We start from the raw sequence: 93,796 nt of genomic DNA on the forward strand, positions 1-93,796 counted from the left end.
TCCCCATTATCTAAATGATTTTTTATTAATTATACAAAAAAGTACCCTATAGGTAGACCTTTTTTCAAAGTGTCTACTCTATAGGGTACATTTTAGTCTGCCTTTACTTTTTCAAGGATAAATTATGATGCTTTCGATTCCTTTTTCGCTGATTCCCTTGAAAAGAACCATCCCCCAGCAGCAATCGCAACTAAGACAAGATAGAAGCTTATTTTCCACTCACTAGAATGGGCAAATTCTTCATTTAAAATAGCGAGTGAGGGATGTGAAAGTGTATAGACTACAAGCTTTACCCCTACCCAGCCAACAATCATAAAGGCTGCCATTTCAAGACCGGGACGTTTCTCCAATAACTGAACAAATTTATTTGCCGCAAAACGCATGATGATCAATCCAAGAAAGCCCCCGGCAAAAATCACTAAGAATTTACCTCCATCTAGACCGCCGATATTCGGAAGCTTTGTTTCTGGAAGCACCACAGCCATTGCCACCGCGGCAAGGATTGAATCGACAGCAAAGGCAAGATCAGCGAGTTCTACCTTTAACACAGTAGTCCAAAAACCGCTCGTTTTTGGCTCTTTCGGTTTCTCTTCTGTTTTACTCTTCACTAGCTTGCGAAAAATATGATTCCCCGCCATGAACAACAAATAGATGGCCCCGATTGCCTGCACCTGCCATACATCCACCAAGTATGAAATAACAAACAAAGAGGCAAAGCGGAACATAAACGCGCCCGCTAACCCGTAAAACAAAGCTTTCTTTCGTTTTTCCTCAGGTAGATGTCTCACCATAATTGCAAGCACCAGTGCATTATCTGCTGCTAAAAGTCCTTCCAATGCCACAAGAATCAATAAAACCCAGCCATACTCCAATAAAATTGAAATATCCATCAAACCATCCTCCTCAAAAATTTTTAAAAGTCTCCTTTTGCCATTTTGAATATTGCGAAAGCCCAGCCTCTACAATGATGTGAGCTATAGCAATAAAAATAGGTCTTTACATGTGGGTAAAAGCCTAAATTTTACCCACATGTAAAGACCTAAAAATCCAAAAAGACCTTTACCTGGGGGTAAATGTTTGAACATTTACCCTAAGTAAAGGTCTTGCTAACAACGTCAAGGTTGCCAATAAAGCCGGAGAAATCAGGTTTCTCGAAATGACGACTTTATTGTACAGCTACTCCCCTTTAAAAAGGAAATATTTAATTAATATTATTATATATTTATATTTTCATATTTGTCAATAATTACAAACCATATACCTCTGAATATTTTTTCTCCAAGTATTGGACTAAGTAATCTGCATTCAATTCTTCACCTGTCACCTTTTGAATTAATTCATTCGGGGTGTAGAGTTTACCATATTGATGAATGTTTTCTTTTAACCAATTTTGAATAAGGTCAAATCTACCATGTTCAATATGATGATAGAAATCAGGCAGGTCTTGTTCAATCTTTCTTAGTATTTGTGCGGCATACAAATTCCCTAATGAATAAGAAGGGAAATAGCCGATTCCGCCAAACGACCAGTGAACATCCTGGAGGACACCCTCTGTATCGGTGCCAGGGGTGACTCCAAGATAATCCTGCATTTTCTCATTCCAGATAGCTGGCAAGTCTTTCGCTTCAATTTCCCCCGCCATTAAGGCTTTTTCAATTTCGTAGCGGATCATAATATGCAAATTATAGGTTAACTCATCTGCCTCCACTCGAATAAATGATGGCTGTACTGTATTTACCGCTCGGTAGAATTCCTCTACTGTTACATTTTCCAGCGTTTCAGGAAATTGAGCCTGAAGCTGCGGATAAAAATAATTCCAGAATTCTTTGCTGCGACCGACCATATTTTCCAAAAATCTTGATTGGGACTCATGTATTCCGAAAGAAGCACCGCTTTGAAGAACAGAACCTTCAAATTCCGGATTGATATTTTGCTCATAAATTCCATGACCGGCTTCATGAATCGTGCCAAACAAGGCTGATCGAACATTATGCTCTAAATAACGGGTTGTTAAGCGGACGTCTCCTGTATTGACTGTCTGGGCGAAAGGATGGACGGTTTCATCCAATCTTCCCGCTTCAAGATCAAATCCAATCAACGGTAAAATAAAGCGGTTAAATGCTTTTTGTTTTTTCACATCATAGGATTGGTCAAAGATTTCCGAAGGTGTCGGTCTTCCTGATTGTTGAATTCTTTCTAGTAAATTGACAGTTGATTCTCTTAATTTTGCAAACAATGGATCTAGTTTTTTAACGGTTAAGCCCGGCTCAAACTCATCTAACATCGCATCATATGGATGTTCTTCATAACCGTAAATTTCAGCAAACCTTCTTTTAAAATTTACAATTTTCTCAAGATACGGAAGAAACAGGTCAAAGTCATTCGTCGCCCTTGCCTCTTCCCATGCATCATTGGCTTGAGCAGTCAAAATCGAATATTCCTGGAAAAGGTCTGCCGGAATGGTTTTTGCTTTCTTATAATAATCTCTATACTCCCTTACCTTCGCCATCGTAACATCATCCACGGATAAAGCGCTTTCATTCGTACTAAGCACGTCTATTAAGCTGCCCATCTCCTCTGAAACCGACAGTTTAAATACTTCCGTCCTTAGAGTACCGATTGCCTTCGCAAAGGTATGCCTTCCTTTTTTCGGTGCCATCACCTTTTGATCCCAATCTGTTAAACCAATGATGCTTGAAAAATGCGAGATTTTTTCATCCAAAGCTTTAAATTGTTCTAAAGCCTTCTGAACAGTTGGATCAATCACTTTATGCTCCACTATGTATGACCCCCTATTGGTATTAAACAGGCCAGGTAAACTAACCTGCCTATTCCCTTTTAATTATAAAATAATCTATCTAATATGGGAAAAATTTAGAAAGTCTTTTTATTGACAAATTTCTCAACCGCAATCGAAATTTGCTGTCATTAAACTTATTAAGGTTCTGTATAAATTTTACAAACTGTAGGTAAAAATAGAATTTAGGTTTTAAAAACTTAAATTATCGTTCCGAAATTATTGGAATTTATATTATTACAGGAGGCAGCACTAATGGATCAAAACTCACGGACAACTGTTGGACAACCCAAACAAAGAATTGATGCGGTTGAAAAAGCTGCTGGGACCATACGCTTTATTGATGACTTTACAATCCCTGGGTTAGCCCATGCAAAGCTTGTGACAAGTAAGCATGCGCATGCACAAATTCATTCAATCGACCTTTCGGAGGCATGGAAGGTTACCGGTGTTCGCGCAATTGTTACAGGTAAGATGTTTCCGTATCATATTGGTCCCATTCTTGCTGACCGTCCCCCTTTAGCTTTTGAAAAAGTTAGATATTACGGTGAACCTATAGCAATTGTGGTAGCTGACCATGAACATCAAGCCAAACAAGCCGCACAGCTGGTAAAGGTTGATTATGAACCATTGCCTGTTGTAAATTCCGTAAGGGAAGCTTTTCAAAAGGAATCCGCTTTAATTCATGAGAACTCAGGGCAATATACAAAAATTATTAGTAATGTTTACCCTGTACAAGGAACGAATATTGGCAGCCATATTAAAATCCGCAAAGGAAATTTCATTCAGGCTTGGGAAGAATGTGCAACAAAGATAAAGGAAACCTATTCCTTTAACCTTTCCGACCACGCGGCATTGGAGACCAGAAGTACAAGGGTGGAGATAAAATCTTCCGGAAAGGTGATTATTCATTCCACGACACAATCTCCCTTTACGATTAAAAAAGTAATGAATCAATTTTTTAATATCGAACTCGGAAATATCATTGTTCATACGACGATTGTTGGCGGAGCGTTCGGCGGGAAAGGAACAGTACAGTTGGAACCGCTTGCTTATTTAGCATCAAAGGCTGTTGGCGGAAAAATGGTGAAATTAGATTATGAACGGGAGGAGGACTTGATTACTGCTCCGTGTCATATTGGTGTTGAAGCTACGATTTCCCTTGGGACTGATAAAGATGGGAAACTAATGGCGGGTCAATATACATTTTTAATCGATTCTGGTGCCTACACGGACCAAGCAGCCGGAATAACCAGGGCAATGGCGCTTGATTGTACAGGCCCCTATAATATTCCAAATGTATGGTGCGATTCATATTGTATGTATACCAATCACCCATATGCTACTTCTTTCAGGGGTTACGCACATCCTGAATTAACTTTTGCAGTCGAGCGAACAATGGATCAGATTGCCAAAAAATTAAAAATCGACCCAATTGAACTGAGAAAGATCAATGCGATTAAACCAGGAGATACCGCCCCAACACAGACCGGCATTAATGCTAATAATATTGGTGATACATTGCAATGTCTAGAACGGGCAAAAGAATTGATTCAATGGGACGAGGGACAGAGAATTGAAATAAATAATAAAATACGGGCTAAAGGAATCAGCACCTTTTGGAAAACATCAACAACTTCTACGAATGCTCAATCAGGTGCCATTTTAAAGTTTGAAGCGGATGGCAGCGTGAACTTGAACTGTGCGGCAATTGAATTGGGGCAAGGAACCAAAACCGTTCTAGCGCAAATTGTAGCGGAAAGATTAAAAATGGATATTAATAAGGTCCATATTACGATGGAAGTTAATTCCCAATATGACCCACACCAATGGCGGACTGTCGCAAGCAGTACCACTTTTCTAGCTGGGAGAGCAGTCATGGCCGCGGCAGATGACGCAATTTCTCAATTAAAAAACACCGCTTCGATTGCCCTGCAATGTTCTTCTGAAGACTTAGAGGTAGACGGCGGACGTGTATATTTAAAACCGAATCCTGAATATGGTGTTCAAATAAAGGATATCTGCTTAGGTTATAAATATCCAAATGGACATGCAATAGGTGGGCAAGTTGTAGGTCAAGGAAAGTATATTCAAAGGCATTTGACGCCAATGGATCAAGAAACCGGTTTTGGTAAACCAGGACCTTGGTGGTCTGTGGGGGTTCAAGCAGTAGAAGTTGAATGGGATACAAAAGATTTTACATACAAAATTTTAAAGGCTGTTACAGTTCTTGATGGTGGTACCATCATTAATCCTGCAACGGCGAGCCAGCAGATGAGGGGCGGGATGTATTTAGGTCTTAGTTTTGCCAGTCGAGAAGCATTCATTTTTGATGAAAAGGGTATTGTTCAAAACCCCCAATTACGAACCTATCAGATTATGAGGTATGGCGAACAGCCAACCGAATACCTTGTCGATTTTGTTGAATCACCTGCTGCTGACGGACCATACGGGGCACGCGGCATAGGTGAGTACGGAGTGATCGGAATGGCTGGGGCGCTAGCAAACAGCTTGTCTACTGCAGCAGAAGTTGAGTTAAACCATTTACCCCTTATCCCAGAATTAATTTGGAAGACAAAAAAGGAGCACATAAAATGATTCCTTTTGACTTTGAATACTATAAACCAACTACTGTTACAGAAGCACTAAATATATTCGAGGACATCCAAAAACGAGGGAAAAAGGTAATCTTTTATAGCGGAGGGACTGAATTTATTACTTTTGCCCGAATGAATAAAATGGCAGCAGAAGCTGTTATCGATATTAAGGGAATCCCTGATTGTCAGGTACTCGAAGTCCAAGGGGAAACACTCGTCATCGGTTCAGCCGTTTCCTTGAATAAAATCGTCGATTCCAAGTTATTTCCTCTTTTAGGGCAAACAGTAAAAGGTGTGGCGGATCATACTTCAAGAAACAAGATTACGCTTGGCGGAAATATTAATAGCGGTTTAATGTATCGGGAAGGCGTCTTACCGCTTCTATTATCCGATGCAATGGTAAAAATAGCAGGAAATGAGGAAAAAAACATACTCCCTCTAAAGGATGTATTTAATAAGAAGTTGCAATTAAATTCAGGACAGCTTCTCGTTCAAATAATAATCGATGTGTCCTATGCAAGCCAAAAATTTATCTGTCTAAAAAAGACCAAAATTTCTAAAGTCGGATATCCTGTAGTGACGATAGCAGCGCTTATAAAAGACAGCAAGATTCGGGCCGCATTTAGTGGTGTGTGTGATTACCCCTTTAGGTCATCAGAAATTGAAGCCATTTTAAATGATACCTCTCTTACAAACGATGAGCAGATTGAAAAGGCAGTCAAAGGACTCCCCTCACCAATTGTTAACGATATTCAAGCGTCAGCAGGATACCGTGAATTTGTCCTAAAAAATACTTTGCAAGAAACGATTGAAGCTTTGAAGGAGAAAACCTCATGATTTCTAATAGTACATCGAAAACAGTTATTAAACTAAACATTAATGGGGAAACCCATGAAGTAATGGTTCGGTCAGCCGATACCCTTTTATGGATTCTCCGAGAACAACTAGGATTAACAGCCGCAAAGCGTGCATGTGAAAATGGTGATTGTGGTGCCTGTACGGTATTAGTGAATAGGGAACCAACTCATTCATGCCTATCACTAGCAATCGAAACAATTAATCAGCCGATCACTACTGCTGAGAGCCTAATAGGTTCTCCTATTCAAAACCAATTTGTTGACAAGTGGGCAATCCAATGCGGGTACTGTACCCCCGGATTTATTTTAAACTGTCATGCCCTAGCGACTAAGCACCCTGAAGCTGATGATGAAGTAATTGAAGAGTGGATGAGATCAAATCTGTGCAGGTGTACAGGCTATCAGGAAATTAAAGAAGCTGTAAAGGCTGTGTTACAAGAAAGTGAGATTTATAAGGATAAAGGAAAACCAGCTTCCTGATGGAAACTGGTTTTCTTTATCCTTTTTTAAAGCTGTAATTTCCTTGATTAAGCCCCTCAATGAGGGTAAGCTGTTGAGCAGCCTGTTCAATTTGCTGTTGAACCTGCTCCAATTGTTGCTGCTGAGCTGTTTGTGCTTGCGTTACGGCCATTCCCTGCATTTGGTTCAGCTGTTGTGTTGCCTGCTGCAGCTGCTGTTGTGCCTGTTGTAGGGACTGAAGATTACTCATTGTAGCACTTTGTTGAATGGTTGTTGATGCTTGCTGCATCGATTGAAGTGCCTGTTTCTTCTGTGTTTGAAATTGTTGCTCCATCATGGACTGATTTTCCTGGAGTTGCTGTTGTTGCTGCATCATTTGCTGCTGCTGAAAGTTTTGTGATTGCTGCTGGCTTTGCTGACCAGAGCTTTGTGGCTGCTGGTTTTGCTGACTCTTTTTTTTCACAGGAGTCCCCCCTATATTTTCTCTTCTTTTAGCTTTCATTAAATAAATTCATTTTAACCAAATTATTTAGATTGATTTACAAAAAATCGTTAGAAAGGAAATACTTTACACCTGCGGCACTCCATCTGTAAAATAAATAGTAATAATACCAACTTATGGATAGGGCATAATAAAATGGACTTAGCACGGTTGGCATAAAAGGATGTGTAACAAACATTGGAGAAAAAGCAAAAGTCCCATTTTCCTTTTCGAATTAATTTATTGTTTTTTAGCGTCTTTCTTTTATTTTCTGCACTTATTTTACGTCTTGGGTTTGTACAAATTGTTTACGGTGAAAATTTCAAGCGGGATCTTGAAAGGAACGAGGATATTACGATAAAAAATCCGGTTCCAAGGGGGAAAATGCTCGATCGAAATTATAAAGTGATTGTCGATAATACCCCAAAAAGAGCCATTACCTATACAAACATGGGATCCGATCAGGAAGAAATGCTTGATACAGCAAGGAAATTAGCGAAGCTTATCGATAAAAAAACGGATAAACTGACGGAGTGGGATAAAAAAGATTTCTGGATTTTAAAATACCCCGAGTTAGCGGACGCCAAAATCACCAAAAGTGAAAATGAACTTTACAAAGCAAAAAAATTAAAAGATAAAAACCTTTATGAATTAAAAATTCAGCGGATTACAAAGCGGGATCTAAAACAACTGACACCTGAAGATCTTGAAGTAGCTGCGATTTTTCGTGAATTTCGAAATGGTTATAAATTCACCCCGCAAATCGTCAAGAATGAAGATGTAACGGATAAAGAATTTGCGGTGGTCAGCGAAAATCTTCAGTCCCTTCCAGGTGTGGATACGACAACCGATTGGGAAAGGTCCTATAATTTTGATAAAACCTTAAAATCTGTTTTAGGCAAAGTAACCAAATCAGATGAAGGTCTGCCTGCCGATCAGCTCCATTATTTTTTATCGAAAGGTTATAACCGAAATGACCGTGTCGGCAAAAGTTATTTAGAAGCCCAATATGAAGACATCCTGCATGGATATAAGTCACGGGTGAAAAACGTCACCGATAAACAAGGGAATGTTGTGGATACCGAGGTCGTCTTTGACGGACAGCGCGGGAAAGACCTGGTATTAAGCATTGATATGGAATTGCAAAAAAAGGTGGAAAGAATTATTGAGGAGGAGCTTTGGTCGTTAAAAAGACTGCCTGGGACTTATTTTTTAGACCGCGCATATGTGGTGTTAATGGATCCGAAAACAGGAGAAATTCTGACGATGGCGGGAAAAAGGATCGTACGAGACGATAAAACCGGCAGAACGGAAATGATAGACGATGCTCTTGGGACATTTACTACCACTTACAATGTTGGCTCTGCTGTCAAAGGGGCTACCGTTTTAACCGGTTATAAAACGGGGGCCCTATCTCCCGGAACCTATTTAAGTGACGAACCGATTAGAATCAGAAGTACACCTGTTAAAAAATCATGGATGTATTTGGGGACCTTAAACGATCTTAATGCCCTGAAATTGTCCTCCAATGTCTACATGTTTCGGACTGCCATCAAAATTGGCGGCGGAAATTATATTCCGGATCAGCCTTTATCGCTTAAACCCAATAGCTTTGATATTATCCGAAACTCCTTTGCCAGCTTCGGTCTAGGAACAAGAACCGGCATCGACCTCCCGAACGAACAGGCAGGGTTTAAAGGTTCAAGCAGGCTTCCGGGATTTTTACTTGATCTCGTTATCGGGCAATATGATACCTATTCTCCGATACAGATGGCCCAATATGTCTCGACCATTGCTAACGGCGGCTATCGAATGCAGCCCCATCTGGTAAAAGAAATCCGTGAACCATTAAATGGCTCGGAGAATGTTGGACCCGTTTTTAAACAAATCCATCCAAAAGTTTTAAATATGATTGATATAAAATCAGAATGGATTAGCCGGGTACAGCTTGGATTTAAGATGGTGTTTCAAGTGCCTGGGGGTACCGCCTATCCTTACTTTAAAGGTGCTCCCTATTCCCCCGCAGGAAAAACAGGAACGGCGGAGGGATTTTATGACGGACCTGACCGCTGGAGATATGGCAAAGAACCGCCGGGGGTGATTAACCTAAGTCTTGTCAGCTATGCACCAAGCTATGATCCTCAAGTTGCAATGGCTGTGCTTGTACCATGGGCCTACACCGGCCAGTCTGAAAATAAAGCAAATTTCCGCATTGGCCGAAGGGTGATGGATACGTATTTTCATTTAAAACAAAAATAATCATTTTCTTAAAACTGGTTTGGAGTCCTCTCCAAACCAGTTTGCTTTTCAACATTCTTTTTTTGCAAAAAGTACGGAATTCATATTTATTCCAAAAAAGGGAAACATAATTGAAAAAGGCGATGGGGAGCTGGAACCAAATGGCCTGGTTTACCAAAAAACAAGAACAAAAACAGGAAAAAGAATCTCTTGAACAGTATCTTCAGCAATCAAAGGATTTTAAGCAGGTTTCATATGTCAATCAAAAGACTAACAACCATTTTAATTTTTCATTTATTTCCAGTCTCATTGATGAATCGATTTTACAGAATAACGCACTTCCTTATTTACTTGAAAAAAACTTTGAAACAATTGAGGATATTAAAAAAATCATTCCCCTTGCAGATGTACAAATCAGCGAGGATCAAAGCGTTATTGAACAGAAATTATTTAATGGTTACGTTCTTCTGACACTTGAATCAGAGAAGAAGAAATTTGCGTTTATAGCAGCACAAAAGGAAATTGTCCGCAGTGTATCCACCCCTGAGGTCGAGTTTAGTGTAATTGGACCAAAGGAAGCTTTTGTTGAATCCATCGAACACAATATAAACCTAATTCGAAAAAGGCTTCCTATCAAAGAACTAATTTTTGAAGAATTTGAAGTAGGCTCCCTTTCCAAGACGAAAGTGGTTGTTATGCATATTGATGGCATTACAGATCCGGTTAATGTCCAAACCGTAAAAGAACGGATCAAAGGGATTGAATTTGATGGGGTTACCGACAGTTCCTATATTGTTCAATTAATATCGGATAATAAAAATTCTCCTTTTCCCCAGCTTCTTGATACGGAGCGTCCGGATAGGGTTACAGCGATTCTGGCAGAAGGGAAAGTTGCTATTTTTGTGGATGGGTCGCCACATGTTCTAATCACCCCAACAACATTGGTTGAATTCTTTAGTTCTTTCGAGGATTATTTCTTAAATTGGATTTTGGCTTCTTTTTTCCGGCTGATTCGGCTTTTTTCTGTTGCATTTTCCATTTTAATAACACCTATCTATGTTGCTACCCTATCGTATCATTACGAAATGATTCCAGAGGATTTAATGAACACATTAGTTACCTCACGTCGAGCAATACCTCTCCCTCCAATCCTAGAGGCGTTATTTTTAGAACTGACCATTGAATTGCTGAGGGAGGCAGGCGCCAGACTTCCAACTAAGGTCGGCCAGACAATTGGTATCGTAGGCGGTATCGTGATTGGAACAGCATCCGTTGAAGCGGGATTAACCAGTAATGTCCTGCTGATTATCGTGGCACTTGCTGCACTCGCATCTTTTACGACGCCTGTATATAAAATGGGCAATGCCATTCGGTTACTGCGCTTTCCATTTTTATTTTTCGCCGATTTGTGGGGACTGCTCGGGATCATCTTTTGTTTTTGTTTTTTATTGACACACTTAATACGGCTTACTTCCCTTAATCGGCCATTCTTGGAGCCGCTCTATCCGCCAAGAGTAACCGATCTGAAAGATTCACTGATCAGACTTCCATTTGAGAGACAATCAAAGCGGCCATTAGCATTAAGAACGAAAAACCCGACACGTTTTACCGCTCCTAGGAAAAAAAGCTCAAAAGGGGATATTGATGAAGAAGTACCGGAGGATGAAAAATGGAACAAATAGTGCCTGAAAAAGTAAAAATATCACCTTTTTTAGTTTTTTTTATCGTCCATACGATGCAATTTGGGGTAGGTGTCCTTGGCTTTCAGCGCATAATTGCTGTAACGGCGGGGTATGATGCATGGATAGCGGTTGTTTTGGCCGGTTTAAGCACCCATATTATAGTGTGGATCATATACAAAATCACCGATACAGCAAATGGGGATATCTTGACTGCCCATACTTTCGTGTTTGGCAAGAATCTAGGCAAGCTTATGTCCCTGCCATTTATGATCTATTATATAATGATTGCTGTCATTACACTCCGCTCTTATATAGAAGTGATCCAAGTTTGGATGTTTCCGGATTTAAGCACCTTTTGGTTTTCGGTAGCCTTTTGCGGGTTAGCGATCTATATCATTTTCGGAGGGTTTCGCACGCTAACGGGTATAGCATTCTTTGGTGTGATCCTTCCCAGTTATTTAATTTTCAGCTTTTTATTTACGCTTCCTTATGCCGATATTAGAAATTTACTGCCCATTTTTGATCATTCGATAAAGGATATAATGACCGCATCTTATCAAATGTCTTTTACCTACCTTGGCTATGAGGTCTTACTATTTATTTACCCTTTTATTAAAGAACCGCAAAAATCAAAAAAATGGGCTCATCTAGGAACCCTTACTACTACGGTCCTCTATGCGTTTATTACGATTATTACCTTTGCCTATTTTTCAGAAGGGCAGCTGCAAAAAAATGCATGGGCAACCTTAACCCTTTGGAAAATAGTGGAATTGCCTTTTGTCGAGAGATTTGAATTCATTGGGATCGCCAATTGGTGTCTCATTATTCTCCCTAATATTAGTATTGCATTATGGTGCAGCAGCAGAATTGTCAAAAAAGTGACCAACATGAAACAAAAATATGGAGTTTTTCTACTCGCATTGATTGTAATCATTATCACTAGCCTTTTTAAAACTAGGCAGCAGATTAACCTCTTGGCCACCTATGTCGGAGGAATATTTTTTTTCTTATTTTATGCATACATTCCCTTACTCCTTTTGCTAATGTTAATAATCAAGAAGGTGAAGAAAAAATGAGATATCTAATAATTCCTTCCATCATCGTATTCGTTCTGCTGGGTGCCTGCGTCCAAAAGGAAATCTTAGATGATGTCAGTCTCGAAACAGGAAGCGGCTATGATTATGTAAATGGAAAGATACGCGGAACAACACTCATTCCGGTCTATTTGCCTGATAAAAGCGTAAGAAATAAAACCTTTACGGCCTTTTCCCAACAAAGCAGGGAGTTTTTACTCAATATCCAGCGTCAATCTTCAGATCCAATTGTAACAGGAAGCCTTAAGGTGGTCCTTTTCGGTGAAAAGCTTTCAAAAAAAGAGGGAATTTTAGCGCTGATGGATTCATTTCAACGAGACCCCAGTATTGGCGCAGGCCTTTACCTCGCTGTAACAGAGGGGGAATCAAAGAAGTTTTTAGCAGGTGATTATGGAAACAGAGGGAATGCGGTTTATATAACCAATCTTATCCGCCATAATATGAAAAACAAAGATGTCCCAAAAACAGACATGCAGCGGTTTTTATTTGATTTCAACCAAATTGGAAAAACCCCTTATCTTCCAAGGTTAAAAAAAATCGGCAAAGAACAAATGGAAATAAGCGGTATCAGCTTTTTTCGCTATGGTAAAATTGTCGATTCCATCCCTGCTAAGAAAATGTTTTATTTTAAGCTGCTTGTGGACAAATATAGTCAAGGAACTTTAAATATCAGCATCGACAAGGAACAGGCAGTTGTTGAAAGTATTCGTTCCAAATACAAAATGCAGCTTGCGTCCAGAAATCCATACACCGTAGATGTGAAGCTTAAGGTGAATGCGGTGTTGAATGAATATTCCGGTAAAAAAGTAACACCCAAAGACATAAAAAAAATCGAAAAAAAATTACAAAAAAATATTGAATTCGAATGCCGGGACTTAGTAACTGAATTTAAAGAAAAAAATATTGACCCTGTAGGCTTTGGTCATTTTATAAAAAGCAAAACCAGAAATTTTAGTTTTGAAAATTGGAAAACGGACTACCAATATCTAAAAGTAAACGTCCATGCGGATGTAACGATTATGGAATCAGGAGTCATTGAATAATCAATAAGGACACACCACTATTTGCAAGCAGTGTGTCCTTTCTTGTTTCATTTTCTTTCCAAAACGGATTTAACCGCTTTTTCAATTTCGGCGTATCCTGTACAGCGGCAAATATTGGACCTTAACCACTCTTTTATCTTTTGTTCATTTGCATCCGGATGTTGCTCGATAAGCGAATGGCAATTCATGATGAACCCTGGCGTACAGTAGCCGCACTGAAAGGCGAAGTTTTCAACAAACGCCTTCTGGATCGGTGCATCCTGTAATCCTTCAATGGTAGTAAGCTTTTTTCCATCTGCCTCCACAGCCAACATTAAACATGATTTCATCGGCCAGCCCTCTACATTTACCGTACATGCACCGCAATCCCCATTTAAACAGCCTGGTTTTGCACCTGTTAGCCCTAGCTTGTTCCTGATTGCAAATAATAATGTGTCAGCAGATCGAACTGTAACGGTATGATTTTCCCCATTAACATTTAGGTTAAGAATATGAGATTTCACCTACTTTCCCCCTCTCCAGAACCCCAATCAAACGACTGCCCCATCCAACTCTATTAAAATATCCTCTAATAAATGCCGTAAAACAAATAGGCGATATTCACTTGAGCCTTCGACATCATTTAGAATAGGATCAGGTAAGTCCGTTAAGGCACGGTTGATTCTCTCTCTTCCAGGCAGTGAACGATTATTTAACGATTCTTCTATTTTTTCCGACCGAAATGGAAATGGGCAAAGTCCGCTCACCGCCACACGGATTTGATTCTCTATTTTTAAAGCGTTAACGGTAATTAAAGGATAACCGGTATCCCATTGCTGTCTACGCTTGATGCTGATAAAAGGGGCATCAATATATTTTTTCTCCGTTGCGACTTGAACAAGAAATTCCCCATTGTTTAATTGCAGTTGTTTTTGAAAAATATCATTGATAGCAGCTACTTTCACCCCTTCAGGGCCCACCATGACCGCCTGACTTTCCGCTAGTAAAAACGGCAGAACGGTCTCTCGGTAAAAAATTCGCGCGCAAATATTCCCGCCGAGCGTAATTTTCCCCCGTGCCGTATGGTCCGCCACTTCGCTGGCCGTTTTCGTTAATAAAGGGAACGGATTTGCTTCCTCAATTTGGGTCAAGGTCAAGGTGCTACCGAGGACCAGAAAATCCCCGTCCATTTCCATGACTTGAGATTCTGCCAAACCTTTCAAATCAATCACAGCTTCACTATAGACGAGATCAATTCTTCCAAGGGTGATTAATTCGGTACCTCCGGAAATAAACATCGGCTGTTTTCCCTGCTGGTCTAAATTTTGATATAAATCAACTGCTTCCCTTAAAGATGTTGGTTTATAATAATCAAAATCAAATGGAATCATGGCCGCGCCTTCTCCTTTGTCTTCCAGATAAGCTCTGGAATCAGAGGTAAATGATGAAGCGATACTCCGGCAGCAATGGAAAGGGCATTCCCAAGCGCACCGGGCATTCCCATTAAACCATGTTCACCAACACCGCGTGCCCCGTATGGACCATCAAGCTGTGGGGTTTCAACAAATCCGACTAAGTATTCAGGGTTTTCTCCATAGTGCAGCGGTCGGTATGTTCTAAGCTGCGGGTTTAACACTCTGCCAAGTTCATCGAAATAAAACGTTTCTCTGCCGGCAAAAGCGAGCCCCATGCTCATCGCCCCCATCACCTGCCCTTGTGCCGCTTTTTCGTTCATGACCTTGCCAAGATCGACGACGGTTGCTGCTTTTACCAAGCGGTAGGTAAAATCTCTACGATCGAATTCAACCTCTACTCCATATGCTGCTACTGTCCATTCCGGTCCAGGCCTTCCTGCCCCAGTTTCCGGGTCGATGGTTGTAAGATGACGTAAAATATAGTTCCCTTTGCCGATGATTTGCCCGCCAATGGCGTTTCCATTCGGATATTTATATCCATAGCCAACTTCTTTAAATTCAAGCCCAATGGCAGGATCATCCCGCAGAAAAACTCGACTGTTTCCCACTTCAAGATCTTCAATTGGTGCTCTCAAAACACAGGCCGCAACTTCTTTAAGTTGACGTATAACATCATCCGCTGCTTCTAAGACGGCTCTTCCTCCCATAAACGTTCCCCTGCTTGCAACAGTTTTCCAATGCTCTGGTGTTGTTTGCGTATCGACTTCCATCCGGACATGCACTTTATCCACATCCATTTTCAGTCTCTCTGCAAGGATTTGCGCCAAGACCGTCTTGGTCCCTGTTCCAATTTCAACAACACCGGACATTAAATTAACGCTGCCGTCCTTATTAAAGGTGATAATTGCACCAGAAGGAGCATCCGAGTCGACCGTGGACGTCTTCCAGCTGCAGCTTACCCCTTTAACCCGAACATAGCGCTCATTGATCTCTTTAATCGGTTCCTCATCCCAGTTAAAAATTCCTCTTAATCTCTCAATACATTTCTGTAAGTTTCCAACATTACTTTTATTTAAAAGAACCCTGGACGGAGTTGTGTTTCCAGGCTGAATTGCATTTTTATAGCGGAGCTCAAGCGGGTCCATTCCTAATTTTTGGGCGAGTAAATCCATCGTTCTTTCAATTGCAAATGAAAGTTCAGAATGGCTGAAGCCTCTGAAAGGGGATGCATAGGGATGATTTGTATACATACAATAGGAGTCACACCACAGATTTTCAACATTGTATGGCCCCGTACAATCAACCGCACCAGACCTTGAAACATCGATGGCTTTATCCGAATAGGCACCGCCATCCCACCAATAACCAATTTCCATCACTTTTATGTTCCCGCTGCGGTCTGCACCAATTTTAACTTTTGCATCTAAGCCAATATGGCATGGAGAAGTGATGATATCCTCTTCCCTGTCATTCAAAACCTTGACCGGTCTTCCCCCAACCGCCTTTGATGCTAAATAGGCAAACACTTCAAGCTGGACCGGTGCTTTCCCACCATAAGCTCCACCCACAAAGGGAGTATGAACAACAATTTTCCCCATATCTTCACCGAAGTAGTCCGAAATTAGCCTTTTGACCATAAATGGGGCTTGTGAAGAAGTTGTTATATTGATAATGCCATCCGGTAAAATCTCGCAAATCGCACATCTTGTTTCAATTGCCACATGGTCTGATGGCGAAAATGAAAAACTTGCCTCGACCGTTGTTTCACTTTCTGCCCAACCCTTATCCATACTGCCTTTACGGATTTTATAATGGGTTGCAATATTGGTCCCGGGAACCGGGAAGGAAACCTCATCTTTTTTATACGATCCTAATTGTGGGTGGAGAAGAGGAGCGTTTTTTTGAAACGCTTGTGTGGGTGAATTAACAACCGGTAGTAATTCATATTGCACCTTAACCCGAGCAGCTGCTTTTTTTGCCTGGGGAGCAGTATCCGCAACTACAAGTACCACTGGCTCCCCATGGTAGCGAACTCTTTCAAAAGCAATTGGAGGCCGATCACGTAAACTCTCTCCGATTAGGGGCAGATGCTCTTCCCCTTTCACAATGGACCTAACACCTGGCATTTTCTCTGCCTCTGTAGTATCTATATTAACGATTCGTGCATGCCCGTAAGGACTAATCACCATTTTACAGGAAAGCATCTTGACTGATTGGTGGTCATGCGTGTATCGAGCCCTTCCTGTTACTTTATCCTGTGCTTCCTTACGTATGACACTTTTCCCAATTACCTCCAACACTTATTCCCTCCCTATCAGCACAAAAATTCCTACTCTATTTATATTCATGTTTCATACCGTCCTAGAATGTTAATTTTTTACTTTATGCTGTCATAATCTTTTATAAACATCCTTTGTTAGGAGATGTTGATGTGAAATTAACAAAGTTTACAGACCCTTTACCAATACCACTTGTACTAAAGCCAAAGTGGAAATCATCAGGTTACACGTATTACGAAGTGAAAATGAAGGAAGGAAAACAAAGCCTGCATAGCCAAATGCCTCATACAACAATATGGGGTTATGAAGGAAGGTACCCAGGTCCAACCATTGAAGTGGAAATGGGTGAGACTGTCTACGTGAAATGGATGAACGCTTTACCTGAAAAGCATCTTTTTGCAATTGACCATACGGTTCACGGCGCGGAAAAAGATAAACCTGATGTTCGCACCGTTGTTCATCTTCATGGGGGCAGAACAGAACCGGAGAGTGATGGATATCCCGATGCATGGTTTACAAAGGGATACGGAAAAACGGGGCCATTTTTCGCAAAAGAAATATATGAATATGGGAACCGGCAAAGGGCAAGGACACTTTGGTATCATGATCATGCCATTGGGATTACCAGATTAAATATTTATGCCGGGTTGGCAGGGTTTTACATCATTCGCGACTCTCATGAACGATCACTTAATCTGCCCGGAGGCAAATTTGAAATTCCCTTACTGATTCAAGACCGTTCCTTCAATGAGGATGGCTCCTTTTTTTATCCCGAAAAGTCAAAAAAAGATACCAGCGGAATTACCCCTTCGATTATTTCTTCTTTTTTTGGGGATACGATTGTAGTTAATGGGAAAGTCTGGCCCTTCCTTGAGGTGGAGCCAAGAAAATATCGGTTTCGCTTGTTAAATGGAGCAAACGCGAGGTTTTTCCATTTGTTTTTCGACTCAGGGCAGCCGTTTTTTCAAATTGGTACAGATAGCGGATTTTTGGAACAGCCCTTCTCAGTCCATTCACTGCTACTTGCTCCAGCTGAACGGGCTGACGTGATTGTTGATTTTTCCAATATGAGCGGGAAGTCCATCCTCATGAAAAACGATGCACGAACACACTTTCCGATTGGAGATCCCGTTGACCCTGAGACAACTGGGATGGTGATGCAGTTCCGGGTAACAAAACCACTATCAAGCATTGATACAAGTGTGATTCCAGCCTTCATGGGAACGATTCATCGACTTCCGGAGTCTACCGCCCGGAAACAAAGGTATTTACAATTAAGTGAAGAAAAAGATAGGTTTGGCAGACCGCTATTTTTATTAGATCAAAAAAAATGGGATGACCCGATTAGGGAAATGCCTCAGATCGGGACAAATGAAATCTGGTGCTTTGTGAATACAAATGGGGATGATCATCCTATCCATGTCCATCTTGTTCAATTTCAAATTTTGGACCGTCAGCCATTTGATGTGGTACATTTTAAAAAAACAGGTAGGATAAGGTACACTGGTTTGCGACTGCTCCCGGATTCCGGGGAACATGGCTGGAAGGATACCGTGAAATGCCCCCCCGGTCATATAACAAGAATTATCATTCCATTTTTCCCCTTTGCCGGCCCATATGTATGGCATTGCCATATGCTTGAGCATGAAGATTATGAAATGATGCGACCGTATTGGATTCTTCCGCCCAACTAGTTTTCTTTTAATAAAGCCGCTGTCTTGTTGTATAATGAGACAAAATATTACTGTTTCGTTTGTAAAGGAAATGAACACATGAAAAAAAATCGTGCTTTATTTTTAACGGCGGTTGCTTCAGGTACCATGCTGAACCCGTTAAATTCATCAATGATTTCACTTGCCTTAATTAGTATCCAAAAGGATTTCCATCTTTCATTTACAACTGTCTCATGGCTGATTTCATCCTTTTATCTTGCCAGTGCTGTTGCCCAGCCAGTTACAGGAAAAATTGGGGATTTAATCGGCCGAAAGAAAACATTTATCGCAGGGTTGGTTCTCGTTGCATTGTCTGCTTTTACAGCACCGTTTTCCACCTCCTTTCTGATGTTATTATTTATGCGTCTCATTCAATCCATCGGCAGCAGTGCCATTTATCCTTCCGGGGTATCGTTGATTCGGGACAATATTAAAGAAAGACAGGCCTCCGCTTTATCCGTTCTTTCTATTTTCGCCTCTGCAATGACGGCTCTTGGCCCGACACTTGGGGGATTTTTGATTGTTTGGGGAGATTGGCCGGCGATTTTTTGGGTAAATGTCCCCTTTATTCTCTTAAGTTTGCTGCTTGGCTGGTATATGTTCCCAAAGGATCCGCCAAAAGAGAAAGAAAGTATAAGAGAATTTCTTTCTCATCTTGATTTGTTAGGGATCGGTTTTTTTGCAGGCGGGATGGTGTTTCTATTATGGTTTTTGTTATCGTTTGAATCGAAAATTCATTATTTATCCGGAATTGCTGGGGTATTATTTTTCTTATTATTTGTTTGGCGGGAGTTACATGTGAAGGTGCCGTTTATTGATGTGCGAATCTTTAAAACACATCGGCGGCTTTCATGGGTTTATCTGCAGTTTATCGTGTTAAATATCTTTTTTTATTGTTTATTTTTCGGTCTCCCCCTTTATTTCCAGGATGCTATGCATTTAAGTGTGGAAAAAAGTGGTTTGTACATGCTGTTTATGTCTGCGATGAGCATTATTATTTCGCCTATTACTGGAAAATGGATTGATAAAACGGGGGTGAAGAAGCCGATTGTGGTGGGAGCACTTTTATCGATTGTTGGGGCTGTTTTCTTATCGGTCTTCTTTATTAAGTCCACCTATTGGTGGCAAATTGGTTTGATTTTAGCTTTATTAGGTCTAAGTTATGGGATTGGAAATGTCGTTTTGCAGGTGGCGATGTTAAAAGAAAGTCCGAAAGAGATACTTGGGACGACGTCGGGGTTGTTTCAAACCTGCCGCTATTTGGGGTCGATACTATCTTCGATTGTCCTTGGGTTGGTTTTTGGAACGGAGGTTTCACCACAGAAAATGGAAATCCTTGGGGGCGTATTAATCTGCATCGGTGTTGTAAGCTTTATCATGAGTTTGTGGTTTGCAAGGATAAAAATGAAGAGAGTGCATGTTGGGTAAGGGTAGGATGATTGAGGGCCTGAAAGTGCCTGTAGTTGGTGTTTATTTATTGGTTGGGGCACTATCAATTATTAAATCACCTCACTGTCCACCTCATATGGACAAAAAACCCACTTTGTCCATGTGAGGTGCCTGTCACTTTAAATGTTTTTTTATGTGCTCTTTTGGGTGCCAGCAGTTGAATTTGTAATGGGTTTTGGTTTCGTAGCCGAGACGGCTGCAGTAATAGTGCATGCCTTTTTCTTTTTTCTCTGCCTTAAAGTGCCGGCATGTGGCACAGCAGTGGTATTCTTTCATCGCATTCTCGCCGCCTTTAATAGGAATCTTACATTTCCAAAACTATTAAACTTTCCTTCATAGTTTGTTCACATATTTTCGTTAAGATAGAATCAGGTTCAGGACGAACCTACACCGCTCCCCTTTTAATATAGATTTGAATTGTAAAGCCCGGCAGGCATTTGCCGGGTCATTTTTTTACCCAACTAAACTATAACTTTCGTTCCATATAAAGATCCCGATTTTCAATTGTCTTAAATCCATATTGATTATAAAGTCCGTGGGCATCATTGGTAGCCAACATCAATTTAACAGCATCCTTTAAATTAGACTGTTCCGTTATGATTTCCATCAGCCATTTGGATAACCCTCTTCCGCGAAATTCATCAAGGATGAATACATCCATGATCCAGCCAAATCGGCAAAAATCGCTGACAGCGCGGGCGAAGCCAATCTGTTTACCATTACCTTCGACCGGACTTCCCTCATATACCCCAAAACAAATCGAAGAATTCTCAATTGATTTTTTTACCACTTCGAATTTAATCCCTGGAACCCAGTACGATTTCTCACTCAAAAATTGATGAATCAGTGGCAAATCAAGGTATTGTTTTTCTGTACAAATATAAAATCCATCTTTTTCCCAAATTGACAAAGTCATCACCTTTCAGCAAAACCATTTCATTTTTAAGTATACGAACCCCGTTACCTGTCAATAACAATAGCAATTAAGTAATAAAATGGGGTGTTCATAAATGAAAGGAATTTATTTAATTAATGATCAAATCAAATTAAATAATCTAACGAAGGAAGAAAGCTTTACCCTTCAAGAACAAGTTATTTTAGATCATATTCAAGAGCATGGCATTAAAGTTGTAAAATTAAACTCTAACCAAATCTATCAACATTACACAATTCCTCATGCCATGCTATATGATTTGAAAAAGAACCAAATCCAGTTGGATTGTTTGGTCCTTTATTCTCCAGAAGTGATGGAGGATTTTATTTACACTTACCCGGCGAGGTGGCTCATTTTAAAAAGTTACTTTAAAAAAATTGTCACTTTAGAAGGAAAAAATGACCAGCTATCGATTAAAAGCGTTATTTAAATGTCTTTGCTTTCTTGCGGTAGATGATGACAAAGTTAATGAGGAAAATAACCAAAATATAAAAGCCATACAAGCCAAAGGATAAAAGCTTATTGCTGCTTAGTGTTGCACCAACAAACGACAACAGCAAAATATTCGGGATTTTCCCGATGGTGGACGCAGTAAAAAATATGGGCCAACTCACCTTACTTAGACCGCAAATAATATTCACAACCGGTGCTGGAATAATCGGAACTAATCGGCAGGCTAAAATGGCAAGGAAGGAATTGCGATTCAAGAAAGCTTCGTATTCCTGAACCTTAGGATATTTCAAGAGCTTTTCCTGTGCATAATCTCTGAATCCATACCTGGTGATAAAAAAGAAAACCATTGTTCCAGCCATGGCCCCCACTAGAGATATAACCATTCCCTGGCCCGTCCCAAAAATGGCTCCAATCATTCCTGCTAACACAGGAAAGGGAATAAGCGGGAAAAAGACACAAATTGCTACTAATAGCATGCTGATAAAAATCGAAAGTGTCCCGCCTTGTTTAATTAAGTGGACAAGTTCATCCTTTTGCAAGAAGCCGATTACAATGATCAAAATTAAAATAATAATACTGATTAGTCTTTTTATCATCTATTACTCCCCGGACTGAATCATTTTTAACATTCCTACTTATTCTTTTTTTTAATAGTATAATCCTTCTTCTACCATAGAAAACATTGGTCTAAAAACATTTTATATAAAAGACGTTTTAAAGTCACGAATAGACAAATATCTGTTAAAAGGATGTAGAAATTTTGTAACAAACCAGCCATTCATGGAAGGATGACCATTTTATAATGAACCTAGGTAGATTATTTTTTACAAAATACATAGAATTTTGGTGATGAAGATGCATGGTTTTGATAAAGGACATCCATCAAGTAACAACCATCCACATGGTTTAGGTAAATGGATTGATTACGATCAAAATCCATTTATTGTGATTTGGGAGGTAACACGGGCATGCCAGCTTAAATGTGTCCACTGCCGGGCAGATGCACAGCTGGCACCGGACCCGCGAGAGCTGACACATGAGGAAGGACTCAATCTGATTGATCAAATCTATGAAATGGATAATCCGATGCTTGTATTTACCGGTGGGGACTGCATGATGCGCGAGGATCTTTTCGAGCTTGCAGATTATGCGGTTAAAAAAGGGATGCGTGTCTCGATGACTCCAAGTGCCACCGCAAACGTTACTAAGGAGCGTATGGAAAAGGCAAAAGCGGTTGGTCTTTCCCGCTGGGGCTTCAGTCTAGATGGCCCGACACCTAAAATACATGACCATTTCCGCGGAACACCAGGATCGTTTCATTTAACGCTTGAAAAAATAGACTACTTAAATGAACTTAACATGCCGCTCCAAATTAATACAGTGATATCCCGCTACAATTATGACTCATTAGAAGAAATGGCCAAGCTTGTGGGCGAATTAAAAGCAGTGATGTGGTATATTTTCTTACTGGTTCCAACTGGCAGAGGTCAGTTAGATGCCTGCATTACTCCCGCTGAGCATGAAAAAGTATTTCGATGGTTGTATGAGTTAAGTAAAACGGCTCCGTATGATATCAAAACAACGGCTGCCCAGCACTACCGCCGTGTCGTTCTCCAGCAAAAGGCGCGGGAGCATCTCATCGCAAACGGCGAAATTCGCTACGAAGATTCTATTACTACCGACTTTGCTTCGCTGCAAGATGGCCTGAAACGGGCACCTAAAGGTGTAAATGATGGGAACGGCTTTTTATTCGTCTCCCATATTGGAGATTGTCTCCCGAGCGGACTGCTACCAATTGTTGGCGGGAATATTCGAGAGACGCCGCTTGCAGATATTTACCGTAATTCAAAAGTATTTAAAGACTTAAGGCAGCCAGACAATTATAAGGGGAAATGTGGTGTATGCGAATATAACAAGGTTTGCGGCGGTTCCCGCTCCAGAACCTACGCCGTAACAGGGGACTATATGGAGAGCGAACCATTCTGCGTCTATACCCCACTTGCACTTAGAAACCAAGCACCTGCACCGGTTTAAATGACGAATGGAGGCATCCCCTTCACGAGGATGCCTCTTTTAATGAAGCAATTGATCATTTCGTTTATCAATATACAGGGAACCGTCTTTTTGTAATTCCGCATAAAAAACTTCAGAGAGATTTGTGCCTGCTTGTGTTAATTGTTCATTTACCCATTCCCTATTTACATTTAATTGTTTTAGATTCTCATCTATGATCTTGCCATCTGCGATAATGTGGATGGGAATCGGTGTTTGTTGCGGCTGTTTAAGCTGAAATGGCCATTGTTCCTGATTCAAAGGCTGTTTCCCTTCCTTAAGGAGGACAGAGACTTCACCATTTGTTTCGAAAATAGCATATTCAACATCTTGAATTGAAAATACATCTTTTTTTCGAAGAAGCAACTGCAAATGGTCAATATCCAAGCCCGATTTTTTTAACGCCTTATCCATTACCTTTCCTTGTTTTATGATAATCACGGGTTCACCTTCAATCAACTTTCGAAACGTTCTAGATTTTAAATCAATAAAACCTACCAACACTGTTAACCCGGCCCAAGTCAAAAGGCTAACAATCCCGGTAGACACTTTTATACTCGAATCTATGGTCAAGGCTCCGGCGACAGTTCCAATCGAGATTCCAGTAATGTAATTTAAAAAAGTCAGCTGTGAAATCTGTTTTCGTCCCATCAACCTTGTCAGCAGAAAAAGAACGATAAATGCTCCAACCGCCCTTACAAAGACCTCAATCAAATTCATATTACAGCCCCTCCTTTTATTCGATTAATCCGGTATCAGTAATTTGAACCTTAGAATTGACCTTAAAGGTGATATTCGGATATATTTGCTTCCACTCTTCCCAGTCATTTTTATTAAAATGGCGGGAACGATAGTGCAGTCCAAACCCAATCGGATCCACATTCGCTTTTTGCATCTTTAGTAAAACCTGTTTAACGATTTTTTCACTAGACTTCTCCACCGCTTTTTCATAGCCAGACAACTCTTGATTCGTTATTTTTTTACTTGTTTCTTCGATTGCCCCTCTTAACGAAAATTTCACCAGAATATATGGCCGCTTTCCTTCAGCAGTATAGATTTTATAATTTGTCTTCACTTTTTCGGTATTAATGATAAATTTCACTTTTCCTTTTTGTGCATTAATTGCACTTTTTTCCTCTTGGTCCAACATGAAATTCATTACTTTTGTTTCATCAGGAGTAAGTGTCAGCTTTAAATGTGATTTATCTAAAAGCCCAACCCTATTGATTTCAATCGTTTCTTTTTTCGCTTCAATGATTGGGAGCCATGGGATCTAATCCTCTCTCAATTAATCTTCTTTTCAAATCAAAAAGAAATTGTGAAATCACATAAGGGATCTCGGACCCGTCTTTTCCAAGGGAATGAGATAACGCGTTAGAAGGAATCGTTTCAGACTTAGGCCTTACTTTTAAAACAGACTGCGCAAATGGCTTTACCTTTGGCTGTGATTGAAGATAAGCTAAAAAATGATCAGGTGATGGTGCTTTAAAAAAAGGTTTAATCATATAATCCTGCAGAATGGTTTCATCACTAATTGATTTAATATAGAAAGCTTCAATGTATTTATCCTTTGTATGTAACTCTTTAAAGACCACATCTTCTGCCTGTTTAATTTTGCTTCTTAATGAATCTTTAATCGCTTCAATTCGATTAAACATCATAGTACTCCTCCGCGTTCCACATCTTTCCTTTTAACCTTCCTTTTAAAATGGGATTTTATTCCGAAATCCTCATTTATCCACGCTTTCAAAAAACGGGATAGGTTTTCATGATTTTGCCAATATATTAAAATAGACTCAGAAAGGCTCGCTATCTTAATAGGAAACAAGAGCCTGTTTTTTTCTACAAATTCGTTTATAGTTAATTTTAGGAATTTAAGTGTAGATAAGGAGTTATTATGATTAGAACGATTGCCATTAATCAAAATTATGAATTAGTCAAGGACGTTGAGGTTGCAAAGCTGGTGAAGGGAGAGTTTCGCTGGTATTGGATCGATTTTCAAGAGCCAAGCGAGGAGGAAATGGAATTGCTGAGGGTACCGCTCGATTTTCACCCTCTGGCAATTGAGGATTGTATCCATACACTTCAGCGCCCAAAGCTCGACTATTATGATGATTATGCCTTTTTTGTCACACAGGCATTGAATTCCCAGACGATGACGAGAGAGGAAGTAGATTTTTTTCTCAGCAAGCATTATATTGTTACTTTTCATCATAAACCCACTTCCGAAATTGATGAAGTTTGGAGTCGGTTTAGTCTCGGTAAGGCTATAAAAAAATGGGATCCTTCACATGTGTTATATAATGTTCTCGATAAAATGGTTGATAATTATTTTCCGCTTGTCTACCAAATTGAAGATACCTTAAATGAAATTGATGAGAATTCAAAGGGGCGCTCGATGGAGGATTTGCTTGAGGATTTATTCGATGCAAGGCATGACCTTCTCTTCCTAAGGCATACAATCACGCCGATGCGGGATTTATTGTATCGAATCATTAATTCACAGCGATTGACAAGTATCCAAGGCCGGATTGCATATTTTTCCGACATTTATGACCATTTGCTAAAATTATCGGAGATGATTGAAGCAAATCGAGAACTGACTACCGATATTCGGGATAGTTATATTTCCATTAATTCACACCAAACGAACCATGTTATGAAGGTTTTGACTGTTATCACGACGATTTTCATGCCGATTACCTTCATTGCCGGACTCTATGGAATGAATTTTCATTATATGCCGGAATTAACCTGGAAATACGGGTACTTTGGTGCACTTTTTCTCATGGCTTTAATTACTTTAGGTATGTATCTGTGGTTTAAAAAGAAGGGCTGGTTTAAGTAGGTCAAACCAATGGGAAATAGATAATGATGGCGGAAGGAGAAACGCTAAAATAATACATGAATAAAAAACACCAACTTCTCAAAAAAAGTTGGCGTTTTTTATACTTGTTATTTGGATTTATTCGCTAATTCCTTTAAGGCATCTGTTAGTTGATCGTTTAAAGTCCCCAACGCCTCTTTATCTAGAGTTTTTGCTTCTGAACCTGCAATGGTTGGGTCAAGATATTTTTCTACTTTTTCGTAAAGGTCCTTGTTATCCTTTTTAACATCGTCTTCAAATGAAGACCACTGATCTTCTAATTTTGGTCCAACTTCTTTCACTTTTGCTTGGTCTCCACTATCGATTGCTTTTGACAACTGTTCTGTTGTATCCAACATTTTATTTACACCATCAGAAACTTTATTATCAGTTGAGCTACAACCTGCTAATACTAATGCACTTCCAAGACCGATTGCTAAAACCATTGAAGTTAATTTTTTCATGATAGTTTCCTACTTTCATTATTAATATTGTTAACCGCATTAATTTTTTTATTTTTAAAATTCTTTAATAAAAGGACAATAACAGCACCAAGAACAAGAATTACTTGTGGAATTGTGCTTTCCCATGATGGGTATAGTGCAAAAAATTCTATACTTGGAATGCTTTGAGAATTCGTCGTTGGAATTAAGCCAGATAATTGTAGGCTGTGTATCCCCATTCCCGTAAACTTAATACAAAGGTAAAATACAATGACACTAGACACCATAAAGAATGGGCGAAGGGGTAATTTTAAGCCTACAAATATCATCAAATAAGCTAAAATACCAAGAATGACAGCTCCGATAAGAAAGCCAAATAGTAATGACTGAAGTTTTATTTGGCTTGCCATTCCGATATAAAACAACACCGTTTCCGTTCCTTCTCGAAATACCGCAAGAAAGGCAAGAACTCCTAATGAAACCAGTTTACCCGTTGTTAATGCTGCTTGGCTTTTTTCACGAATATACCGATTCCAATCAGCGATATTGGATTGACTGTGAAGCCAATAACTCATATACAATAACATGACTGCCGCAAAAACTCCTGTCCATCCAGCGATCAGAGCATTATTATTACCAAACGCTCCAGATGAAATCACAAATTTTACAATTACTGCAAGAATCACACTAACGCCAAGACCCGATAATACCCCAGTCCAAATCCAGCCTTTTCCTTTTCCCTCTCCTGATTTTTTTACAAAGGACATTAGGGCAATTACTACAAGTAATGCTTCTAATCCTTCACGAATTAAAATCATAGCTGCATCCCAATAAGTGTACTCCGATTTATCGGCTAAAGGGGTTAGATATGTTATCATGTTATCAATTGTTTTATTTGCTTCTTTATAATTTGGAGGATTAGCAGTAAGCATGGCTTGGATGGTAACCAAATCTCTTTCAGAATCACTATAAACAGTGGCAGATTGTGCAACCACTACTCCTTCTACGCTCAACCAGCTACTACTTGCCTTTTTAATACCATCTAGTGCTTCTGTTTGATTTTGCTCTTTAACTTCCTTTTTTGTTTCTTGGAGAAGCACGATAAAATCATCTAAAGATATATCCTCTTTCTTAAAGCCTGATTCCTTTGGGTATCCACCACTTGCAAATTTTTCATTAACTGCCTTTAAACCTTGTAAAGCTTGTAAAACTTGATCCTGTTTTTTAAGGGTAAGGGCATAGACGACCTGACCCATATTCGATTCAATGTCTCGATAGGCAGTAGCTGAATCAGCTTTAATCCCTTCTTCAATTTCTCGCCAGGTCTTATTAAATTGATCATAAGCCTTTTGTGCTTCTGATAGATTCCCTTTAGAAGCAAAATCGATGGCTTGATCAACTGATACCTCAGCTTTCTTTATATCCTCTCTGGAATTTCCAGATGCTAACACAGGATTATGTATCCCAAATCCTAATATTAATAGAAGGATAGATAATTTAAGTAATAGATTTTTGTTCATATGGCACCCCTTGTGAAATAAATCAATTGATAACGAATTTCAATTTCATCTATAACTATTGTATTTTTATTGATAATGATTGTCAATTAGATTTTTTTACTACTCTTTACAATTTTGTGAACAAAAAAAACCTGCCGTTACATGGCAAGGTTTTGGTTTTTATATTTATGGTTCCACGTAGAACCTATTTATAATAAATTTTAATTATCTTCCCCGGGTTTGTAATAATAAGGATCCTTTCGATGATTTATTATTTCATTATTATCGATAAATAGCTTTCCGTTGTCTAAAAAGGTTGCAAGTATAATATTCTCCACTTTTTCACCCATTTTTTTAACCTCGTTCATTAGCCAACCCTGTTCTAATTTTAGATATTTTAAATTATGATAAATTATTTGACCATCCATGATCAGGGGAATGGGAATGTACTCTTTCTTTACCGATATATTTAAATCATTAGGCTGAACAGGTCGGTATTTTGACTTGGGAATCACACTAATACTGCCTGTCCCTTCCATTACAGCAAGAGCAATATTTCTTGTGTCCGTGTACCCTTTCACTCTTAAGTGTGACAATAATTCATTCACCGGCATACGCGCCTTTTTCAGCCCTTTTCGATCAATATCTCCATTACGAATCAACACTGTAGGACTTTCATATAAAATCCATCTTAATTTATTATGTAATGATAAACGGATAAAAATTTTATATAAAATGACGGTAATGGCACCATAAAGGATGGCTTTTCCAACATTACTTACCTCAACAGGTGTACTAATAATATTCGTAAGAACGAAGATATACAATAAATCGAAGGTATGCATTTGGGAGACGGCTTTTTTTCCTGTCACCCTTAAAAACAAATAACCTGCGATAAAAACGATGAAGGTACGGTAAATCGTTTCCAAATTCATCTCCCCTAAATCTTGCAAATATCTATTTGAATTGTTCCCTAATCTAGGAAAAATAAAATGCACACGGGATTTAAACAAGCTTAAATCCCATGTGCATGAATTTCTCTGCCTTTCATTCCCCGATTTACTTCCAATTCTTATATACAACCTTCCCGCCTGTTAAATCAATGGTATTCCGCTCACCCTTATAGTATTTTTTGCCGTTTTTTTCTACAATTAAATTTTCATAGGTGTACACCTTTTGACCGTTTGGAAGATGGATCACAACCTTTTTTCCGTAATCCTCCGACGGTGATTCAATGTGAATCGTGCTAAAATAAAAATAACGAAAGACAAAGAAACCTACGGTTAAAATGATACAAGCAAGAATGAAAAAGATTGGACCTTTTCGAGTGGATTGCTTCGGCTTATCATGGTATAGTTCAAATCTGGTCATTTTTCTCCCTCCGCCAGTTTGTAAATCGCTAATTTTTGATTTCCCCTTATCTTTAAAATTGTTCCAGTTATGCCCAATTTACTTCTGTTTTATCCATATAAAAAGATTAATTACTGCTAACCTATGCAGGAATATGAAAAAAATTGCCGAAAATACATTTTTTGTTATCTAGAATTCAAATAGCTGTATAATAAACAAGAATGAATGATTGAAAGGAGAATCGCCTTGCCATACGCAGATACAAACGAAACGATGAAATTAATTGCGGACCTTGTTTCAATCCCAAGTCCGTCCGGAAATACGAATGATGTTATTACATTTGTCGAAAATTTCCTCTCAGAGTTACAGGTAGAAACAAAAAGAAACCGTAAAGGTGGGTTAATTGCGACCATCCCCGGAAAAGATACAAATCACCATCGGATGTTAACCGCTCATGTCGATACGCTTGGAGCAATGGTAAAGGAAATTAAAGGTAACGGCCGGCTGCGAATCGACCTTATTGGCGGCTTCAAATACAATTCCATCGAGGGTGAATACTGCCAGATTGAAACAAGTGGAGGGAAAAAAATTACTGGTACGATTTTGATGCATCAAACCTCTGTCCATGTTTATAAGGATGCAGGTAAGCTTGAGCGCAACCAGGAAAACATGGAAATCCGGATTGATGAAAAAGTACATAATGCAGAAGAGATCCGCGCCCTAGGGATTGAAGTCGGGGATTTCGTTTCATTTGATCCACGGGTCGAAATCACTCCCAGCGGCTTTATTAAATCGCGGCATTTAGATGACAAAGCAAGCGTTGGAATTCTGTTACAATTAATTAAGCAACTCAAAAGCGAAAACATTAGCCTGCCCTACACAACCCATTTCTTAATTTCGAACAATGAAGAAATCGGCTATGGCGGCAATTCCAATATCACGCCGGAAACGGTTGAATATTTAGCGGTTGATATGGGAGCAATGGGTGACGGGCAATCAACCGATGAATACACGGTGTCCATTTGCGTGAAGGATGCCAGCGGTCCATATCATTATGACTTGAGGAAAAAATTAGTGCGACTTGCAGAAGAGAATAAGATTCCTTATAAGCTTGATATTTACCCATTCTATGGATCGGATGCTTCTGCTGCGATCCGTGCCGGACATGATATTGTCCACGGTTTAGTGGGTCCCGGCATTGATTCGTCCCATGCTTTTGAGCGGACTCATCAATCCTCGATTGAAGCAACAGCAAAGCTTTTATACCACTATGTCCAATCACAATTAGTCCAATAAGAAATCAAGTTTGGACCAATCAACCTCTAAACTAAAGGCTCGATAAGTGGTTGCAAAAAGTATACTAAAGAATTACAATTAATAGCCGGTGCGGTAATTTTGCACCGGCTTTTTCAATGTTTTTTATATATGTAATCATAAAAAATTAATAGTGTTCTCATTCAATTTTAATGCACGGAAACACAAAGCGGATTATGATTATAACGTCACAGGAATAAGGCACCAACCACCTTGATCAGGGCAATATTCCCTATCAAACACTTGATGAAAAACTATAATTTATTAACTAAAAATTCATTCCTGACAAAAAACGTTCACAATAATGACAAAAAATAAACGCGGGGTAATTAGTATGATTCATAAATTAAAGGATTTTTTCTACCGTGAAAAAGTACGATGGGTCAGCAGATTTATCTATTACCTGCTCATCCTGCTTTTATTGTTTTTCATGTATGGATTCAATGACGCAAGTGCCGGGTCCTATATTTATAATGACTTTTAATGTGGAGGTAACCACTTATGAAACTGATATCTAATATCAAAAGATTAGCAGAAACACAGCCAAATGCACTTGCCTTCGTCTCTCAGGACCAAAAAATCAGATATGGAGAACTTTGGAAAAAGGCGGAGCAAACTGCCTCATCTATTTTAAACCTAGATCCTAAGCCATTATCACCGATTTTAATCTATGGTCACATGGAACCTGATATGATCGTAGCTTTTTTAGGCAGTGTGACAGCAGGTCATCCATATATTCCTGTTGATACTTCCATCCCGATGGAGAGAATAACAAAAATTATTGAAAGTTCGAAAACCAAATTAGTGATAAATGTGTCTGAAGAACCTCTATTCATTGAGGATTCATCCGTACAGGTTGTAAACTCAGCACAATTGTTAAACCATTCTTTCCTACCAGTCACTATGGATTCTTGGGTAAAGGAAGATGAAACTTTTTATATTATTTATACGTCAGGAAGTACGGGGAATCCAAAAGGTGTGCAAATTTCCGCAGATAACCTGCAAAGCTTTGTTGATTGGATGGTAGAAGACTTTCCTATCAATGGCGGACTTCGCTTTTTAAATCAAGCACCTTTTTCATTTGATCTTTCCGTCATGGACCTTTACCCTGCACTAGCAAGCGGTGGGACGATTTTTGCAATAACAAAAGAAATGATTGCAAAACCGAAAATTTTATTTGAGGAATTTAAAAAATCCAATACACAGGTATGGACGTCAACACCTTCATTTGCCCAAATGTGTTTAATGGATCCAACCTTTAATCAAGAACTGCTTCCGGAATTATCGGTATTTCTTTTCTGTGGAGAGATTCTACCTGTTTCCATCTGTGAGCAGTTGAAGCATCGGTTTCCGAAGGCAAAAATTTTCAACACGTATGGCCCAACAGAGGCAACAGTTGCGGTAACTTCTGTTGAGGTGAAAGATGAAATTTTACAGGAATATCAAACCCTTCCTGTCGGAAAGGCAAAGGGTGACACGCAAATTGTTTTACTGGATGAAAACCAACAGCCGGTTTCAGAAGGTGAAAAAGGTGAAATCATTATTGTAGGACCAAGTGTCAGCAAGGGGTATTTAGGGCAAAAGGAACAAACAGAAAAAGCCTTCTATATATATAACGGTGTGCAAGCTTACCGGACAGGCGATGCCGGATATATAGAACATGGGCTCCTGTTTTATAAAGGGCGGATGGACTTTCAAATTAAGCTGCATGGCTATCGAATGGAACTTGAGGAAATCGAGTACCATATTGCAAAATCGAAATATGTGAAATCAGCAGTGGTTGTTCCGATTTATCAAAAGGAGAAAATTGATTATTTATCGGTTTTGATTATCCCAACTGAGCACAACTTTGAAAAAGAATATCAATTGACCGGTGCGATTAAAAAAGAACTAGGTGAAGTACTTCCAGCATATATGATTCCAAGAAAGTTTTCCTATCATGAAGAACTGCCAATCACTCCGAATGGGAAAATCGACCGAAAGCAAATACGCGAAAAGGTTTTACTATGACTCCATACGGTTCGTTTACATTTTTTTTCATCCTAGTGATACTATTAGCACCAACGGTCATTCTTGGACTGCAAGGAAAGAGATTTCATACCTACAATATGATCATCTCTGTTGTAGTCTTAGCGATTATTTTTTCATCCAAGCTTACTGGTTTCATCGCTTTAATTATTTTCACCGTGTGGCAGGTTCTGTTAATTCAGGGGTATATCTGTTATCGGAAAAAAGCGAACAGCGGGGTGGTTTTCTCGCTTGCTGTAATGGCCTCGATTTTGCCGTTAGTCATTTCCAAGTTCCTGCCCTATTTTTCACAGGTCAATTGGGTTTCCTTTTTGGGGATTTCCTATCTAACCTTTAAGGGTACACAAATGATCATGGAAACAAGGGACGGGTTAATTAAACAAAATATACCGCTCCCACGCCTGCTTTATTTCATTCTGTTTTTCCCGACGATTTCTTCTGGTCCGATTGATCGTTATCGCAGGTTTGATAAGGACCTGAAGCAGGAACAAACGGGAGAAGAATATAAGCAGCTTTTATATGATGGGATTAATAAAATTTTTCAAGGGTTTTTATACAAATATATTATCGGATATTCGTTAAATCATTTTTTAATTGCCAATTTGAGATTCATCGCAACTAACCATTTTCAAAGTCATCTTTTCTATATGTACAGTTATAGCCTGTACTTATTTTTCGATTTTGCCGGTTATAGCTGCTTCGCGGTTGGTGTTAGCTATATCATGGGTGTCAAATCGCCGGAAAACTTCAATTTGCCGTTTATCAGCCGCAATATGAAGGATTTCTGGAATCGCTGGCATATGAGTCTTTCCTTCTGGTTTAGGGATTATGTCTATATGCGCTTCGTTTTTTGGATGACGAAAAAGAAATGGATTAAAAATCGAAATGTTACATCCAATCTTGGCTATATTTTACTGTTCCTGCTTATGGGTTTTTGGCATGGGCTTGCGATTCAGTATATTGTTTATGGAATGTATCATGCCCTATTAATGGTCGGCTATAATACATTTGAGCAATGGAACAAAAAGCATAAATGGTGGCCGCAAAATAAGTTTACTAAAGTGTTTAGTATCCTATTAACCTTCCATGTGGTTTGCTTTGGATTTTATATTTTTTCAGGACATTTAATTCATTAGAGGAGTTTGATTACAATGGAATTTAGAGAACAAGTAATTGAGTTAGTAGCGGAAGTTTGTCAGGATGATGTAATAAAAGAGAATCCAAATATTGATTTATTTGATTCGGCTTTGCTTGATTCATTTGGCACGGTAGAATTACTCGTCCAAGTTGAGGAGCGCTTCGGGATTACCGTTCCGATTACTGAATTTGATCGCGATACTTGGAATACCCCAAATAATATCGCGTTACAGTTGGCTGATATGAGATGAAAAAGCCTGTATTTATCCCGCTTTTTCTAGCCTTTCTTGTCCTATTGATCCTGGTTGTGGTTCCGGATCGATGGATTGAAAGCATAATTCCAAAGAACCGGGTAAGCCAGGCAGCAACCGAATTAAATCCATTCATGTTTCAAGGAAAATATATTCAGAAAAAAATGCTAGAGGACCCTAAATATCTGCCAATTTACGGTTCTTCTGAACTTGCAAGGCTGGACCGCTTTCACCCTTCCAATTATTTCAAGGAAGTACATGAAGAATTTACTCCTTTTCTTATCGGGCGCGGCGGCAGTGAATCGCTGATTCATTTTTTAAATTTTTCCGAGCAGATCGGCAATCTTAAGGGCAAGAAAATTGTGTTTGTCTTGTCTCCGCAATGGTTTAATCCTAAAGGAGCGGATGAATCGCATTTTGTTCCCAATTATTCTTCTTTACAAGGATATGATTTTGCCTTTAATCACACGATCAATCCTCAAGTGAAGAAAATAGCAATCAAGCGTTTATTGACTTATTCATCGGTGAAGGATGACCCAATGCTCTCTACGCTTTACAAGGCAGAGATTACAAATAATCCATGGACAAAACGGGAGGCGTATTTCGTTCGCCCTTTTGCCCTTGCTTACCGCCATCTACTTGAAAAGAAAGATTTATATTATTCTCTGGCAGGCGGGCTTCACCGTAAACGGGATATCAATCCAAAAGTAAAACATCGAACTTGGAGCCAATTGAAACAGGAAGCGGATCAATACGGAGCAAAGCGGGCGACAAACAATCATTTTTACGTCGTGAACTCTCAATATAATAAAATCAAAGGATTTCTTCCTTCATTAAAGAATAAAAACATTCATGCTTCTTATGGGAAGTCGAAGGAATACGGTGATTTTCAGCTTGTGCTAGATGTGTTAAAGCAAGCGGGTGCCAAACCGTTATTTATCTCGGTTCCCGTTAATGGGCATTATTATGACTATACCGGTTTTCCCAAACAGGGGCGTATCGCCTATTATAATAGAATTAAAAATCAGATTAGGGCTGCGGGCTTCCAGGTTGCCGATTTTTCAGGACATGAATACGATCCCTATTTCATGAAGGACACCATTCACATCGGCTGGAAAGGCTGGGTTTACACCGATCATGCTATTAAACAATTTTACGATGGCAATGATAAAAAGGTCGTTTCATTAAACTAAATAGGAAAACGCTTGGGCATGATTGCAGTCCAAGCGTTTTTTATTCATTAAGTCTTTCAAAATTGGGTCTCTTACTCAACCAATTGGCTGTCAAATAGATGACAAAATAAACCGGAACTGAATAAATATATCTCCATGATAACGGTTCGTAAATACCAAGCCATTTAAATAAGGGTTCACCAAAAAAGGAAGTCAGTACGGCAAACAAAATGGCTTTATAGAATGGCTTCATCTTCGGTTTAACTTGGATTAAAAACATGACAGACACAGGCATCAACGCTAAGTCAAAAGGTAAATAGGCTGGAAAAAATGGGATGAGCGGATAGATGTAATTCCATGCTTTCAGCTGCAATCCGATTGCATCCAAGGCAATCGAAATGACCATGACAAATAATCCCGGATAGAAAAGCCGATCGGAGCTATTCTTTTTTCGAAAAATCATCCAGCTCCCCCAACAAAAGATAACAAGACCGAATCCAATCCACCAACGCCATGAAAAAAGTATTTCCTCCTGCCAAATATCGTTTCTGATTTTAAAACCTTGATGGATTAACTCCAACCCCTTATTCATTCCATCATAAACTTTATTATTCATGAAACCACCTTATGTAAAATAAAGCTTATTTTATACACTTTGACAATAAATTATACAAACTCAAAATTAATTTGTTTTTGGGTTGTACCCCTCATCCTTCTCGTTTTTGCTTAGTTTGTTAAAATGAAGAAATCTTTATCCATCAAAAAAGCAGCAACCCTAGGGCTGCTGCTTTACAATAAATAGCCATAATTTAATTGATCGACGTCGTAAAGAATTTTTTAAATCTCAAACTAGCAATCACTAAACCTATTAATCCAAATCCTAATAGGATAAGAACGGTTGCCCAGATATCTCCTAAATGGGCCCCGCGAATCATGACATTCTGCATTCCCTGCTGTGCCCAATATTGAGGGGTGAATTTCCCGATAATCTGAGCAAATCTAGGCAGGAAATCATAGGGGAACCACAAGCCGCCGACAACAGCGCCGCCCATTGTAATGATCTGTACAAAAGCTACCCCTTGGTTTTCACTGCGGACAAATACCGATAACAGCAGACCTAACCCGGTCGCACAAATAGCCAAACTAATCACAATTAAAATAATTGATAGCGGGTCTCCAATTTTTAAATCATATACCAACTTCCCAAATACTAATAAAACGGTCGATTGGGTTAAAACAACCAAAATATTGGGCACCCACATCCCGATTAAATAGTGATAAGACTTCATGGGTGTACTCCGCAGACGCGATAACATCCCGGACTCTTTATCTTTAATGAAATTTCGAACCATCGTAATCATGATAAAGAAAACAAACATCACCGTATATCCTGGAACAACCTGTGTAATCATATTCAACTTGGTGGCATTTTCTTTGATTTCTTTCAATTTAACTGGAGGGGTTAAAGTCGCTTTTGTCTGGTTTGCATTTTGCCCTAATGTTTCGAGAGTTTGTGAGAGTTTCGCTTCTCTAAACGAAGATGTCATATTCTCAAGCACGGCCTTAATTGGCGCAACAGCGGAATCAGCTGTGGCATCGCGGTATAACCGAATATCTGCGGGTTGATTCGCCTTCAAATTTTCACCATAACCTTTTGGAATGACCAAAAGGGATGTGGACCGCCCCTCTTTTATTTCTTTAATTTGCTCTTTTAGTGAGAGAGATGCATTCTTTTTTAATTCAAAACCGGGGATTTGCTTTAATTGCTTTAAAAACATTTGAGACATTTCGGAGTGGTCTTGGTCATAATAAGAAAGCGTGATTTTATCTGTGGTGTTACCAAAAATCGAGGCAAAAATGACAATAAAAAAGATTGGCAGTAAAAACAGCCAAAAAAAGGTCCCTTTTTCCTTTAGGATTACCTGAATTTCTTTTCGAATAATGCTTTTTATCATCGGTCAATTCTCCTTCTTCCATTAATCCCGGAGGGTCGTTCCCGTTAAGGCTAAGAAAACACTTTCGAGTGAAGGTTTCATCATTTCAAGTGCTTTTACTTTTATCCCTGTCTCCGTTACTGCTTGAATGGTATTTTCCATAGAAGGTAAAACCTCATCTGTTTCCAGCAACCAGCCCTTCTTATGTTCACTGACCTTTGTAATACCAGGGATTGAAGGCGGTTCTGGCTGCCCTTCCAGCTCAAGATAAATCGCTTTTGTTGCATATAAGCGAAGAAGGTCATCGAGATTCCCTTGAACAATCACCTTTCCGTGATCAATAATGGCAATATCATCACAAAGTGCCTCCACCTCTTCCATATAGTGCGTGGAATAAATGATGGTAACCCCTTCGGAACGAAGCTTCTTGATAATTTCAAAAATATGATTGCGCGATTGCGGATCAATCCCAACGGTTGGTTCATCAAGAATAATCAATTTCGGTTTATGGAGCATCGCGGCGGCAATATTAATCCTGCGCTTCATCCCGCCTGAATACGTATGAATCGGGTCATTTGCCCGTTCACTAAGCCCAACCTGCGCCAACACTTCAGTAATTCTTTCTTTCAGGAGCTTCCCCTTCACCCCGTACATCTCTCCGAAAAAAACAAGATTATTGTAAGCCGAAATTTTATCGTATAGAGTAATTTCCTGAGGAACATAGCCGATAAGCCGGCGAATTTGATCAGCAGTTTTACGGACATCCTGCCCAAACACATCTACTTCCCCTGCATCTGCTTCAATAATGCCGGTAATAATTTTCATCGTAGTTGATTTACCTGCCCCGTTCGGACCAAGCAGACCAAAACAGCTTCCTTCTTTTACAGTAAAAGTTACATCATCAAGGGCAGTTTTTGTGCCATATTTTTTTACCAAATTGCTTACATTCAGCGATCCTTCCATTTCTCCCCCTCCAATAAAATCCATTTTTTACAACCTTCATAATATACTTTTCCTAGAAAATTGGAATACCTATTAGGCAAAAAAGAAAAAATTTAATCATTCTCTAATAATTAAGGGTATTTTAAGAAATAATTAATATTTATCCTTTATGATTGGTTGGTACAATTTTTTTTAGAGGTGGTGTTTACCATTCTGCAATCCAAAAATACCGGGCTTTTATCCCGCTATATTCCGAATCCAAAAGAGCGAAAAATTGTTTTATTTTCCATGGTAATAGCAGTGATTTTGATCCTAATTGGGATTTTGTACGTTGCCCTTTCTTACCAGACCTTAATGATGGAAGAAACACGCCATTATAAGGAAAGTTTTAAACAATTAGGCTCGATATCACGAATTGGCTTTTTCGCAGTAATCGCTATTTATCCAGTCTTTTTATTATTAAAGTGGAAAAAAATAAAGGAGATCCACTTTGGAGAGATTAAATTAAAATCACTCCTGCAGTTTCTTGCTAAATGGGTCCGTAAGTGGCATGTGCCCGTGGCATTCATTTCTACGGCTATTGCCCTCCTTCACGGGTACTTGGCCATCCTTAGAGGGTTTAAACTGGATTTCACCTATATTACTGGAATTGTTACAACCGTCATTTTGTTTTACCTGATGGTTATGGGATTAAAACGATATAAACGCATGGATAAGCAGTGGCATTTGAAGCTGGGAATAGGATTTCTTATTTTATTCATGATTCATGCGACCTTTGCTTAATATACTGTACAATCTAAAATAAAAAGTTATAATGAAGATAGAATGAAATTACCATCTTCGCTAGGAGTGTTACCATGTTTTCAAATATTGGAGTACCAGGATTAATCTTAATTTTAGTAGTGGCATTAATTATTTTTGGACCTAATAAGCTCCCGGAAATTGGACGTGCTTTTGGGAAGTCGATCCGTGAATTCAAAAAAGCAACAGAAGGAATTGCCGAAGATATTAAGGAAGAAATTAAAGAGGATATGAAAGAAGTAAAACAGATTGATTTGAAAAAATAAAAGGGTAAATGCAAGATGATGATTCATCTTGCATTTTTTCTTTAAAATTCGTCCAGGTTTCCAAACGAGCCGAAGAACTCATAATGAATCTGTTCTTCAGGGACTTCCCATTGTTTTAACGATTGATTTACCACTTTCATAAATGGCGAAGGTCCACAAAAATAAAAATCCGCTTCATTGGAAGGTAACACACTTTGCAGCCATTCCAGTGTAAAAAAACCTTCCTTATCGTAGTTCTTCATTTCCATATCAGTTTCCGTTGGTTTTTCATAAATAACAAAGGATTTCATATTTTTATGCTCTGCGGCAAGTTCGTTGACGTGATTTTTAAAGGCATGCATATTGCTGTTAATCGCTGCATGAATATAATAAACCATTCGATTTGGATTTTCGTTAACCGTCGTATTCAACATACTCATCATCGGCGTTAAACCAACCCCGCCACTGAATAAGACTAATGGCAAATTGGAATCCATATTTAAGTAAAAATCCCCGGCAGGTGCCGTGATCGGGATGGTATCCCCTTCATTCACTTGGCTGTGCAAGTAAGTCGAAACAACCCCATTCGGAATTCCTTCGCTTGGTGAGTCCTCCCTTTTTACACTGATGCGATAATACTCCAAACCTGGTCTGTCAGATAAACTATACTGCCTTAGATGCGTATATTTTTCACCGCTCATTTCCATTTTCACAGTAATGTATTGACCAGGGATAAATTGGGCGATTTGCTGTCCATCTTTCGGTTTTAGATAGAAGGATGTTATGACATCGCTCTCCTTCACTTTGCGGTCAATGACAAAGTCACGGAAGCCTGCCCAGCCGCCTGGCTGAGATTCAGTTGTTCGATACATCTTATCTTCCATTCGAATGAACACATCCGCAATAACCCCATATGCATCCGCCCATGCATTCATGATGTCATCCGTAGCTGCAGCGCCAAGGACTTCTTTGATGGCCCCTAATAGGTTTTCACCAACAATCGGATAGTGCTCGGGCTTAATTTGTAAGCTGCGATGCTTCTCACCAATCCGTTCCAGCACAGGCATGATTTTACTAAAATCCTCGATGTTTGCCGCTGCACCGTAAACAGCATCTGACAATGCCTTTGGCTGGTGGCCGGTGATTTGGTGTGTCTGGTTAAATATATTTAACAATTCTGGATGCTGTTTAAACATCCGCTTGTAAAATTGCTTGGTAATCGCCTCACCATGTTCTTTTACAACTGGCAAGGTCGCTTTAATGATTTCTAATTTTTTAGGATCCAACGCTTTTATTGTATTTAAAACTTCTTTCCATGATTGTTTTGCTTCCAATGTAGTGTTTAAACTCATGAAAAATTCCCCCTTCTAAGAAAGTATGTCCGGTTAAGGAGGAATACATAAAGGTAGGTTTTGCATGTTATTATATCGAAAAAAACATCCCCCTATTTTGTATAGGAGATGTCCTGGTAGAAATTATCTTCTCGATTTATCTGCTAAAGATTGGAATTGACCCATTAGCTTTTGCCGTGATTTTTTATTTCTAAGTAAATATGCAGCACCAAGGGCCACAGTGGACATCATTAAATTTTTTCGTTTCATACCCATTCCTCCTCGTAACAAGCCTTCAATAATATATCTTCCCTTTTATTTCTGATTTTAAAAGTGGTAATGATAATTTAACTTTTTCGTCAAACTAAATATTTACGATTTCGAAAAATTATTGTATTCTAAAAATACAAATAATTAAATTTTCAGTTTTTTATTAGAAGGTGAATAGAATGTATTTTCACATTGTGGTCGCTGTCTTATGCTGGGTGCTCGCTATTTTGATTCCTTCTTTGTCAGACAGCTATATGGTCACATTGATGGTCTTGGGTTTTATTGCGCTACTTTTCTTTTTGCGGGAACTTCTAAGGCATGTGAATAAAAATTTTCTTGATCAGGTAGAGGAAGCAGAAAATTCCGACATTCATACTGTTTCTTCTTTTCAAGGGACCTTTGTAACAATCAGCGATGAGGAATCACCGTTTTCGGATGAATTTACCTATATTATTTTTCGAAATGGGTCCGTTGAAGTCCCTTTGTTTTGCAGGAATCTTAGGATCATTCAAAAGGCCGCTCGAGCAACCAGTGAATTAATCATCTACTATAAAGATCATATCCTGGTGAATGTGGAAGAATTGGATGATTGAGCAACCAATCCTAGTGTGGGGTTGGTTTTTTCTTTTTCAAAAATTTAACAAAACTTTCACAGGCATAGTCTCATTTTTTATATAAAATGGACATGGAGTTAGAAAAAGGAAAGGACGTGGAGTATGCCATTTAAAGCTAGAATCAAACCAGTGGATTTAATAAAATTTGAAATTTTAGACTTCCGAATGGATCTGACAATAGATCAAAAACGGTATTTTGGGGGTCTTGAGAAAGGTTTCGAAGGTGAAATTCAGTTTGATTTAATGACAGAACAACTTCAAAGTGGTCCACTTATCTTAAATGATTTACTGCTTGAATCGAATAATACCAAATTTCAAATTGATTCAAATATTATTTTTCAAGACACTTATAATTTTTTTGAGGTAAAAAATTATGAAGGAGATTATATTTACGATTTAGAAAATTTTCGAACAGCCTCCGGATTGACTATTCAGAATCCATTGAATCAGCTAAAACGCAGTAGAACATTACTTCGGCAACTATTTCAAAGTCTTGGTTATCAATTCCCAATTGAAGCTTATGTTGTTTTTATTAACCCCGAATTTACTTTATTTAATGCCCCTTCAGACTTGCCCTTTATTTATCCAACACAGCTAAATCGATTTTTAAAAAAATTAGATTCGAAGCCAAATAAACTAACTTCAAAGCATTCAAATTTAGCGAACAAATTAGTGTCGTTGCATCAATCTGATACATCATTAATAAAATTGCCTAAATTTGAGTTAGGACAGTTAAAAAAAGGATTAACATGTGGGACATGCCATTCATTTTTTATATCCTTTAGGGGAAATTTTATTATTTGTAATGTATGTGGGTGCGTGGAAAAAGTTGAAGCTGCAGTTATGCGTAATGTTCGTGAATATCTGCTTCTTTCCCCTGACGGAAGAATAACGACAAACGGGATTTCTGATTGGTGCAATATGAATGACTCTAGAAAGAGGATAAACAGGATTCTTGACAGGAATTTTAATAAGGTTGGGGTTCGAAAAGGGGTATATTTCGAGTGATTGCTTTTTATAGACAATTTCCATAACGGCGGTGAAATTTTTGTCTATAAAATCCTTTTTTATAGACACTTCTCCTTGCAAGCACTAGACTTTTGTCTATATAATCACTCTTTATAGACACTTCTACTTGCCGCCACTGGACTTTTGTCTATATATTCACTCTTTATAGACACTTCTCCTCGTAGGCACTAGGCTTTTGTCTATATATTCACTTTTTATAGACACTTCTACTTGCCGCACTGGACTTTTGTCTATATATTCACTTTTTATAGACACTTCTTCTCGCTGGAACTAGACTTTTGTCTATATATTCACTTTTTATAGACACTTCTTCTCGCCGGAACTAGGCTTTTGTCTATATAATCACTTTTTATAGACACTTCTCCTCGTAGGCACTAGGCTTTTGTCTATATAATCACTTTTTATAGACACTTCTACTTGCCTCCACTGGACTTTTGTCTATATATTCACTTTTTATAGACACTTCTTCTCGCCGGCACTAGGCTTTTGTCTATATAATCACTTTTTATAGACACTTCTCCTCGCCGGAACTAGACTTTTGTCTATATATTCACTTTTTATAGACACTTCTACTTGCCTCCACTAGGCTTTTGTCTATATAATCACTCTTTATAGACACTTCTACTTGCCGCCACTGGACTTTTGTCTATAAAATCCTTTTTCCTCGTAACGAAACAACGCTCATTCCACAAGAAATGAGCGTCCTAATCTAAAAACTATTTTGCCATTAAATCCTTCAACATTTGGTTGTGTGCTTTGTATTGCTCGAGTAGTTGATTTAAGTATTTTTTTGCATCTTTTTTGTTTTTTTCTGAGACGGCTTTCTCTAATTCATGGTAGGTCTGCCAATGGCCCATGTCCTTGCCGCCGTGCACTTTTTTAAGAAACTCCTCTTTGGTAATCTTCCCAGCATCATACTGCTTACGGTATTTCTCCATCTTCTCCATGCGCTCTTTTTTCCACTGCTCGCGCTTCGCGACATTTTGAGGGCTTAACCATTTCATCATCAGGACCTTTTTCTCTGAGAACATTTGTGTCCATTCTGCTTTTTTCTCAGGTGTGTATTGGTCTACCCACGCTAAAATCTTGCCCTCTCTCGCTGCCATTTTAGCCTTCCAGTCTCCATGCATAAAATGGTGACGATGGTTACTTTTATCACAGCAATCTTCTTTTGGATTGCCATGGCCTTCATGATTAACGGGAATTTGGTTGTGTGCTGACGCTAGACTCGGTAAGGTCAAAAATAACCCAAGAATCAAAACGAAAAGTTTGTTCTTCATAATAATCTCCTTCCATTAGTAATATCATCCATTTCTAAATTGCACGAATTTATCATGCCCTCTCACAATAAAAATATTCCATAAAAAAAATCCCTCCATCTAGGAGAGATAATTAAAAAGAATGCATAATTCTCCAATTTCTGTTTACATCCATTCCATAAATTCCAGGCGGTTGCCGAAAGGATCGTGAACATGAATCCTGTTTGCACCTGGCAGATTGTCATCTTCCGTAAACTGAACGTGATTATTTTTTAGCTGAGTTTTTAATTCTTCGATATTTTCAACCACAAATGCAGGATGGGCTTTTTTTGCCGGCGTAAACGGTTCCTCCACTCCAATATGGAGTTGAAAAGTGCCAAATTCGAACCATACTCCGCCGCGTTTCTTTAATTCTTCCGGCTTTTCTACTTCAGTTAAACCAAGAATGCCGCTAAAAAATTCTCGGGCCAGATGCTCGCACCCTTTTGGTGCTGCAAGTTGGACATGATCAATCTTTTTAAATGAAAAAGCCATTTTCATCCCTCCGAAAAATTATGGGTGCTCACCCTTATTTTACAAAATTTCTAAAATTCCATCAAATTTAATTCATAATAAAAGAGCCATTCCCTTTAAAGGAAATAGCTCTCCATTCATTATTTACCAATAAACTCCTGCGTCCAATAATTACCTTTTGAGTTAAAACCAACCCCGATATTCGTAAAGCTTGGGCTTAAAATATTTTTCCGGTGACCTTCACTATTCATCCAGGAATTCACAACTTCTTGTGCAGTTGGTTGCCCCATGGCAATATTTTCACCTGCTGATTTATAGGTTACACCAAAGTCCCGCATCATATCAAACGGTGAACCATAAGTTGGGCTTGTATGGGAAAAATAGTGTTTTGCTTCCATATCGTCAGATTTAGTCTGAGCAACTTTGCTTAATAAAGCATCTGCTGATAGCGCAGGCAGCCCATTTTTCTTTCTTTCCCCATTGGTCAAATCAATGACCTGTTGCGCCATTTTGCTAATCCCAGCCGGTGCCTGTGTAGTTGGCTGCTGGGCAGGCGGTGTGGTTGTTTTAGGTGTGGTTCGGTTTACAGTCCCCTGGTTTCCAGTGTTAGGATTGGTAACCACACCATTGTTACCAGCTTTCGGCATATTTACATTCGATTTCCCCGCATTTGGGTCAGAACTATAGTACCAAAAATTCCCCTGCTGAACCCGTTTACTGTGCGGAAACTTATGACTTGGTGTTTCCGTACTAAATGCGTTCGGATCCATGGTAATAAACCCATTTTTGTTCCCGTGAATCTCAGTGGTTGACATCATGATACCATTCTCAGTAATCCCATTGTTCCAACCATTACCCATGTCATTCCAATCATAGTCCCGGGTTGATACATTTGGATTGGTTAAATCCCCTGTTGAAACATTTCGAGGGTTTAATACACCCGGATGATTCATTTCATCGTTCCGGTCATTCCAGGTACGATTATCATTTAATGGGTTATTTACTCTCGTTAAGTCTCTATTTAATGCACTGCGATCATTCACATCATTTGTTGAAACATTACGATGGTTAACAGCTGTATTATCTACATTTGCTTTATTATTCGAACACGCTGCTAATGAAGCCAGCACTAGTGAAGCAACCGCTAATTTTGTCTTTTTGAAGCCCATCATCACATACCCCCTTAGATTTTAGAAGTACGTTTATTATTTTTTCCACTAAGGGCAAAAGTATCGATGGAAAATAACGTGTCAATATACATCTTTTTTCATAAAAACAAAAAAAGATACAAAAATGGCTGCAATCCACCAAATTAGAAGGACTAGTAATGAAAAGGAAAGGGTCATCCCTTCGATTGGCGGGGCCATGCCCCTTAAATAGTCGGTTAGCCGTAAATTAACCATAAAAAAATACTTTGCTGAATGCCAAGAGGAGACCATATTGTTAAGAATCGCCCCAGATATAAGCGCCGCAAGCATAATTCCCATCCCCGCCGCCGTACTGCGAATTAAAACGGACAACATAAAGGATAGTGTTCCAACGACAATCGCTACAAACCAAACCAGACCAAAATCCATCAATAAAAACTGCCAAAGCTTAAGCATTTTAACAGAGGAAGTGTTAAGCCCAGACTCATTTACATTAAATCCTGTTAAGATCGGGGTTCCCCACCCTTTATAACCAAAAACAATGCCGGATATCAAATAGGAAAGAATCCCTGCGATGGCGATGATTAATGAGACAGCAAGACATAGGGTAAAATATTTACTTAAAAGGATTTTCCATCGTTTTACTGGTCTAGTTAAAAGCAGTTTGATGGACCCGAGACTATGTTCAGATGAAACCAAGTCACTGGCAATCACCATCACCATGAGCGGAATAAATAAATCGATTGAGTTTTCCAAAAACATTCGTATGAATGTTGGTGCTCCCGGTGCAGATGGATTAATATCATGATCAAGATAATATTGTTCCTGCTGAAGGGTGATTTGCAGCTGTTTTTTCCATTCTTCTGAAATTCGGCTGCTGCTTAACCGGTTCGTCGTATCAACAATTTGCTGCTGCAAAATCGTTCTCCAGTCGCTTGTCCCTAATTTCTCTCTTTGTGTTTGAACCTGTTTATATTGCGCATATGTAAATAAAATAACAAGAACACCGATAATCAAGGCAATGACAACAATCCGCTTTTTAGCGATTAATTTCATCATTTCGTTTTGAATTAATTTATTCAATCGAATCACCCCCGGTCAATTCGAGGAATAAGTCTTCGAGTACAGGCATTCTTCTGCTCATTTCTGTTACCAAAACCCCTGCTTCTACCAATTTTCGATTCCACTCCGGTGTCATCTTCTCATTAAATTCAGTTAAGACGGAGCCATCTTCATTTTCTTCGATTTCCGTTAACCCACCTAATATCTCTTTTCCTTTATCATTAGGATGAAAATGCCAAACAACCCTTTCGCGATTGGCTAATAAATCATGCACCGTATCAATCTTAATGATAGAGCCTTTTGAAATAATCGCTACACGGTCACATAATTGCTGAATTTCACTTAATAAATGACTTGATACAAGTACTGTAAGGCCTTCATCTACCGCTAAAAACCGAATAAATTCGCGCATTTCCCGGATTCCCGCAGGATCTAGACCGTTTGTTGGTTCATCTAGAATTAGCACTTTCGGTCTTCCCAAAAGGGCTTGGGCTATCCCGAGACGCTGCCTCATGCCCAGTGAATAGGTTTTGACCTTATCGTGAATTCGTTCTGTTAAGCCGACGAGCTTGGTCACCTCATTAATTCGTTCTTCCCCGATTCCGTCAAGCATTCGCGAAAAATGAAGCAGATTATCATATCCAGATAAATAGGGATATAATTCAGGATTTTCAACGATACAGCCAAGGTTCCCCATCGCCTCTTGAAAAGATTCTTCTATATTAAAGCCACATATTTGGATTGAACCTGAAGTGGGGTTAATTAACCCGACCAGCATGCGAATAGTGGTAGTTTTTCCCGCCCCATTAGGGCCTAAGAATCCAAAAACCTCCCCTTCTTTTAATTCAAAGCTTAGACCCTTGATTATTTCCTTTTTGCCAATTACTTTCTTCAAATTCTTTACGGCTAATGTAATATTCCCCATCATCGACACTCCTTACCAGGTGAGCAAGGCCGCAACGCGCTCAGCAATTAAACGGTACCCCTTCGTATTTGGGTGAAATTTATCTGAGTACAAATAGTCATTCACCTTTAATTCAAATAAATCAAATGTCGGTACAAAAATGATTTTTGGATAAGCCGCACTAACTTCTGCACTATCATAATTCCAGTGGCGTATTACTTTTGACATTTCCTTCCCTTGATCAATTTCAATGAATGGATTATATAAGCCAATAAAAAATACATTGGCAGTGCTGTTCACTTTTCGGATCTGCCCGAAAATGAATTTTAAATTATGTAAGTACGTTTTTTCGATGGCAGCAATACTGCCGGCTTGAAAGTCCATTAAACCTTGTCCGCCGCGGAATAAATCATTGCCCCCAATGGTTAAGAGCACGATGTCTGCTTTTTGAATTTGCCTCTGTACCTCTGTCTGCTGTATCTGTCTTCTAAGACCATCTGACCGCTGGCCATTGATTCCAAGGTTGGTAAGCTGTACAGGACGCTTGGTTTTTTCTTTAATTTCATCTAGCAAATCTCCAACATACCCTTTTCCCGTTTCATCCCCGGTCCCTCTCGTGAGCGAATCACCAAGCGCAACAATGGTTAAACCTTTTGTATTGTTGGCTTCTTTCGTAACTATTGCTTTAGGGACTTCTTCCGGTTTACCAGCATAATATTCTCCTACAGCCCAGCCAAGACCAACCAGCCAGAGAAGGCAAAACAAAAACGATATAATGGTAATTGAACGGATTATATTTTTATTCAAACCTATCATCCTTTCTGGCATTTTCTACCTACATTTAACCATAAAAAGCTGCGGAATCAAACTTTTTGAATTCTGATAAAAAGCCTAAAACTACATGGTTGTGAAGCAGTCTTTCAATCTTTTTTTAAACACGGACTCGTGACCTCTTTTTTGTTGAATCAATCGCGGTTAATAACCGGAAAATTTCCAACAGAAGGGTTGTCAGGCCAAGCCATACTCCGCCAAATACATAACCTGCTGCAATCTGGCTGGGGTCTTGAACATGGAAATAGATCCGGCTAATGCCCATGAACAAAAGCATCACAATCCAAAGAAAAACAAGTAAGGTATGGACCCGAATGTATTTACTATGCCGCAGCATGACAAGAAAGAACAAGCCATAAATCACAAAGGCCATTAAAGATTGTTCACTCGGGAAACTGTACGGAAATCGTTCGAGTAAGGACGGTTCATCCGGTGACAGCCGATGAAAAACATTGCGAAGAATTTCTTCATAGACTTCTCCGCCTGCAATGGCGATAAAAAGGAAATAAAGTTCAATCAGCTTATCTTTGCCTTTCCAAATAATCCAAAGAAGTGTATAAAAAATGATACTAATTAACATTGTTGCCGTTCCAAGTTTTAAGAAGAAATTCATTAATACATCATAATGATTCTTAAAAATGATGGAAATTAACATATTGATGACGGTGTCTAAATCATTAATATCGTTTTCAAGGTAATTCTGGATCAAGTTAATCATTAATATGATGAACCCTAATGTTACCAGGGAAATTCCAGCGAGAAATAATTCAGTCCTCCTCCGTGTATGAAAGATTTCAAGCGCTCTCTTTCCGATGAAGGCAAGGGTAAGAATAATTTCCTTCTGAAATTTTTTAATAAGATAAAAGAGGACTAACAGACTCGCAATGATAATACTTCCTATAATTAAATATTTTTTGATTATCTCGTGAAAAATTTGCCATTTGGGTCCAAGCATTTTCCCTAACAGAATAAAGGTGGAAACCCATATGACGGAACCAATCGCTGAGAACGTTGCAAAAATGACAATGGGAAGCCGGGTAATACCTGAAAAATATCCGGTAAAATGTCTGACCCCCGGGATAAATAGGGCTACAATCAACAGCTTGTTTCCGTATTTTTTAAACCAGATAGAAGTTGAATGAAGCCGTTCCGGACCTAAATGAATTTTTGAGCCGTATTTTTCAAAAAACGGCATTCCAAGCTTAGAGCCAATCCAATAAGCAATCATCATCCCTACTAAACATCCAAGAGAGGCAGAGAGCACACTTGCTAACCAGTTCAGCTGACCTTGAAAGGCCAAATATCCAGCGTATCCCATAAGAGCTTCAATTGGAATAGGTAATGCCATGATTCCCAATATTAATGATAGAAATAGAACTAAATATCCATAGTCGTTCATGAAACTGGTTAAATAATTCAATCGTTGCTCCTCCTCTCTAATGGTATTTTATCCATACCTCTTCAATATAGTAATCCATTTCCACTTTCCATAGAAAAAAACCGACTTCCGGTTAAGGAAATCGGTTTTTTTCTATATTATACTAAGCTTCCTTTTGGACCAAAGAATTCAAAATGAATCTTTTCTTCGTTCACCCCAAGATCTTTTAATGAAAGGTAAACAGATTTCATAAATGGTACCGGTCCGCAGAAATAGAATTCGGCATCCTTGTAGGAGACGTTTTCTTCAATCCAATCACGAGTCACGTAGCCTTCTACATCAAAGCTATTATTTTGACGATCCACTTCTGTTGGTGAATCGTAAAAGAAGAAGGAATTCACTTGGTCAAGAGCTGTAAGTGCTTCAACCTCATTTCTTAAAGCATGGACATTTCCGTTGGCAGCTGCATGAATGAAGGTAATCTTCCGCTCAGGCTGCATTTCAACAACGGTTTTTAACATACTCAACATTGGAGTGATTCCAACACCGCCGCTTAATAAGGCGATTGGCGTGGTTTTAGTTGTGTCTAATACAAAGTCGCCGGCAGGAGCACTCACTTTAAGTACATCTCCTTCTTTGACCTCGTCATGAAGAAAATTGGACACCCTTCCGTCCGGATTAGCGGTTCCAGCTTCACGTTTGACACTGATACGGTAATATTCTTTTCCAGGTGCATCTGAAAGGCTGTATTGGCGAATATGGGTGAATTTTTCCCCTTCCATTTCAAGCTTGATGCTAATATATTGGCCAGGGATAAAATGGGCAATTTCCTTTTGGTCTTCCGGTACTAAATAAAAGGAAGTAATAACTTCACTTTCTTCCACTTTGCGGTCAACAATGAAATTGCGGAATCCATCCCAGCCGCCTTTTTGGTTAGCTGCTTCATCATACATTTCCGCTTCCACGCTGATAAAAGCATCCGCGATGATATCATATGCTTTTGCCCATGCATCAATAATTTCGTCAGTCGCTGCTTCGCCTAAAACATCTTTAATGGCTAATAAAAGATGTTTTCCGACAATCGGATAATGCTCTGCTTTGATGCCAAGACTGCGATGCTTATGAGCAATTTGCTGTACAACCGGTAAAATCGCTTCAAGATTATCTATGTACATCGCTCCAGCATAAACAGCACTGGCGAGCGCTCTCTGCTGTCTGCCTTGCTTCTGGTTGGCGTGATTAAAGATATTTAAAAGTTCAGGATGATTTCCAAACATCAACTGGTAAAAACGGGTAGTAATTTGCTCTCCATGTTTTTCTAAAACAGGTACAGTCGATTTAACAAGATCTATCGTTTTTTGGTCTAACATTCTAACACTCCTTACGTTTTTCTTTAACTTCATTGTGATTATATGAAAAAATTCATATTGATAATGTGATCTAAATCACACGCATTTAATTTTGGAATAGTCCGAAAATTAAAATTAATAATTTTCCGTTTCCAAAATTGAATAATTTTTATAAACTCTAAGGAGGATAGGCTTGTGATTTTTCCAAATAATTCAAGAAATGGAATCAAAAAAATGAATAAAAAACTTTTAATTTTTTTTAGTATCTTTTTTGTCGTTGGTGTTATTTATTTAGGGACCTTACAATTTATGATTACTCAATCCAGTCATTCTCAAGTTCCAAAGAACGCTGATTATGTTATTGTTCTAGGTGCAAGAGTGAAAGGAACCGTTCCTTCACTCGCGTTAAAATGCCGAATTGAGGCTGCAGCTAAATATTTATTAAAAAACAAAGAGACAATCGCCATTGCCTCTGGTGGTTTAGGTTCTGGAGAAGAAATATCTGAAGCTGAGGCGATAAAAAGAGGATTAATGGTAAGGGGGATTGAGGAGTCTCGAATTATTTTAGAAAATCAATCTACTTCTACACATGAAAATATTCAATTTTCAAAAAGGCTCATCCCTAAAGGCGCTCAAACCGGAATTCTTGTAACGAACAATTTTCATGTATATCGTTCACTTCGAATGGCCCGCGACCAGAAGCTTGATGTTTATGGACTTGCAGCCAAAACACCTGCTTCTGCTATTTTGAAATCTTATACACGAGAATATTTGGCGATTACGAAATATTATTTGGAGAAGTATGTTTTTTAATGGAAAAGATCAACTGCGGTTTGAAGTTGCTCTTTTTCTTTATCTATATTTTGCAAATACGCAAGTGTCTCTTAGTTCCTTTCCATCACCGGAAAGACCGTCATTTTTTAATATACCTTCTAGAGCAAAATTTAATTTTTCAGGAATGGCTCGACTCCTGATGTTTTTTGAATCACAGCGAATTTCCACTCGTCTTGCATTTAACTCGGTAAATGCAAATTCAGTAATCTCTGCAACTGCCTCAGTCATTAAGCCTTTTCCACTGTACCGTGTATCGATCCAATAGCCAATTTCAAATTTGGGTACGGACCAATTGATTCTATGTAAACCGGATGATCCGATAAATTCACCTGTTTCTTTATCAAAAAGATGCAGCCTTAAATCCTCCCGCGTTAAAAACTTTGCATGTGCCTCACAGATATTGACTTCAACATCCTCTTCGGTTTGATTTTTATGTGCCCACGGCATCCATGGTTTTAGTTCATTGATTGATGCCTGGGTTGCCGGGTAAACAAATTTTCCATCGCCGGGGAGCGGCTTTCGAATGAGCAATCTTTCTGTATAAAATTGTTCTGGAAAATCTAGTAGTATTGGTTTCATGTTTTGATTCCCCTTTCAATGGTAATTAATTCGGTGGATGTGGGGGAAAATCCTTTTTTACTTATTTTGGTTTATAATAAACTCTTCCTTTGTTTTTTCCGGTATAAGGTAAATTCATTGAAATTAAAATTTTATTTGCAACTTTAATGGAATCTATGTGAAGAAAATTTCGAAGTTCTGAATTCGTGATGGAAGGTTTTATAAGAAGAAAATAATCTTGGATTGCTGGTATGTGGGCATCCTTTGATCGGGTTCCGCATTTCGGGCAACACCAGGTTCCGTATCGATATTCCATTCCGAAAAATTCACAGTCTGATTTCGGGCATTGTACGCCAGTCTGGATATCTTCTAAAGAAATTTCGAAGTATGCGAGAATATCGGGATCTTCGGGTACATGATTAGCTAGTAAAAGGCGCGTGATTTTTTTCAATTCTTTTTGGGAGATTTTCTCCATTTCATGACTTTCAATTTCTCCTATTTTATCAAATAGGCCTTCGCTATTGCAGATATTGAGTTTGGAGTAAGGGTTATGAGATGAAAAGGTAATTTTGGTTTTATTATTACTATTTACAAAAAGGTAATGGACTAGGGGCACTACACAATTTTGATCCTGCAACCATTTTTTCAGCTTTATCGCTTGTGTTTTTGCCTGAATTACAGGATTTGGTATCCGTTCACTCGAGTTGTTTTTCACTAATATAACTTGGTCCAACTCACGCTCAAAAATTATCTCTTTCCCTCTATTTTTGGTTTCAAGGTCTAGTAAAAATGCGAGGGATAAAACAAGGACATCAATTTGAAAATAGTATTTTCCGTCAAAGAGGCGGAGGTCATTAATAATATCATATTTCTTTTCAGGAAGCTAATCCAAATAGAATTCGAGTGATTTTTGACCTTGGTATCCAAGCATTTTTATGTTCCTTTCCATCTGGATATCCATGATTCTTGGGTGATCAAAGCGAATCCTCCTTAAAAGTACATCGATTTTTTCTACCATAGGGGGAATTTCAGTGGTTTTAAGTTCATATGAACCAGTCCTCTCTTTTTTGTAAACTATTTCTCCCCATTTGTGTTCTGCACCTGCGAAATTCGACACTTCCTTTCGACAGATTTGTGTCAGTTTCTCATTATTGAAAATTTACTTGCCATTTTTTCGGGATATTTACCACTTCCGAGAATATATTTTCCACTTCTTCTATTTTATTTGCCACTCCCACCAACTACAAAAAAGACCCTCCCAATAAATCGGAAGAGTCTTTAATGAATCAATCTTAATAAGCTTTTGCCCAATACACCATCTTTTCTGCTTTACCGCCGCAGCATACGCATGTATCAGATAATTGCTCATAATCGAAAGGCATACATCTGGAAGTGGCACTTGTTTCCTCTTTAATTTTTTCCTCACAGGCTACATCGCCGCACCACATTGATTTGATAAATCCGCCTTTGGTTTCAAGTGTCGATTTGAATTCATCGAAATTCAATACAACAGATGTACGTTCTTCACGGTGCTTCAACGCTTTGTTATATAAATTAGATTGAATATCGTCAAGTAATTCAACCAGCTTAGATTCTAATTGATCCATTGGGACAACGACTTTTTCTAAAGTATCGCGTCTTACCAATACAACCTGCTTGTTTTCGATATCTTTCGGTCCCACTTCTAAACGAACTGGAATCCCCTTCATTTCGTATTCATTGAACTTCCAGCCTGGCTTCTTGTCACTGGCATCAATTCCGACGCGGGCAACTTTTGACAAGGACTCCTTCAAATCATAAGCAAAATCAAGCACGCCTTCTTTATGCTGAGCAATTGGTACAATCATCACTTGTGTAGGCGCTGCTTTTGGCGGAATCACTAGACCGCGGTCGTCGCCGTGAACCATGATCAAGGCACCAATAATACGAGTCGTGAATCCCCATGAAGTTTGGTGAACGTGCTGAAGCTTCCCTTCTTGGTCGGTATATTGAATACCGAATGCTTCTGCAAAGCCTGTTCCTAAATGGTGAGAAGTACCTGATTGCAACGCTTTACCGTCATGCATTAAACTTTCAATGGTATAGGTAAATTTCGCACCGGCAAACTTTTCTTTTTCAGTCTTTCTACCTTTGACAACTGGAATCGCCAGGATATTTTCACAAATATCGGCATACACATTTAGCATTCTTGTTGTTTCTTCATGTGCATCTTCATCCGTCGCATGACAAGTGTGGCCTTCCTGCCATAAAAACTCTAATGTACGCAAGAATGGACGGGTTGTTTTTTCCCAACGAACCACGTTTGCCCACTGGTTATAGAGCTTTGGCAAATCGCGATATGAGTGGATTATATTTTTATAATGTTCACAAAAGAGAACTTCTGAAGTTGGGCGAACGACTAATCGTTCTGTTAATTCTTCAGAACCGCCATGCGTGACAATCGCCACTTCTGGAGCAAATCCTTCAACATGGTCTTTCTCTTTTTGTAGCAGGCTTTCAGGAATGAACAGCGGCATATATACATTTTCATGGCCTGTTTCTTTGATTCGGTTATCAAGTTCATTTTTAATATTATCCCATAAAGCATATCCGTACGGACGAATAATCATCGATCCGCGGACACTGGAATAATCAATTAAGTCTGCTTTTGTGACAACATCGGTATACCATTGAGCGAAATCTTCGTCCATAGATGTAATGTCTTTTACAAATTCTTTTGCCATTTTGACACCTCATTATTTTAATAAAATATAAAAAGGCCCTAATCCCCCAAAAAAGGGACCAAGGCCTTGGCGATACCACCCTAAATTCATAAAGCAAATGCTTTATACACTCAACATGATAACGGAATTAATCCGCTTGTATCTTCAATCAGATCCGATACAGAACTCGGGAGGCAGGTTCAAATGACCATCTTAAGAAACCTTCCACCAAATGGTTTCCTCTCTAGGTAAGACACCTTCATTTTACTAGTCCCCGTCACAGTTTCAAACAGTATTTTTGAAAAAATTATATATTTCTCTACACAAAATGTCAAATCCTATTTTGGAATATATTTCTGAAGCTACTTCCTGTATGATAAAATCAGGTAAAATGGCAATAAAAGGAGTGATTTTTCTATGAAAGAAGAGCAAGATGATTTTGAAAAAGAAGAGGAAGAAAAAAAATTCCTTCTTGAATATATAAAAATGCAAAATGAGGCATTAAAGCGGGTTTTTAAAAATACACTCGATAAAGAAAAAGAAAAATAATCAGTTGCCAGACGTGTTCACGCGTCTTTTTTATTGTCCAATGTTCATGAAACTTTCAGTTATGTAAAAAATCCATTTCCATTTTTCCCTTTATAATACTCTTATATTGTTTTATTTTTCATCCTATCTCAATATGAGGAGAACTACATATGAATATTTTATCCATGTTCACCACTGCTCTTGTATGCATCATGACAGGATATTGTCTTTATCTGATTCACCGTGAGAAAAAGAAAATTACCTGTGTGTCTGGCATGATGATTGCCATGGTCGTGGCGATGATGACCGGACTCCTATCCGGATATTTAATTGGCATCTATTCGGGTGATATGTTCCTTTCCAGCGGCGTCAGTATGATTATAGGATTCTTTATTGGTTTCCTTGCTGGGCAGCCAATTGGATTGATGGCGATTCTTGACGGGGTACTTGCTGGCTTAATGAGTGGTCTGATGGGGGCAATGCTTGGTGTCATGCTTCAGTTTGAAAATCCGTTTATCATGCTTGCTATTTTACTAGGTTTATATATTATCATCATGGGGCTTGTCGTTATATTTGTTTTGGTGGAAACAAATAAAAGGTTTTCAGTTGATACCCAAGCAATATCTCCTTTTGCGATATTTTCAGCAGGTGTTGTTGCTGTTACATTGTTTTTATTTATGTACGGAAGTGATTATATAAAAATACCTGGTGAGAATGCCTACGCCCAAAATAATGCGACTGTCACACAAGAGGAAGTCGATGTTTCAATGGAGCAAACACCAAAGATTCACATGAATGTCACTGCACAAGGCTACACCCCAAACGTCATCACTGTGAAAAAAGGAGTACCCGTCAAACTCATCATTGATAATCCATTAGAAAATAGCTGCTTATCTACTTTCACAATACGCGAGTTTAATATTAACAAGGTTAATTTAAAAGTTGGAACGACCACTCTCTCCTTTACCCCGACAAAAACAGGTGAATACACCTTTAGCTGCGGAATGGGGATGTTTAAAGGGACTGTAATGGTGAAATAATGTGGCTTGGTCATGAAACCAAGCCATTTTTCATATCTATTTAAATATATTTGGTTTATTGGAAGGTGGATTTAATGACGAATAAAGCGAAGGAAATATCACCAGCGACACAAACTAGAAAAAATGATGTAAGAGTGAATAATCAGTTCAGCTTGACATTAAACTTTGGAGATTCATTGAATTTATTAGCTTTAATCGCTGGAGTTTATCTGATTAGAAGAATTGGAAAAAGGCACAAATTGAAGAAAAAAGAACCCAAATCAACTCTTCTGGGTTCTTGGAAAAATAATTTCAATTGACGTTCCTTTTCCAACATTGCTTTGTACTTTTGTCTTTCCATGATGCTTTTCAATGATCCATTTTGCAATCGACAAGCCCAAACCTGTACCTTCGGCGGATGTCCGTGCTTTATCGCTTTGGTAAAAACGATCAAAGATTTTCGGGATATCTGCCTCGGGAATCCCGATTCCATTATCTTTTACTTGGAGGATAATCGAAGAATGGCTTTGCTGACAGGACAGCTGAATCTCGCCACCTTCATTCGTATATTTAATGGCATTATCCAATAAAATGACAATTAGCTGATGAATTCTCTCTTTATCGCCGAAAAATTGAACGAGTTCCGAGGCATCCAATTGTATGCTCTTCCCTTGATAAGAAGCGAATTCTTCATAATGCTGGTAAATTTCTTTTAATAACTCGTCTAAGCGAAAACTTTGTTTTTTAATTTCAATTTGATTAGAATCAGACCTTGCCAAGGTTAATAAATTGGCGACAAGCTTCGAAAGTCTCCTCGATTCCGTCGAGATGGCGGATATATCGACAACTTTTTCCTGAATGGTTGCTGCTGGCGAGCGAAAAAGCAAATCTGTTTTCGCTTGAATGACCGCGAGCGGCGTTCTTAATTCGTGAGAAGCATCTGAAACAAATCCCTGCTGTTTTTGCCAGGCATTTTTGATAGGAACCAGTGCCTTTCCAGCAAGGAAATACCCTATACCGACCGCACAAATCACCCCAATCCCACAACCAATCAGCATAATTAAAAGAAGGCGGTCCAATAATTCCTTCTCTGAATTAGTATTGCGAATCACTTGTACGGTCACTTTACCTAAAAGCGGTACATCGATTTTTGTGGCAATATAGCGATAGGAAAAATTCTCGACATTCGCATCCTGCAAGGAATTCAATTTTTTCGGACGGATGAACTTTTCATTGTCTTGAAAAAGCACTGATTCCCGATTTTGGTCGGTTAAGAGATGATTGTTTTCATCCCATATTAACGTCATAATCCGCGGATCCCGGTGCATAAATTTCGTACCTTTGTCACCATCAGGGTCTTGGTCTTGCTGGGTCTGATCATTTTGCAAATGATTGACTGATTCCAGCAGGGAATGATTGACATCCTGATATAATTCTTCTTCTGTATAAAAATAAATGATGCCTCCCAGAATGCTGATTAAAACAATAAATACTAACGAATTTAACAGTGTTAGCCTTATATGTGTTTGCCGAAACATTCGCAGTCCCCTTTACTTCTCGTTCAGCATGTAGCCGACGCCGCGGATCGTTTTGATATCGGAATGGTAGCCAAACGGCTCAAGTTTTTTACGGAGATGGTGCATAAATACCTCTACAATGGCAATCGTTGTATCCGAATCAAAGCCCCACACCCGGTCGTAAATTTGTTCTTTTGTTAAAATTGCACCCTTATTCTGTATCATATATTCTAATAAATCATATTGCTTGGTTGTTAACTTAACTGGTTCACCTTCGACTAGAATATCCCTTTCTTTTCCCAACAATTCGATGCCCCGATATTGAATCGTTTGATTGGTGGTTAGACTTCCACTTCTCCGTAACAAAGCACGAATTCTTGCTTTTAACTCCGCAGCTTGAAACGGTTTAACTAAATAGTCATCACCGCCGCTGTCTAATCCTTGTACACGGTCCTCTAAGGAATCCCTAGCAGTTAGAAAAAGAACCGGAGTCTTTAACCCTTCTTTGCGTATGGTTTGAAGAACTTCGAAACCATCGATTTCCGGTATCATCACATCTAAAACGATTGCATCATGAATATTCTGCATCGCTAAAAACAAGGCATCCTCACCATTTGACGCCTGATCTACTTCGAATTCATCTGATAACAGTTCAACAATGGACTCAAGTAAGGAAAGATTATCTTCAACAACTAATAAACGCATATTTTGCGCTCCTTTTTTAGAAAATGGACTAGCTATTATTATATCGAAAAAAAGCGACCGCAATATACGATCGCTCCTGTTTTTCATTATTCAAAAGCGAAGTGCTTGAATTGGGCTCAATTTTGATGCTTTATTGGCCGGGAATACACCAAAAACAACGCCAACTAATAGCGAAAAAAAGAAAGACAGCACGATAACAGAAGACGAATACGAAATCGTTAAGCTCATGAACGAAGCGATGATTTTTCCAAGTCCCACTCCGGCAAGAATTCCAAGGATTCCTCCCATTGAACTTAAAACCACAGCCTCGATTAAAAATTGCAGGAGGACATCGCGCCGTTTTGCACCAATCGCTTTTCGGATTCCAATTTCCTTTGTTCGCTCTGAAACAGAAACAAGCATGATATTCATGATTCCAATACCACCAACCAACAAGGAAATGCTTGCAATTCCCCCCAGCATCATTGTCATCGTATTGGAGACTGAGCTCAATGTGTCCATGACATCTTGCTGATTAGTAACACTATAAGAATCACTTTTATTAGGATACAAGCTGGCCATCTTCCGCTCCACTTCATTCATAACAAAATCCATTTGGTCTTGGCTTTTTCCTTGTAAATATACTTGGTTTATAGTCGTACTTTTCACTAAGCGTTGTCCTGTACTTAACGGAACAATAATTACATTATCGCCGCTTTGACCTAAAGAACTTCCTTTTGAGGCTAAAACTCCTACCACTTTAAAAGAAGTGCCATCTACTTGGATATATTGGCCGACTGGGTTGTCTACACCAAAAAAGGTTGAAGCTGTTTCTGATCCTAAGACAGCAATTTTCTGTCGATATTCAATATCCAAATCATTTATGAAGCGGCCTTGAGTCACCTTTGCATCCCGAACAGAGGAATAGGTGTCATTAGTGGCAGTTAAGCTAACTTGTGAATTGATCTGGTCCTTTTTCACATTAACACGTCCCGAAACGACCGGGGAAATGGCTTTTACTCCATTTAATTTGCTTAATTGATCAATTTTATCCACTGTTAACGATAAATCTGTTCCAAATGTATTGATGGTCAACAAATTGGTCCCCAGCTGATTGATACTGCTTGTGACATTTTTCGCAGAACCTTGTGCAATCGAGACCAATATGATCACGGATGAAACACCGATAATAATCCCCAGCATCGTTAAAACAGAACGGAGTTTATTACTTTTAATGCTGCGAAGCGACATTTTAATAGATTGGTAAATGCCCAAGCAGCTCACCCCCATTCTCAAAAAGCTGCCCGTCTTGTATGCTGACCATTCTTTTTGCCTGTTTGGCGATTGCCAGGTCATGGGTAATTAATATAATCGTGTGACCGACTTCATTTAATTCCTTCATCACTGTAATAATTTCTTTACTTGTTTTGCTATCCAATGCACCTGTAGGTTCATCTGCTAGTAGGATTGAGGGGGTACCGGCAAGGGCCCTGGCAATCGCCACCCTTTGCTGCTGGCCGCCTGATAGCTGTGATGGTAAATGTCCTGACCTTTCCAACAATCCTACCTTCTTAAGGCTTTCCAATGCTTTCTCCCTGCGCTCTTTTGCAGATACACCGCGATAAAGCAGAGGCAATTCAACATTTTCATTTGCAGTTAATTTCGTTAAGAGATTAAAATTTTGAAAAATAAACCCTATTTTTTCATTACGGATGACTGCCAGCTGGTTATCATTCATTTTGCCAATGTCTTTCCCATCCAGTAGATAGGTTCCAGATTCAGGTCTGTCGAGACAGCCAATCATATTCATGAGCGTTGATTTTCCTGATCCAGACGGACCAATGATGGCTAAAAATTCTCCCTGATTAATTTCAAGGGAAACATCATTGAGGGCATGAACAGTTTCTCCGCCAAGCTTATAAGTTTTCATGAGATGACTGATTTGGATAATCGGTTTTTTCATTAATTACCAGTCCTTCCGCTAAAACCTTGTCCACCGCCATTTCGGTTAAAACCGCCTCCGTTTCCAAAACCGCCCATACCGCCGCCAAAGCTGCCTTGCATCATACGGCGATTCATTCCGGTAGTAGAAGAAGAATTTTGCGCAAGCTGCGGTAATTTAACAATTTCTCCCGCAGTTAAACCTTGGGTAATTTCCACATAATCTTCATTGGCTAAACCCGTTTTAACTATTTTTTGCTGAGAACCAGCTGTATCTGTGTTTCCATTCTGTACCATTACATATTTTTGATTATTCATTGTATGGACAGCATCAATTGGAACAAAAATGGCATCCTTCTTGTTTGCTGTTAGAATGTTTGCTTCCGTACTCATACCTACTTTTAGATTACTTGGCGTCGTAATATGAATGGTTACATCAAACGTGGATACACCATTTGTCGAAGTTCCTTCATCCGCAATGGCTGTTACCTTTCCATTGTAGGTTTGATCCGGATAGGCATTGACCTTTATGCTGACCGCTTGATCTTTCTTCACTTTCGGAATATCAAGTTCGTCAATTTGCACAACGGTTTGTAAATTTTTATAGTTTGTGAGGTGGGCGACAACTTGTCCGTTGGTCACACGCTGCCCTGCCTGGACGGAAAGGGATGTGATTTCGCCGGAAGCAGGTGCTGTAATGGGATCACTTCCGTCTGTGAAAGTAATCAATGCTTCCCCTTTTTTGACCGATTCACCTGTTGATACTAACACTTCATCGATTTCATTGTTGTTAATCGGAGATTTAATATCCTCAGATGTTACCGGCTGAACTGTACCTGAACCGCTGATTTTCACTTCCATTTTACCTTTTTGAACAACAGCTGTCCGAACTTGAGTAGTTACTTCCTGCGCACTTGTTCTTGAGTTATACATCTGAAATCCTACAAAACCTACTACTAGAACACAAAGAACGATAACAATTCCTTTTTTCATGCATACTTACTCCTTTTCTAATCGTCCACATCGGGACGCTGATCATTTGGAATAAGCCTATTATTGAATTTAATTCTTAACTTTTCCTTAAAATTTAACCAATGTATGAGCTTTGATCGCTTTTTACCTATCAATCTCTAAAAAAAAATACTGCCATAGAATATGACAGTAATCTAAAGAACAATTATTACCAATTAGAATCGGTTTCTAACCGCCTCATAAACTCTTCTGCTGCATTGTATCCTTGCCGCTTCAATAGCCAGTTATTTGCCGCAGCTTCAATTAAACCTGCCACATCACGTCCAGGCTGGAGCTGTATCTCAATATGAGGAATTGGAACGCCCATATATTCTGTAAATTCAGGTTCGTGATCTAATTCATTATGAAGTGAATTTTTCTGCCATTTTGTCAGTTCAATATCAAGCGCAATCCTCGTTTCTTCCTGAAAAGCTTTTATTCCGTAAACACGGACTACATTCAACAGCCCGACACTTCGTAAGGCAAGAAATTCCTTTGTTTTTCCATCATGAGTCCCGAGAATCGTACGTGGACTGAGCTTTTTCAACACAACGAGATCATCAGCCACTAGCTTGTGACCTCTGCCAATCAATGTGTGAGCAATTTCACTTTTGCCGACACCAGATTTTCCCCGAAGTAAAATGCCCATACCAAACACATTGATACAGACCCCGTGGACGGCGATTTCCGGGGCTAATTCTTTTACCATATAAGCATCTAGTTCAGTAATAAATTCAGAGGTTGTTCCGGGTGTCTTTGTACATAATAACGGGATTCCCTCTTCTATACATGACTTCCTTAAATAAGTTAGCCCTTCATCCCCGGCGGTAACAATAAAGCAAGGAGGATGGTATTTGACGATATTCCCAATACGCATCTGACGTTCCTCAATCCTTAACTTATGCAAATAATTAACTTCTTTTCTACCCAGTATTTGAACACGTTCTGTTGGAAAAAAATCAAAGTGGCCGACGAATTCCAATCCCGGACGATGCGACCTTGATTGCCTAATTGGTTGTTGTAATTGATCTTCACCAGTTAATACTTTCAATGAAAATTTTTGAACTAAATTTTCTACCGTTAATATTTTCACATCTATTGACTCTCCATTCCTTTTACACTCTTAATTTCGATTTTACCTATACATAGGACAAATACAATGGTCCTTTTTGTATATTTTCAAAAAATTGTACACTAAACGCTTAAAAAGCACCAGTTTATCAAAGAGACCTTCCGTTTTTAAATTTTCTCTTTGTATTCTTTTGGCTTATAATGAAAAAACTGAAACCTTTCAACTGATTTTTCGTACTGTTTAATGAAATAGATTTTCGACTTACATATATCGTTTTGCAATAAAAAATATATTGATTGGAGTGAAGGTTGTGGGTGTTACACTTAGTAAGGGGCAAAAAGTAGATTTAACCAAATCTCACCCGGGTCTTGAAAATGTTGTAGTAGGATTAGGCTGGAATATTAGTAACATGGGCTCGAATTTTGACCTGGATGCTTCTGCGTTCCTGCTCGGGCAAAACGGAATGGTGCAAAATGATTTGGATTTTGTTTTTTATAACCATCCTTCCGGGGGAAACGGATCCATTCTATATAGTGGGGATAACCGTGTCGGTTCCGGGATTCGAGATGATGAACAAATTAAGATCAATTTAAAAAACGTCCCTGGTTCTATTCACCGGATTGCTTTCACGATTACGATTCACGATGCTCAAGTGAAACGGCAAAATTTTGGACAAATTTCCGATTCCTATGTAAGAATCTTTAATGAACAAACCAATGAAGAATTGCTTCGTTTTAATCTTGGCCGGGATTTTACAGTAGAAACAGCAATTGTGGCGGCGGAATTATACCGGCACAATGGCGAATGGAAGTTCAATGCAATCGCCAGCGGCTTTCAAGGCGGATTGGCAGCACTTTGTAAAAATTTCGGAGTAACCGTTGATGATGTTCCTGCACCTACACCGTCTGCTGATCAACAGCCTAATAATCAACAAAGCCCACTAAGTCAACATTCGTACCAACAAAATCAATATCAATCCTTTCAGCCTAGCCAGCCATCTGTTACATCTTATCCGCAGTCGAATCAGGCATATCAGCAGCCTGCCTATGGATACCCTGCGGCGCAAGCCTATCCTCAGGCACCAAGTACTCATTCAACCTATAGCGGGGAGGAAATTATCTGCCCGCGCTGCCATTCATCCAATGTTCGTACAGGGCAAAAAGGGTTTGGGCTCGGGAAAGCGGCGATTGGCGGGCTCATCCTTGGACCCATTGGATTACTTGGCGGCTTAATTGGAAAAAATCAATTGAAATTTACCTGTAACAGTTGTGGAAACTCCTGGTCCCCTTCGCAGACGGATTACGTAGAATGGGCCAACACTCAAAAAAGAAGAGCACAGGAGTTATTTACTCGCTATAAAAGCCAGGATGTTTTAGAGGCCGTTGTTGCTGCGTGTGCATTGGTTTCGATGGCAGATGGCCATCTTGATGCATCAGAACGGCAAAAAATGCTTGAGTTTGTTCACCAGAGTGAGGAATTGCGAGTTTTTGACTCACAAAAGGTCATTCAGAAATTTAATTTATTTGTATCGAAGATTGAACACGATCATATGATGGGCCGTGCCGAGGCATTTCGGGCATTAGGCAAGGTAAGGACTAAGCCGGAAATTGCCAGATTAATTGCCCGATATTGTATCGCCATCGGGTATGCAGATGGAAATTTTGATCAGAATGAAAAGCAAATGGTATCTGATATTTGCCGCGAGCTTGGATTAAATCCGGGAGAATTCCTTTCATAACCTATTAAAAGCCGCAATCCAGAGGATGGATTACGGCTTTTTTCAGTTCTTCCAAACACGTTTATTTTCAACTCGATTCGTAAACCCCATTGAATCTAATTTTTCTAGAAATGGAATCATGTATTTTCGAGAAAGGTCTAAAATATCTTTTGCTTGTCCGACTTCAAAATCTGATCCGGTACCATTGCGAAGTTTTTCCACAGCTCCGTTAAACACTTCGCCGGCATACGCTATTTGATCATCTAATGCAACAATCCATTTTTCGTCTTCAAGGAATCGCTTTAAATCCACTTCCAGTGATTCAGGAATTCCTGCAGCTGCAAAATAATCTTTTAGATTACGCACCCTTAAGCCATCATTTTTCAATGCTTCCAGCATATTTTCTGTGCGCCTTTGCCAGTTTTTCGGTACATGCGGTACAAAACCCAAGATGGAAACAAATTGTTCTTTTCGGTTAAAAACCCCATTATGGATTCCATTTTCCAGGACGAACTCAAGTAATGTTTTCGGGAGCCGTTTTTGCATGGTTTGAAGTAATTCTGCTTTATTCAAACCGGATTTCATCGGATACCTCTGCTGATAGTCCTGCAAGCGGTCATAGATATCCTCTTCGATTGAATGGATCAGCGTTTTCAGCGTAAACTCTTTACTATTATATAAAATAAATTCTTCATCCTTTAAATGTTCGGTTAACGTCTCTTGATCAAGTGCAGTCCGCTTGATCAATTCCGTTATTGGCAGACTTTTTGCTTCCATTAATGCTGCATATATGCGCTCTTTCGGGGTACCTGCTTTTTTCTTCCCAAGTTCTTCAATCGTCTGATTTCCAAATTTATATTTATCTCCCCGTGGGTCAATAACCCAGCCGCCGCCAATCGTCTCTGCTGGGCTTGGTCTGCGGAGAATAAAGCGGTCTCCGCGTTTCGTGAGAATTTCTTCTTCAAGCCTTAACTGACAAAGAATTTCACCTGTTTCCTCTTCCAATACATTTCGGTCAAAAAAGACAATTCTCCCCATCACTTCCGAGGTTCCAATGTGAAGCTTAATGGGCATTCGCTGTTTAACAATATGCTCCAGGTCTTCGACAACCCTTATCGCCACATCCAATGTTTTTGATACGATAAAATGTTCAGATGATACAAGGACATCGCCTCGTTCTATGTCTTCCTTTGCAACTCCGGAAAGATTGATGGCTGCCCTTTGACCGGCAAAGGCTTTTTGTGCCGGCTGGTGATGAACCTGAATCTGCCTAGCTTTGACCTCAAGCCCTGCAGGCATAATTTTTAAAGTCTGCCCCTCTTCAACAGTCCCTTCATAAACGGTCCCTCTAACGACTGTTCCTTGTCCTTTTACCGTAAAAACCTGGTCAATCGGCAGCCGAAAAGCCCCTTTGACATCACGCATTTCTTTAGCTTTTAAGGTTTTAATAATAAGCTCTTTTATTTTCTCAATTCCTTTATTAGAAAGGCTGTCAACCAAAACGAACGGTGCTTCTTCAAACACAGTCCCTGCTAGTTCAGCTAATATATCATCCTTGACCAGTTCGATGAATTCCTCCTCCACTCGGTCCATTTTGGTGATGGCAATAATCCCATTTTTTATTCCTAGAAAACGGAGGATTTCTAAATGCTCACTTGTTTGCGGCATAACGCCTTCATCAGCTGCTACAACGAGCACAACCAGGTCAATCCCGGCGACCCCAGCAATCATTTGCCGGATAAACCGTTCATGCCCTGGTACATCAATGACTGATATTTGTATTTCATCATCTTCAAATAATGGTGCAAATCCGAGTTCGATCGAGATTTGACGTTCCTTTTCTTCCTTTAATCGGTCGGTATCGACATTCGTAAGGGCCTTCGTTAAAGATGTTTTTCCATGATCAATATGCCCCGCCATCCCAATTGTAAAATACCTTTTTTCCAAGCCTGCCACCTACTTTTTTGTTCTCATCTTTACTGTAGCTTTAACGGTTAAATTGTTCAAGCGAACATTTTTAGACAGAAAAGTAGGCCCCCACTGCCCCGCAGTATTCACCCTTCTCTAAAAATTCTGCAGTGAGACCAATCCTATTCATGTAAAATTCAAGTCCCTTGCGTAGGGATTGATTTCCGATTAACGTGCTTCCGATAAAGACCACCTGCCTTACCTGATGGATGGTCACGGCCTGAAGCGTTAATAAAACAATCGTTTCCACAATCATATTTGAAATGGCAGCAATTTGATCAGCATCTGTGTGCTTTACCTTTTTCCCTTTGGCAAAATTGGCTGCAGTCAGATTTCCATCAATCGGTGGTTGAGCCGATTCGTAAATATCTCTAACTAGCAGGTCCACTTTTCCTCTGTCCCCTTCAGTTGCCAATTTCGTTAACTCCGAGAAATCCTCGACATTCGTTAACAGCGAGCCAAGCCCCGTAAAGGTTCCGCCACCCATCCCGCTTCCTAGAATCCGTTCAAACTCTTCTCCCCTCACGATATGCCACGATGTTCCAGTCCCAATATTGACTAATAGAAAGGGGTCCTCCGATTTTTTTCCTTCTTCTTGTAAAAATAATTTTGCTCCCACACAAGTTGCTTGAAATTCCGGAACGATGACTTCCTCAGTATAGAAATTTTGTTGAATGATATGGGCTTTTCCACCGGTCAAAGCAGCTTTTGCATTGGGTGCGGCTATTTTCAACCAGGATATCGCTTTTTCCATCTCGGTAATCGGAAACTTTTTATAATGCATTCTATTTTTTTCCTGATAGGCAATCTTAATCAGCGAGCCGCCTGCATCTATTCCTACCTTCATCCTAAACACTCCTTCGGTGTTGCTTTCCATTATGTATTTGACAATTCACTATTGATTTCCTTCTCACCTTTTTTATGAATCCTTAGATTAATGGTGTTTCCCAGCTCCTTAATTAGTTAAATGCCCTTTTTTCAATTTGAGTATTTTTTTAAGCAAAAACGTACACAAATTTTTCAAAATTTTATATAATGATGATATAGAAATTTTGCACTAGGGAAACTTTTATTGACGAACGAACAAACCTTGGTATAACGAAAAATAAACTTAAAGAAAGGATGGTGTCTTATGAGCCAGACAGATTCAGTTGCTATTCAGAGGGCTCGGGCTGCAGAAAGCCGAACGGTCTCAGCCGCAAGAGATGCCATTAATGGAAAGGTTAAAGGCATCCGTGCACTGCTTCCGTTTCTCGGTCCTGCATTCATTGCCTCTATCGCCTATGTTGATCCAGGAAATTTTGCCACTAATATTCAAAGCGGTGCGAGCTTTGGTTATAAAATGCTATGGGTAATCGTGTTAGCCAACTTAATGGCCATGTTACTGCAAAATATGTCAGCAAAACTGGGAATTGCTACGGGGAGAAGTCTACCGGAGGTTTGCCGTGATCATATGCCGAAATGGCTGACCTACGGCATGTGGGTTGTTTCAGAACTGGCTGCAATGGCTACCGACCTTGCTGAATTTTTAGGTGCAACACTTGCACTAAATTTACTTGCCGGTATCCCCATGCTATATGCAACGATTATTGTCGGTATTGTTACCTATCTAATTTTAATGTTAGAGAAATTCGGATTCCGTCCGTTAGAAAAATTCATTGCCGCATTTGCTGTTCTGATCGGCTTATGTTATTTAGTTGAAACCGTCATTTCAAAACCTGATCTTGGGCTAATTGCTTACCACAGTGTAACACCATGGCTTGGTAACAAGGAAAGTATTATTCTGGCTGTAGGTGTAATCGGTGCAACGGTCATGCCGCATGCAATCTATTTACACTCAAGCTTGACTCAAAATCGAATTGTTCCACGAAATGATATGGAAAAACTCAAAATTCAAAAGTTTAGTACGAAAGAAATCATGATTGCCATGACACTTGCCGGTTTTGTAAACCTTGCGATGATGTATATGGCGGCATCGGTATTTCATAATTCGGGAAATAGTCATATTGCAGATTTAACTACGGCTTACCATACGTTAACACCGCTGCTTGGTTCAGCTGCAGCAAGTGTTTTCTTAATTTCATTACTTGCTTCCGGTGTTTCAAGCTCTGTAGTGGGAACGATGGCTGGTCAGGTCATCATGCAAGGTTTTGTTGGATTTACAATTCCATTATGGATTCGCCGATTGGTGACAATGCTTCCAACCTTTATTATTGTTGCTATGGGTGTTGACCCAACCCGAACACTTGTTATCAGTCAGGTGGTTCTAAGTATTGTTCTTCCTTGTCCGATTATTGCGTTGATTTATTTTACTCAAAAGAAAGAGTTAATGGGTGTATTAACGAATAAACCAATCACTACAATTCTATCAACCATCTTTGCTATCGTGATATTAGGGTTAAACTGCTGGTTGATTGTCCAGACTTTCTTGGGATAGTCGGAAAAAGCACACGAATCATCGTGTGCTTTTTTAATTTATTGCAGAAATCCCCTCATTTTGTCCATTATTCCACCTTCACCCTAATCACATCGATTGCATTAAAACCATACCCCTTCCGGTTCCACTTCGCTTCCGGCGGCTGCACCTGGCCCTTAGAATCAGCAGCCCTTGACATAATAGTATACTCTCCTTTTTCAAGCACTTCCCACTTATACGACCAGCGAACCCAAACATACCTTTCCGGTGACCTCTCGAAATCAACCGGACTCCAATTCGTCCCTCCGTCTACACTTACTTCCACCTTCGTAACCAATCCATTTCCTGTCCAAGAAATTCCTGAGATGATATGATCCCCGGTATTCAGAATTTTCCGGTCCAAAGGCTGTTGAATCGTTGAGTTTATCTTCATTGTTGTCACTGGTAATTTGCCCTCATCTGATTCCTTTTTAGGGTAATAGACGTAATCAACCGCCTGAAAAGGACCTTTAAATTCATGGCCAACAACGGTTATCCTTTTCACCCATTTTACGGAGGCCATACCATACCATTCCGGAACGATTAACCTTAATGGAAATCCATGCTTAAACGGAATCGGCTTTCCATTATACTCATACGCGATGATTGTATCGGGATGGAGTGCTTTTTCAATTGGCAAACTTCTCCTAAAATGGGTAACCTGGTTCGAATCTGTTCGCTCGCCAAAGTCGTATCCCTCAAAAACTACTTCTCTCGCTGTTTCCATTACACCCGTAAAACCAAGCAACGTCCTTAGTAAGACACCCTTCCAAATTCCTTGGCTAAGCGCCCCTTTTTGCCACTGCTCGCCAAATACCTTTGGTTTAAAAAACCCTCTCTTATTCCCCGCGCATTCCAGAACGGTCTTTACTGTCTTAGATGGTAACGATTGGATTTCCTGTAGAGAAAAGGTTCTCGAAAAATTCACAAGTCCATCGACAATCAACCAATAAAAGGAAAAATTCGGATAAGAAAAATGATTTCTCCGATAAAAAAGTTTGTCACTTACAAAATCTTTATGGATAAAATGAATCGGTGTTTCCTGATTCTCAGGGTTTAACGTTCTGGTGATCAAATAAGGTTTCACACTTGGTTTTTGTAAATTTTGCATAAATCTCCTCTCTAAGAATAAAATTTTTTAATTCATTCATATGAAAAAATCCACAAAAAAGAAGACCTATAAATAACTATTGAGTTTACTTTAGAGTATTTACAAATTCTGATAGAGGGAGTAAGATTTTATTTTTAAGGTGTTTATGAAAAAAACAAAGACTATTAAACTCTTTAAATGCTGTATATCGGAAGGAATAGACCTTTACCGATGGAATTTGCTCTGATAGTTAAACTTCAGGAACCTAAAATGGAATAGACAGAAATATTAAATGTTTGTTGGGAGAGGTCTTACGAATGACTAAACAGTTTGCAGTTATCGGAATGGGACGCTTTGGATCGGGGCTTTCAGCTGAGTTATTCAAAGAAGGAGCAGAAGTTTTAGCGATTGATAAAAATGAGAAGCGAATCCAAGAAAATTACAATCATGTAACACATGCAGTGGTTGCAGATACAACTGAGGAAAAGACAATAAAAGAGTTAGGACTTCGCAACATGGACGTGGTCGTTGTAGCCATTGGCGACGATATTCAAGCGAGTATTTTAACGGTCATGATTTTAAAAGATTTAGGTGTCAAATACGTAATTGCAAAAGCTGTTACGGATCACCATGCAAAAGTTCTTACCCAGGTCGGAGCAGATCGGGTCGTTTTACCTGAACGGGAAACTGGCATCCGAATTGCTAAGAATCTATTGTCACCTAATGTACTTGATTTCATTGAACTATCCGATGAATATAAAATCGAAGAAATCGTTGCTTCCCCTTTCATGGTGGGAAAAAGCCTTCGTGAATTGGATATTCGGGCAAAATACCAGTTAAGTGTTATTGCCATTAAGAGCGATGGAAAGATGAACATTTCGCCACTTCCGGATGACAAAATTAATCCGGGTGATACGCTTGTTGTCCTGGGTGAAAAGAAGCTTTTAAAGAAATTTGAATCTAAAACGGAAAAGGCCCTTTTTATCATATAATGCGATGAACGAGCTTGGGCTATTTGATACCCAAGCTCGTCCTTTTCTAAATGATTCCTCTTGTCTGAACCCCATTTTCCATTATCTTTACCGTATGCTCTTCAAACAAACTGCGTGCCCATTCCTGAATGGAGTTTGATTTAACACTCTCCCATTGTTCTAAACTAGGAATCTCTTCTACTTCAAATACCCATTTCGATAATCTTTTCAAAATGATTAAAGAGGAATATGAATGAGGCAGGAACGGATCATTTTTCTTTTCATAAAAAAATTTATTTATCAGTCTAAATGAATTTGGTTCGTAAATCAGTTCAACCAACTTTGCACGGTATTCCAAATCCTTGGCCTGGAGATGAGGAAAACGGGAAAAATCACTGAGATGCTGGGCTTCGTGTTTCAAATAGCTGATTTGAAACTCAACGCAATCCTGATTCTCTTTTTTATGCTCCGGACGGTCGGCTACATAGTAAAGTCCATCCGGCTTTGCCCAGCCGCCGGCAAATTTTTCACCAAAGGTAGCATAATGAGCCCAGCTTTGTAAAATAAAGTCGGATAAAAAATAAACGGTAACTTCTTGTGTATGGTGTGGCAGTTCAACCGTAAATTTCTTTTCGGTGGTTGTTTTCCAAATATATGGACCCCTATAGGGCGGTGTCACCCCACCGACAAACTCAAACCCTTTTTCTTTAAATTGGACCGATAATCGCTCCTCTAACCAGTCCAAACCCTCATCTTGATGATGGCCGTGAATTAAATCTGATAGTGAACGCCTTAGTCGATTTTCTGAATAAATCACACTTTTATGTGTCAACACCGACCTGAAGTATTGGTAATAGACAGAAAGAACCTTTTGGATCCATACATCCTCGGATTTAAAACAATCATTCGGATTTTCACAAAAAAAACGTTGATAATACTTCCATTCCAGTTCTTGAAATTTAGCATTTTTATTTGGAACTAAACGGAGATATTCATAAGCAGCAATTACATCTCCTTGCAGACAATGGGCATACAATTTTAACTCATCCATCCTAAGGTTCCCTCTCCTGTTTTACATCATAACTTTGATTGTACCAAACTTTTTGACATTTAAGAAAAAATAAGTGTTTTTGTCAAAGGTTTTATGCGGTGAGGGTTATTGTATATCCATAAAAAACCAGATTCATGTTTAGAATACTATAACATTTCTTTATCTCAATTACCCCAACGGGTATATTAATAGTTAAAATAAAAGAGGGTGGCAACCCTTTTTTATCGACTCTTTACTAATAGATTTACCGCTTCTTTGACTAATTCTTCCATGCTTTTTTCACCCTTAGCTTCTGCTTTTTGAACGCACTCCACTAAATTGGAACTTACGATAACACCAATTGTGCGATCAATCGCAGTTCTAGCGGCAGATAACTGGGTAATGACTTCCTTACAGTCCTTATTTTCTTCCATCATTCTTAAAATTCCTCGTATCTGTCCTTCAATACGTTTTACTCTATTTTTGATTTGGTCGTTATAATCCATGTTTCTACCTCCTTTAACCTAAATATCTATTTTTAAAAGTTTTCCTTCAATATTAGTTTGTTATGTGTGAACAACTCTGACAAGCTTAATAATATACCCGTTAGGGTATAATGTCAATTAAATATTTTTTTATCTTTGTTCCTTTTACACCTGATTAAAAAAAAAGCTACCAAAGTAGCTATTTTTTAAACTTATTTTCCTTATTTAAATTGGAAATAAATCAGATGATAAATAACGTTCGCCGGTGTCTGGCGCCAATCCTAACACGTTCGCTTCTGGCGGAAGTTTCTTGGCAATTTCTAAAGCATAATAAATGGACGCTGCACCTGATGCCCCTACTAAAATTCCTTCCTCAGCAGCTAGACGACGCGCAATGTTCTGGGCGTCTTGATCTTCAATTAATAAAATTTTATCGAAAATGGATTGATTTAAAATCTTTGGTATAAAACCCGGACCAGTACCAGGGATTTTATGCGGGCCTGGACGACCTCCGGATAAAACGGGCGACCCAGCCGGCTCGACCACGTAGATTTTTAGATTTGGTATTTTATCTTTTAACACTTCACCGGTACCTGTAACGGTTCCGCCTGTTCCGGCCGTACAAATAAAGGCATCTAATAACCCTTGAAAAGCCTCGTAGATTTCAATCGCTGTTGTATCTCGATGGGCATCTGAATTAGCACTGTTTTCAAATTGCATCGGAATAAAATAATCAGGGATCTCTTCCGCAATACGATAAGCTTCTTCAATCGCTCCACGCATACCGTGTTCTGATGAAGTTAAATGCACCTCTGCACCATAAGCTTTTAGAATTTTAATTCTCTCTTCTGTTGCATTATTCGGCATCGTAATGATACAACGGTATTTCCTAGCGGCACAAACCATTGCTAAGCCGATTCCGGTATTTCCCGATGTTGGCTCAATAATGACAGTTTTTCCAGGAGTAATTTTCCCCTCTTGTTCTGCTACCTTTATCATGTTAAAAGAAGCACGGTCTTTCACACTACCTCCAGGATTAAAGGATTCCAACTTAATATAAACAGAAGCACCGTTCTTGTCTGGCAAATGATTTAACTTCACGATTGGGGTATGACCAATCAGTTCTAGAATAGAATTATGTAGTTTCATAATAGCCCCCCGTTTCATTCATTTTATTTCTATTGGAATTATAAGCTTTTGTTCAAAATAATTCAATTACCGAAGATTTTTAAAAAGAAGAGGCTATCACCCCTTCTTTTATCAAATTTATACTTTCATATTGGCAACATTTTTTATAAAATTGTTATCCAAGTCTTCACTGCTGTGGCTAAGATTAAAATCCCCATAATGATTTGCAAAACTTTCGTATTAACTTTTTTCCCAACATTCGCTCCTATTGGCGAAGCAATTAAACTGGCAACAACCATAATAACCGAAGGCAATATTTCCACTTGTCCTGTTGAGATTTTTCCTGAAACAGCCCCAATTGATGAAATAAGTGTAATCGCTAAGGAAGAAGCAATGGTCATTCTTGTTGGGATTTTTAAAACTACCAGCATAATTGGTACTAACAGGAATGCGCCACCTGCTCCTACAATACCTGCACCAATTCCTACAATGAAAGCAAATAGTGCTGCGAGCCATTTGTTAAATTTGACTTCTTCTAAAGGAAGATCATCAATTCCTTTTTTTGGTACAAACATCATAATAACAGCTATCAATGCTAAAATTCCATAAACGATATTAATTCCACTTTCGGGCATATGTGTAGAGCTGAATCCCCCAATAAAACTTCCAATTAGAATACCAATTCCCATGTAGGCAATAAGCGTTTTATTTAAAAACCTACCTTTACGGTAAGCCAAAACACCGCCAATTGTCGCAAAGAAAACCTGGATAGCCGTAATTCCTGAAACTTCATGTGCAGTAAAATGACCTACACCTAGCATAACTGGGAAATACAACAACATTGGAAAGTTAATGATGGCTCCTCCTATTCCTAACATTCCTGAAATAAAGGAGCCTAGTAAACCAATAAGGAAGATTGTGACGATAAAGCTAATAGCCATGTTATCCTCCTTTTTAGAAAAGGGAACCTTAAATTGGTCCTTCCTTCATTTCTGCTACCTTATTTTAGAAGGCGATTGTTAAGATTTTGTTCACAATTATCGAACTGCACAGCGGTTTGGTCCAATTTCCATTTCTCGTTGTTGATCTAGATCAGGGTTTATTTTCCCCATATTTGTTTCACGAATTTCTTGATATGCATTCGGCTGTGGCGGTAAGTTTTCGGTAACCATTTTTCTAAACTCATTTTCATTTTCAATATTGAGACCATGATTGTTTACGAACAGTGCACCTAATTTTTCAGACACACTGCCATCATCGTTTAACTCGTCAATAATCATAAAATGAGCAGGAAGCACGATTAGCCCTCCTGATAATTCTCTATAGCGTTTATAAAGAGTTACTCTTAAATCTCCTACCCAATCTTCAGCCTTACCTGCAAGGTCAGGTCTTCCGATTGAATCAATGAATAAAATATCACCTGAAAGTAAGTACTTTTTATCAACTACAAAAGAAGTAGATCCAATTGTATGACCTGGTGAATATAAAGCATGGATACTAATCGTAGTATTTCCAATTATTACATCATTACCGTCTTCTAATGGTTGGTAATCAAAGGTTACTTCTGTTGCGTCTTTTGGTGGCAGCCAGTAGGTTGCGCCCGTTTTTTCAGCAATTGTACGTCCCCCGGAAATATGGTCCGCATGAAGGTGTGTATCGAATACATGAGTAATGTTTGCGTTGATACTTTCGGCAAAATCTAGATAGATGTCTGTCATACGTGTTGCATCAATTAGTGCTGCCTCACCATTGGAAACAACCATATAAGATAAACAGCCCTTACCAATTCGGATAAACTGGTAAATTTTACCTACACCATTTAATTTGCCGACTTTAACAGGCTCTAAATGTTCACTCCATACTTTCATTCCACCTTTAAGGTATGACACAGTTAATCCAGCCTCAGAAAGCATTTCTGCTACCATAACGGATGAGCCTTCCTTTGCACAAACGACTAATATTTCTTTATCAGCAGGAATTTTATTAATGATTTCTTCTACACCATCAAGTAATTCAAAATATGGAATATTTAAATGTTCAAAGTTTTTTCCTTCGATTTTCCAATCTTGAAAATCACTTTCATTTCGAACATCTAGAATAAACAACGCTTCTTTATTAAATATCTTTTTCGTTACCTCTTTTGAAGTTATTACATTTACTGTCATTCGCATTTACCCCCTATGGTATTATTCTATTAAAAAAAATATTCTTATCCACCGTTATTTATTGATACCTGTTGTTTTACCGGTCCATTGACTCATGCCCGGTACAATATTGGTTACATTAGTAAATCCTTTTTCCGTTAATTTTTGGGCTGCAAGATCACTGCGGTTTCCAGTGCGACATATAACATAGATTTCATTATCTTTATTTAATTCATCGATTCTCTCTTCTAGTTCACCTAAAGGAATGGAAATAGCGTTAGGAATATGGGTAAAAGCATATTCTGCTCCTTCTCTTACATCCAGAACTACAATATCTTCATTATCTTCAAGTTTCTTTTCAAGTACATCATTATTTGTCACATTTGGATGTTTTCTTTCGGATGTTTCTTCACTTGATGTTTTTCTTAAGTAATGCTTTAAAATTTCTCCTTCTTCAATCGTTCCTAAATATTGATATCCAGTGCTTTCTGACCAAGCTTTCATATCCGCTTTTGATCCTTTATCTGTCGCTTGAACTTCTAAAACTTGACCAGCATCTAGATTATTCATTGCCTTTTTTGTTTTCACAATTGGCATTGGACAAGCCAACCCTTTTCCATCTAAAATGACGTTTGCTTTCATGTTATTCATCATTAGCCTCCTTTTATACCTATGCGGGCAGGGAAAGTCCCTCATCTTTCTTAGATAAACAGATTCACATTCCCTTCTTCTGCATCTGCTAGGTATGCAGCAACTCCTGCATATTCGATTGATTCTAATAGCTCCTCTTCCTTAAGTCCTAACAAATCCATTGTCATCGTACATGCTACTAGTTTTACATCCTGCTCTTGAGCCATTTCGATTAATTGCGGTAAAGGCAATGCGTTATGCTTTTTCATAATATCTTTGATCATTTTAGGACCGAATCCGGCAAAATTCATTTTTGAAAGGCCCATTTTATCCGCGCCTCTTGGCATCATTTTTCCAAACATTTTTTCGATAAATCCTTTTTTCACCGGAATATTTTCATCTTTACGCAAGGCGTTTAATCCCCAAAATGTATGAAAAATCGTGACTTCATGGTCATAGGCAGCTGCACCATTCGCAATAATATAAGCTGCCATTGCCTTATCGTAATCTCCACTAAATAAGACAATCGTCGTCTTTTTCTTTTCTGACATGTAGTAACCCCCTGATTGCTTAGAATTATACCCATATGGGTATTTTGAAATTTAAAAAAATTAAGCTTTTTTAATCCAAAATTTTAAAATATTATTTTCCTCTTCGTGTTTTAATAACTCATGCCCGCCTGATTTAGCCCAAGCTGTTAGGTCATTTTTTGCACCTTTATCTGTTGAATGAATTTCTAAAACTTGACCAGATTCAAGTTCATTTATTGCCTTTTTTGTTTTCACAATTGGCATTGGACAAGCTAAACCTTTTGCATCTAATACTTTTGCTATATTCATAGTTCGATTCCTCCTATTTGTTTATTACCATTACCCCTACGGGTATTATAATATTAAAAATAAAACAGAGTGTCAACCCTTTTTTATCGACTTTAACTTTCTATTTCTATCCTGAAATGAGGAAAACAAGATTGAACAAATTATATATTATACCTATATGGGTATAATATTAACTGCAATATTTATTTACTTTCTTCGATACTTCTTGTAAAGTAACAATAATATTGTATAATTCATAGTATAACCATAGGAATTATACGGATAGGAGACTGGGTATGCGTTTTTTAAAAGAACTTTTCATTGAACGTTGTCCTAAATGCCATAAAGTATTAGAAACTCACAATTCCAATTTTTTTAAAGTAATTGTGATTAAATCTTGTCCGGATCAACATTATCAAAAAGAATTTCACCCAGCTTTTGAAACATATATTGAAAGTAATAAGGTTTCTTAAAATCTTAATGAAAGGAGCTAAGACAGCTCCCTTTCATTTTTTTTAGATTTTAAGTGATTTTAATCACACACCAAAATTTTGTTCTGCATTTTTTTTTCAAAATTGCTAATAAACAAACCTGGAACTACCTCAATATCCTGAATAAGCTTAAATCCATTTTTTACATATAAGCTTTTTGCAGGTGTATTTTCCCTGCCAGTTGAAACTTTAAAAATCGTAATTTCATTTTTGTCTTCCTCCAAGTAAGATAATAAGCTTTGGGCAACTCCCTTTCGAAAATGCTCGGGATGAACAATCATTCTGCATATCTTGAGTTCATTGCCTTTGATTTCGTATGAAAGTGCTCCTGCTAACTCATCCCCTTCAAAATAACCTAAAAATACCTCATTCGATTCCAATAATTCCTCAAATGATTCTTTAAGGGGAGGAATCTCGTAGTAATTAATTATTTCTGCCTCAATCAGATAAGCGGCTCTTTGGAGCTCAAATAATTCTTTTATAAGACGATTATCCTGAAACTCAATTTTTTTAATCATATATTTAAATTCTCCTCAAAAATTTTAAAGTAAAAATTCCTTTTTAATATTTGCTGTGATTTCTTAAATGTAAAAGCAGGTCAAGCATCCACTCATAATTCCATTTATATACATACACTATTTGAAAGTAAAGAAGGAGGCGAACAAATTTGGAAAAACAAAATTCTAGAACTTTTGGAGGAAATGCAGGTTCTGCCTATCACCACGGGCATGGTGGGTATTATCCTGGTACAGGCTATCATCATGGTCACGGAGGCTATTATCCTGGGCAGGGTTATCACCACGGTCACGGAGGCTACTATCCTGGGCATGGATACCATCATGGCCATGGCGGCTATTATCCTGGATATGGTTATCATCACGGGCATACCGGATACTATCCAGGATATGGGGTCCATCATGGGCACGGCACTTACCAACCTGGCAACCGCGAAAAATGATAATGGGCAGCAAAACACAGGTAGTCTCTTAATGAACTACCTGTTTTCTTTCGTACGAAAAGATTGTTATCGGACAAATAAATTGCATAATAATAACAAATATAGGATTATATTCATTAGCAGGAGGAATTAATATGAAATTAAAAAGCTTTATTGTTGCTTTTAGTTCGCTTTTTTTCACTACAGGCTTGCTTTACTTAGTTGGCAATTTTTTTGAGATTCCTTGGTTAATGTTCCAAGCAGAATATACGAACACCGAAAATGGCTTTTCTTTTTCAACCGGATCCTTGATTCCTCTCATGGTTGGTCTAATTATCAGTTTTTTTGCTGAAAAAATATTTCTTTATAAGCACCGTCAAAAACTTGGTTGATTGAACCAAGTTTTTTTCGTGTTGTTTCTCATACTACATTCGCATTTTGTTGTGAAATAGGATTAAATAAGTAATTTCTATACCCATGAGATTTTAATTTGGTATTATCTTGGATATAGTAAAATAATTCAATTTTAAAAGGAGAAATCATGGAAGGAAATAAAGTTTCGTTTAAATCCATTAATGAATATATTTTACAATTCCCGCTTGATGTTCAGAAAACCCTGCAATCGTTAAGGGAATTAATCAAAGAATTAGCACCTGACGCAGAAGAAAAAATCAGTTATCAAATGCCTACTTTCTATATATATGGAAATCTGGTGCATTTCGCCGCATACAAAAATCATATTGGTTTCTATCCGACCTCAAGTGGAATCGCTAATTTTAAACATGAAATGTCCGAATATAAAAGTTCAAAAGGGGCAGTACAGTTTCCTTTAGATATCCCGCTTCCATATGAATTAATAAGTAAAATCATTAAATTTAGAGTGGCTGAGAATTTAAAGAAGGCAGAAGAAAAATTGAAAAAGAAAAAATAATATCATAATATTTCACCCCTCAAATATGTGGGTGGCATCATAATTGGTTACCTCCGGGCTTCCTTCATGCTTTTTGTCCTTCATCGGTCTTATGATGGACATTTCTCTTGCTTCCTTCATGCTTTTTGTCCTTCATCGGCTTTATGAAGGACATTTCTCTTGCTTCCTTCACGCTTTTTGTCCTTCATCGGCTTTATGAAGGACATTTTCCGGGCTTCCTTCACTATTTTTGGCCTTCATCGGCTTTATGAAGGACATTTTCCGGGCTTCCTTCACGCTTTTTGTCCTTCATCGGCTTTATGAAGGACATTTCTCTTGATCCCTTTATGCTTTTTGGCCTTCATCGGCTTTATGAAGGACATTTTCCGGGCTTCCTTCACAATTTTTGTCCTTCATCGGCTTTATGAAGGACATTTCTCTTGCTCCCTTCACGCTTTTTGTCCTTCATCAGCCTTATGAAGGACATTTCTCTTGCTCCCTTCATGATTTTTGTCCTTCATCGGCTTTATGAAGGACATTTCTCTTGCTCTCTTCATGATTTTTGTCCTTCATCGGCCTTATGATGGACATTTCTCTTGCTTCCTCCACGCTTTTTTGTCCTTCATCGGCTTTATGAAGGACATTTCTCTTGCTCCCTTCAAGTGCTTTTTTATAAATAGCAAAAAATGCTTGGATTCACAACAATCCAAGCATTTTAACACCACATCATTTCGGATAAAGAATCTCATCGATAATCCCGTATTCTTTTGCTTCTTCCGCACTCATGAAAAAGTCACGATCTGTATCCTTTGCTACTTTTTCAACCGGCTGTCCGGTTCGGTCCGAAATAATTTGATTAACATGCTCCCTTAATTTCAAAATCCGACGGGCGGAAATCTCGATTTCAGTTGCCTGCCCCCGGGCACCACCCAAAGGCTGATGAATCATAATCTCGCTGTTTGGAAGGGCGTATCTTTTCCCTTTCGTTCCTGCGAGCAGCAGCATCGCTCCAAAGGACGCCGCCATTCCCGTGCAAATCGTCCGAATATCAGGTTTAATGTATTGCATTGTATCGAAGATGGCAAATCCCGCTGAAGTTGAACCGCCAGGACTATTTATATAAAGGGATATTTCTTTGTCTGGAGCATCTGCAGCTAAAAATAATAATTGGGCTACCACACTGTTGGCGACTTGATCATTAATTTCATCCCCAATGATGATAATCCGATCTTTTAACAGACGTGAATAAATATCATAGGACCGTTCACCACGATTGGATTGTTCAATTACATATGGAATTGTACTCATTTTAACTCCTCCTTGAAAGCGGTAATGGGCTATGCAGCCATATAGAGAGTGCTTAAAGGAGAGTGAGTTTGTTTTGAAGGTAAAGAAATAAGTTTTGGAGAATCCACAACACTTTTTATTTGAGGAACCGTTTCAATCAGGACGGTTGGGTCTTGAAGCTTCAAAGCTTCATAAAAAAGCTCTGACAGCTGCTCGCGCTCCTCTTCATCCCAATATTTATCTACGGTTCCCTCTTTTTTCGTTTTTTCCAAGCGCTGTTTTGCCCGATGAAGATTCGCTTTCACAGCCATTTCAGTAGTATTTAATAGTTCGGCAATTTCTTTTAACTGATATTGAAAGCCTTCTTTCAGCAAAAAAATCACAGCCTGTTTGGGGGTAAACTGCTCAAGCATGAGGTCGACAGTAGTCATAATATCGGCCAACTGATTTTTCTCCTCAACGTTGTTCAGGTCGATAGCTGCTTCAATTGTTTCATTTTTTCTTTTACGAATCTGGTCAATCCAATGATTGTAAGCCATTTTATTTAGCAAAGCAAAAGACATTTTTTCGTTAAGAGTATAATACTTTAATGCCTTTAATATTGTTTCTTGGGCAATATCGTCACCATCCCATTGATTTTGGGCAAGAAAATGACAATACCGCTGAAGTTTTGGATAATATTCAAGCCATAAAGACTCTTCCTCGTTTTCCGCTGGGCACAAATCAAGCCGATTTAACATTGTGTTCACTCCTTTAACACTCTCTACCCTATAAACGTTTCAAGGGGACTAAAAAGATACGGGGGTAAGTAATTTATTTTATGTTTTAATCCTCCAGATTTGATTTAAAATAGCTGCGAATTTCATCCACATTTTGAAAATCTCTTTTAGGAAGAATATAAGCACTTACCGAGCTATTATACAGAAAGAAGTATTGGTCATTTTCTTGCAATTTTTCAATACCAGACAAATTAAGTTTTGTTTCAGACTTTGATGTTTTATCCACTATCCCTTCATCAGTCATCTCCATTTGATGTTCACCTAAAAGATCAACATTTTTACCTTCCCGAAACATCTTCTTCACACCACGGATGACCCTTCTAAAAAAATACCTGGGATAAAAAATAATCCATAAAACACTTAGAAGTAAAAAAGGAATTAAGGTTCAAAACCAGGCTGACTGATATAAATCTGTTCTTCCGGAAAAACGCTACTAAACCGGTCATATACGATTTGGTATGCTAGCGGCCCATACCATTCTGCCAAATCCAAATCCAAATTCTCATACAACTGCTTAATCCCCAGCCTTTTCGTCCGTTTACCGCCGCTCCCGTCACCCATAAAAAAATCATGGAAACAAACCCGGTTGACCAATGATTTTAATTTTTCCGGAAATCCTTTGCTGCTTGGTAAAACCGGTGCAATGGTTGCCTGGGTTGGAATTCCTGCCTCCCTTAACTGTTCCAAAGTTTTTATTCTCGCACTAATTGGCGGTGCCTGAGGGGTAAAATTTTTCCGAATCTCCTCTAAGTTCGTTTCAATCGTCATACTTACTCGTACTCTATCCTCTAATTGAAGTAGTAGATCAATATCTCGGCTCACAAGCGGACTCCTAGTCTGCACCAGTAAAAAATCAGGCGGTTCCTCGACCATTACCTCCATCAAGGATCTTGTTACTTTTTCTTTATACTCGATTGGCTGATAAGGGTCAGTAGCGGAAGACATAAAAATCGTAACCTTCCCTTTGGCCTTTTCTCTCCGAAGTTCTTTTCGTAATAGATTGGCAGCATCCTGCTTGATATCTACCCATGTCCCCCACTCTTCTTTTCTAAAAAGTGAAACCGGCATTTGCCTCACATAACAATAGGAACAGGCAAATGAGCAGCCTGTATAAGGATTCAATGAATGCGTATAACCACAAAGATACCCGGTTCCCTTGTTTAATAACGTCTTTGGATTTTTATAAGAAAGCTCATTTTGCGTCATGAAAAATAATCCCTAGTGTGAATCTTGTTCCTGATGTCACTGTGCTAACACCGTGTCTTAGTGTGGTTCGATAATACCCTTTTGTTCCCAAGACAGGACGATTGTTTGTTGGAAAAATTAATCCCGATCCCTGCTCTAATGTAATGACTTGGCCTCGGCTTTGTGCTCTTGGCCGCTGCTCCACTAAAAGAAACTCTCCGCCGGTATAATCTTTTTCTTTTTGATTCAAGGCAAATACCACTTGAAAAGGAAAAAACACATTACCATATAAATCCTGATGAAGACAGTTATAACCGCCTGCTTCATATTTTAACATCAATGGTGTAGAGCGAAGCTGTTCCTGTTGGTGACACTGTTCAAGAAACTCATCTAAAGTAGCAGGATAATTGGCTTCACGACCCAAATATTCATTCCAGCGGTTTGCTGTTTTGGCGAGCTCCGGATAAAAACCTTCCCGGAGCTGTTGGAGCTGATTCGGAAGCGGTGCTTGGTAATATTTATACTCGCCAACACCAAAACGATATCGTGCCATATTAATTGTGCTTCGGAAAAAGCCTTCATCATCATACGTATTCATTATTTTGTTACATTCGTCTTTTTCCAAAATAATAGAAAGCGGTGCGTACCCATGCTCATCCAAATTATTTTGAATCTCGTTCCAATCTAATTCCAAAATACGGTCTTTGATACTTTTAGTCATTCTGTTCCCTGCTTTCCCGTTCAATCGTAAGCAGATGTTTTTTCATTCCCAATCCCCCACGGTAACCGGTTAGTGAGCCATTTTTTCCAATCACCCGATGACATGGAACGGTAATTAGCACCGGATTAGCGCCAATTGCGGTACCCACTGCTCGGACTGCAGCCGGTTTTTGAATATGATTCGCAATCTCTGAGTACGTCCTCGTTTCTCCAAATGGAATCTCACAGAGCGCATTCCAAACAGCGATTTGAAATGGTGTGCCGGGATAATCCATTGGTACGGTAAATTCTTTGCGGTGTCCATACAAATATTCTGTTATTTCCATTATATATGGCTGCAATTTTTCATCATCTCGTATTAACTTGCTTCCGGGAAATCGTTTTTCTGCCCAAGTTGAAAGCTCTTCAATTGGTTGATTTTGTGAACCTACAAAGCAAAGCCCCTTTTCAGTTGCTGCAATATAGAGGGTCCTATCCTCATGTTTCATTAATGTATAGTAAATGGTCGCCTTCATTTTTGAAGTCACACCTCCGTCTTCCTATTTAATTGCCTATACTGTGCAGGCGTAAACCCGCTTTTCTTTTTAAACAATGTTATAAAATAAGGTGTATTGGACATACCGACAGATAAAGCAATGTCAACGATTGTTATATTCGTTTTGATGAGGAGTTCTTTCGCCTTATTTATCCTGGTTAACTGAATATATTCAACCGGAGTTACCCCTGTAATTCTCTTAAATGTTCGATGTAAATGATAGGGGCTGCCATGACAAGCCTCAGCCAATGTTTCTAATGTCAGTTTTTCAATGTAATTTTGTTCAATATATTGTATAATCTGGGCAATCCATTCCTGATCAGGCAGCCGTTCACCCGTTGGTTTACATCGTTTACATGGACGAAAATGTGCGGAAATGGCTTCTTCAGCATTTTGAAAAATAAGGACATTTTCCTTTTTCGGCGGCCTTGATTTACAGGATGGCTTGCAAAAGATGCCTGTGCTCTTCACAGCATAAAAAAATTGATGATTATAATTAGCATCATTGTGTAGAATTGCCTGCCATTTTTCTTCAGTTAACGGTTCAGAACCAACCCTATTCTCCATTTCCATCACCTCTGAAAATAGTATACCTTCGATGAAAGGCATAATTACAGATTTTTAAATGTAATAGCAAGATATTGAAATGATTTTTATGATAAAAATAGACTAGTGATTTTTTTGAAAAATTGGAGGTTTTATTTTGATTGATTGGCAAGACAACGTGCGCGAACTAACATTGTTTACTCCAAAGGAATTTAATTTTAACGAGAATCTAAATTACTTGATGAGATCTTCGATTGAATGTATGTATGTGATTAAGGACGAGCGGATATATAAGGCTATATCGGTGGGGCAGGAGGATTCCATAATTGAAATAAGCACAGATGCTGAAAACAACTTGGTTATTCGCTTTTTAAGAGATTCGGCCCCCGCAAGTAAATTGACGCGAGCTGCTGTGGCCAACTATGTGTGGGAATGGTTTGATTTGGAAAGAGATTTGATGCCGTTTTATGGGATGGCTGAAAATGATTCCCTTTTAAAAGGAGCGATTGTTTCGTTTTATGGGTTGCGGATTATGGGGATTCCCGATTTGTTTGAGGCACTTTGCTGGGGAATCATCGGACAGCAAATTAATCTGACTTTTGCTTATACATTAAAACGGCGTCTTGTTGAAAAATTTGGGCGGTGTGTGGAATTTGAAGGTGAATCCTATTGGATTTTTCCTAAACCTTCTGATATTGCTAGTTTAAATGTGGAGGATTTAGTGGGGTTACGGATGACCGTTAAGAAATGTGAGTATCTTATTGATGTTGCTAAACTGATGGTAGAGGGAAAGTTAACAAAAGAATTGTTATTGGGTACCGGAAATTTTAAAAGTGGGGAAAAAATATTAATCAGCATTCGCGGGATTGGGCCCTGGACGGCTAATTATGTGTTAATGCGCTGTTTGCGGTTTCCTAATGCTTTCCCAATTGATGATGTCGGATTACATAATGCGATAAAACAAGTCTTAGGAATGGATACCAAACCAACAAAGAAAGAAATTTTGCAACTGGCGGAGAATTGGACCGGCTGGGAGGCCTATGCAACGTTTTATTTATGGAGATTTCTTTATTAATAAAACAAATTAGTGAATAGCTTTTTTATGTAAATCGTACAAAGAGGAGTAGCTGAAATGGGGGGATCAAAAAATGATGTTGATCCCCGATTTATCATTGAAAAGCTAGATAAGCAATTTGTCCAAATGGGCATTCCTAAAAAATCTAGTATGAAATATTTTAAGCTTACTACCAAACAATTAGATAAAATTTATACTAACAGAATCCGAAATATTCTAGATTACACAAAATAAAGTGTAGAGTAGGAACTATTTTACCGAAATCCAAATTTCCGAGTAGTAATTTTCACTAGAAGGATCTCCTCCTGGATAGACCTCTAACTCGGGTGAACCGGCATGCTTAAACCCGCTTGTTGGAAACCATTCGGTAAAAATTTGTTTCCACGCCTTTTGCATGGCAGTTGGCATCGACCCGTTTACTTCAAAAACAACCCATTTGGAAGCTGGAATTTCTAGAATGCTCAATCCTGTAGGTACCACACCTTCATATTCTGTTGCAACCCAATAATCCATTTCTTCAGGTTGCTGAGCATTGTTTTCCACACATACACCTAAAACACCTTTTATACCTATATTATTCAGGTCATATAGGCGATCACTCGTTCCATCCGCATTCACTTCATCCCAAAGTTTCGGAATGCTACGAAGATTTTCTCCATTCACGAGTGAAAATTTCCGTTTGATTCCTACAATTTGAAATGGACCTTTATTTAGAATACTATACTTCATCAGTTCTGCTCCTTTCAGACTCACTTGGATGATTCGGTGGTTATAAGTTTTCGTAATTTCATGGATGATAATTATTTAAATCCTGTCATTTTGTGTTGTGTTTGGAATTGTCCAAAAGTTCTTCTGCATATCGGATACTTTCTTTTAACCATACCGGTGCATTGGGATGATGATGAATTTCATCTGTACTCAACCAATGGACTCCCTCAACCTCATCTGGGCTTTTAACAAAAGGTTCGCCTTGATCCAATTCACAAAGAAACACGATATTCAACACTTCCCTCCCATCCGCAATGGAAAAAGAAGTGTTACTTACCAGTTTCATATTTTCCTTTACCCTAACTCCCACTTCTTCATAAACTTCTCGAATAAGGGTTTTTTCCAAAATAGTTTGAGCATCCCCCTCATTGTCAACAGTGCCTCCAACAAGTGAGAGTAGGCCTCCGGCATGTTCCTCTTTTTTACTGCGCTCTATTACAAACCACTTACCTTCCCTATGTATGGCAGCTTCAACATTCACAATAAACATGTGGACTCCCCTTTTTATAATAGTAATAAAATGGTATATTCTAACTATACATAATACTCGGTAAAAAGTTAAGCCAAACTAAATCGAAAGTAGGTAAGCAATGAGATATGACGTAATTGTAGTAGGTGCTGGTCTCGCTGGTTTAGTTACAACAGCCGAACTAGCTGATGCCGGTAAAAAAGTACTGCTTTTAGATCAAGAACCGGAAGCATCCCTTGGCGGTCAGGCATGGTGGTCGTTTGGCGGGTTATTTCTTGTCGATTCTCCCGAACAACGAAGAATGGGAATCAAGGATTCCCGCGAACTTGCCTGGCAGGACTGGTTGGGCGCAGCAGGATATGACCGCTTAGAGGATGAAGATTATTGGGGGATGAAATGGGCGGAGGCTTATGTTGATTTTGCGGCTGGTGAAAAACGTCAATGGCTTTACGATATGGGAGTACGCTTTTTCCCGGTAGTTGGCTGGGCGGAGCGTGGAGGATACCTTGCTGAAGGACATGGAAACTCCGTGCCGAGGTTTCACATTGTATGGGGCACCGGTCCCGGGTTAATAAAACCCTTTGAAGAACGTGTACGAAAAGCAATGAAGAATGGTCTTGTCGACTACCGTCCGCGTCATCGCGTTAATGAACTCCTTACTCAAAACGGTGCAGTAATTGGTGTCCGTGGAGATACCCTTGTTCCAAGCACCATAGCCCGTGGTGAAGCAAGCTCTCGTGAGGTTGGTGGGAATTTTGAGTTTCAAGCACAAGCTGTTGGGATAACGAGTGGTGGGATTGGCGGTAATCATGATTTGATTCGGAAAAATTGGCCTGCCCGGCTTGGAGAAGCTCCGAAAAATATGATTTCCGGTGTTCCGGAACATGTCGATGGAAGAATGCTTTCAATTACAGAAAAAGCCGGCGGACGCGTCGTCAATCGAGACCGGATGTGGCATTATACGGAAGGTATTAAAAACTGGAATTCGGTTTGGCCAATGCATGGGATTCGGATTCTTCCCGGTCCTTCTTCTATATGGCTTGATGCAACCGGCAAGCGTTTCCCGGCACCGCACTTTCCCGGTTTTGACACATTGGGAACACTGGAAGTCATTATGAAAACAGGCTATGATTATTCTTGGTTTATTTTAACTCAGAAAATCATCGAAAAAGAGTTTGCATTATCAGGTTCTGAACAAAATCCTGATTTAACTGAGAAAAGTATTAAAAAAGTTTTATCCCGTGTGCTCCCTGGCCCTACTCCGCCAGTAAAAGCATTTTTGGATAAAGGTGAGGATTTTGTAGTGGCGAAAACATTGCAAGAGCTTGTTGCTGGAATGAACAAACTTATCGGGAATGATTTGCTTAAATTTGAAGAAGTTAAACGCCAAATTCTTGCAAGAGACCGTGAAATGGATAACACTTTTACGAAGGATTTGCAAATAACAGCCTTACGCGGTGCACGGAACTATCTTGGGGATAAGCTAATAAGAGTTGCTTCCCCTCATAAAATCCTCGATCCAAAAATGGGACCGTTGGTTGCTGTTCGACTCAATATCCTTAGTCGTAAAACGCTGGGCGGGCTGCAAACGGACTTATCTGGGCGTGTCTTGGATTTTTCGGGTAACCCTGTACCTGGTCTTTATGCAGCTGGAGAGGTTTCCGGCTTTGGCGGCGGCGGGATACACGGGTACCGCTCACTAGAAGGAACTTTTGTCGGAGGTTGTCTTTTTACTGGAAGGCAGGCAGGCTGTGCTTTGGTGAAGGAATTAAAATAGATGTAAAAGCAGAGGTATTCACCTTGAAAACCACTGCTTTTTTTACTTTTTCTTTTTTAAATAAAAGGTTTCTTCATTTGGAAGATTTATTTGCCAGTTTTAAAGGTTATTTGTCATATTCTGCAATATATTTTCCACTTTTGCTAGTTTATTTTCCACAATACCCACTTCAAAAGAAAAAACACCGCACTTATTAAAGTTACGGTGTTTCAATTGCTAAATTAATTCATAAACACAAATTCCGTCCTGCTTCCCGTCTGACCGGCGATAACTTCTAGTCTGGCATCAATCCGCTCTTTTAATTCAGGGACATGGGAGATGATTCCAACCAAACGGCCACTGCTTTGGATATCAATTAACGCTTCAATCGCCTGATCAAGTGATTCAGGGTCGAGCGTTCCAAATCCTTCATCAATAAACATCGTTTCCAACGAAACGCCGCCGGCATAGTTTTGAACCACATCAGCAAGTCCCAAGGCTAATGATAGAGCAGCCTTAAAGCTTTCCCCGCCGGACAGTGTTTTAACATGACGTTCCTGGCCCGTATATTGGTCAAAAACGAGCAGCTCTAAACCACTTTGAACATTCCCTTTCGAACGGTCCGTTTTTCTACTCAAATGGAAACGACCCGATGTCATCCTTCTTAAACGGACATTCGCCTCTCTTAAAATATCATCCAAAAAGGCGGCAAGCACAAAGCGTTCAAAGGTAATCCGGAAAGTATTTTTCCCGCTGGAGATATCGGCAAGATGGCCAATCAATTTATGTCTTTCCTCCAGTACCTTCATTTGCTCATTCAAATCAACAATTCGTTGATATATTTCTTCATTATCACGCTTCTTCATAATAAAATCAGTCCGGTCCTGAATTAACTTGTCAACTTCACGGCCAAATTTTTCTAAATCCTCCCGTAATGCGGCAACATCAGGGGTTTTAACATCCTTCAATAACTCCTGTAATTGCTCAAATTGGTCGGTCACAGACCTTAAATCCTCTCGATAGCGGCGAATTTCCATTTCCAGGGAATGAATTTCTTCCTCTGAAAGCTTAGAAGAATTGTAATCTCCCCATTTTTCAAAACCTTGCTCCGTTAACTGATTTACAAACGCTGCACGTTCCGTATCAAGCTCAACCGCTTTTGCAGCAAGAATTTTTTCAGCATCTACTAATCTTGCTGATTCAGCAGTATGACCTTCTTTAACAGTTTGTAATTGCTGCTTTGCTGCCTCGAACTGTTGAAGCAAGGACTCGTGAAGTTTTTTTGACGAAGCGAGTGCCTTTTCATATTCAGCTTCCGTCCGCAGATTTTCTGGAATACTTTTCATCATTCGTGTCAAATCAGTATTCTTTGCTGTAAATCGAACCTTTAGATCCATAACATTATTGGCAAGCTGCTGAAGAGCACTCTGCAAGTCTGTTTTTCCCAATTCCGCATTCTCCAAATTCTCTTGCACTTGTCCGAAGAGTTTTATTTGTTCACCAAGGTTTCTCTGAACCTGTGCCAAACGATTTTTTTCAAAAGTAACCTCCAATTTCACATCATTCAAATCATTCTCTGTAAAATCGGCCCGGTGCAGCTGAATTTCTTGAAAAATTTCATTCAATACTTCCCGCTGCCGTTTTTCTTCAGAAAGACTTTCATAGTAGCTTGATTCATCTTTTGACTTTTCCTTATCTAATAGCGTTACTTGTTCTTTTGCTGCCTTTAAATCTTGTTCATTTGGAATCGAATCTTCATGAAAAGGTGCCGGAGCTGGATGATGCTCAGAGCCGCAGACTGGGCATGCTTCGCCATCATGGAGCTTTGCTGCCAAAAGAGAAGCTTGTCCATGAACCCATTTATTCTCTAAGTTTTCCAGATGAGTTTTAGCATCCAAATACCGGGCAGTTGTATTTTCATAACGGCCAGTTACCAGCTTTAATTTATTTTCCGCCTTTCGATGTAATTCCAGTGTTGTTTCATATTTTGTGAGGCGCTCGATTTCTGACTGAAGGCTATCCATTTGGCTATTATTCTCGACAAAGGCAATCTGACCCTTTTCAATTTCAGCCTTTTGCTGAGAAAGAGATTTTAGCTGTTCCTCCAACTGCACCAGTTTCTTTTCTGTTTTTTGCTGTTCTTCCAGCTTCAATTTCAGCTGGTTTTCCACCTGTTTCTTCTCTTTATCAAGTGTTGCAAAGGAATAAACATCCTCTTTCATATGAACAAGACGATTAATTTCCTCCTGGGCAGCCTGGCGCTCCCCTTCCCTTTCAAGTTCTGCTTGAAGCCTGAGTTCACTTTGCTGGATAAGTGCGGTTAATTTTTCAATTTCAGTTTGAATGGAGGTAACCGAATTTTGCGCTTCATCCATCTGCCGCTTTAACCGGTGACAGAGTTCTTCTTGCTTCGCCAACAATGCTGCCTTACGTGCCTTTTCAACCTGTTTCTCCTTATCGAAAAACATCTCAGTTTGTGCCTCAAGTCCTGTTTTCCGAATCCTTAACTGTTCCTTTGTCTCAAGCTGTTTCAGAATCGCTTCTGCTTCAAAAAGCTGTGCTTTGCACCTATCTTGTTCCTGTGTTTTTTCCTTCACTGCTTGTTCCAATTTTTCAAGTGCTTCCGCCATTCCACCAATTTCCTGCAGTAATAACGGCAGGATAATGATGTCATTTTCACTTCCCGCTTCCAAGTATTCACGTAGCTCCTCATTGGTAACAGCTTGAATCCGATAAATCGCTTCATTTCTCGCCTTGACCTGGTCTTCAACAGATTTTTTCAAATCAACCGCTTCAATCTTCAGCTTATCTTCTACCAATTTATATACCTGTGTATGAAATAGCCGCTGTAAAATGACTTCTTTATCTTTACTATCTGAAGTAAGCAGCTTACGGAATTCACCTTGAGGTATCATCAGAATCTGCCGAAATTGATTACTGTCTATCAACATAATTTCTTTAATTTTTTCCTCAACATCACTGACCTTAGACGCAATCAGCTTTTTCTCACCGGTTTCATCCACGATGTAAAGCTCGGCTTTTGCGCCAATTTGCGTATAGCCATCGCCTTTTTCCTTCTTTTTTAACTGCTGCGGCGAGCGGGTGATCGAATACCGTTTGTTTCGGAGGGAAAATTCGAGTGAGACCTCAGTCAATAAATCATCCGGGGCAAACTGGCTGCGAAGCTCCGGTCCATTACGATCTTCACCACTTGCTTTTCCATAGATGGCATAGCTAATGGCATCAAAGATCGTTGTTTTGCCCGAACCGGTTTTTCCCGAAATGACAAACATGGTTCGGTTGCCCAGCTCAGTAAAGTCAATCGTCTCAGAACCTGCATATGGTCCGAATGCTTGCATCGTCAGTTTTATTGGTTTCATTTCGATCCCTCCTCTTTCATAACTTTTTCAATCACTTCAGCCATAACTGCTTTTTTGTCATCCGTAAATTCAGCAGAGGTCATTTCGTTATAAAATTGTTCAAATAACTCAATCTCTGATCTTTTATCCCCTTGGGCCGCATTGTAGGATTGTTTTTTCTTCATATCGGTTAAATCGATTTTCCGTTCAAGGTGCAGAACATTTGGATAGACCTGGCGTAATTTATTAATCGGGTCGATTAATGCACCTTCATCCAATAGCGATATTTTTAAATAATCATGGACACGTTCTTTTTCGTAAAAGGCAGGATCCAATAATTCGTCCAAATGCCCTTCCAACTCCCTCATATCATGTGTGGGGGCTAGAGCACGATAACGATGTGTAAACTGGCCTTTGTTATCCATTTCAATAATGGAGATGGATTTATTTTGTTTCGCTTCTGAAAAGGAATATTTAAGAAGTGATCCAGAATACTTCACCTTTTGATGGTTAATGGCGTCAGGACTATGAAGATGTCCGAGTGCGGTATAGGAAAATGGTTCAAATAGTTCTGCCCCGACACAACCGGAACCGCCGACAGATAAAACTCGTTCAGAGTCCGACGTCTTTCCGCCCAAAACAAAGGCATGTCCTACCACGACATTTGGTTCGTTAGGATTTAACGTTTCCTCCATTCTGCCGATTAGTGCCTTCATCGCATCATGATGGGAATGAATCGTGTCATCCTCAAGAAGATGCCGGACTACACCAGGCTCAGCATAAGGAACAAGATAAAAATTGACGCCATTGACTTGGACTGGTGTAAACATATTGGTCATTTTTCCGGTTAGATAAAATTGACTGTGTTTGTACCATGAACTTCCAAACGAGAGGCGCTCGGCACTGTCATGGTTTCCGGCAATTGCCACAATCGGCGTTTTCAGTTCGACATTGATTTTAAAAAGGATTTCATCTAATAATTCGACGGCATCTGTTGGAGGGACGGAACGATCATATAAATCTCCGGCAATGACCACGGCATCTGGTTTTTCCTCTTCAACTACCTGTACAAATTGCTCAAGAACCTCACGCTGATTCTCCGTCATATAGACACCATGGACCAATTTTCCTAGGTGCCAATCGGCCGTATGGATAAATTTCATTTATTTCACCCCGATAGCTAGATTTTAATACTACTATTATAGCAAAATATTATCTGTAAGAGTTTGGGAAATCCAAGAAGGAATTGAAGGTTATATGGAAGTGGAAAGTAAACCTAGACATAGGGGATCTTATGGAAGGCCATATAGACAAAATCTTTCTAATGGCTGAAGAACAGTCTATAAATTCCTGTTTTATAGACAAAATCTGCTGATTCATTGGATTCAGTTGCATAGGACACGGCTACGCTACCGTGAACGAGATTCCCCACTGGATTCGGTCACATAGAACCTTGCTACGCTACCATCAACGGGATTCTTCACTG

At 39.1% G+C, this 93,796-nt stretch carries 96 protein-coding genes, 1 pseudogene and 1 other annotated feature; of the genes and pseudogenes, 36 read left to right on the forward strand and 61 right to left on the reverse strand.

What is annotated here, in order from left to right; all coding sequences use genetic code 11:
- Positions 1-122 precede the first annotated feature (122 nt).
- The gene (locus J2Y67_RS15220) at positions 123-890 is read right to left on the reverse strand and encodes a TerC family protein (protein ID WP_310175461.1); all 768 of its coding nucleotides are present in this window, start codon (positions 888-890) and stop codon (positions 123-125) included.
- Positions 891-1,246: 356 nt separating this feature from the next.
- Positions 1,247-2,779: a carboxypeptidase M32 gene (locus tag J2Y67_RS15225; protein ID WP_310175463.1), complete on the reverse strand. Its 1,533-nt coding sequence runs from the start codon at positions 2,777-2,779 to the stop codon at positions 1,247-1,249.
- Between the two features lie 273 nt (positions 2,780-3,052).
- On the opposite strand from J2Y67_RS15225, the gene J2Y67_RS15230 reads away from it, so the two are divergent.
- From J2Y67_RS15230 to J2Y67_RS15240, 3 genes are read left to right on the forward strand one after another with little or no spacing between them, the layout of a single operon-like run.
- Positions 3,053-5,395, forward strand: a complete 2,343-nt coding sequence (locus J2Y67_RS15230; RefSeq protein ID WP_310175465.1) for a xanthine dehydrogenase family protein molybdopterin-binding subunit — start codon at positions 3,053-3,055, stop codon at positions 5,393-5,395.
- Positions 5,392-6,231: an FAD binding domain-containing protein gene (locus J2Y67_RS15235; protein ID WP_310175466.1), complete on the forward strand. Its 840-nt coding sequence runs from the start codon at positions 5,392-5,394 to the stop codon at positions 6,229-6,231. Before J2Y67_RS15230 ends, J2Y67_RS15235 begins: the two co-directional genes overlap by 4 nt.
- On the forward strand, positions 6,228-6,731 hold the full coding sequence (locus J2Y67_RS15240; RefSeq protein WP_310175467.1) for a (2Fe-2S)-binding protein: 504 nt from the start codon (positions 6,228-6,230) through the stop codon (positions 6,729-6,731). The genes J2Y67_RS15235 and J2Y67_RS15240 overlap by 4 nt, the downstream gene beginning before the upstream one ends.
- A gap of 16 nt (positions 6,732-6,747) precedes the next feature.
- Here J2Y67_RS15240 and J2Y67_RS15245 read toward each other — a convergent pair whose 3' ends face one another.
- Positions 6,748-7,173 carry a hypothetical protein gene (locus J2Y67_RS15245; RefSeq protein ID WP_310175469.1) on the reverse strand — a complete coding sequence of 142 codons (426 nt, stop codon included), beginning with the start codon at positions 7,171-7,173 and terminating at the stop codon, positions 6,748-6,750.
- Between the two features lie 216 nt (positions 7,174-7,389).
- Here J2Y67_RS15245 and J2Y67_RS15250 point away from each other — a divergent pair, with 216 nt between their 5' ends.
- From J2Y67_RS15250 to J2Y67_RS15265, 4 genes are all read left to right on the forward strand, one after another.
- The gene (locus tag J2Y67_RS15250; protein WP_310175471.1) at positions 7,390-9,450 is read left to right on the forward strand and encodes a peptidoglycan D,D-transpeptidase FtsI family protein; all 2,061 of its coding nucleotides are present in this window, start codon (positions 7,390-7,392) and stop codon (positions 9,448-9,450) included.
- 140 nt (positions 9,451-9,590) lie between these two features.
- Positions 9,591-11,111 carry a spore germination protein gene (locus J2Y67_RS15255; protein WP_310175638.1) on the forward strand — a complete coding sequence of 507 codons (1,521 nt, stop codon included), beginning with the start codon at positions 9,591-9,593 and terminating at the stop codon, positions 11,109-11,111.
- A complete protein-coding gene (locus J2Y67_RS15260) occupies positions 11,099-12,187 on the forward strand; it encodes a GerAB/ArcD/ProY family transporter (protein ID WP_310175473.1) in 1,089 nt (362 codons plus the stop codon). Before J2Y67_RS15255 ends, J2Y67_RS15260 begins: the two co-directional genes overlap by 13 nt.
- Positions 12,184-13,248, forward strand: a complete 1,065-nt coding sequence (locus J2Y67_RS15265; protein ID WP_310175475.1) for a Ger(x)C family spore germination protein — start codon at positions 12,184-12,186, stop codon at positions 13,246-13,248. The genes J2Y67_RS15260 and J2Y67_RS15265 overlap by 4 nt, the downstream gene beginning before the upstream one ends.
- Positions 13,249-13,295: 47 nt before the next feature.
- On the opposite strand, the gene J2Y67_RS15270 is transcribed toward J2Y67_RS15265, so the two are convergent.
- From J2Y67_RS15270 to J2Y67_RS15280, 3 genes are read right to left on the reverse strand one after another with little or no spacing between them, the layout of a single operon-like run.
- Complete coding sequence (locus J2Y67_RS15270; RefSeq protein WP_310175477.1) at positions 13,296-13,751, reverse strand: (2Fe-2S)-binding protein; 456 nt, start codon at positions 13,749-13,751, stop codon at positions 13,296-13,298.
- 27 nt (positions 13,752-13,778) lie between these two features.
- Entirely contained in the window at positions 13,779-14,618 is an 840-nt protein-coding gene (locus J2Y67_RS15275; protein WP_310175479.1) for an FAD binding domain-containing protein, read from the reverse strand.
- Positions 14,615-16,939 (reverse strand): xanthine dehydrogenase family protein molybdopterin-binding subunit, encoded by a 2,325-nt coding sequence (locus tag J2Y67_RS15280; RefSeq protein WP_310175639.1) that lies wholly within the window; start codon positions 16,937-16,939, stop codon positions 14,615-14,617. The genes J2Y67_RS15275 and J2Y67_RS15280 overlap by 4 nt, the downstream gene beginning before the upstream one ends.
- Positions 16,940-17,073: 134 nt before the next feature.
- On the opposite strand from J2Y67_RS15280, the gene J2Y67_RS15285 reads away from it, so the two are divergent.
- Together J2Y67_RS15285 and J2Y67_RS15290 are read left to right on the forward strand one after the other, a co-directional pair.
- Positions 17,074-18,615, forward strand: a complete 1,542-nt coding sequence (locus J2Y67_RS15285; RefSeq protein ID WP_310175481.1) for a multicopper oxidase family protein — start codon at positions 17,074-17,076, stop codon at positions 18,613-18,615.
- Between the two features lie 78 nt (positions 18,616-18,693).
- Positions 18,694-20,061, forward strand: a complete 1,368-nt coding sequence (locus J2Y67_RS15290) for an MFS transporter (RefSeq protein ID WP_310175482.1) — start codon at positions 18,694-18,696, stop codon at positions 20,059-20,061.
- A gap of 487 nt (positions 20,062-20,548) precedes the next feature.
- Here the strand turns inward: J2Y67_RS15290 and J2Y67_RS15295 are convergent, their stop codons facing one another.
- Positions 20,549-20,992, reverse strand: coding sequence for a GNAT family N-acetyltransferase (locus tag J2Y67_RS15295; RefSeq protein ID WP_310175484.1), 444 nt, complete (start codon positions 20,990-20,992; stop codon positions 20,549-20,551).
- A 100-nt stretch (positions 20,993-21,092) separates the two neighbouring features.
- On the opposite strand from J2Y67_RS15295, the gene J2Y67_RS15300 reads away from it, so the two are divergent.
- Positions 21,093-21,446 (forward strand): hypothetical protein, encoded by a 354-nt coding sequence (locus tag J2Y67_RS15300; RefSeq protein ID WP_310175486.1) that lies wholly within the window; start codon positions 21,093-21,095, stop codon positions 21,444-21,446.
- Here J2Y67_RS15300 and J2Y67_RS15305 read toward each other — a convergent pair.
- Positions 21,439-22,065: a TVP38/TMEM64 family protein gene (locus J2Y67_RS15305; RefSeq protein WP_310175488.1), complete on the reverse strand. Its 627-nt coding sequence runs from the start codon at positions 22,063-22,065 to the stop codon at positions 21,439-21,441. The two genes, J2Y67_RS15300 and J2Y67_RS15305, sit on opposite strands and share 8 nt — an antisense overlap.
- A 259-nt stretch (positions 22,066-22,324) precedes the next feature.
- On the opposite strand from J2Y67_RS15305, the gene J2Y67_RS15310 reads away from it, so the two are divergent.
- On the forward strand, positions 22,325-23,503 hold the full coding sequence (locus J2Y67_RS15310; protein WP_310175490.1) for a TIGR04053 family radical SAM/SPASM domain-containing protein: 1,179 nt from the start codon (positions 22,325-22,327) through the stop codon (positions 23,501-23,503).
- Positions 23,504-23,542: 39 nt separating this feature from the next.
- Here J2Y67_RS15310 and J2Y67_RS15315 read toward each other — a convergent pair whose 3' ends face one another.
- The 3 genes from J2Y67_RS15315 to J2Y67_RS15325 all read right to left on the reverse strand — a co-directional run bounded on the left by J2Y67_RS15315 (position 23,543) and on the right by J2Y67_RS15325 (position 25,179).
- On the reverse strand, positions 23,543-24,241 hold the full coding sequence (locus J2Y67_RS15315; RefSeq protein WP_310175492.1) for a DUF421 domain-containing protein: 699 nt from the start codon (positions 24,239-24,241) through the stop codon (positions 23,543-23,545).
- Between the two features lie 16 nt (positions 24,242-24,257).
- Entirely contained in the window at positions 24,258-24,680 is a 423-nt protein-coding gene (locus tag J2Y67_RS15320) for a Ger(x)C family spore germination C-terminal domain-containing protein (protein WP_396954084.1), read from the reverse strand.
- Between the two features lie 91 nt (positions 24,681-24,771).
- A complete protein-coding gene (locus J2Y67_RS15325; protein ID WP_310175494.1) occupies positions 24,772-25,179 on the reverse strand; it encodes a hypothetical protein in 408 nt (135 codons plus the stop codon).
- 239 nt (positions 25,180-25,418) lie between these two features.
- On the opposite strand from J2Y67_RS15325, the gene corA reads away from it, so the two are divergent.
- Positions 25,419-26,369, forward strand: coding sequence for a magnesium/cobalt transporter CorA (gene corA / locus J2Y67_RS15330; RefSeq protein WP_310175496.1), 951 nt, complete (start codon positions 25,419-25,421; stop codon positions 26,367-26,369).
- Positions 26,370-26,476: 107 nt separating this feature from the next.
- Here corA and J2Y67_RS15335 read toward each other — a convergent pair whose 3' ends face one another.
- The 4 genes from J2Y67_RS15335 to J2Y67_RS15350 all read right to left on the reverse strand — a co-directional run bounded on the left by J2Y67_RS15335 (position 26,477) and on the right by J2Y67_RS15350 (position 29,700).
- A complete protein-coding gene (locus J2Y67_RS15335) occupies positions 26,477-26,851 on the reverse strand; it encodes a hypothetical protein (protein ID WP_310175498.1) in 375 nt (124 codons plus the stop codon).
- Complete coding sequence (locus J2Y67_RS15340) at positions 26,848-28,350, reverse strand: FTR1 family iron permease (protein WP_310175500.1); 1,503 nt, start codon at positions 28,348-28,350, stop codon at positions 26,848-26,850. Before J2Y67_RS15340 ends, J2Y67_RS15335 begins: the two co-directional genes overlap by 4 nt.
- Before the next feature lie 200 nt (positions 28,351-28,550).
- The gene (locus J2Y67_RS15345) at positions 28,551-29,264 is read right to left on the reverse strand and encodes a DUF421 domain-containing protein (protein ID WP_396954085.1); all 714 of its coding nucleotides are present in this window, start codon (positions 29,262-29,264) and stop codon (positions 28,551-28,553) included.
- A 124-nt stretch (positions 29,265-29,388) separates the two neighbouring features.
- Positions 29,389-29,700, reverse strand: coding sequence for a hypothetical protein (locus J2Y67_RS15350; protein ID WP_310175504.1), 312 nt, complete (start codon positions 29,698-29,700; stop codon positions 29,389-29,391).
- Positions 29,701-29,904: 204 nt separating this feature from the next.
- Here J2Y67_RS15350 and J2Y67_RS15355 point away from each other — a divergent pair, with 204 nt between their 5' ends.
- The 6 genes from J2Y67_RS15355 (at position 29,905) to dltD (ending at position 35,602) form a co-directional block, all read left to right on the forward strand.
- On the forward strand, positions 29,905-30,975 hold the full coding sequence (locus J2Y67_RS15355; protein ID WP_310175506.1) for a M42 family metallopeptidase: 1,071 nt from the start codon (positions 29,905-29,907) through the stop codon (positions 30,973-30,975).
- 322 nt (positions 30,976-31,297) lie between these two features.
- Positions 31,298-31,477, forward strand: a complete 180-nt coding sequence (gene dltX / locus J2Y67_RS15360; RefSeq protein ID WP_396954086.1) for a teichoic acid D-Ala incorporation-associated protein DltX — start codon at positions 31,298-31,300, stop codon at positions 31,475-31,477.
- 17 nt (positions 31,478-31,494) lie between these two features.
- Positions 31,495-33,003 (forward strand): D-alanine--poly(phosphoribitol) ligase subunit DltA, encoded by a 1,509-nt coding sequence (dltA, locus tag J2Y67_RS15365; protein WP_310175508.1) that lies wholly within the window; start codon positions 31,495-31,497, stop codon positions 33,001-33,003.
- The gene (gene dltB, locus J2Y67_RS15370) at positions 33,000-34,157 is read left to right on the forward strand and encodes a D-alanyl-lipoteichoic acid biosynthesis protein DltB (protein WP_310175510.1); all 1,158 of its coding nucleotides are present in this window, start codon (positions 33,000-33,002) and stop codon (positions 34,155-34,157) included. The genes dltA and dltB overlap by 4 nt, the downstream gene beginning before the upstream one ends.
- 15 nt (positions 34,158-34,172) lie before the next feature.
- Positions 34,173-34,409, forward strand: coding sequence for a D-alanine--poly(phosphoribitol) ligase subunit 2 (dltC, locus tag J2Y67_RS15375; RefSeq protein WP_310175512.1), 237 nt, complete (start codon positions 34,173-34,175; stop codon positions 34,407-34,409).
- Positions 34,406-35,602, forward strand: a complete 1,197-nt coding sequence (dltD, locus tag J2Y67_RS15380) for a D-alanyl-lipoteichoic acid biosynthesis protein DltD (protein ID WP_310175513.1) — start codon at positions 34,406-34,408, stop codon at positions 35,600-35,602. The genes dltC and dltD overlap by 4 nt, the downstream gene beginning before the upstream one ends.
- 40 nt (positions 35,603-35,642) lie before the next feature.
- Here the strand turns inward: dltD and J2Y67_RS15385 are convergent, their stop codons facing one another.
- The 3 genes from J2Y67_RS15385 to J2Y67_RS15395 all read right to left on the reverse strand — a co-directional run bounded on the left by J2Y67_RS15385 (position 35,643) and on the right by J2Y67_RS15395 (position 38,478).
- Positions 35,643-36,197, reverse strand: a complete 555-nt coding sequence (locus J2Y67_RS15385) for a CBO0543 family protein (protein WP_310175515.1) — start codon at positions 36,195-36,197, stop codon at positions 35,643-35,645.
- 193 nt (positions 36,198-36,390) lie between these two features.
- Complete coding sequence (locus J2Y67_RS15390; protein ID WP_310175519.1) at positions 36,391-37,536, reverse strand: ABC transporter permease; 1,146 nt, start codon at positions 37,534-37,536, stop codon at positions 36,391-36,393.
- 21 nt (positions 37,537-37,557) lie between these two features.
- The gene (locus J2Y67_RS15395; RefSeq protein WP_310175521.1) at positions 37,558-38,478 is read right to left on the reverse strand and encodes an ABC transporter ATP-binding protein; all 921 of its coding nucleotides are present in this window, start codon (positions 38,476-38,478) and stop codon (positions 37,558-37,560) included.
- Between the two features lie 156 nt (positions 38,479-38,634).
- Between J2Y67_RS15395 and J2Y67_RS15400 the strand changes: the two genes are divergently transcribed.
- Together J2Y67_RS15400 and J2Y67_RS15405 are read left to right on the forward strand one after the other, a co-directional pair.
- The gene (locus J2Y67_RS15400) at positions 38,635-39,240 is read left to right on the forward strand and encodes a hypothetical protein (RefSeq protein WP_310175523.1); all 606 of its coding nucleotides are present in this window, start codon (positions 38,635-38,637) and stop codon (positions 39,238-39,240) included.
- Positions 39,241-39,314: 74 nt separating this feature from the next.
- Entirely contained in the window at positions 39,315-39,524 is a 210-nt protein-coding gene (locus J2Y67_RS15405; RefSeq protein ID WP_310175525.1) for a twin-arginine translocase TatA/TatE family subunit, read from the forward strand.
- Positions 39,525-39,565: 41 nt separating this feature from the next.
- On the opposite strand, the gene hmpA (J2Y67_RS15410) is transcribed toward J2Y67_RS15405, so the two are convergent.
- Positions 39,566-40,855, reverse strand: a complete 1,290-nt coding sequence (gene hmpA, locus J2Y67_RS15410; RefSeq protein ID WP_310175526.1) for an NO-inducible flavohemoprotein — start codon at positions 40,853-40,855, stop codon at positions 39,566-39,568.
- A gap of 123 nt (positions 40,856-40,978) precedes the next feature.
- On the reverse strand, positions 40,979-41,104 hold the full coding sequence (locus tag J2Y67_RS15415) for a hypothetical protein (protein ID WP_310175528.1): 126 nt from the start codon (positions 41,102-41,104) through the stop codon (positions 40,979-40,981).
- A gap of 179 nt (positions 41,105-41,283) precedes the next feature.
- Between J2Y67_RS15415 and J2Y67_RS15420 the strand changes: the two genes are divergently transcribed.
- Positions 41,284-41,697, forward strand: a complete 414-nt coding sequence (locus tag J2Y67_RS15420) for a hypothetical protein (RefSeq protein WP_310175530.1) — start codon at positions 41,284-41,286, stop codon at positions 41,695-41,697.
- 150 nt (positions 41,698-41,847) lie between these two features.
- Positions 41,848-42,726, forward strand: a complete 879-nt coding sequence (locus tag J2Y67_RS15425) for a nuclease-related domain-containing protein (protein WP_310175532.1) — start codon at positions 41,848-41,850, stop codon at positions 42,724-42,726.
- Positions 42,727-43,463: 737 nt separating this feature from the next.
- Here J2Y67_RS15425 and J2Y67_RS15430 read toward each other — a convergent pair.
- The 8 genes from J2Y67_RS15430 to hmpA (J2Y67_RS15465) form a co-directional block, all read right to left on the reverse strand.
- A complete protein-coding gene (locus J2Y67_RS15430) occupies positions 43,464-44,027 on the reverse strand; it encodes a hypothetical protein (protein ID WP_310175534.1) in 564 nt (187 codons plus the stop codon).
- Between the two features lie 144 nt (positions 44,028-44,171).
- Positions 44,172-44,540 (reverse strand): VOC family protein, encoded by a 369-nt coding sequence (locus J2Y67_RS15435; protein ID WP_310175536.1) that lies wholly within the window; start codon positions 44,538-44,540, stop codon positions 44,172-44,174.
- Positions 44,541-44,659: 119 nt separating this feature from the next.
- Complete coding sequence (locus tag J2Y67_RS15440) at positions 44,660-45,688, reverse strand: CAP domain-containing protein (protein WP_310175538.1); 1,029 nt, start codon at positions 45,686-45,688, stop codon at positions 44,660-44,662.
- 81 nt (positions 45,689-45,769) lie between these two features.
- On the reverse strand, positions 45,770-46,750 hold the full coding sequence (locus J2Y67_RS15445; protein WP_310175539.1) for an ABC transporter permease: 981 nt from the start codon (positions 46,748-46,750) through the stop codon (positions 45,770-45,772).
- On the reverse strand, positions 46,743-47,657 hold the full coding sequence (locus J2Y67_RS15450) for an ABC transporter ATP-binding protein (RefSeq protein WP_310175541.1): 915 nt from the start codon (positions 47,655-47,657) through the stop codon (positions 46,743-46,745). The genes J2Y67_RS15445 and J2Y67_RS15450 overlap by 8 nt, the downstream gene beginning before the upstream one ends.
- A gap of 9 nt (positions 47,658-47,666) precedes the next feature.
- Complete coding sequence (locus tag J2Y67_RS15455) at positions 47,667-48,440, reverse strand: SGNH/GDSL hydrolase family protein (protein WP_310175543.1); 774 nt, start codon at positions 48,438-48,440, stop codon at positions 47,667-47,669.
- A 124-nt stretch (positions 48,441-48,564) separates the two neighbouring features.
- A complete protein-coding gene (locus J2Y67_RS15460) occupies positions 48,565-49,884 on the reverse strand; it encodes a VTT domain-containing protein (protein ID WP_310175544.1) in 1,320 nt (439 codons plus the stop codon).
- 116 nt (positions 49,885-50,000) lie between these two features.
- Entirely contained in the window at positions 50,001-51,212 is a 1,212-nt protein-coding gene (gene hmpA / locus J2Y67_RS15465; RefSeq protein WP_310175546.1) for an NO-inducible flavohemoprotein, read from the reverse strand.
- Between the two features lie 174 nt (positions 51,213-51,386).
- Here hmpA (J2Y67_RS15465) and J2Y67_RS15470 point away from each other — a divergent pair, with 174 nt between their 5' ends.
- Entirely contained in the window at positions 51,387-52,004 is a 618-nt protein-coding gene (locus J2Y67_RS15470; RefSeq protein ID WP_310175549.1) for a YdcF family protein, read from the forward strand.
- 39 nt (positions 52,005-52,043) lie between these two features.
- Here J2Y67_RS15470 and J2Y67_RS15475 read toward each other — a convergent pair whose 3' ends face one another.
- The 4 genes and pseudogenes from J2Y67_RS15475 to proS all read right to left on the reverse strand — a co-directional run bounded on the left by J2Y67_RS15475 (position 52,044) and on the right by proS (position 55,306).
- On the reverse strand, positions 52,044-52,604 hold the full coding sequence (locus tag J2Y67_RS15475) for a GNAT family N-acetyltransferase (protein ID WP_310175551.1): 561 nt from the start codon (positions 52,602-52,604) through the stop codon (positions 52,044-52,046).
- A gap of 61 nt (positions 52,605-52,665) precedes the next feature.
- A complete protein-coding gene (locus tag J2Y67_RS15480) occupies positions 52,666-53,058 on the reverse strand; it encodes a hypothetical protein (RefSeq protein ID WP_310175553.1) in 393 nt (130 codons plus the stop codon).
- A 141-nt stretch (positions 53,059-53,199) separates the two neighbouring features.
- Positions 53,200-53,448 (reverse strand): annotated as a pseudogene (locus J2Y67_RS28000) (nuclease-related domain-containing protein); the annotation flags it as partial.
- A 427-nt stretch (positions 53,449-53,875) separates the two neighbouring features.
- On the reverse strand, positions 53,876-55,306 hold the full coding sequence (gene proS, locus J2Y67_RS15485) for a proline--tRNA ligase (protein WP_310175554.1): 1,431 nt from the start codon (positions 55,304-55,306) through the stop codon (positions 53,876-53,878).
- Positions 55,307-55,356: 50 nt separating this feature from the next.
- Positions 55,357-55,575 (reverse strand) — a binding site (T-box leader).
- A gap of 127 nt (positions 55,576-55,702) precedes the next feature.
- On the opposite strand from proS, the gene J2Y67_RS15490 reads away from it, so the two are divergent.
- From J2Y67_RS15490 to J2Y67_RS15500, 3 genes are all read left to right on the forward strand, one after another.
- Positions 55,703-55,834, forward strand: coding sequence for a hypothetical protein (locus J2Y67_RS15490; protein WP_310175556.1), 132 nt, complete (start codon positions 55,703-55,705; stop codon positions 55,832-55,834).
- A 149-nt stretch (positions 55,835-55,983) separates the two neighbouring features.
- A complete protein-coding gene (locus tag J2Y67_RS15495; RefSeq protein ID WP_310175558.1) occupies positions 55,984-56,853 on the forward strand; it encodes a cupredoxin domain-containing protein in 870 nt (289 codons plus the stop codon).
- Between the two features lie 74 nt (positions 56,854-56,927).
- Positions 56,928-57,152 (forward strand): hypothetical protein, encoded by a 225-nt coding sequence (locus J2Y67_RS15500; RefSeq protein ID WP_310175560.1) that lies wholly within the window; start codon positions 56,928-56,930, stop codon positions 57,150-57,152.
- Here J2Y67_RS15500 and J2Y67_RS15505 read toward each other — a convergent pair.
- The 6 genes from J2Y67_RS15505 to hprK form a co-directional block, all read right to left on the reverse strand.
- Positions 57,114-58,370 (reverse strand): sensor histidine kinase, encoded by a 1,257-nt coding sequence (locus J2Y67_RS15505; RefSeq protein ID WP_310175562.1) that lies wholly within the window; start codon positions 58,368-58,370, stop codon positions 57,114-57,116. The two genes, J2Y67_RS15500 and J2Y67_RS15505, sit on opposite strands and share 39 nt — an antisense overlap.
- A 12-nt stretch (positions 58,371-58,382) precedes the next feature.
- On the reverse strand, positions 58,383-59,054 hold the full coding sequence (locus J2Y67_RS15510; protein ID WP_310175564.1) for a response regulator transcription factor: 672 nt from the start codon (positions 59,052-59,054) through the stop codon (positions 58,383-58,385).
- Between the two features lie 90 nt (positions 59,055-59,144).
- On the reverse strand, positions 59,145-60,317 hold the full coding sequence (locus J2Y67_RS15515) for an ABC transporter permease (protein ID WP_310175645.1): 1,173 nt from the start codon (positions 60,315-60,317) through the stop codon (positions 59,145-59,147).
- Positions 60,286-60,996: an ABC transporter ATP-binding protein gene (locus J2Y67_RS15520; RefSeq protein ID WP_310175568.1), complete on the reverse strand. Its 711-nt coding sequence runs from the start codon at positions 60,994-60,996 to the stop codon at positions 60,286-60,288. The genes J2Y67_RS15515 and J2Y67_RS15520 overlap by 32 nt, the downstream gene beginning before the upstream one ends.
- On the reverse strand, positions 60,996-61,967 hold the full coding sequence (locus J2Y67_RS15525; RefSeq protein ID WP_310175569.1) for an efflux RND transporter periplasmic adaptor subunit: 972 nt from the start codon (positions 61,965-61,967) through the stop codon (positions 60,996-60,998). The genes J2Y67_RS15520 and J2Y67_RS15525 overlap by 1 nt, the downstream gene beginning before the upstream one ends.
- A 187-nt stretch (positions 61,968-62,154) precedes the next feature.
- Positions 62,155-63,078 carry an HPr(Ser) kinase/phosphatase gene (hprK, locus tag J2Y67_RS15530; protein ID WP_310175571.1) on the reverse strand — a complete coding sequence of 308 codons (924 nt, stop codon included), beginning with the start codon at positions 63,076-63,078 and terminating at the stop codon, positions 62,155-62,157.
- 289 nt (positions 63,079-63,367) lie between these two features.
- On the opposite strand from hprK, the gene J2Y67_RS15535 reads away from it, so the two are divergent.
- Complete coding sequence (locus J2Y67_RS15535) at positions 63,368-64,795, forward strand: TerD family protein (RefSeq protein WP_310175573.1); 1,428 nt, start codon at positions 63,368-63,370, stop codon at positions 64,793-64,795.
- Between the two features lie 42 nt (positions 64,796-64,837).
- Here J2Y67_RS15535 and selB read toward each other — a convergent pair whose 3' ends face one another.
- Both selB and coaW read right to left on the reverse strand, forming a co-directional pair.
- Positions 64,838-66,721 carry a selenocysteine-specific translation elongation factor gene (gene selB, locus J2Y67_RS15540; RefSeq protein ID WP_310175575.1) on the reverse strand — a complete coding sequence of 628 codons (1,884 nt, stop codon included), beginning with the start codon at positions 66,719-66,721 and terminating at the stop codon, positions 64,838-64,840.
- 70 nt (positions 66,722-66,791) lie between these two features.
- Positions 66,792-67,589, reverse strand: a complete 798-nt coding sequence (gene coaW / locus J2Y67_RS15545) for a type II pantothenate kinase (protein ID WP_310175577.1) — start codon at positions 67,587-67,589, stop codon at positions 66,792-66,794.
- Positions 67,590-67,874: 285 nt separating this feature from the next.
- On the opposite strand from coaW, the gene J2Y67_RS15550 reads away from it, so the two are divergent.
- On the forward strand, positions 67,875-69,179 hold the full coding sequence (locus J2Y67_RS15550) for an Nramp family divalent metal transporter (RefSeq protein ID WP_310175579.1): 1,305 nt from the start codon (positions 67,875-67,877) through the stop codon (positions 69,177-69,179).
- Positions 69,180-69,246: 67 nt separating this feature from the next.
- Here J2Y67_RS15550 and J2Y67_RS15555 read toward each other — a convergent pair whose 3' ends face one another.
- Entirely contained in the window at positions 69,247-70,308 is a 1,062-nt protein-coding gene (locus J2Y67_RS15555; protein ID WP_310175581.1) for a sulfite oxidase, read from the reverse strand.
- 296 nt (positions 70,309-70,604) lie between these two features.
- On the opposite strand from J2Y67_RS15555, the gene J2Y67_RS15560 reads away from it, so the two are divergent.
- Positions 70,605-71,279 (forward strand): potassium channel family protein, encoded by a 675-nt coding sequence (locus tag J2Y67_RS15560; protein ID WP_310175583.1) that lies wholly within the window; start codon positions 70,605-70,607, stop codon positions 71,277-71,279.
- A 46-nt stretch (positions 71,280-71,325) separates the two neighbouring features.
- Here J2Y67_RS15560 and J2Y67_RS15565 read toward each other — a convergent pair whose 3' ends face one another.
- The 8 genes from J2Y67_RS15565 to J2Y67_RS15600 all read right to left on the reverse strand — a co-directional run bounded on the left by J2Y67_RS15565 (position 71,326) and on the right by J2Y67_RS15600 (position 77,514).
- Positions 71,326-72,309, reverse strand: a complete 984-nt coding sequence (locus tag J2Y67_RS15565) for a hypothetical protein (protein ID WP_310175585.1) — start codon at positions 72,307-72,309, stop codon at positions 71,326-71,328.
- A 221-nt stretch (positions 72,310-72,530) separates the two neighbouring features.
- Entirely contained in the window at positions 72,531-72,794 is a 264-nt protein-coding gene (locus tag J2Y67_RS15570; protein WP_310175587.1) for a metal-sensitive transcriptional regulator, read from the reverse strand.
- A gap of 204 nt (positions 72,795-72,998) precedes the next feature.
- Entirely contained in the window at positions 72,999-73,922 is a 924-nt protein-coding gene (cysK, locus tag J2Y67_RS15575) for a cysteine synthase A (protein ID WP_310175589.1), read from the reverse strand.
- 143 nt (positions 73,923-74,065) lie between these two features.
- Positions 74,066-74,842, reverse strand: a complete 777-nt coding sequence (locus tag J2Y67_RS15580) for a sulfite exporter TauE/SafE family protein (RefSeq protein ID WP_310175591.1) — start codon at positions 74,840-74,842, stop codon at positions 74,066-74,068.
- A gap of 96 nt (positions 74,843-74,938) precedes the next feature.
- A complete protein-coding gene (locus J2Y67_RS15585) occupies positions 74,939-76,066 on the reverse strand; it encodes an MBL fold metallo-hydrolase (RefSeq protein WP_310175593.1) in 1,128 nt (375 codons plus the stop codon).
- Between the two features lie 54 nt (positions 76,067-76,120).
- Positions 76,121-76,696 (reverse strand): sulfurtransferase TusA family protein, encoded by a 576-nt coding sequence (locus J2Y67_RS15590; protein WP_310175595.1) that lies wholly within the window; start codon positions 76,694-76,696, stop codon positions 76,121-76,123.
- A 50-nt stretch (positions 76,697-76,746) separates the two neighbouring features.
- Entirely contained in the window at positions 76,747-77,226 is a 480-nt protein-coding gene (locus J2Y67_RS15595; protein WP_310175597.1) for a DsrE/DsrF/DrsH-like family protein, read from the reverse strand.
- Positions 77,227-77,286: 60 nt separating this feature from the next.
- Positions 77,287-77,514, reverse strand: coding sequence for a sulfurtransferase TusA family protein (locus J2Y67_RS15600; RefSeq protein ID WP_310175599.1), 228 nt, complete (start codon positions 77,512-77,514; stop codon positions 77,287-77,289).
- A 275-nt stretch (positions 77,515-77,789) separates the two neighbouring features.
- Between J2Y67_RS15600 and J2Y67_RS15605 the strand changes: the two genes are divergently transcribed.
- On the forward strand, positions 77,790-77,966 hold the full coding sequence (locus J2Y67_RS15605; RefSeq protein WP_310175601.1) for a hypothetical protein: 177 nt from the start codon (positions 77,790-77,792) through the stop codon (positions 77,964-77,966).
- A 59-nt stretch (positions 77,967-78,025) separates the two neighbouring features.
- Here J2Y67_RS15605 and J2Y67_RS15610 read toward each other — a convergent pair whose 3' ends face one another.
- Positions 78,026-78,502: a GNAT family N-acetyltransferase gene (locus tag J2Y67_RS15610; RefSeq protein WP_310175604.1), complete on the reverse strand. Its 477-nt coding sequence runs from the start codon at positions 78,500-78,502 to the stop codon at positions 78,026-78,028.
- Positions 78,503-78,651: 149 nt separating this feature from the next.
- Here J2Y67_RS15610 and J2Y67_RS15615 point away from each other — a divergent pair, with 149 nt between their 5' ends.
- The 3 genes from J2Y67_RS15615 (at position 78,652) to J2Y67_RS15625 (ending at position 79,852) form a co-directional block, all read left to right on the forward strand.
- Complete coding sequence (locus J2Y67_RS15615; protein ID WP_310175606.1) at positions 78,652-78,942, forward strand: hypothetical protein; 291 nt, start codon at positions 78,652-78,654, stop codon at positions 78,940-78,942.
- A gap of 134 nt (positions 78,943-79,076) precedes the next feature.
- Complete coding sequence (locus J2Y67_RS15620; protein ID WP_310175608.1) at positions 79,077-79,313, forward strand: hypothetical protein; 237 nt, start codon at positions 79,077-79,079, stop codon at positions 79,311-79,313.
- 149 nt (positions 79,314-79,462) lie between these two features.
- The gene (locus J2Y67_RS15625; RefSeq protein ID WP_310175610.1) at positions 79,463-79,852 is read left to right on the forward strand and encodes an iron chaperone; all 390 of its coding nucleotides are present in this window, start codon (positions 79,463-79,465) and stop codon (positions 79,850-79,852) included.
- 705 nt (positions 79,853-80,557) lie between these two features.
- On the opposite strand, the gene clpP is transcribed toward J2Y67_RS15625, so the two are convergent.
- The 7 genes from clpP to J2Y67_RS15660 all read right to left on the reverse strand — a co-directional run bounded on the left by clpP (position 80,558) and on the right by J2Y67_RS15660 (position 84,910).
- Positions 80,558-81,139 carry an ATP-dependent Clp endopeptidase proteolytic subunit ClpP gene (gene clpP, locus J2Y67_RS15630; RefSeq protein ID WP_310175612.1) on the reverse strand — a complete coding sequence of 194 codons (582 nt, stop codon included), beginning with the start codon at positions 81,137-81,139 and terminating at the stop codon, positions 80,558-80,560.
- Positions 81,140-81,168: 29 nt separating this feature from the next.
- Positions 81,169-81,858, reverse strand: coding sequence for a sigma-70 family RNA polymerase sigma factor (locus J2Y67_RS15635; protein WP_310175614.1), 690 nt, complete (start codon positions 81,856-81,858; stop codon positions 81,169-81,171).
- 85 nt (positions 81,859-81,943) lie between these two features.
- Positions 81,944-82,147, reverse strand: a complete 204-nt coding sequence (locus J2Y67_RS15640; RefSeq protein ID WP_310175616.1) for a YcxB family protein — start codon at positions 82,145-82,147, stop codon at positions 81,944-81,946.
- Between the two features lie 128 nt (positions 82,148-82,275).
- Positions 82,276-83,103 carry an SPL family radical SAM protein gene (locus J2Y67_RS15645; RefSeq protein WP_310175618.1) on the reverse strand — a complete coding sequence of 276 codons (828 nt, stop codon included), beginning with the start codon at positions 83,101-83,103 and terminating at the stop codon, positions 82,276-82,278.
- Positions 83,090-83,803 (reverse strand): 2OG-Fe(II) oxygenase, encoded by a 714-nt coding sequence (locus J2Y67_RS15650; RefSeq protein WP_310175620.1) that lies wholly within the window; start codon positions 83,801-83,803, stop codon positions 83,090-83,092. The genes J2Y67_RS15645 and J2Y67_RS15650 overlap by 14 nt, the downstream gene beginning before the upstream one ends.
- The gene (locus J2Y67_RS15655; RefSeq protein WP_396954087.1) at positions 83,796-84,317 is read right to left on the reverse strand and encodes a methylated-DNA--[protein]-cysteine S-methyltransferase; all 522 of its coding nucleotides are present in this window, start codon (positions 84,315-84,317) and stop codon (positions 83,796-83,798) included. The genes J2Y67_RS15650 and J2Y67_RS15655 overlap by 8 nt, the downstream gene beginning before the upstream one ends.
- Before the next feature lie 8 nt (positions 84,318-84,325).
- Positions 84,326-84,910, reverse strand: a complete 585-nt coding sequence (locus J2Y67_RS15660; RefSeq protein ID WP_310175647.1) for a bifunctional transcriptional activator/DNA repair enzyme AdaA — start codon at positions 84,908-84,910, stop codon at positions 84,326-84,328.
- Between the two features lie 130 nt (positions 84,911-85,040).
- On the opposite strand from J2Y67_RS15660, the gene J2Y67_RS15665 reads away from it, so the two are divergent.
- The gene (locus J2Y67_RS15665; protein WP_310175623.1) at positions 85,041-85,958 is read left to right on the forward strand and encodes a DNA-3-methyladenine glycosylase family protein; all 918 of its coding nucleotides are present in this window, start codon (positions 85,041-85,043) and stop codon (positions 85,956-85,958) included.
- Positions 85,959-86,015: 57 nt separating this feature from the next.
- A complete protein-coding gene (locus J2Y67_RS15670) occupies positions 86,016-86,192 on the forward strand; it encodes a hypothetical protein (protein ID WP_310175625.1) in 177 nt (58 codons plus the stop codon).
- Positions 86,193-86,207: 15 nt separating this feature from the next.
- On the opposite strand, the gene J2Y67_RS15675 is transcribed toward J2Y67_RS15670, so the two are convergent.
- Both J2Y67_RS15675 and J2Y67_RS15680 read right to left on the reverse strand, forming a co-directional pair.
- The gene (locus J2Y67_RS15675) at positions 86,208-86,687 is read right to left on the reverse strand and encodes a GyrI-like domain-containing protein (RefSeq protein WP_310175628.1); all 480 of its coding nucleotides are present in this window, start codon (positions 86,685-86,687) and stop codon (positions 86,208-86,210) included.
- 85 nt (positions 86,688-86,772) lie between these two features.
- Positions 86,773-87,216, reverse strand: a complete 444-nt coding sequence (locus J2Y67_RS15680; protein ID WP_310175630.1) for an NUDIX hydrolase — start codon at positions 87,214-87,216, stop codon at positions 86,773-86,775.
- Positions 87,217-87,316: 100 nt separating this feature from the next.
- On the opposite strand from J2Y67_RS15680, the gene J2Y67_RS15685 reads away from it, so the two are divergent.
- Positions 87,317-88,972: an FAD-binding dehydrogenase gene (locus J2Y67_RS15685; RefSeq protein WP_310175632.1), complete on the forward strand. Its 1,656-nt coding sequence runs from the start codon at positions 87,317-87,319 to the stop codon at positions 88,970-88,972.
- A 221-nt stretch (positions 88,973-89,193) separates the two neighbouring features.
- On the opposite strand, the gene J2Y67_RS15690 is transcribed toward J2Y67_RS15685, so the two are convergent.
- Both J2Y67_RS15690 and J2Y67_RS15695 read right to left on the reverse strand, forming a co-directional pair.
- A complete protein-coding gene (locus J2Y67_RS15690; RefSeq protein ID WP_310175634.1) occupies positions 89,194-92,331 on the reverse strand; it encodes an SMC family ATPase in 3,138 nt (1,045 codons plus the stop codon).
- Positions 92,328-93,473: an exonuclease SbcCD subunit D gene (locus J2Y67_RS15695; protein ID WP_310175636.1), complete on the reverse strand. Its 1,146-nt coding sequence runs from the start codon at positions 93,471-93,473 to the stop codon at positions 92,328-92,330. Before J2Y67_RS15695 ends, J2Y67_RS15690 begins: the two co-directional genes overlap by 4 nt.
- Positions 93,474-93,796 lie beyond the last annotated feature (323 nt).

It is taken from the genome of Neobacillus niacini (assembly GCF_031456445.1).
GTDB classification, from domain to species: domain Bacteria; phylum Bacillota; class Bacilli; order Bacillales; family Cytobacillaceae; genus Neobacillus; species Neobacillus niacini_I.

Excerpts from the sequence above, each read along its gene's own strand:
- J2Y67_RS15220 (WP_310175461.1), bottom strand. The coding sequence starts at position 890 with ATGGATATTTCAATTTTATTGGAGTATGGCTGGGTTTTATTGATTCTT.
- J2Y67_RS15230 (WP_310175465.1), top strand. The coding sequence starts at position 3,053 with ATGGATCAAAACTCACGGACAACTGTTGGACAACCCAAACAAAGAATT.
- J2Y67_RS15235 (WP_310175466.1), top strand. The coding sequence starts at position 5,392 with ATGATTCCTTTTGACTTTGAATACTATAAACCAACTACTGTTACAGAA.
- J2Y67_RS15240 (WP_310175467.1), top strand. The coding sequence starts at position 6,228 with ATGATTTCTAATAGTACATCGAAAACAGTTATTAAACTAAACATTAAT.
- J2Y67_RS15255 (WP_310175638.1), top strand. The coding sequence starts at position 9,591 with ATGGCCTGGTTTACCAAAAAACAAGAACAAAAACAGGAAAAAGAATCT.
- J2Y67_RS15260 (WP_310175473.1), top strand. The coding sequence starts at position 11,099 with ATGGAACAAATAGTGCCTGAAAAAGTAAAAATATCACCTTTTTTAGTT.
- J2Y67_RS15265 (WP_310175475.1), top strand. The coding sequence starts at position 12,184 with ATGAGATATCTAATAATTCCTTCCATCATCGTATTCGTTCTGCTGGGT.
- J2Y67_RS15275 (WP_310175479.1), bottom strand. The coding sequence starts at position 14,618 with ATGATTCCATTTGATTTTGATTATTATAAACCAACATCTTTAAGGGAA.
- J2Y67_RS15290 (WP_310175482.1), top strand. The coding sequence starts at position 18,694 with ATGAAAAAAAATCGTGCTTTATTTTTAACGGCGGTTGCTTCAGGTACC.
- J2Y67_RS15300 (WP_310175486.1), top strand. The coding sequence starts at position 21,093 with ATGAAAGGAATTTATTTAATTAATGATCAAATCAAATTAAATAATCTA.
- J2Y67_RS15305 (WP_310175488.1), bottom strand. The coding sequence starts at position 22,065 with ATGATAAAAAGACTAATCAGTATTATTATTTTAATTTTGATCATTGTA.
- J2Y67_RS15310 (WP_310175490.1), top strand. The coding sequence starts at position 22,325 with ATGCATGGTTTTGATAAAGGACATCCATCAAGTAACAACCATCCACAT.
- J2Y67_RS15315 (WP_310175492.1), bottom strand. The coding sequence starts at position 24,241 with ATGAATTTGATTGAGGTCTTTGTAAGGGCGGTTGGAGCATTTATCGTT.
- J2Y67_RS15320 (WP_396954084.1), bottom strand. The coding sequence starts at position 24,680 with ATGAATTTCATGTTGGACCAAGAGGAAAAAAGTGCAATTAATGCACAA.
- J2Y67_RS15325 (WP_310175494.1), bottom strand. The coding sequence starts at position 25,179 with ATGTTTAATCGAATTGAAGCGATTAAAGATTCATTAAGAAGCAAAATT.
- corA (WP_310175496.1), top strand. The coding sequence starts at position 25,419 with ATGATTAGAACGATTGCCATTAATCAAAATTATGAATTAGTCAAGGAC.
- J2Y67_RS15335 (WP_310175498.1), bottom strand. The coding sequence starts at position 26,851 with ATGAAAAAATTAACTTCAATGGTTTTAGCAATCGGTCTTGGAAGTGCA.
- J2Y67_RS15340 (WP_310175500.1), bottom strand. The coding sequence starts at position 28,350 with ATGAACAAAAATCTATTACTTAAATTATCTATCCTTCTATTAATATTA.
- J2Y67_RS15345 (WP_396954085.1), bottom strand. The coding sequence starts at position 29,264 with ATGAATTTGGAAACGATTTACCGTACCTTCATCGTTTTTATCGCAGGT.
- J2Y67_RS15350 (WP_310175504.1), bottom strand. The coding sequence starts at position 29,700 with ATGACCAGATTTGAACTATACCATGATAAGCCGAAGCAATCCACTCGA.
- J2Y67_RS15355 (WP_310175506.1), top strand. The coding sequence starts at position 29,905 with ATGATTGAAAGGAGAATCGCCTTGCCATACGCAGATACAAACGAAACG.
- dltX (WP_396954086.1), top strand. The coding sequence starts at position 31,298 with ATGACAAAAAATAAACGCGGGGTAATTAGTATGATTCATAAATTAAAG.
- dltA (WP_310175508.1), top strand. The coding sequence starts at position 31,495 with ATGAAACTGATATCTAATATCAAAAGATTAGCAGAAACACAGCCAAAT.
- dltB (WP_310175510.1), top strand. The coding sequence starts at position 33,000 with ATGACTCCATACGGTTCGTTTACATTTTTTTTCATCCTAGTGATACTA.
- dltC (WP_310175512.1), top strand. The coding sequence starts at position 34,173 with ATGGAATTTAGAGAACAAGTAATTGAGTTAGTAGCGGAAGTTTGTCAG.
- dltD (WP_310175513.1), top strand. The coding sequence starts at position 34,406 with ATGAAAAAGCCTGTATTTATCCCGCTTTTTCTAGCCTTTCTTGTCCTA.
- J2Y67_RS15385 (WP_310175515.1), bottom strand. The coding sequence starts at position 36,197 with ATGAATAATAAAGTTTATGATGGAATGAATAAGGGGTTGGAGTTAATC.
- J2Y67_RS15390 (WP_310175519.1), bottom strand. The coding sequence starts at position 37,536 with ATGATAAAAAGCATTATTCGAAAAGAAATTCAGGTAATCCTAAAGGAA.
- J2Y67_RS15395 (WP_310175521.1), bottom strand. The coding sequence starts at position 38,478 with ATGGAAGGATCGCTGAATGTAAGCAATTTGGTAAAAAAATATGGCACA.
- J2Y67_RS15405 (WP_310175525.1), top strand. The coding sequence starts at position 39,315 with ATGTTTTCAAATATTGGAGTACCAGGATTAATCTTAATTTTAGTAGTG.
- hmpA (WP_310175526.1), bottom strand. The coding sequence starts at position 40,855 with ATGAGTTTAAACACTACATTGGAAGCAAAACAATCATGGAAAGAAGTT.
- J2Y67_RS15415 (WP_310175528.1), bottom strand. The coding sequence starts at position 41,104 with ATGAAACGAAAAAATTTAATGATGTCCACTGTGGCCCTTGGTGCTGCA.
- J2Y67_RS15420 (WP_310175530.1), top strand. The coding sequence starts at position 41,284 with ATGTATTTTCACATTGTGGTCGCTGTCTTATGCTGGGTGCTCGCTATT.
- J2Y67_RS15430 (WP_310175534.1), bottom strand. The coding sequence starts at position 44,027 with ATGAAGAACAAACTTTTCGTTTTGATTCTTGGGTTATTTTTGACCTTA.
- J2Y67_RS15435 (WP_310175536.1), bottom strand. The coding sequence starts at position 44,540 with ATGGCTTTTTCATTTAAAAAGATTGATCATGTCCAACTTGCAGCACCA.
- J2Y67_RS15440 (WP_310175538.1), bottom strand. The coding sequence starts at position 45,688 with ATGGGCTTCAAAAAGACAAAATTAGCGGTTGCTTCACTAGTGCTGGCT.
- J2Y67_RS15450 (WP_310175541.1), bottom strand. The coding sequence starts at position 47,657 with ATGATGGGGAATATTACATTAGCCGTAAAGAATTTGAAGAAAGTAATT.
- hmpA (WP_310175546.1), bottom strand. The coding sequence starts at position 51,212 with ATGTTAGACCAAAAAACGATAGATCTTGTTAAATCGACTGTACCTGTT.
- J2Y67_RS15475 (WP_310175551.1), bottom strand. The coding sequence starts at position 52,604 with ATGAAACCAATACTACTAGATTTTCCAGAACAATTTTATACAGAAAGA.
- J2Y67_RS15480 (WP_310175553.1), bottom strand. The coding sequence starts at position 53,058 with ATGGAGAAAATCTCCCAAAAAGAATTGAAAAAAATCACGCGCCTTTTA.
- proS (WP_310175554.1), bottom strand. The coding sequence starts at position 55,306 with ATGGCAAAAGAATTTGTAAAAGACATTACATCTATGGACGAAGATTTC.
- J2Y67_RS15490 (WP_310175556.1), top strand. The coding sequence starts at position 55,703 with ATGAAAGAAGAGCAAGATGATTTTGAAAAAGAAGAGGAAGAAAAAAAA.
- J2Y67_RS15495 (WP_310175558.1), top strand. The coding sequence starts at position 55,984 with ATGAATATTTTATCCATGTTCACCACTGCTCTTGTATGCATCATGACA.
- J2Y67_RS15500 (WP_310175560.1), top strand. The coding sequence starts at position 56,928 with ATGACGAATAAAGCGAAGGAAATATCACCAGCGACACAAACTAGAAAA.
- J2Y67_RS15505 (WP_310175562.1), bottom strand. The coding sequence starts at position 58,370 with ATGTTTCGGCAAACACATATAAGGCTAACACTGTTAAATTCGTTAGTA.
- J2Y67_RS15510 (WP_310175564.1), bottom strand. The coding sequence starts at position 59,054 with ATGCGTTTATTAGTTGTTGAAGATAATCTTTCCTTACTTGAGTCCATT.
- J2Y67_RS15520 (WP_310175568.1), bottom strand. The coding sequence starts at position 60,996 with ATGAAAAAACCGATTATCCAAATCAGTCATCTCATGAAAACTTATAAG.
- J2Y67_RS15525 (WP_310175569.1), bottom strand. The coding sequence starts at position 61,967 with ATGAAAAAAGGAATTGTTATCGTTCTTTGTGTTCTAGTAGTAGGTTTT.
- coaW (WP_310175577.1), bottom strand. The coding sequence starts at position 67,589 with ATGAAGGTAGGAATAGATGCAGGCGGCTCGCTGATTAAGATTGCCTAT.
- J2Y67_RS15550 (WP_310175579.1), top strand. The coding sequence starts at position 67,875 with ATGAGCCAGACAGATTCAGTTGCTATTCAGAGGGCTCGGGCTGCAGAA.
- J2Y67_RS15555 (WP_310175581.1), bottom strand. The coding sequence starts at position 70,308 with ATGCAAAATTTACAAAAACCAAGTGTGAAACCTTATTTGATCACCAGA.
- J2Y67_RS15560 (WP_310175583.1), top strand. The coding sequence starts at position 70,605 with ATGACTAAACAGTTTGCAGTTATCGGAATGGGACGCTTTGGATCGGGG.
- J2Y67_RS15565 (WP_310175585.1), bottom strand. The coding sequence starts at position 72,309 with ATGGATGAGTTAAAATTGTATGCCCATTGTCTGCAAGGAGATGTAATT.
- J2Y67_RS15570 (WP_310175587.1), bottom strand. The coding sequence starts at position 72,794 with ATGGATTATAACGACCAAATCAAAAATAGAGTAAAACGTATTGAAGGA.
- cysK (WP_310175589.1), bottom strand. The coding sequence starts at position 73,922 with ATGAAACTACATAATTCTATTCTAGAACTGATTGGTCATACCCCAATC.
- J2Y67_RS15580 (WP_310175591.1), bottom strand. The coding sequence starts at position 74,842 with ATGGCTATTAGCTTTATCGTCACAATCTTCCTTATTGGTTTACTAGGC.
- J2Y67_RS15585 (WP_310175593.1), bottom strand. The coding sequence starts at position 76,066 with ATGACAGTAAATGTAATAACTTCAAAAGAGGTAACGAAAAAGATATTT.
- J2Y67_RS15590 (WP_310175595.1), bottom strand. The coding sequence starts at position 76,696 with ATGAATAACATGAAAGCAAACGTCATTTTAGATGGAAAAGGGTTGGCT.
- J2Y67_RS15595 (WP_310175597.1), bottom strand. The coding sequence starts at position 77,226 with ATGTCAGAAAAGAAAAAGACGACGATTGTCTTATTTAGTGGAGATTAC.
- J2Y67_RS15600 (WP_310175599.1), bottom strand. The coding sequence starts at position 77,514 with ATGAATATAGCAAAAGTATTAGATGCAAAAGGTTTAGCTTGTCCAATG.
- J2Y67_RS15605 (WP_310175601.1), top strand. The coding sequence starts at position 77,790 with ATGCGTTTTTTAAAAGAACTTTTCATTGAACGTTGTCCTAAATGCCAT.
- J2Y67_RS15610 (WP_310175604.1), bottom strand. The coding sequence starts at position 78,502 with ATGATTAAAAAAATTGAGTTTCAGGATAATCGTCTTATAAAAGAATTA.
- J2Y67_RS15620 (WP_310175608.1), top strand. The coding sequence starts at position 79,077 with ATGAAATTAAAAAGCTTTATTGTTGCTTTTAGTTCGCTTTTTTTCACT.
- J2Y67_RS15625 (WP_310175610.1), top strand. The coding sequence starts at position 79,463 with ATGGAAGGAAATAAAGTTTCGTTTAAATCCATTAATGAATATATTTTA.
- clpP (WP_310175612.1), bottom strand. The coding sequence starts at position 81,139 with ATGAGTACAATTCCATATGTAATTGAACAATCCAATCGTGGTGAACGG.
- J2Y67_RS15635 (WP_310175614.1), bottom strand. The coding sequence starts at position 81,858 with ATGTTAAATCGGCTTGATTTGTGCCCAGCGGAAAACGAGGAAGAGTCT.
- J2Y67_RS15640 (WP_310175616.1), bottom strand. The coding sequence starts at position 82,147 with ATGGAGATGACTGATGAAGGGATAGTGGATAAAACATCAAAGTCTGAA.
- J2Y67_RS15645 (WP_310175618.1), bottom strand. The coding sequence starts at position 83,103 with ATGACGCAAAATGAGCTTTCTTATAAAAATCCAAAGACGTTATTAAAC.
- J2Y67_RS15650 (WP_310175620.1), bottom strand. The coding sequence starts at position 83,803 with ATGACTAAAAGTATCAAAGACCGTATTTTGGAATTAGATTGGAACGAG.
- J2Y67_RS15655 (WP_396954087.1), bottom strand. The coding sequence starts at position 84,317 with ATGAAGGCGACCATTTACTATACATTAATGAAACATGAGGATAGGACC.
- J2Y67_RS15660 (WP_310175647.1), bottom strand. The coding sequence starts at position 84,910 with ATGGAAATGGAGAATAGGGTTGGTTCTGAACCGTTAACTGAAGAAAAA.
- J2Y67_RS15670 (WP_310175625.1), top strand. The coding sequence starts at position 86,016 with ATGGGGGGATCAAAAAATGATGTTGATCCCCGATTTATCATTGAAAAG.
- J2Y67_RS15675 (WP_310175628.1), bottom strand. The coding sequence starts at position 86,687 with ATGAAGTATAGTATTCTAAATAAAGGTCCATTTCAAATTGTAGGAATC.
- J2Y67_RS15680 (WP_310175630.1), bottom strand. The coding sequence starts at position 87,216 with ATGTTTATTGTGAATGTTGAAGCTGCCATACATAGGGAAGGTAAGTGG.
- J2Y67_RS15685 (WP_310175632.1), top strand. The coding sequence starts at position 87,317 with ATGAGATATGACGTAATTGTAGTAGGTGCTGGTCTCGCTGGTTTAGTT.
- J2Y67_RS15690 (WP_310175634.1), bottom strand. The coding sequence starts at position 92,331 with ATGAAACCAATAAAACTGACGATGCAAGCATTCGGACCATATGCAGGT.
- J2Y67_RS15695 (WP_310175636.1), bottom strand. The coding sequence starts at position 93,473 with ATGAAATTTATCCATACGGCCGATTGGCACCTAGGAAAATTGGTCCAT.